General features: G+C 63.5%; 115 protein-coding genes, 1 tRNA gene and 5 pseudogenes (1 of these 121 only partly in view). 45 read left to right on the top strand and 76 right to left on the bottom strand.

Features of this window, described 5'->3' with window-relative positions:
- Positions 1-914, bottom strand: the 5' portion of a protein-coding gene (locus tag V8683_RS04610) for a methyltransferase domain-containing protein (RefSeq protein ID WP_411187290.1). It extends 61 nt beyond the left edge of the window; 914 of the gene's 975 nt are visible here — the first part of the coding sequence; it begins with the start codon at positions 912-914; its stop codon lies off the left edge, out of view.
- Positions 915-1,051: 137 nt separating this feature from the next.
- Between V8683_RS04610 and V8683_RS04605 the strand changes: the two genes are divergently transcribed.
- Positions 1,052-1,813, top strand: a complete 762-nt coding sequence (locus tag V8683_RS04605) for a ComF family protein (protein ID WP_411187292.1) — start codon at positions 1,052-1,054, stop codon at positions 1,811-1,813.
- A gap of 55 nt (positions 1,814-1,868) precedes the next feature.
- A complete protein-coding gene (gene trmL / locus V8683_RS04600; RefSeq protein ID WP_411187294.1) occupies positions 1,869-2,339 on the top strand; it encodes a tRNA (uridine(34)/cytosine(34)/5-carboxymethylaminomethyluridine(34)-2'-O)-methyltransferase TrmL in 471 nt (156 codons plus the stop codon).
- 72 nt (positions 2,340-2,411) lie between these two features.
- Here the strand turns inward: trmL and V8683_RS04595 are convergent, their stop codons facing one another.
- From V8683_RS04595 to V8683_RS04575, 5 genes are all read right to left on the bottom strand, one after another.
- A complete protein-coding gene (locus tag V8683_RS04595) occupies positions 2,412-2,942 on the bottom strand; it encodes an O-acetyl-ADP-ribose deacetylase (protein WP_411187296.1) in 531 nt (176 codons plus the stop codon).
- A 38-nt stretch (positions 2,943-2,980) separates the two neighbouring features.
- The gene (locus tag V8683_RS04590; protein ID WP_411187298.1) at positions 2,981-3,979 is read right to left on the bottom strand and encodes an NAD(P)H-dependent glycerol-3-phosphate dehydrogenase; all 999 of its coding nucleotides are present in this window, start codon (positions 3,977-3,979) and stop codon (positions 2,981-2,983) included.
- Between the two features lie 28 nt (positions 3,980-4,007).
- Positions 4,008-4,475, bottom strand: coding sequence for a protein-export chaperone SecB (gene secB, locus V8683_RS04585; RefSeq protein WP_411187300.1), 468 nt, complete (start codon positions 4,473-4,475; stop codon positions 4,008-4,010).
- Positions 4,476-4,681: 206 nt separating this feature from the next.
- Positions 4,682-4,945, bottom strand: coding sequence for a glutaredoxin 3 (gene grxC / locus V8683_RS04580; RefSeq protein WP_411187302.1), 264 nt, complete (start codon positions 4,943-4,945; stop codon positions 4,682-4,684).
- On the bottom strand, positions 4,942-5,367 hold the full coding sequence (locus tag V8683_RS04575; RefSeq protein ID WP_411187304.1) for a rhodanese-like domain-containing protein: 426 nt from the start codon (positions 5,365-5,367) through the stop codon (positions 4,942-4,944). The genes grxC and V8683_RS04575 overlap by 4 nt, the downstream gene beginning before the upstream one ends.
- Positions 5,368-5,565: 198 nt before the next feature.
- Here V8683_RS04575 and gpmA point away from each other — a divergent pair, with 198 nt between their 5' ends.
- The 3 genes from gpmA (at position 5,566) to V8683_RS04560 (ending at position 9,067) form a co-directional block, all read left to right on the top strand.
- Positions 5,566-6,312 carry a 2,3-diphosphoglycerate-dependent phosphoglycerate mutase gene (gene gpmA / locus V8683_RS04570; RefSeq protein ID WP_411187306.1) on the top strand — a complete coding sequence of 249 codons (747 nt, stop codon included), beginning with the start codon at positions 5,566-5,568 and terminating at the stop codon, positions 6,310-6,312.
- Positions 6,313-6,578: 266 nt separating this feature from the next.
- The gene (locus tag V8683_RS04565) at positions 6,579-8,171 is read left to right on the top strand and encodes a S41 family peptidase (RefSeq protein WP_411187308.1); all 1,593 of its coding nucleotides are present in this window, start codon (positions 6,579-6,581) and stop codon (positions 8,169-8,171) included.
- 143 nt (positions 8,172-8,314) lie between these two features.
- Entirely contained in the window at positions 8,315-9,067 is a 753-nt protein-coding gene (locus V8683_RS04560) for a HesA/MoeB/ThiF family protein (RefSeq protein ID WP_411187310.1), read from the top strand.
- 78 nt (positions 9,068-9,145) lie between these two features.
- Here the strand turns inward: V8683_RS04560 and ptsP are convergent, their stop codons facing one another.
- From ptsP to V8683_RS04525, 7 genes are all read right to left on the bottom strand, one after another.
- Complete coding sequence (gene ptsP, locus V8683_RS04555; protein ID WP_411187312.1) at positions 9,146-10,885, bottom strand: phosphoenolpyruvate--protein phosphotransferase; 1,740 nt, start codon at positions 10,883-10,885, stop codon at positions 9,146-9,148.
- A gap of 248 nt (positions 10,886-11,133) precedes the next feature.
- On the bottom strand, positions 11,134-11,403 hold the full coding sequence (locus V8683_RS04550; RefSeq protein ID WP_411187314.1) for an HPr family phosphocarrier protein: 270 nt from the start codon (positions 11,401-11,403) through the stop codon (positions 11,134-11,136).
- Between the two features lie 80 nt (positions 11,404-11,483).
- Complete coding sequence (locus V8683_RS04545) at positions 11,484-11,981, bottom strand: PTS sugar transporter subunit IIA (protein ID WP_411187316.1); 498 nt, start codon at positions 11,979-11,981, stop codon at positions 11,484-11,486.
- 292 nt (positions 11,982-12,273) lie between these two features.
- Positions 12,274-13,227: a glutathione synthase gene (gene gshB, locus V8683_RS04540; RefSeq protein WP_411187318.1), complete on the bottom strand. Its 954-nt coding sequence runs from the start codon at positions 13,225-13,227 to the stop codon at positions 12,274-12,276.
- Positions 13,228-13,353: 126 nt separating this feature from the next.
- Entirely contained in the window at positions 13,354-14,643 is a 1,290-nt protein-coding gene (gshA, locus tag V8683_RS04535) for a glutamate--cysteine ligase (RefSeq protein ID WP_411187319.1), read from the bottom strand.
- Positions 14,644-14,959: 316 nt separating this feature from the next.
- Positions 14,960-16,453: an ammonium transporter gene (locus V8683_RS04530; RefSeq protein ID WP_411187321.1), complete on the bottom strand. Its 1,494-nt coding sequence runs from the start codon at positions 16,451-16,453 to the stop codon at positions 14,960-14,962.
- Between the two features lie 28 nt (positions 16,454-16,481).
- Positions 16,482-16,820 (bottom strand): P-II family nitrogen regulator, encoded by a 339-nt coding sequence (locus tag V8683_RS04525; RefSeq protein WP_027795982.1) that lies wholly within the window; start codon positions 16,818-16,820, stop codon positions 16,482-16,484.
- Positions 16,821-17,342: 522 nt separating this feature from the next.
- Here V8683_RS04525 and V8683_RS04520 point away from each other — a divergent pair.
- Together V8683_RS04520 and V8683_RS04515 are read left to right on the top strand one after the other, a co-directional pair.
- On the top strand, positions 17,343-17,600 hold the full coding sequence (locus V8683_RS04520) for an accessory factor UbiK family protein (protein ID WP_027795983.1): 258 nt from the start codon (positions 17,343-17,345) through the stop codon (positions 17,598-17,600).
- A 231-nt stretch (positions 17,601-17,831) separates the two neighbouring features.
- Positions 17,832-18,293 (top strand): annotated as a pseudogene (locus tag V8683_RS04515) (ATP-binding protein); the annotation flags it as partial.
- A gap of 214 nt (positions 18,294-18,507) precedes the next feature.
- Here the strand turns inward: V8683_RS04515 and V8683_RS04510 are convergent.
- Positions 18,508-18,840, bottom strand: a complete 333-nt coding sequence (locus tag V8683_RS04510; RefSeq protein ID WP_411187324.1) for a helix-turn-helix domain-containing protein — start codon at positions 18,838-18,840, stop codon at positions 18,508-18,510.
- Positions 18,841-19,143: 303 nt separating this feature from the next.
- Here V8683_RS04510 and V8683_RS04505 point away from each other — a divergent pair, with 303 nt between their 5' ends.
- The 4 genes from V8683_RS04505 to V8683_RS04490 all read left to right on the top strand — a co-directional run bounded on the left by V8683_RS04505 (position 19,144) and on the right by V8683_RS04490 (position 21,521).
- Positions 19,144-19,578, top strand: coding sequence for a hypothetical protein (locus V8683_RS04505; RefSeq protein ID WP_411187326.1), 435 nt, complete (start codon positions 19,144-19,146; stop codon positions 19,576-19,578).
- Positions 19,579-19,632: 54 nt separating this feature from the next.
- The gene (gene parS, locus V8683_RS04500) at positions 19,633-20,340 is read left to right on the top strand and encodes a type II RES/Xre toxin-antitoxin system antitoxin (RefSeq protein ID WP_411187328.1); all 708 of its coding nucleotides are present in this window, start codon (positions 19,633-19,635) and stop codon (positions 20,338-20,340) included.
- Between the two features lie 97 nt (positions 20,341-20,437).
- Positions 20,438-21,268, top strand: a complete 831-nt coding sequence (locus tag V8683_RS04495; protein ID WP_411187330.1) for a metallophosphoesterase — start codon at positions 20,438-20,440, stop codon at positions 21,266-21,268.
- A gap of 25 nt (positions 21,269-21,293) precedes the next feature.
- Positions 21,294-21,521, top strand: a complete 228-nt coding sequence (locus tag V8683_RS04490) for a hypothetical protein (RefSeq protein WP_411187332.1) — start codon at positions 21,294-21,296, stop codon at positions 21,519-21,521.
- Positions 21,522-21,690: 169 nt separating this feature from the next.
- Here V8683_RS04490 and V8683_RS04485 read toward each other — a convergent pair whose 3' ends face one another.
- The 5 genes and pseudogenes from V8683_RS04485 to V8683_RS04465 all read right to left on the bottom strand — a co-directional run bounded on the left by V8683_RS04485 (position 21,691) and on the right by V8683_RS04465 (position 27,035).
- Complete coding sequence (locus V8683_RS04485; protein WP_411187334.1) at positions 21,691-22,032, bottom strand: hypothetical protein; 342 nt, start codon at positions 22,030-22,032, stop codon at positions 21,691-21,693.
- 1,343 nt (positions 22,033-23,375) lie between these two features.
- Positions 23,376-25,046, bottom strand: coding sequence for a phage integrase family protein (locus V8683_RS04480; protein WP_411187336.1), 1,671 nt, complete (start codon positions 25,044-25,046; stop codon positions 23,376-23,378).
- A gap of 644 nt (positions 25,047-25,690) precedes the next feature.
- Entirely contained in the window at positions 25,691-25,963 is a 273-nt protein-coding gene (locus V8683_RS04475; RefSeq protein WP_234775420.1) for a hypothetical protein, read from the bottom strand.
- Positions 25,964-25,978: 15 nt separating this feature from the next.
- Positions 25,979-26,655: pseudogene (locus tag V8683_RS04470) on the bottom strand (MgtC/SapB family protein).
- Positions 26,656-26,825: 170 nt separating this feature from the next.
- Positions 26,826-27,035: a hypothetical protein gene (locus V8683_RS04465; protein WP_234775421.1), complete on the bottom strand. Its 210-nt coding sequence runs from the start codon at positions 27,033-27,035 to the stop codon at positions 26,826-26,828.
- Positions 27,036-27,317: 282 nt separating this feature from the next.
- Between V8683_RS04465 and phoU the strand changes: the two genes are divergently transcribed.
- Positions 27,318-28,025, top strand: coding sequence for a phosphate signaling complex protein PhoU (phoU, locus tag V8683_RS04460; protein WP_411187339.1), 708 nt, complete (start codon positions 27,318-27,320; stop codon positions 28,023-28,025).
- Between the two features lie 698 nt (positions 28,026-28,723).
- Here phoU and V8683_RS04455 read toward each other — a convergent pair.
- The 6 genes from V8683_RS04455 to V8683_RS04430 all read right to left on the bottom strand — a co-directional run bounded on the left by V8683_RS04455 (position 28,724) and on the right by V8683_RS04430 (position 31,545).
- The gene (locus tag V8683_RS04455) at positions 28,724-29,272 is read right to left on the bottom strand and encodes a hypothetical protein (RefSeq protein WP_234775423.1); all 549 of its coding nucleotides are present in this window, start codon (positions 29,270-29,272) and stop codon (positions 28,724-28,726) included.
- Between the two features lie 122 nt (positions 29,273-29,394).
- Entirely contained in the window at positions 29,395-29,637 is a 243-nt protein-coding gene (locus V8683_RS04450) for a hypothetical protein (RefSeq protein WP_411187341.1), read from the bottom strand.
- A gap of 239 nt (positions 29,638-29,876) precedes the next feature.
- Positions 29,877-30,185: a hypothetical protein gene (locus V8683_RS04445; RefSeq protein ID WP_411187343.1), complete on the bottom strand. Its 309-nt coding sequence runs from the start codon at positions 30,183-30,185 to the stop codon at positions 29,877-29,879.
- 102 nt (positions 30,186-30,287) lie between these two features.
- Positions 30,288-30,569, bottom strand: coding sequence for a hypothetical protein (locus V8683_RS04440; RefSeq protein WP_234775426.1), 282 nt, complete (start codon positions 30,567-30,569; stop codon positions 30,288-30,290).
- A gap of 80 nt (positions 30,570-30,649) precedes the next feature.
- Positions 30,650-31,063, bottom strand: a complete 414-nt coding sequence (locus tag V8683_RS04435; RefSeq protein ID WP_411187345.1) for an Hsp20/alpha crystallin family protein — start codon at positions 31,061-31,063, stop codon at positions 30,650-30,652.
- Between the two features lie 41 nt (positions 31,064-31,104).
- Complete coding sequence (locus V8683_RS04430) at positions 31,105-31,545, bottom strand: Hsp20/alpha crystallin family protein (protein WP_411187347.1); 441 nt, start codon at positions 31,543-31,545, stop codon at positions 31,105-31,107.
- A gap of 196 nt (positions 31,546-31,741) precedes the next feature.
- Here V8683_RS04430 and V8683_RS04425 point away from each other — a divergent pair, with 196 nt between their 5' ends.
- The 6 genes from V8683_RS04425 to V8683_RS04400 all read left to right on the top strand — a co-directional run bounded on the left by V8683_RS04425 (position 31,742) and on the right by V8683_RS04400 (position 35,864).
- Positions 31,742-32,380: a diguanylate cyclase gene (locus V8683_RS04425; RefSeq protein ID WP_411187349.1), complete on the top strand. Its 639-nt coding sequence runs from the start codon at positions 31,742-31,744 to the stop codon at positions 32,378-32,380.
- Positions 32,381-32,544: 164 nt separating this feature from the next.
- Positions 32,545-32,862, top strand: a complete 318-nt coding sequence (locus V8683_RS04420; protein ID WP_234775430.1) for a co-chaperone GroES — start codon at positions 32,545-32,547, stop codon at positions 32,860-32,862.
- Between the two features lie 75 nt (positions 32,863-32,937).
- The gene (gene groL / locus V8683_RS04415; RefSeq protein ID WP_411187351.1) at positions 32,938-34,560 is read left to right on the top strand and encodes a chaperonin GroEL; all 1,623 of its coding nucleotides are present in this window, start codon (positions 32,938-32,940) and stop codon (positions 34,558-34,560) included.
- 109 nt (positions 34,561-34,669) lie between these two features.
- The gene (locus V8683_RS04410; protein ID WP_368700003.1) at positions 34,670-34,924 is read left to right on the top strand and encodes a hypothetical protein; all 255 of its coding nucleotides are present in this window, start codon (positions 34,670-34,672) and stop codon (positions 34,922-34,924) included.
- Between the two features lie 93 nt (positions 34,925-35,017).
- Positions 35,018-35,413: a hypothetical protein gene (locus V8683_RS04405; protein ID WP_411187353.1), complete on the top strand. Its 396-nt coding sequence runs from the start codon at positions 35,018-35,020 to the stop codon at positions 35,411-35,413.
- Positions 35,414-35,666: 253 nt separating this feature from the next.
- Entirely contained in the window at positions 35,667-35,864 is a 198-nt protein-coding gene (locus V8683_RS04400) for a hypothetical protein (RefSeq protein ID WP_411187355.1), read from the top strand.
- A gap of 5 nt (positions 35,865-35,869) precedes the next feature.
- On the opposite strand, the gene V8683_RS04395 is transcribed toward V8683_RS04400, so the two are convergent.
- From V8683_RS04395 to V8683_RS04320, 16 genes are all read right to left on the bottom strand, one after another.
- Positions 35,870-37,084, bottom strand: a complete 1,215-nt coding sequence (locus tag V8683_RS04395) for a DUF3396 domain-containing protein (RefSeq protein ID WP_411187357.1) — start codon at positions 37,082-37,084, stop codon at positions 35,870-35,872.
- 14 nt (positions 37,085-37,098) lie between these two features.
- Positions 37,099-37,839 (bottom strand): VRR-NUC domain-containing protein, encoded by a 741-nt coding sequence (locus tag V8683_RS04390; RefSeq protein ID WP_411187359.1) that lies wholly within the window; start codon positions 37,837-37,839, stop codon positions 37,099-37,101.
- Positions 37,836-38,360: a PAAR domain-containing protein gene (locus V8683_RS04385; RefSeq protein WP_411187361.1), complete on the bottom strand. Its 525-nt coding sequence runs from the start codon at positions 38,358-38,360 to the stop codon at positions 37,836-37,838. Before V8683_RS04385 ends, V8683_RS04390 begins: the two co-directional genes overlap by 4 nt.
- A gap of 179 nt (positions 38,361-38,539) precedes the next feature.
- Positions 38,540-39,112 (bottom strand): YkgJ family cysteine cluster protein, encoded by a 573-nt coding sequence (locus V8683_RS04380; RefSeq protein WP_411187363.1) that lies wholly within the window; start codon positions 39,110-39,112, stop codon positions 38,540-38,542.
- 396 nt (positions 39,113-39,508) lie between these two features.
- Entirely contained in the window at positions 39,509-39,694 is a 186-nt protein-coding gene (locus V8683_RS04375) for a hypothetical protein (protein WP_411187365.1), read from the bottom strand.
- A 626-nt stretch (positions 39,695-40,320) separates the two neighbouring features.
- Positions 40,321-40,461 (bottom strand): hypothetical protein, encoded by a 141-nt coding sequence (locus tag V8683_RS04370; RefSeq protein WP_411187367.1) that lies wholly within the window; start codon positions 40,459-40,461, stop codon positions 40,321-40,323.
- A 62-nt stretch (positions 40,462-40,523) separates the two neighbouring features.
- A complete protein-coding gene (locus V8683_RS04365) occupies positions 40,524-40,850 on the bottom strand; it encodes a hypothetical protein (RefSeq protein WP_411187368.1) in 327 nt (108 codons plus the stop codon).
- A gap of 119 nt (positions 40,851-40,969) precedes the next feature.
- Complete coding sequence (locus tag V8683_RS04360; RefSeq protein ID WP_411187370.1) at positions 40,970-41,968, bottom strand: TrbL/VirB6 family protein; 999 nt, start codon at positions 41,966-41,968, stop codon at positions 40,970-40,972.
- Complete coding sequence (locus tag V8683_RS04355) at positions 41,965-42,270, bottom strand: hypothetical protein (RefSeq protein WP_411187372.1); 306 nt, start codon at positions 42,268-42,270, stop codon at positions 41,965-41,967. Before V8683_RS04355 ends, V8683_RS04360 begins: the two co-directional genes overlap by 4 nt.
- Entirely contained in the window at positions 42,267-42,473 is a 207-nt protein-coding gene (locus V8683_RS04350) for a hypothetical protein (protein WP_411187374.1), read from the bottom strand. Before V8683_RS04350 ends, V8683_RS04355 begins: the two co-directional genes overlap by 4 nt.
- A 91-nt stretch (positions 42,474-42,564) precedes the next feature.
- Complete coding sequence (locus V8683_RS04345) at positions 42,565-43,506, bottom strand: relaxase/mobilization nuclease domain-containing protein (protein WP_411187376.1); 942 nt, start codon at positions 43,504-43,506, stop codon at positions 42,565-42,567.
- Positions 43,507-43,730: 224 nt separating this feature from the next.
- Positions 43,731-44,078 carry a plasmid mobilization relaxosome protein MobC gene (gene mobC / locus V8683_RS04340; protein ID WP_411187378.1) on the bottom strand — a complete coding sequence of 116 codons (348 nt, stop codon included), beginning with the start codon at positions 44,076-44,078 and terminating at the stop codon, positions 43,731-43,733.
- A gap of 185 nt (positions 44,079-44,263) precedes the next feature.
- Entirely contained in the window at positions 44,264-44,512 is a 249-nt protein-coding gene (locus V8683_RS04335; RefSeq protein WP_411187380.1) for a hypothetical protein, read from the bottom strand.
- Positions 44,509-44,781, bottom strand: coding sequence for a hypothetical protein (locus V8683_RS04330; protein ID WP_411187382.1), 273 nt, complete (start codon positions 44,779-44,781; stop codon positions 44,509-44,511). The genes V8683_RS04335 and V8683_RS04330 overlap by 4 nt, the downstream gene beginning before the upstream one ends.
- Before the next feature lie 197 nt (positions 44,782-44,978).
- Entirely contained in the window at positions 44,979-45,617 is a 639-nt protein-coding gene (locus tag V8683_RS04325) for a helix-turn-helix domain-containing protein (protein WP_411187384.1), read from the bottom strand.
- Between the two features lie 77 nt (positions 45,618-45,694).
- A complete protein-coding gene (locus V8683_RS04320; RefSeq protein ID WP_462847423.1) occupies positions 45,695-45,919 on the bottom strand; it encodes a hypothetical protein in 225 nt (74 codons plus the stop codon).
- A gap of 80 nt (positions 45,920-45,999) precedes the next feature.
- Between V8683_RS04320 and V8683_RS04315 the strand changes: the two genes are divergently transcribed.
- Both V8683_RS04315 and V8683_RS04310 read left to right on the top strand, forming a co-directional pair.
- Positions 46,000-46,689: a hypothetical protein gene (locus tag V8683_RS04315; RefSeq protein ID WP_411187386.1), complete on the top strand. Its 690-nt coding sequence runs from the start codon at positions 46,000-46,002 to the stop codon at positions 46,687-46,689.
- A complete protein-coding gene (locus V8683_RS04310) occupies positions 46,670-47,893 on the top strand; it encodes a phage integrase (RefSeq protein WP_411187388.1) in 1,224 nt (407 codons plus the stop codon). The genes V8683_RS04315 and V8683_RS04310 overlap by 20 nt, the downstream gene beginning before the upstream one ends.
- A gap of 99 nt (positions 47,894-47,992) precedes the next feature.
- On the opposite strand, the gene V8683_RS04305 is transcribed toward V8683_RS04310, so the two are convergent.
- From V8683_RS04305 to V8683_RS04290, 4 genes are all read right to left on the bottom strand, one after another.
- Positions 47,993-48,068: transfer RNA gene (locus V8683_RS04305), tRNA-Lys, on the bottom strand.
- A 44-nt stretch (positions 48,069-48,112) separates the two neighbouring features.
- Positions 48,113-48,682, bottom strand: a complete 570-nt coding sequence (locus V8683_RS04300) for an Hsp20/alpha crystallin family protein (protein ID WP_411187390.1) — start codon at positions 48,680-48,682, stop codon at positions 48,113-48,115.
- Between the two features lie 369 nt (positions 48,683-49,051).
- Positions 49,052-49,459 (bottom strand): Hsp20/alpha crystallin family protein, encoded by a 408-nt coding sequence (locus V8683_RS04295; RefSeq protein WP_411187392.1) that lies wholly within the window; start codon positions 49,457-49,459, stop codon positions 49,052-49,054.
- Between the two features lie 15 nt (positions 49,460-49,474).
- A complete protein-coding gene (locus tag V8683_RS04290; protein WP_411187394.1) occupies positions 49,475-49,915 on the bottom strand; it encodes an Hsp20/alpha crystallin family protein in 441 nt (146 codons plus the stop codon).
- A 247-nt stretch (positions 49,916-50,162) separates the two neighbouring features.
- Between V8683_RS04290 and V8683_RS04285 the strand changes: the two genes are divergently transcribed.
- The gene (locus V8683_RS04285; RefSeq protein ID WP_411187396.1) at positions 50,163-50,546 is read left to right on the top strand and encodes a hypothetical protein; all 384 of its coding nucleotides are present in this window, start codon (positions 50,163-50,165) and stop codon (positions 50,544-50,546) included.
- 352 nt (positions 50,547-50,898) lie between these two features.
- Here the strand turns inward: V8683_RS04285 and V8683_RS04280 are convergent, their stop codons facing one another.
- Positions 50,899-52,116 carry a sensor histidine kinase gene (locus V8683_RS04280; RefSeq protein ID WP_411187397.1) on the bottom strand — a complete coding sequence of 406 codons (1,218 nt, stop codon included), beginning with the start codon at positions 52,114-52,116 and terminating at the stop codon, positions 50,899-50,901.
- Here V8683_RS04280 and V8683_RS04275 point away from each other — a divergent pair.
- The 5 genes from V8683_RS04275 (at position 52,115) to V8683_RS04255 (ending at position 54,668) form a co-directional block, all read left to right on the top strand.
- Positions 52,115-52,621, top strand: a complete 507-nt coding sequence (locus tag V8683_RS04275; protein WP_411187399.1) for a response regulator — start codon at positions 52,115-52,117, stop codon at positions 52,619-52,621. The genes V8683_RS04280 and V8683_RS04275 overlap by 2 nt on opposite strands.
- Before the next feature lie 280 nt (positions 52,622-52,901).
- A complete protein-coding gene (locus V8683_RS04270; protein ID WP_411187401.1) occupies positions 52,902-53,084 on the top strand; it encodes a hypothetical protein in 183 nt (60 codons plus the stop codon).
- A 504-nt stretch (positions 53,085-53,588) separates the two neighbouring features.
- The gene (locus tag V8683_RS04265) at positions 53,589-53,951 is read left to right on the top strand and encodes a hypothetical protein (RefSeq protein ID WP_411187402.1); all 363 of its coding nucleotides are present in this window, start codon (positions 53,589-53,591) and stop codon (positions 53,949-53,951) included.
- Positions 53,926-54,264: an Hsp70 family protein gene (locus V8683_RS04260; RefSeq protein WP_411187404.1), complete on the top strand. Its 339-nt coding sequence runs from the start codon at positions 53,926-53,928 to the stop codon at positions 54,262-54,264. The genes V8683_RS04265 and V8683_RS04260 overlap by 26 nt, the downstream gene beginning before the upstream one ends.
- Positions 54,265-54,293: 29 nt before the next feature.
- Entirely contained in the window at positions 54,294-54,668 is a 375-nt protein-coding gene (locus tag V8683_RS04255; RefSeq protein ID WP_411187406.1) for a hypothetical protein, read from the top strand.
- A gap of 1,049 nt (positions 54,669-55,717) precedes the next feature.
- Here V8683_RS04255 and V8683_RS04250 read toward each other — a convergent pair.
- Positions 55,718-56,785 carry a trypsin-like peptidase domain-containing protein gene (locus V8683_RS04250; protein WP_411187410.1) on the bottom strand — a complete coding sequence of 356 codons (1,068 nt, stop codon included), beginning with the start codon at positions 56,783-56,785 and terminating at the stop codon, positions 55,718-55,720.
- A gap of 127 nt (positions 56,786-56,912) precedes the next feature.
- Positions 56,913-57,197, bottom strand: coding sequence for a hypothetical protein (locus V8683_RS04245; RefSeq protein WP_411187412.1), 285 nt, complete (start codon positions 57,195-57,197; stop codon positions 56,913-56,915).
- A 365-nt stretch (positions 57,198-57,562) separates the two neighbouring features.
- Between V8683_RS04245 and V8683_RS04240 the strand changes: the two genes are divergently transcribed.
- On the top strand, positions 57,563-57,850 hold the full coding sequence (locus V8683_RS04240) for a hypothetical protein (protein ID WP_411187414.1): 288 nt from the start codon (positions 57,563-57,565) through the stop codon (positions 57,848-57,850).
- Positions 57,851-58,059: 209 nt separating this feature from the next.
- Positions 58,060-58,344 carry a hypothetical protein gene (locus tag V8683_RS04235; protein ID WP_411187416.1) on the top strand — a complete coding sequence of 95 codons (285 nt, stop codon included), beginning with the start codon at positions 58,060-58,062 and terminating at the stop codon, positions 58,342-58,344.
- Positions 58,345-58,653: 309 nt separating this feature from the next.
- On the opposite strand, the gene V8683_RS04230 is transcribed toward V8683_RS04235, so the two are convergent.
- The 3 genes from V8683_RS04230 to V8683_RS04220 all read right to left on the bottom strand — a co-directional run bounded on the left by V8683_RS04230 (position 58,654) and on the right by V8683_RS04220 (position 60,689).
- Positions 58,654-58,851, bottom strand: coding sequence for a hypothetical protein (locus V8683_RS04230; protein WP_411187418.1), 198 nt, complete (start codon positions 58,849-58,851; stop codon positions 58,654-58,656).
- A gap of 289 nt (positions 58,852-59,140) precedes the next feature.
- Positions 59,141-59,374, bottom strand: coding sequence for a hypothetical protein (locus tag V8683_RS04225; protein WP_411187420.1), 234 nt, complete (start codon positions 59,372-59,374; stop codon positions 59,141-59,143).
- Between the two features lie 1,108 nt (positions 59,375-60,482).
- Entirely contained in the window at positions 60,483-60,689 is a 207-nt protein-coding gene (locus tag V8683_RS04220; RefSeq protein ID WP_342964605.1) for a hypothetical protein, read from the bottom strand.
- 1,474 nt (positions 60,690-62,163) lie between these two features.
- Here V8683_RS04220 and V8683_RS04215 point away from each other — a divergent pair.
- The 3 genes from V8683_RS04215 (at position 62,164) to V8683_RS04205 (ending at position 63,501) form a co-directional block, all read left to right on the top strand.
- Positions 62,164-62,481 (top strand): hypothetical protein, encoded by a 318-nt coding sequence (locus V8683_RS04215; protein WP_411187422.1) that lies wholly within the window; start codon positions 62,164-62,166, stop codon positions 62,479-62,481.
- Between the two features lie 560 nt (positions 62,482-63,041).
- Positions 63,042-63,224, top strand: coding sequence for a hypothetical protein (locus V8683_RS04210; RefSeq protein WP_411187424.1), 183 nt, complete (start codon positions 63,042-63,044; stop codon positions 63,222-63,224).
- A gap of 4 nt (positions 63,225-63,228) precedes the next feature.
- Entirely contained in the window at positions 63,229-63,501 is a 273-nt protein-coding gene (locus V8683_RS04205) for a DUF1488 family protein (RefSeq protein WP_411187426.1), read from the top strand.
- 403 nt (positions 63,502-63,904) lie between these two features.
- Here V8683_RS04205 and V8683_RS04200 read toward each other — a convergent pair whose 3' ends face one another.
- Genes V8683_RS04200 through V8683_RS04190 form a run of 3 tightly spaced genes read right to left on the bottom strand, consistent with a single transcriptional unit; the run spans position 63,905 to position 68,876 of the window.
- Positions 63,905-66,274, bottom strand: a complete 2,370-nt coding sequence (locus V8683_RS04200) for an AAA family ATPase (protein ID WP_411190451.1) — start codon at positions 66,272-66,274, stop codon at positions 63,905-63,907.
- A gap of 2 nt (positions 66,275-66,276) precedes the next feature.
- On the bottom strand, positions 66,277-68,220 hold the full coding sequence (locus V8683_RS04195) for an integrase (protein WP_411187428.1): 1,944 nt from the start codon (positions 68,218-68,220) through the stop codon (positions 66,277-66,279).
- Positions 68,217-68,876: a hypothetical protein gene (locus V8683_RS04190; RefSeq protein WP_411187430.1), complete on the bottom strand. Its 660-nt coding sequence runs from the start codon at positions 68,874-68,876 to the stop codon at positions 68,217-68,219. Before V8683_RS04190 ends, V8683_RS04195 begins: the two co-directional genes overlap by 4 nt.
- A 196-nt stretch (positions 68,877-69,072) precedes the next feature.
- Between V8683_RS04190 and V8683_RS04185 the strand changes: the two genes are divergently transcribed.
- Complete coding sequence (locus V8683_RS04185) at positions 69,073-69,573, top strand: hypothetical protein (protein ID WP_411187432.1); 501 nt, start codon at positions 69,073-69,075, stop codon at positions 69,571-69,573.
- 136 nt (positions 69,574-69,709) lie between these two features.
- Here V8683_RS04185 and V8683_RS04180 read toward each other — a convergent pair whose 3' ends face one another.
- Positions 69,710-70,393 carry a site-specific integrase gene (locus tag V8683_RS04180; RefSeq protein ID WP_411187434.1) on the bottom strand — a complete coding sequence of 228 codons (684 nt, stop codon included), beginning with the start codon at positions 70,391-70,393 and terminating at the stop codon, positions 69,710-69,712.
- A 100-nt stretch (positions 70,394-70,493) separates the two neighbouring features.
- On the opposite strand from V8683_RS04180, the pseudogene V8683_RS04175 reads away from it, so the two are divergent.
- Positions 70,494-71,093 (top strand): annotated as a pseudogene (locus tag V8683_RS04175) (ATP-binding protein); the annotation flags it as partial.
- A 344-nt stretch (positions 71,094-71,437) separates the two neighbouring features.
- Here the strand turns inward: V8683_RS04175 and V8683_RS04170 are convergent.
- Positions 71,438-71,947 carry a hypothetical protein gene (locus V8683_RS04170; protein ID WP_411187436.1) on the bottom strand — a complete coding sequence of 170 codons (510 nt, stop codon included), beginning with the start codon at positions 71,945-71,947 and terminating at the stop codon, positions 71,438-71,440.
- Between the two features lie 284 nt (positions 71,948-72,231).
- On the opposite strand from V8683_RS04170, the gene V8683_RS04165 reads away from it, so the two are divergent.
- Positions 72,232-72,729: a TlpA disulfide reductase family protein gene (locus V8683_RS04165; protein WP_411187438.1), complete on the top strand. Its 498-nt coding sequence runs from the start codon at positions 72,232-72,234 to the stop codon at positions 72,727-72,729.
- 93 nt (positions 72,730-72,822) lie between these two features.
- On the opposite strand, the gene V8683_RS04160 is transcribed toward V8683_RS04165, so the two are convergent.
- The 3 genes from V8683_RS04160 to V8683_RS04150 all read right to left on the bottom strand — a co-directional run bounded on the left by V8683_RS04160 (position 72,823) and on the right by V8683_RS04150 (position 77,989).
- The gene (locus tag V8683_RS04160; RefSeq protein WP_411187440.1) at positions 72,823-74,193 is read right to left on the bottom strand and encodes a sigma-54-dependent transcriptional regulator; all 1,371 of its coding nucleotides are present in this window, start codon (positions 74,191-74,193) and stop codon (positions 72,823-72,825) included.
- 28 nt (positions 74,194-74,221) lie between these two features.
- Positions 74,222-76,147: a sensor histidine kinase gene (locus V8683_RS04155; protein WP_411190452.1), complete on the bottom strand. Its 1,926-nt coding sequence runs from the start codon at positions 76,145-76,147 to the stop codon at positions 74,222-74,224.
- 1,620 nt (positions 76,148-77,767) lie between these two features.
- Entirely contained in the window at positions 77,768-77,989 is a 222-nt protein-coding gene (locus tag V8683_RS04150) for a hypothetical protein (RefSeq protein ID WP_411193593.1), read from the bottom strand.
- Here V8683_RS04150 and V8683_RS04145 point away from each other — a divergent pair.
- Positions 77,897-79,075, top strand: a complete 1,179-nt coding sequence (locus V8683_RS04145; protein ID WP_462849293.1) for a lytic transglycosylase domain-containing protein — start codon at positions 77,897-77,899, stop codon at positions 79,073-79,075. The two genes, V8683_RS04150 and V8683_RS04145, sit on opposite strands and share 93 nt — an antisense overlap.
- A gap of 57 nt (positions 79,076-79,132) precedes the next feature.
- On the opposite strand, the gene V8683_RS04140 is transcribed toward V8683_RS04145, so the two are convergent.
- Positions 79,133-79,996, bottom strand: coding sequence for a phage tail protein (locus tag V8683_RS04140; RefSeq protein ID WP_411192971.1), 864 nt, complete (start codon positions 79,994-79,996; stop codon positions 79,133-79,135).
- Between the two features lie 133 nt (positions 79,997-80,129).
- Here V8683_RS04140 and V8683_RS04135 point away from each other — a divergent pair, with 133 nt between their 5' ends.
- From V8683_RS04135 to V8683_RS04120, 4 genes are all read left to right on the top strand, one after another.
- Positions 80,130-80,993: a M15 family metallopeptidase gene (locus V8683_RS04135; RefSeq protein WP_411193535.1), complete on the top strand. Its 864-nt coding sequence runs from the start codon at positions 80,130-80,132 to the stop codon at positions 80,991-80,993.
- A 127-nt stretch (positions 80,994-81,120) separates the two neighbouring features.
- Positions 81,121-85,014 carry a type VI secretion system membrane subunit TssM gene (tssM, locus tag V8683_RS04130; RefSeq protein WP_411192972.1) on the top strand — a complete coding sequence of 1,298 codons (3,894 nt, stop codon included), beginning with the start codon at positions 81,121-81,123 and terminating at the stop codon, positions 85,012-85,014.
- On the top strand, positions 85,011-86,000 hold the full coding sequence (gene tagF, locus V8683_RS04125; protein WP_411192973.1) for a type VI secretion system-associated protein TagF: 990 nt from the start codon (positions 85,011-85,013) through the stop codon (positions 85,998-86,000). Before tssM ends, tagF begins: the two co-directional genes overlap by 4 nt.
- 4 nt (positions 86,001-86,004) lie before the next feature.
- On the top strand, positions 86,005-86,943 hold the full coding sequence (locus tag V8683_RS04120; RefSeq protein ID WP_411192974.1) for an OmpA family protein: 939 nt from the start codon (positions 86,005-86,007) through the stop codon (positions 86,941-86,943).
- 103 nt (positions 86,944-87,046) lie between these two features.
- On the opposite strand, the pseudogene V8683_RS04115 reads toward V8683_RS04120, so the two are convergent.
- The 3 genes and pseudogenes from V8683_RS04115 to V8683_RS04105 all read right to left on the bottom strand — a co-directional run bounded on the left by V8683_RS04115 (position 87,047) and on the right by V8683_RS04105 (position 91,458).
- Positions 87,047-89,157: pseudogene (locus V8683_RS04115) on the bottom strand (phosphocholine-specific phospholipase C).
- Positions 89,158-89,752: 595 nt separating this feature from the next.
- Positions 89,753-91,009: an MFS transporter gene (locus tag V8683_RS04110; RefSeq protein ID WP_411192975.1), complete on the bottom strand. Its 1,257-nt coding sequence runs from the start codon at positions 91,007-91,009 to the stop codon at positions 89,753-89,755.
- A complete protein-coding gene (locus tag V8683_RS04105) occupies positions 91,006-91,458 on the bottom strand; it encodes a MarR family winged helix-turn-helix transcriptional regulator (protein ID WP_411192976.1) in 453 nt (150 codons plus the stop codon). Before V8683_RS04105 ends, V8683_RS04110 begins: the two co-directional genes overlap by 4 nt.
- A gap of 157 nt (positions 91,459-91,615) precedes the next feature.
- Between V8683_RS04105 and V8683_RS04100 the strand changes: the two genes are divergently transcribed.
- A complete protein-coding gene (locus V8683_RS04100; protein WP_411192977.1) occupies positions 91,616-92,404 on the top strand; it encodes an FRG domain-containing protein in 789 nt (262 codons plus the stop codon).
- Positions 92,405-92,466: 62 nt separating this feature from the next.
- On the opposite strand, the gene V8683_RS04095 is transcribed toward V8683_RS04100, so the two are convergent.
- The gene (locus V8683_RS04095; protein ID WP_411192978.1) at positions 92,467-93,294 is read right to left on the bottom strand and encodes an isocitrate lyase/PEP mutase family protein; all 828 of its coding nucleotides are present in this window, start codon (positions 93,292-93,294) and stop codon (positions 92,467-92,469) included.
- Between the two features lie 204 nt (positions 93,295-93,498).
- Between V8683_RS04095 and V8683_RS04090 the strand changes: the two genes are divergently transcribed.
- Entirely contained in the window at positions 93,499-95,052 is a 1,554-nt protein-coding gene (locus tag V8683_RS04090) for a methyl-accepting chemotaxis protein (RefSeq protein WP_411192979.1), read from the top strand.
- Positions 95,053-95,082: 30 nt separating this feature from the next.
- On the opposite strand, the gene V8683_RS04085 is transcribed toward V8683_RS04090, so the two are convergent.
- Positions 95,083-95,763 (bottom strand): cytochrome b/b6 domain-containing protein, encoded by a 681-nt coding sequence (locus tag V8683_RS04085; protein WP_411192980.1) that lies wholly within the window; start codon positions 95,761-95,763, stop codon positions 95,083-95,085.
- Between the two features lie 22 nt (positions 95,764-95,785).
- The gene (locus tag V8683_RS04080) at positions 95,786-96,427 is read right to left on the bottom strand and encodes a DsbA family oxidoreductase (RefSeq protein ID WP_411192981.1); all 642 of its coding nucleotides are present in this window, start codon (positions 96,425-96,427) and stop codon (positions 95,786-95,788) included.
- Positions 96,428-96,584: 157 nt separating this feature from the next.
- Between V8683_RS04080 and V8683_RS04075 the strand changes: the two genes are divergently transcribed.
- Positions 96,585-96,863, top strand: a complete 279-nt coding sequence (locus tag V8683_RS04075) for an H-NS histone family protein (RefSeq protein ID WP_411192982.1) — start codon at positions 96,585-96,587, stop codon at positions 96,861-96,863.
- A gap of 29 nt (positions 96,864-96,892) precedes the next feature.
- Here the strand turns inward: V8683_RS04075 and V8683_RS04070 are convergent, their stop codons facing one another.
- The 10 genes and pseudogenes from V8683_RS04070 to V8683_RS04025 form a co-directional block, all read right to left on the bottom strand.
- Positions 96,893-97,177, bottom strand: coding sequence for a hypothetical protein (locus V8683_RS04070; RefSeq protein WP_411192983.1), 285 nt, complete (start codon positions 97,175-97,177; stop codon positions 96,893-96,895).
- Positions 97,174-97,716, bottom strand: coding sequence for a hotdog family protein (locus V8683_RS04065; RefSeq protein WP_411192984.1), 543 nt, complete (start codon positions 97,714-97,716; stop codon positions 97,174-97,176). Before V8683_RS04065 ends, V8683_RS04070 begins: the two co-directional genes overlap by 4 nt.
- Positions 97,713-98,588, bottom strand: coding sequence for a beta-ketoacyl synthase chain length factor (locus tag V8683_RS04060; protein ID WP_411192985.1), 876 nt, complete (start codon positions 98,586-98,588; stop codon positions 97,713-97,715). Before V8683_RS04060 ends, V8683_RS04065 begins: the two co-directional genes overlap by 4 nt.
- Complete coding sequence (locus V8683_RS04055; RefSeq protein ID WP_411192986.1) at positions 98,585-99,808, bottom strand: beta-ketoacyl-[acyl-carrier-protein] synthase family protein; 1,224 nt, start codon at positions 99,806-99,808, stop codon at positions 98,585-98,587. The genes V8683_RS04060 and V8683_RS04055 overlap by 4 nt, the downstream gene beginning before the upstream one ends.
- Before the next feature lie 62 nt (positions 99,809-99,870).
- Positions 99,871-100,782, bottom strand: coding sequence for a polysaccharide deacetylase family protein (locus V8683_RS04050; RefSeq protein ID WP_411192987.1), 912 nt, complete (start codon positions 100,780-100,782; stop codon positions 99,871-99,873).
- Entirely contained in the window at positions 100,779-103,313 is a 2,535-nt protein-coding gene (locus V8683_RS04045; RefSeq protein WP_411192988.1) for an MMPL family transporter, read from the bottom strand. The genes V8683_RS04050 and V8683_RS04045 overlap by 4 nt, the downstream gene beginning before the upstream one ends.
- Positions 103,314-103,338: 25 nt before the next feature.
- Complete coding sequence (locus tag V8683_RS04040) at positions 103,339-104,028, bottom strand: outer membrane lipoprotein carrier protein LolA (RefSeq protein ID WP_411192989.1); 690 nt, start codon at positions 104,026-104,028, stop codon at positions 103,339-103,341.
- A 110-nt stretch (positions 104,029-104,138) separates the two neighbouring features.
- Positions 104,139-105,065 (bottom strand): annotated as a pseudogene (locus tag V8683_RS04035) (LpxL/LpxP family acyltransferase); the annotation flags it as partial.
- On the bottom strand, positions 105,065-106,930 hold the full coding sequence (locus V8683_RS04030) for an AMP-binding protein (protein WP_411192990.1): 1,866 nt from the start codon (positions 106,928-106,930) through the stop codon (positions 105,065-105,067). The pseudogene V8683_RS04035 and the gene V8683_RS04030, both read right to left, overlap by 1 nt.
- Positions 106,931-107,018: 88 nt before the next feature.
- Positions 107,019-107,675, bottom strand: coding sequence for a COG4648 family protein (locus V8683_RS04025; RefSeq protein WP_411192991.1), 657 nt, complete (start codon positions 107,673-107,675; stop codon positions 107,019-107,021).
- Between the two features lie 710 nt (positions 107,676-108,385).
- On the opposite strand from V8683_RS04025, the gene V8683_RS04020 reads away from it, so the two are divergent.
- From V8683_RS04020 to V8683_RS04010, 3 genes are read left to right on the top strand one after another with little or no spacing between them, the layout of a single operon-like run.
- Positions 108,386-108,646 carry a phosphopantetheine-binding protein gene (locus tag V8683_RS04020; RefSeq protein WP_411193537.1) on the top strand — a complete coding sequence of 87 codons (261 nt, stop codon included), beginning with the start codon at positions 108,386-108,388 and terminating at the stop codon, positions 108,644-108,646.
- A gap of 30 nt (positions 108,647-108,676) precedes the next feature.
- Positions 108,677-109,393 carry a 3-oxoacyl-ACP reductase FabG gene (fabG, locus tag V8683_RS04015; protein ID WP_411192992.1) on the top strand — a complete coding sequence of 239 codons (717 nt, stop codon included), beginning with the start codon at positions 108,677-108,679 and terminating at the stop codon, positions 109,391-109,393.
- 31 nt (positions 109,394-109,424) lie between these two features.
- Complete coding sequence (locus tag V8683_RS04010; protein WP_411192993.1) at positions 109,425-110,234, top strand: glycosyltransferase family 2 protein; 810 nt, start codon at positions 109,425-109,427, stop codon at positions 110,232-110,234.
- The last annotated feature ends 670 nt before the right edge of the window (positions 110,235-110,904 follow it).

Genomic DNA, 110,904 nt, shown 5'->3' with positions numbered 1-110,904 from the left:
GCAGTCGTGCGCGGCACGGCCTTCCATGCGTGTCCGTAGATGATTTCGAAGGTGAGCGGGATCGTGCCGTCCTCGCGGCGGCGCGCTTCCAGCGCGGCCGCGAGCGCGCGATAGAGGCGCCGCGCGGCATGGGCAGTGCCCGTGGTGCCGGTTTCCCGCTCGAACGGATACGCGCCCCAGCGGCGCACGTCGGCAAGCAGCTTGTCGGCGGAGCGATAGGTGACGGTGATCGTCTCCTGATCCATCACCGGGATCTCGAAGCCGTTCTCGACGAGCATGTCGCCCAGGTCGTGCATGTCGACGAAATCGATGACGTGCGCGCGCGTCGGCACGCCGTGCGCGGCCTCGACCTCGGCCCATGCGCCGCGCAGTTCCTTGAGCGTGTCGGGGCCGAGCGTGCTGAACATGAGCAGGCCGTTCACCTTGAGCACGCGCTGCCACTCGCCGAACACGAGGTCCGGGCGCGAATGCCAGTGCAGCGCGAGGTTCGACCAGAGCAGTTCGAAGGCGCCGTGCGCGAACGGCAGCGCGGCGAAGTCGGCTTGCGCGAAGCGCGGGCCGCGTGCGCCCAGCGCCCGGCCGATGGAGGCAGGAAGGAAGCGCCGCCAGCTCGTGTCGCCGGCGTCGTGATGCAGCGCGCGCTGGAGCATGGCGAACGACAGGTCGGTGCCGAAGACGGGCGCCTCGGGAAAACGCTGACGCAATGCGGGCAGGTCTTCGCCGGGGCCGCAGCCCACGTCGAGCACGCTCGCGGGATTCACCTTGATGTAGTCGAGCCGCTCGCGCATACGCTGGGCGATCTCGCGCGGCAGGAACGCGACCTCGTGAAAGGTCGCAGCGCGGCGGTCGAAGATGCGCCGCAGTTGCCGGGAATCATAGGCCGGACGGCCGGGTCTGGCGGGAGACGGGGACATGTCGGTCGTATTGGCGAAGTCTGCGAAGTATACTCGCTCACTCCCATCCTTTCAGTACGCGAGCCCTCACCACGGGCCGTCCGCCGATGCCGCCGCCGTCCGTCCCGCCGCCCGCTGTCCTTCGCGCAAACCGTTCGATGCGCCTGCGCGTCTGTCAGAGCCTGCGGACCCTCGCCACACCGACGTGGCCCCGGCTTGCCCAGTTCGTGCTGCCCAATCAGTGTTCATTATGCGGCAATTTGTCGCGAGCGGTACTCTGCGTGGCCTGCGACGCACGCTGCTGGAACGAGCCGCGCCTGCGTTGCACCGTCTGCGCGCTTCCGCTTGCCGGCGCGCGGCGAACGACAGGGCGGGCGCGCTACCGCTGCGGCGCGTGCAGCGAAACGCCGCCTGCCTTCGATACGACCATCGCGCTTGGCGACTACCGTGCGCCGCTCGATCTGCTCGCGCGCGGGCTGAAGTTCCATGCGCGCCTCGCGCTGGGCGCCGCCTTCGCCCGGCAACTCGCGCGGGCAGCCGAAGATGCACTCGACCCCACCGATCGACCCGACGTGATCGCGCCGGTGCCGCTCTCGCGCGAGCGGTTGATCGAACGCGGCTACAACCAGGCGTGGCAGATCGCGCGGCCGCTTGGGCGCGCGCTGCGCACGCGCGCGGACCCGACGCTCGTACGCCGCGTGCTGCACACCGCGGCGCAATCGCGGCTCGACCGCGACACGCGCCGCCGCAATGTCGCGCGCGCGTTCGCGCTGACCCGACCGGTGCGCGGCCTGCACGTGGGCATCGTGGACGACGTGATGACCTCGGGCGCCACGCTCGACGCGCTCGCGCACACGCTGAAAGCCGCAGGCGCGAGGCGCGTGACGAATTTCGTCGCACTGCGCACGCCGAAGGACTGATACGGTTTCTCCATTCCTTGTTGCTTTAGTTGCTTCTCAACGAGTCTCACCCATCATGTTCAATGTCGTTCTCGTCGAACCGGAAATTCCGCCAAACACCGGCAACGTCATTCGCCTGTGCGCGAATACGGGTGCGCGACTGCATCTGATCGAGCCGCTAGGCTTCCCGCTCGACGACGCGAAGATGCGGCGCGCGGGACTCGACTATCACGAATACGCGCAGATGCACGTGCATCGCGACTGGGACGCCTTTCTCGCCGCCGAGTCGCCCGATCCGTCACGGATGTTCGCGTTTACGACGCGCGGCTCGGGACGCTTCCATGCCCATGCCTTCGTGCCCGGCGACTGGTTCGTGTTCGGTGCGGAAACGCGCGGCCTGCCCGAGGCGCTGCTCGAGCGCATTCCGGATGAACAACGCGTGCGCCTGCCGATGCGCCCGGGCAACCGCAGCCTGAACCTCTCGAATACGGTGGCCGTTGTCGTGTTCGAGGCGTGGCGTCAAGCGGGGTTCGAAGGCGGCGAGTGAAGCCGCCACCGGCAGGATCAGGAAAATAATGGACGACGCATCGAGTGGCGTCGTCTCCGATGTCGACGAATATCAGGAAGAACGCGCCGCGAGTTCGCGCCGGTAGCGCGTATTCATCGCATCGTCGAAGCACGCGAAAGTCACGTGCTCGAGTTCGGCGTAGTCCAGCAGGAAGCCGATCACCGTCTGCGTGGCGATGAGCACGGCATCATCGGCGGGGAAATGGTAGACGCCGCAACTGATTGCCGGAAACGCGATGCTGCGCACGTCCGCCGCTCTGGCGCATTCGAGCGAGCGGCGGTAGCACGACGCGAGAAGCCGCGCCTCGTCATGGCCGCCGCCATGCCACACCGGACCGACGGTATGGATCACATGCTTCGCGGGAAGCCGGTAGCCCCGGGTGACTTTGGCGTCGCCGGTGGGGCAGCCGCCCAGTGTCTCGCATTCGCGCAGCAGACCCGGCCCGGCGGCGCGATGGATCGCGCCATCCACGCCGCCACCGCCCAGCAGCGAGGTATTCGCGGCATTGACGATCGCATCGACGGCGAGCGTCGTGATATCGACCACCCGCGACTCGATCCGGCAGTTTCCGATGGTAAGCATGTCCGTCCTCCTGGCGGGCGAAGCGCGGACGAAGCGCCCTACTCCGCCTTGGCGTCGCGCCTGAGCAGCGCGCTCACGGCATCGCTCGGCGCAACGCCGTCGAACAGCACGGCGCAGACCGCCTCGGTAATCGGCATGTCGATACCGTGCACGCGCGCGATCGCCAGCACGGCCTGCGCGCAGCGCACGCCTTCGGCGACGTGACCGAGCGCGCCGAGGATATCGTCGAGCGTGCGGCCGCTCGCGAGTTGCATGCCCACGGTGCGGTTGCGCGACAGATCGCCCGTGGCGGTAAGGATGAGGTCGCCGAGGCCTGTCAGCCCCGTAAAGGTTTCGGCCCGGCCGCCCAGCGTCACGCCGAGCCGCGACATTTCCGCGAGCCCGCGCGTAATGAGCGCGGCGCGCGCGTTCAGCCCGAGGCCGAGGCCGTCCGAGATGCCCGTCGCGATCGCCAGCACGTTCTTGACCGCGCCGCCCACCTCGACGCCCACTACGTCGTCGCCGGTGTAGATGCGCATCGCACGGTGATGGAATGCGCCGAGGGTGCGCTCGCGGCACGCCGCGGACGTGCTCGATATGGTCAGCGCAACGGGCAGACCCTGGCCGACTTCGCGCGCAAAACTCGGACCCGAGAGCACGCCATTGCTGGCGTGATCGGGCAGTTCGGCGGCCACGACCTGGTGAGGCATGAGCTGCGTGTCGGCCTCGAAGCCCTTGCAGAGCCAGACGAAATGCGCAGGCACGCGACCGAGATCGCGCATCGTGCGCAGAAGCGCGCGCAGCCCGGCTACGGGCGTCGCGACGACGACGAGCGCCGTCTCGTCCGACGCGTGGTCGAGCGCGGCGGCGAGATCCGTTTCGTAGTGGAGATTGCGCGGCAGCGAGATTCCCGCCAGATAGCGGGCATTCTCGTGCGTTTTGGCGAGGGCGCCGATGAGCGCGCCATCGCGCGCCCACAGCACCGTGTCATGCGCGCGGGCCAGATGGCCGGCCAGCGCGGTACCCCACGCGCCGGCGCCGAGAACGGCGACTTTCATTGCGATACTCCGCTCCGGCGGCCTGGGGTCAATGCGTGGCGCTGCTTTGCGCGCCGTCCTGCTGCGCGATCTGCTGCAGGCGTTGCTCGTAGAGCGCCTGGAAGTTGATCTCGGCGAGGTGGATCGGCGGGAAACCGGCGCGCGTGATCGCGTCGGCAATGTTCGAGCGCAGGTACGGGAACAGGATCGTCGGGCACGCAATGCCGACGAGCGGATCGAGCTGCTCGGCCGGAATGTTGCGGATGTCGAAAATACCGGCTTGTTTGGCCTCGATCAGGAACGCGACCTTGTCCTTCACCTTCGCGGTGACCGTGCCGGTGACGAGAATCTCGTAAACGGATTCCGCAAGGCGCTCGGCCTTGACGTCGACTTCCACTTCGACCGAAGGCATGTCCTGCTCAAGGAAGATGGCCGGCGAATTCGGCTGCTCGAGCGACATGTCCTTGAGGTAGATGCGCTGGATATTGAAGAACGGCTGGTTGTTCTCGTCAGACATGGTGATTGGCTTCCCTGATTAAATGGATTGCAGCAGCAAATGACAGCGCAAACTGCGGTACAGCGCATACGACAACAAGCCCGCGCGGCCGCCTTACGTGAAAGCAGGTCTGCGCGGGCTCGAAAAGCCCTGCGGCGCCTCGAACGGTCCCACGACGGTCCCGCACACCGGCTTCGCCCGAAAATCAGGCTGACTGCGGGCTAACCTCAAGCCGCCTTGTCGAGCAGCGGCATCAGGCCGCCGGCGCGGTCGAGCGCGGAGAGGTCGTCGTAACCGCCCACATGCGTCTCGCCGACGAAAACCTGCGGCACGGTCCGGCGGCCGGTGCGGGTCATCATTTCCTCGCGACGGGCCGGGTCCCGGTCGATCAGCACTTTTTCGATGTGCTCGACGCCGCGCGACTTTAAAAGACGTTCGGCCATCTGGCAATACGGGCACACCTGGGTGCTGTACATGACCACCTTGTTCACTTCGAACCTCCTTGTTTCACGACCGGCATACCGGCCTGCTGCCAGGCGTTCACGCCGCCGTCCAGGACATGGACTTCGGCAAAGCCGGCATCCTGCACGAGGCGCTGCGCCTTGTGCGATTGCTGGCCCGTCTGGCAGACCAGCAACACCGGGTTGCTCTTGTTCTTCACGGACTGGCCCACCTTGGCCTGCAGCTCGGCAAACTCGAGATGACGGGCCGAAGGCAGATGCCCCTTCGCGAAATCCTCCGCGGAACGCAGGTCGATCACCACCGCGTTGCGGCGGTTGATGAGCTGCGTCGCCTCGGCGGCGGAAACGCCGCCGCGCCCGCCGCGCTTGAGCGTCGGCCACAGCAGCATCCCTCCCGAGATGAGGACGATCGCGATGAGTACAAGGTTGATGTAATTGGTAAAGAACGTCACGGAAAATCCGCCGGAAAAATGAGAAAGCGTGGGAAATCGGGAGCAGGCAATCTTGTCATTATAAAATAACCGTTTGTCGCGAGGGTGGCGCGCCCCTGCCCGGGCCGAAGGGTCACCCCCGAGGCCCTCCGGACGGGCCGAGGCTCCTCCCGTCCCCTATTACCCGACTACCGCTTCCTCACTACCGACCGGCATCCCATGTACAAACTCGTGCTCATCCGCCACGGCGAATCGACGTGGAACAAGGAAAACCGCTTCACCGGCTGGGTCGACGTCGACCTCACCGAACAGGGCATCCGCGAAGCCCAGCAGGCGGGCCGCCTGCTCAAGGAGTCCGGCTACACCTTCGACATCGCCTACACGTCGGTGCTCAAGCGCGCGATCCGCACGCTCTGGCACGTTCAGGACCAGATGGACGAGATGTACCTGCCGGTCGTTCACTCGTGGCGCCTGAACGAGCGTCATTACGGTGCGCTTTCGGGCCTGAACAAGGCCGAAACCGCCGCGAAGTACGGCGACGAACAGGTTCTCGTCTGGCGCCGCAGCTACGACACGCCGCCGCCCGCGCTCGACCCCGCCGACCCGCGCACCGCGTACAACGACCCGCGCTACGCGAAGGTGCCGCGCGAGCAGTTGCCGCTCGCGGAGTGCCTGAAGGACACCGTGGCGCGCGTGCTGCCGATCTGGAACGAGTCGATCGCACCGGCCATCAAGTCGGGCAAGAAGATCGTGATCGCCGCGCACGGCAATTCGATCCGCGCGCTCGTGAAGTATCTCGACAACATTTCGGACGACGACATCGTCGGCCTGAACATCCCGAACGGCGTGCCGCTCGTCTACGAACTGGACGAGAACCTCAAGCCCATCCGGCATGACTACCTGGGCGACGCCGAGGCCATCGCCAAGGCACAGGCTGCCGTCGCGAACCAGGGCAAGGCTGGCTGAGCATCGTTTGGCCCGGGGGTTTGCCCCCCCGGTTTTGCTCCCCCTCCGCTTTTTCCCGGCTTCGCTGTCAAAACTGCCAGCCCGGCGTCAGCGCCACGCCCGACAAGGCTTTGCCGTCGGGCTCATGCGAACCGGGCACGCGCTTCGCTGTCGAACCCCCATCTTCCGCGCACGACGCACAGCCCCGGCGAGTGTGCAGTTATACTTGTCCGTCGCTTTTCCATTAGACGCTGCCACGCGCCTTTCGACCGCACGCAACAATCTCTATGCGAAAGAACCTGAAAAACATCGGCCTGATTGCCGCTGGCCTCGCGACCGGCGTATTTGCCACCCTGCAGATCTCCGCCTCGGCCCAGCAGACCACGACCGAGCCGCTGCCGCTCGACCAGTTGCGGCTCTTTGCCGAAGTGTTCGGTCAGATCAAGCATGATTACGTCGTGCCGGTCGACGACAAGAAACTGCTGATCTCCGCGATCAAGGGCATGGTTTCGAGCCTCGACCCGCACTCGTCGTATCTCGACAAGACCGATTACGAGGAGCTCCAGGAGCAGACCAAGGGTCGCTTCGCGGGTCTCGGCATCGAGATTTCGTCCGAAGACGGCCTGATCAAGGTCATCTCGCCGATCGAGGACACGCCCGCGTTCCGCGCCGGCATCCGTCCGGGCGACCTGATCACCCGCATCAACGACAAGCCCGTGCGCGGCATGACGCTCGACCAGGCCGTCAAGCAGATGCGCGGCGACCCCGGCACGAAGGTCACGCTCACGATCTTCCGCAAGACCGACGACCGCACCTTCCCGCTCACCATCACGCGCGCCATCATCAAGGTGCAGAGCGTGAAGACGAAGGTGCTGCAGCCGGGCTACGCCTACATCCGCATCACGAGCTTCCAGGAGCGCACGGTGCCGGATCTCGCCGACAAGCTGCAGGACATCGCGCGTCAGGAGCCGCACCTCAAGGGCCTGATTCTCGACCTGCGCAACAACGGCGGCGGTCTGCTGCAAAGCGCCGTGGGCGTTGCGGGTGCGTTCCTGCCGCCGGACTCGGTGGTCGTTTCGACGAACGGCCAGATCCCGGATTCGAAGCAGGTCTATCGCGACACCTATGAGAACTACCGCCTGCCCTCGTTCGACGGCGATCCGCTGAAAAACGAAGCGGCCGAGTTCAAGACGGTGCCGATGGTCGTGCTGACCAACGCCTACTCGGCTTCGGCTTCGGAAATCGTGGCGGGTGCGCTGCAGGACCAGAAGCGCGCACTGATCGTCGGCAAGACGACGTTCGGCAAGGGCTCGGTGCAAACGGTCCGGCCGCTCACGGCCGACACGGCGCTGCGCCTGACGACGGCGTACTACTACACGCCGACCGGCCGCTCGATCCAGAACAAGGGCATCCGTCCTGACTACGCGGTCGACCAGTATTCGGACGGCGATCCGGACGACGCGCTCGTCACGCGCGAAGTGGACTACTCGAACCACCTTGCGAACACACAGGATCCGAACGAGAAGAAGGAGCAGGAAACGCGCGAGCAGGAGCGCATGGACATGCTCCAGCAACTCGAAGAGCAGAACGACAAGAAGACGCCCGAGCAGCGCGAGAAGGATCGCAACCGCAAGCCGGTCGACTTCGGCACGCCGGACGACTTCATGCTGCAACAGGCCATCAACGTCCTGCAGGGCAAGCCGGTGATCGAATCGAAGTCGCCGATGGAGCGCCGCCTCGCGCAGGAGAAGCCGGAGCAGTCGGCTTCGGCGCCGATCGCCGTGAAGCCGGCGGCTTCGGCGGTGCCGGGCGCCTCGGCCCCGGCTGCCGCTCCGGCCTCGGCGGCTTCCGCCCCCCAGCCGGCCTCGCAGGCGAAGTAACCGCTGTGGCAACACCCGCTCCCGAAACCCGCGCATAACGCGGGCGCCGGGAGCGGACCTCCTCGCGCGACTACAATAACGAAACCGAATTCACGGCGCGCGATTCCGGTCTCCTCGCTGCGCTCAACTCCCCGCGCATCGCGATGAACGACGATCAACTCCTCCGCTATTCCCGTCATATCCTCGTCGACGAGATCGGCATCGAGGCGCAGCAGCGCTTTCTCGACGCGCACGCGATCGTGGTCGGCGCGGGCGGCCTCGGCTCGCCGGCGGCGATGTATCTGGCGGCGTCGGGTGTGGGCGCGCTCACGCTCGTCGACAACGACACCGTCGACCTCACCAATCTCCAGCGGCAGATCATGCACGAGACGGCCTCGGTGGGCCGGGCGAAGGTCGAGTCGGGCCGCGACGCCATCGCGCGGCTGAATCCCGAGGTGAAGGTGAGCACCGTGCAGGCGCGCATCGACGACGCCTGGCTCGATGCGCATGTGCCGGGGGCGGCGGTCGTGCTCGACTGCACCGACAACTTCGCGACGCGCCACGCGATCAACCGCGCCTGCGTGAAGCACGGCGTGCCGCTCGTTTCGGGCGCGGCGCTGCGCTTCGACGGCCAGATCAGCACGTTCGACTTCCGCGACCCGGCTTCGCCGTGCTACGCCTGCGTGTTCCCCGAGGACCAGCCGTTCGAGGAAGTGGCCTGTTCGACAATGGGCGTGTTCGCGCCCACGGTAGGCATCATCGGCGCGATACAAGCCGCCGAGGCGCTGCGCGTGATCGGCGGCATCGGCGAGCCGCTCGTCGGCAAGCTCATGATGCTCGACTCGCTGCGCATGGAATGGAACACCATGCGCATTGCGCGGCAACCCGACTGCCCTGTTTGCGGCGAGCGTCACTGAACCCCGAGATCGAATTGGCCACAAGCGCAAACGCCCCGGCATGCCGGGGCGTTTCTCGTGATACAGATGCAGGACCGCTCAGGCCTCGGCCACGCGCCTGAGCGCCGCGTGCAACTCCTCGGGCTCGTAGGCCGCCAGCACGTCGGCCACGGGCTTCTCCAGCGACTTTAGCTGCGAGCGCAAGATTTCCTGCTTCACCACGAGCAGTTGGCTCGGATGCATCGAGAACTCGGTGAGCCCCATGCCGAGCAACAGGCGCGTGAGCGTCGGGTCGCCTGCCATCTCGCCGCACACCGAAACCGGCACGCCGGCGCGCCGGGCCTCGTTCAGCGTATGCGCGATCAGTTGCAGCACGGCCGGATGCAGCGGGTCGTAGAGATCGGCGACGGCATTGTCGGCGCGATCGATCGCGAGCGTGTACTGGATCAGGTCGTTCGTGCCGATCGAAAGGAAGTCCAGACGCCGCAGGAACATCGGCAGCGAGAGCGCCGCCGCCGGAATCTCGATCATCGCGCCCACCTGCACGTTCGGATCGTAGGCGAGGCCCGCGTCGTCGAGCTGGCGCTTCGCCTCGCGGATCAGGTCGAGCGTCTGGTCGATCTGCTGCGCATGCGCGAGCATCGGAATCAGGATCTTGACCATGCCGAACGCCGATGCGCGCAGGATCGCACGCAGTTGCGTGAGGAACATCTGCGGTTCGGACAAACTCCAGCGGATCGCGCGCAACCCCAGCGCCGGGTTCGCCGCCGTCTCGTAGCCGTCGCTCGCGGTCATCGAATCGAGCGGCTTGTCCGCGCCCACGTCGATCGTGCGGATCGTCACCGGCAGCCCGTTCATGAGCTCGGCCGCGCGGCGGTAGGCGAAGAACTGCTCGTCCTCCTCCGGCAACTGGTTCTTGTGGTTCATGAACAGGAACTCGGTGCGGAACAGGCCCACGCCCGTCGCGCCCGAGTCGAGCGCCGCCTGTGCGTCCTCGGGCAGTTCGATGTTCGCGTAGAGCTCGATCTTCGTGCCGCACAGCGTCTGCGTGGGCGAGAACTTCAGCCGCTGCAGCTTGCGCCGCTCAAGGGCCATCTCGCTCTGGCGCCAGGTGTACTCCTCGAGCACGATCGGCGCGGGATCGACAATCACGACGCCATGATCGCCGTCGACGATGATGAGGTCGTCCTGGCGAATCAGCGCGCTCGCCTGCTGCACGCCCACGGCCGCCGGAATGCCGAGGCTGCGCGCGACGATCGCCGTGTGCGAGGTGCGGCCGCCGAGGTCGGTGACGAAGCCCTGGAAGGTCTGGGTCTTGAACTGCAGCATGTCGGCGGGCGCGATGTCGTGGGCGACCACGATCATCTCGTCGCAACTGCCGTGCAGCACCGCGGGCGACGCGCCCGCCAGCGCCTTCAGCACGCGCTCCACGACCTGCTCGATGTCGGCCTTGCGCTCGCGCAGATATTCGTCCTCGACTTCGTCGAAGTGGCGCGTGAGCCGTTCGAGCTGCTCGGTGAGCGCCCATTCCACGTTGAAGCGCCGGGTGCGGATGAGGTCGATGGTCTCCTGGACGAGCATCACGTCCTTCAGGATCATCAGGTGCACGCCGATGAACGCGCCCATTTCGGTAGGCGCGTCGGCGGAGAGGTCCGCGCGCAGCGCGTCGAGTTCCTGCTCGACGACGGCGAGCGCCGCGCGAAAGCGCTCGATCTCGGCCTCGATCTTGTCGGGCTCGACCAGATAATGGTCGACGTCGAGCGCAGCCGGAGCGATCAGATAGGCTCGCCCAATGGCAATACCGCGCGATACGGGAATTCCATGCAGCGTGAACGGCACGCGCACCTCCTCTGGTTATGTGATGCCGCGGCAAACCGCTGCAATGCGCTCTCTCAGACCCCGATGGCGATTATAAATTCCGTGCGCCGCTCCTGGCTCGTTAAGTCCTTTCATTAAGTCCAATTAATGGCCGGGACATGCTGCCGCGCAGCATGCCGTTCACTCGCCGCACTCGCCGTAATGCGCCCATACAAAAACGCCGCGGGCAAAGCCGCGGCGTCTCGACATTCAAGGGCGATGCACGCGGATCATTGGCCTTCGCCGAACTTGTCGGCAATGAGCTTGAGCAGCGCGCTCATGGCGTCGGTCTCGTCGGGACCTTCGGTTTCGATGAGAACCGTGCTGCCAATGCCGGCGGCCAGCATCATCACGCCCATGATGCTCTTCGCGTTGATCCGGCGGCCGTTGCGGCTCATCCAGATTTCGGACTGAAAATTGCCTGCCAGTTGGGTCAGCTTCGCCGACGCCCGCGCGTGCAGGCCAAGTTTGTTCACGATGGTCGTTTCTTGTTGCAGCATAGGTTCGATCCGGGCGCTGTGTGTTTGAGTGAGACGGGTTCGGTCAATGATCGGGAAGCGCGGCCGCGCTTGCGTGACGGCTATGCGCCGGCCGGTTTCAGCTTGCCTGCCGCGAAATCGGAGGCCGCGGAGGCCGCTTCGGCGCACGGCGTAGGCGCGCAGGCACACTCCGTGGCCGCGGGCGGCGGCGTGGCCGGGCCGATCGCCTGGATGCCGTTGCTCGCGCCAGCCAGCGCCTTCTCGACGAGGGTTTCGAGCGACGTCGTCCGGTAGCAGACGGCGCGCACCAGCATCGGCAGGTTCACGCCCGCCAGCACGCGCACCTGCGGCAGCGTCGCGAGACGCGAGGCGATGTTCGAAGGGGTCGCGCCGAACATGTCGGTCAGAACGAGTGCGCCATTCTCCTCGCGCAGCCGCTCGATTTCCGCATTGGCCTGTCTGACGACCTCGGTGGGGTCGCTGTCGGGAAGGACGTCGAGTGCGCCAACGCGCGCCGGACAGCCGCCGTAGATGTGCGCGATGCAATCGCGTAGCGCGGTGGCTAGCGGTGCGTGCGCGATGATCAGAATGCCTGCCATGTCAGCCTGACTGCAAAAACGGCTCGGTTGATGGCCGAGCCGATCCCCACGATCGTGTCCGGCAGCGCCGATCCCGAGGCCAGCCGCGGGCCTTCAGGGTCGGAACACACGCCGCGCAGCCGTACCGTAAACGTCTTGTCAGACGCCCGCCGGCCTGCCCGGAACGCGGGCTCGCGGCATTGTAGCAGGGTCATTTTCGCGCGAGCGAAGAGCTTTTGCTCGCGCGGTGGCCGTCGCGCCATGGCCCCTGCTACCCCATTCCCTGCATCAGATGCTGGCGGGCGCGTTCGATTCAAGCCGCCGCACGCTCCAGCGCGTCGACGAACATCGCCGCCACGTCGAAGCCCGTCTGGTCCATGATCTCGCGAAAGCAGGTCGGGCTCGTGACGTTCACTTCGGTGAGCCAGTCGCCGATCGCGTCGAGCCCCACCAGCAGCAGGCCGCGCGCGGCCAGCACCGGCGCGAGCGTCTTCGCGATCTCCCTGTCGCGCGCGGTGAGCGGCTGCGCGCGGCCAAGGCCGCCCGCCGCCAGATTGCCGCGCACCTCGTTGCCCTGCGGAATGCGCGCGAGCGAATACGGCACCGGCTCGCCGCCGATCAGCAGGATGCGCTTGTCGCCTTCCTTGATCTCGGGGATGAACTTCTGCGCCATCACGCTGCGCGCACCGTCGTGGCTCAGCATCTCGATGATCGAGCCGAGGTTCATGCCGTCCGGCTTCACGCGGAACACGCCCATGCCGCCCATGCCGTCGAGCGGCTTGAGGATCACGTCCTGGTGCTCTTCATGGAACGCGCGCAGGCGCGCCGCGCTGCGCGTGACGAGCGTGGGTGCGACGAACTGCGGAAACTCGCCGATCGCGAGCTTCTCCGAATGATCGCGGATCGACTGCGGGCGGTTGAAGATCTTCGCGCCCGCGCGCTCGGCCAGTTCGAGCAGCCACGTGGACGTCACGTACTCCATGTCGAACGGCGGGTCCTTGCGCATCACGACCGCGTCGAAGCCCGTGAGCTCGCGCGAAGCGTCTTGCGCGACGAACCACGGTTCGCGATGCAGATCCGCCAGGTCGCCGACCATCTCGAAGCGCCGCACGTCCGCCTCCACCCTGCCGTTCACCCAGGCGAGGTGCTGCGGCTCGCACGCGTAAAGCGTGTGGCCGCGCCGCGCGGCCTCGGCCATCATCGCGTAGGTCGAGTCCTTGTAGATCTTGAACCGCTCGAGCGGATCGGCGATGAAAAGAATGTCCATGTCGTCCCTGCTGCGCCCCCGAACGGGCGCCGTTTATCCGTTATGCGAAAGATCCGCGCAAAAGCACAAGAGCGGGCACAAGGGCGAACGCCAAAGCGGACGCAAAGCCCGCCGGCTTCACACCTGTCACACCTGGATCGCCTCGGGGTCGGTCTTCTCCAGCTCGACCGACGCCGCGAGCAGCCCGAGGCGCGCCACCACGCCGTACATGTAGAAGCGGTTCGGCGGCGCCGCGCCCGGCTTCGCGCGCGTGTCGGGCAGCGCCGTGTGCTCGAAGCCTAGCGGCACGTAGTGCATGCCCGGCGCGTTCAGATTCTGGTCGCGCTCGCGGCTGCCGTGCGCGCGGTAGAAGCCGCCCACCACGTAGCGGTCGATCATGTAGACCACCGGCTCGGCCACTTCGTCGCCGATGCGCTCGAACGTATAAACGCCTTCCTGCACGATCACGTCGTGCACTTCGAGGCCGTCCTTCGTCGCCGACATCTTCGCACGTTCGCGCCTCGTGAGCGCGGCGACCTCGGAGGCGTCGTGCACCGTCATCACGCCGCGCCCGTCGGTGCCCGCATCGGACTTGATGACGACGTAAGGCTTTTCGGTGATGCCGTACTCGCGATACTTCTTCGCGATCTTCTTGAGCACGGCGTCGATGGCCGTGGCCAGCGCCTCCTCGCCGATACGCGCCTCGAAGTCCACGCCTTCCACGTGCGCGAAGTACGGATTGATCATCCACGGATCGACGCCCACCATCTTCGCGAACTTCTTCGCGACGTCGTCATAGCACGAGAAGTGGGTCGACTTGCGACGCACCGCCCAGCCCGCATGCAGCGGCGGCAACACATATTGCTCGTGCAGGTTCTCCAGCACGGGCGGAATGCCGGCCGAAAGATCGTTGTTCAGAAGAATCGAGCACGGGTCGAAGTTCTTCAGGCCCACGCGGCGCGCCGTACGCTCGAGCGGCTCCACGACGATCTTCTGGCCGTCCGCGAGCGGGATCGTGACCGGCCCGGCGATGTTTTCGTCCAGCGTGCCGAAGCGCACGTTCAGGCCCGCCTGGCGCATGATCGTCGCAAGCCGCGCGACGTTCTCCAGATAGAACGCGTTGCGCGTGTGCTGCTCGGGAATCACGAGCAGGTTCTTCGCGTCGGGACAGATTTTCTCGATCGCGGCCATCGCGGCCTGCACGGCGAGCGGCAGCACTTCCTCCGGCAGGCAGTTGAACGCGCCGGGGAAGAGATTGGTGTCGACCGGCGCGAGCTTGAAGCCGGCGTTGCGCAGGTCCACCGAGCAATAGAACGGCGGCGTGTGCTCCTGCCATTCGAGGCGGAACCAGCGTTCGATGGCCGGCGTCGCGTCGAGGATGCGCTGCTCCAGCTCGAGGAGCGGCCCGTTCAACGCCGTAACCAGATGCGGGACCATAAAGTCGTACTCGCGGACTAAGAAATTGCAGGAAAAAAATTGCAGGGAAAGCGGGAGTCTATCTGGGGACGATTCTGCACGATGCAAGATGGCTTATCCCTTACGCGGCGCAGGGTTAATCGGCATGCCCCGGCCGGTCGTCGCCCTCGCGCCCGCCATTCCATTCTGGACCGCGCGAGCCCGCGCGCGCAATGGGTGCACCCGCCCCAAAAAGAAAAAGGCCCGCCGGAAAGGCGGGCCGAACTCGCTGCGCTGATTGCAGACTGCTATACCCCGTAGGAGACGCCCCCGGCGTGGCCGGAAGCGTTCTTGATCGTTATTCGACGCGCTCACCGTGGAGGATCACGTCGAGGCCTTCGCGCTCTTCTTCTTCCGTGACGCGCAGGCCCATCACCATGTCGATGACCTTCAGCAGGACGAAGCTCACCACGCCGCTGTAGATCAGCGTCGTGAGGACGCCCTTGCATTGCAGGAGGACGCTGGCATCCTGCCCGCTGATGTCCTTGACCGCGAACACGCCGGTCAGGATCGCGCCGATGATGCCGCCGATACCGTGCACGCCGAAGGCGTCGAGCGAATCGTCATAGCCGAACTTGTGCTTGAGCCACGTGGCCGACCAGAAGCAGACCACGCCTGCCACGACACCGATCACGATCGCACCCATCACGCCGACGAAACCCGAAGCCGGCGTAACCGCAACGAGACCCGCGACGGCGCCCGAGGCAATGCCGAGCACCGAAGGCTTGCCCTTGGCGATCCACTCCGCGAACATCCAGCCGAGCGCCGCGCAGGCGGTGGCGACTTGCGTCGTGAGCATCGCGAAACCGGCACGGCCGTCAGCGGCGACCGCCGAACCCGCGTTGAAGCCGAACCAGCCCACCCACAGCATGGCCGCGCCCATCAGCGTGAGGACGAGGTTGTGCGGCGCCATCACTTCGCGGCCGTAGCCGATACGCTTGCCGAGCACGAGGCAGCACACGAGACCGGCGATACCGGCGTTGATGTGCACCACCGTGCCGCCTGCGAAGTCGAGGATGCCGGCGGCTGCGAGCCAGCCGGTCGGTTCCCAGACCATGTGCGCGATCGGCGAGTAGACGATGATCGACCACAGCGACATGAACACGAGCATGGCCGAGAACTTCATGCGGTCGGCGAACGCGCCCGTGATCAGCGCCGGCGTGATGATCGCGAACGTCATCTGATAGACGAAGTACACGGTCTCCGGAATGGTCGGCGCGAGGTGGCTCACGGTCAGCGTCACGCCCTTGTCGCCGTGGATGTAGTTCATGCCGGCGAGGAAGACGCGCGAGAAGCCGCCGATGAACGCGCCGCCCGGCGTGAAGGCGAGGGAGTAGCCCACCACAGTCCAGATCACCGTGACGACGCAGGTGATCGCGAAGCTCTGCATGAGCGTCGCGAGCACGTTCTTCTTGCGGACCATGCCGCCGTAGAAGAGCGCGAGACCCGGGATCGTCATGAACAGCACGAGCGCCGTGGAGGTCAGCATCCACGCGGTGTCGCCGGAGTTGATCTTCGACGCGTCGACGGAGAACGGCGCCGTCGGAGCGGCCGGCGCCGCAGCGGCGGCCGAAGCGTCGGCGGGGGCGCTGGCCGCGGTGGTGGCCGACGCGGCGGCGGCAGGTGCCGAGGCCGCCGGAGCCGCCGCAGCGGCGGAAGCGTCCGGAGCGGACGCGACGGCGGCTGGCGCCGAAGCGGCTGCCGGCGCGGAGGCGTCGTCCGCCAGCGCGGCGCCGACGCCGCCAGCCAGCAGCGAGCCGGCCATCAGCAAGGACATCAAAAGTTTGCGCATCTCGGTTTCCTCTTGTCTCTCTCTAATGTCACAGCGCGTCTGCGCCGGTCTCGCCGGTGCGGATGCGGATCACTTGCTCGATCGGCGTCACGAAGATCTTGCCGTCGCCGATCTTGCCGGTGCGGGCGGCGCGCTCGATCGCCTCGATGGCCTGCTCGACGATGTCGTCCGAAACGGCGGCCTCGATCTTCACCTTCGGCAGAAAGTCGACGACGTACTCCGCGCCGCGATACAGCTCCGTATGGCCCTTCTGGCGACCAAACCCCTTCACCTCGGTCACGGTGATCCCCGAGACGCCTATGGCCGACAACGCCTCGCGCGCCTCATCGAGCTTGAACGGCTTGATGATTGCTGTAATGAGTTTCATGTAGTCCTCGCTGTGGTTGCTCCAATCCCTTGTTCGCATATGCAACGGGCGCCGGGCGGGCGGGTCACGCGCAGCCGGCGCACCGCAAGCCAACCGCTGTTCGGTGCGCGGGGCAGTATTAGCAACACCCGTGCCAATCCGGATGCAGCCGCTTCCGGCGACTTCGTGGCAGGAATCGCGCAAGACGGGGACAATGCCGGTCCGCGGGGCCGACAGGCCCGGTACGCGGGCCCTGGCCGGACGGCCAACGTGGCGTGCGCGCGGTGGCGAGGGGTCCGGAACGTTGCTAGAGTGTCTTCAGGCTGTGCGGCTGCAAAGGCCATTCAACAGGCCGCGGCGCAATACCAGGACGTTCGTGCGAGGGCGCCCGGGTCGCCGCGCGAAACCACCTGCAACGGCACGCACCAGATGCGTTCATGGACGCAGGCGGCAGCAGGCCGGCGCACCAAGATCGCTCATGACCGGATGCCAGGCACAGGTGAAACGAAATCTGCACAGGTTTTGTGCAAAGAGGGGAATCAAATGAAACAACCGAACGACGTATTCAACGATCTGCAGAGCCGCGTGAGCGAGCTACTCAAGAACTCGCCCGCGCGCGATGTCGAACGCAATGTGCGCGCGATGCTTTCGCAAGGCTTTTCGAAGCTGGAACTCGTGACGCGCGAGGAATTCGACGCGCAGACGCAGGTGCTCGTGCGCACGCGCCAGCGCCTCGAAGAACTGGAGCGCCGCGTGGCCGAACTGGAGCAGAAGCTGCCCGTCACTGGCCAGTCATCCTGAACATCGGATGCGCGCACTCACTGCAAGCGAGCCGTAGCATGGCCGCAATGGAACCGTAAAGGGGCGCAAGCCTCACCGCCTGGCGCATGCGGGACCTGACTGCTCGCGGCGCCGTCTTTCGGAGAATCCCATGTCGCTTGCCGTGGTGCGTAGCCGCGCGCCGGCTGCTGGCCGCGCGCCGGAAGTCACCGTCGAAGTCCATCTCGCCAACGGCTTGCCGTCGTTTTCGACGTGTTCGGCGCCGCCGACCTGCGCTCGCTGTGCGCGCATCTCGCGGGCGAGGAAGGCGCGCGGCTTGCGCCCGTACGCGCGAGTCTCCCCGGTGCGGACGGCCATGCCGCGCCGCCTCCCGACATGGCGGACGTGATCGGCCAGCGGGGCGCGCGACGGGCGCTCGAAGTCGCGGCCGCGGGCGGGCATCATCTGTTGATGGTCGGGCCGCCGGGTGCGGGGAAATCGATGCTGGCGGCGCGCCTGCCCGGCCTGCTGCCGCCGATGACCGACGCGGAAGCCCTTGCCTCGGCCGCACTGCTCTCGGCGAGCCCGGTCGGCTTCTCGCCGCAGCAGTGGCGGCAGCGGCCGTTTCGTGCCCCGCACCACTCGTCGAGCGCGGCGGCGCTGGTAGGCGGGCGCAACCCGCCGCAGCCCGGCGAAATCACGCTCGCGCATCTGGGCGTGCTGTTTCTCGACGAGCCTTTGTTTAGGTGTTTGGATGTTGTATGTCTTTCGCTCCGGAGGGGTGTGGGGAGGACATGATTAACTTTATCCACAGCGGTCTCAAGCCCTGTCAATTCCTCTTGTGCCATCTCCTGAGCGCCGGCCGACATCGTAACGCCAAGAGCAACGGTAGGATCGCGACCGTCAGGCCAAGTAAAGGTCCAATTTATCGCGCCATCTAGGGACTCGGCTACTCCTGGAAATCGGGCTTCGTCCTTCGGGCTCGTTGCCGCAATGCTCTAACGCGCGTCCCTTTCGTCTTTCCTTGGGTCGCCGCTAGCCGGCGCTCAACGTCGAGGAGCAGGTCACTCGCGGAGCAGCCTAGTCCCGAGGCAAGCAAAAACAGCATGGTTAGTGTTGGCTGGTGCTGACCCAGTTCAAGCATGCTGACATAATTTCGACGAATATCGGCTTCGAAGGCGAGTTGTTCCTGTGTCAGGTCCGCCTGCAGCCGACGTTCTCGCAATACCGCTCCGAAGACCTTAACCGCTTCCAAGTCCCACTCCCAGTGAAATGGGAGCACTCTCGGTTTAACACATGCGCCTGTCTTCCCAGTACACTGGGAGTTATCGGTGTCGTTGGATTTGCACTGCCATATGCCGCCTTAGTCATAGCGTGATCGCAGAGATTGAAAAAGACGGCCCGGAAACTTGTTGGTAAACGGCTAAACGGGGCACGAGACCCGGATGCAGGTCCCGACGCTACGTAGCACCGTGAATCGATCAGTCGGAATTGGAGCACTAGTGGACTGGCCCAGCGCGACCCCCGTTCGCGAGCCACTAACTAGGTTCTATTGGAATTGCGTGGCTCAGTCCAAGGAGCATTGATGCTAGTGACAAATCCAAACTGGATGGATCTTAAACCTGCTAAACGGCTGCCCTCCGAATCGCTTCAGCCGTGGCGGTACGTGTTGTGGACAGACGATACGCCCAACTTTTGCCTAACCCTGTCGCACGGCCTACGTAAAACTGGCGACATGCCAGACGGTGTGCTGGCAGCGGGGCCTGAAGCATTGCTGGATGCGATTGAAGAATTTGGATATCGAGACATCACCGTCTATGTGCTCGACTACGAGTCGAATCAAAGCGCAGTGCGGTTGTGTCGGGTTACCGGTATCTGGCGGGAGCGTGACCTCGCTGGTGGTATCTCCGGTTTCTGGTACTCCACCGATTCAGGCGAACTAAAACCGTGTTTCCGCCCCCACTCGGTTCCGGTCACCAAATTGGAGAGGGTTATCGAGTTGGCTGCTGGCAGGCGCTAATCCGTTACCGGCTGCTCGTCTCTACGGAGCGCGCGCGAGGAAAAGAAGGTATCAATGTCACTGGTGGCAAAGGCAAACTCGCAGAAGACCGGTGCCGCAAAATCTTGCGTTAGCGTCTCGATTGCGGCACACGGGCTCGGCGCGACCCATCGTCACCCGTCCATTCTGGAGCGCGACAAGTGGCACAACGGAGATGTTGGGATGGTCCCTGATGCAGCCGCTAACGAGCGGCCATCCAGCACACACGTCGCAATATCTCTTCTAGAGTTTCTGCGAGCATTCTGTGCGATGCTGGCAGACGTACTTCAAGGTGAGGATTCCACCCATCAACCGGTGACGGCCACTGGCGACGGCACCGAATTCAAAATCGGCAAAGTCGCCAACATCACATCACTCGCCACTCACGACGTCGTCATGAAAGGGCTTCCTATATCAGTTGCATACGAAATGATGCGTGCCTTCAAGACAGCCGACCGCAGAGCCCTGCTTTGTGCCATTGGCATGAGCGAACGCGCGCTCCAGCACGGCAGGAGGACAGACAGGCTGCTCGACAGCAATGCCAGCGACCGGCTGCTTCGCCTAGCCATCGTAACGGAGCAGGCAATCGATGTCTTCGGCTCGCAACAGGCAGCTGAACGCTGGCTCACCACGCCGGCAACTGGGCTGGGAATGCGAAAACCGATTGATCTGCTACAAAGCTCGGCGGGTTCGCAGCTCGTAACGACGGTGCTTGCGCGCATCGACCGCGGCGTTTATACATGACAGCCTTTTCGAACAGGGGTCGTGCTACCGATGGCATGTTAGTCGTCCAGGCTACTTATTTAATGCAAGCTAGGCTTACGCGGTAAGGGTGAAAGGAATGACAACCAACTCACACCATTCGCATGTCGTCGAGCGATACGCGCAGAATGCTTCGGGCCGCGACTTCGCTGTGGGCGACGTGCATGGTTGTTTCTCGCTACTCGACGCTGAGCTTGCCGCCCGCGGTTTCGATCCGTCGCGCGATCGACTGTTCAGTGTGGGCGATCTGATAGACCGCGGCGAGGAATCGCCGTCGGTTCTCGAAGCTATGCGCCGGCATCAGATCAAGGCTGTACGCGGCAATCACGAGCAGGGTATTCTTGACTGGCTTTCGCACAAAGAGCGGGCCTACGATGCAGATCGTATTAAAACTGTACGAGCGAATGCCGACAAAGGTATTGATGGCTGGGCTTACCAAGACAGTAGTACGAAATTTCTAATCCTCAATGGCGCAGAATGGTTTATCCGGTTGTATTGCTCCAGCGAAAAGGGGGCCGCCAATACTGTCAGGGATATAAGGTCCTATTTGGCATCGCTACCTTATGCGATCGAAATCGAGACTACTCATGGTAGGGTCGGCATCGTGCATGCAGATCCCCTTGTTCCTCAATGGGATAATCTGATCCGCATTCTAGAACATGGTCCATCCGATGCGGTGGAGCGCAATTCCATTCTAATCAACCGTCTACGCTGGCGACCCAATGCATGGGCCGCACCTATGGAAGACGTGTCGGCCGTAATCGTAGGGCACACACCGACCCGGGAAATAGCACAGCGCGGCAGCGTGATGAACATTGACACAGCCGCAGTCTACGGCAACAAATTGACGATACTTAACCTAGCCGAAATCCCGGAATATCTGGCGGCAGGGGAACGCGGCATCAGCTAGTCCAATGCGCATCCTGCAGCACACATTGAGCTTCAAAATCAATGAGGATGAAATGGCTTCAGAAAATCAAATCGACCTAGCGATTGCTCTTCGGAAAATTCATGAACTGGCTCTGTCTGATGGTGACTTGGGCTATGCGTACTGGTATCAGGTCGGCAGACTTCTACAGCATGCACGTGGTATGCAAGCGCAAATCGATTTACTCACCAAGGAGTTGGAGCTGTGTCGCACGATACATACCAAGACGGTGTGAAATGTTAAAAAACGCTATGGAATCGTCGATCAGCCGGCAAGCCGCCGCGCTTCGGTCAGACGCTATCGACCGGCCATAGAAGGTGCTTCGTGGCAGCCCAATCACTCTGCATCTTCCCGGGACGGAACGGGACGTGGAACATCGACGATTTCTCGGCAGGCAACAATCGTCAGAGTCCTTGGACCGGATAGTCAGAAATAGAACTCAAGTCGAAGCGCTTGATCGCGTCGACAAGTGATGCACCAAATTTCCTCAGCAATACGTCAGCGTCCTCATCGGTGGTCACAACCGGATATGCCGTAAAGCCAAGTATTGCCAGTGCCGCTGTGCGATGCCGTCCTTGCCTGAATGCAACGCCACCGTAGGACCCGTCGCGAACATCAGGCAACTCAAAAATACGGGTCTCCGGAATTTTTATGGTCCTCTCCAGTCTCGCCGGTACAGGAGAAAAGCATAGTGCTCCTCGTTCCAGCGCTTGATAGACAAGCTGCGGGTTAAGAATGACAATCACCGGCCTCTCACCGCACTCGTTATCGAGTTCCCATCCACCCTTTGGTTCATAGTGAACCGGCTTTTTGCATCTAATCATGATTTTCCGGGTACCATGCCGACGCGGTAATGGCAACTCGCGCCGACAGCGCGTCAGATAGAAAAATCGGGTTTGCCATCGTCGTATATGACGGAAATATTGTCACGATTCCTTATACGCATATGGGACTCATTTTTAATGATTGTGCAAGGCGCTTATCAGTCCCGGATCGTCGAATGCACCAGCTTCGACAATTTTCTGGTCGATCCAGGTTCCTGCGTCGGTACTCCGCTTCGCGCGAATGGCCAAGACATCGAGGATGGTCAGTTTTGCAAGAAAGAGAGAGAGCGCGCGGCAGAAAATCGTACTGCGACGCGAGGAACAGATTTAGGGCGGCGAGGACCCGCTCATCGATCACCGGAGGGCTATTCTCAAGCGTCCAGCCCAAGACGTCCTGTGGGTTCCAGCTGCATGTCCCGACAACGTCCGTCCACGCCGGGGACGGCGAGAGATGACCCGGGATTAGTGATGGGAGAGTACCGTCATAGGTTGCAATTGAGGAAACATCCGGTCCGTGGGCAGGAATGCGGAAGTTCGCACCCGCGTTCATCGAAACGACGGGAACCCGCGCGCGCAAGTCAGCGAGCAGATTTCGCGCTGGGGATCGAATAGGAGCCACTGTTTGATCACGAGCGCGCTCGCCGACCCGAATGAGATATGCGGTTCGCGATCAAGTAGCTTCGCGCTTCGGCCCAGCACCATTACGCGTCGGTCAGGGGGCGCCTCGAGCAACATGCCCGGCGTTGTCTCGAGGGGAACGTGCAACCAGTACAGATCGGGTCGTGACATATTGTTCTACGAAAAATACGCCAGTGGGCGGGTCATCCAGCCTGGTCGCGCGAACGCCTGCGAGCCGCCGATGGCGGCCAGGAGCCGCCAGGGACTCTGTTAGTTGGTGTGATTGTTCCCGATCGGATAGAGGTCCGCAAATTTCGTTAGACTTTCGCTCAGCGAAGTCGCGGTGGACCGCGTCGTCGAAAGCCTCGACGCCGGCAAAAAACGAGAAGCAGGAGAGGATACATCGTGCCCAGCCTCACTCTGGTTGCTGACTCACCGGACGAATGGAAAGAGACTGTACGATCCGAAGACGTCCGCCGAAGGAAAGATGTTCCGTTTTGCGAAGTAAAGTTGGAACTTCGCTGAATTCAGATGAATTCGCGCGATTCCGAAGAATTGTTTTCGTTAAAAATCAACCGGTTGCGAGATTCGCGAAGTAAAGATGAAGCTTTTCCGGGTCCGGATTGATGGCCATGTAGCCGCTATCGCTAGCGGCTGGGTACACCAAACGCCTGATCGAACTGTCTTGCCCGTTTGACCTCGTCGCCGTGCAGGTAGATCGACGTCGTTGAGATCGACGCGTGCCTTAGATTGTCGCGCACCATGATCAGTTCGGTTCCGCGCGCGAGCGCGAGTGAAGCGTGCGTGTGGCGCAGCCAATGGGGGCTCGCGCGCCGCAGCTTCTCCGCCATCGCAGGCCGCTCATCCCTGATCGTGTCGGCGACCAGTGCGAAGAAGCGTCGCAGCACGCGTCCGAGTCGCGTGATTTCGATCCCGGTGCCATCTTCCGCGAGGCTGGCCACGATCACCGTTGCCGGATCCCACCGTTCGCGCGTGACCGGCAACCGGCGTTGCACCAGATACTGATCCAGCGCCATACGCGCCAGCGTCGGGAGCGCGACCTTGCCCATCTTGCCACCCTTGCCGACGAGATGCAGCCAGTGATCACCATGCTCGTCAATGTGGATGTGTCCGAGCGTTGCGCCTGTCAATTCGCTGGCCCGCAGGCCGGTTGCGTATCCGAAATCCAGCAGGAACCGAAGCCGCTGGGCGGCCGCCTCGCTCCAGCCGTAGGACCATTCGAGGCCATCGGCGATCGTGCGGAGCAGCAGCCATTCGCCTTCAGTAAAGCCGCGGGTAACGTCGAGGCCCGCTTTCACGCTTCCTCGCACCTTGACGCCAGCGAACGGGTTCGCAAGGACGTAGCGCTGTTCGACCAGCCACCGGAACAGGGCTGCAAGTACGGTGAGTGCGTACGCAACGGAGCGCGTCGATAAAGGTCCGCTGAACGGTCGCCATTCCACGCTTTGTCGTGGCCGCGACGGCCCGACCCAGCGCTCGCGTGGTGTCGGCCGTCGCAGGAATGCCCGGTAGGCGATTGCGTCATCGGTGGTCAGCGAGGACAGCGCGCAGCCCCGCTCGACGATCGCCCACAGGATCAGGCGTTCCGCCTCCTTCCGGTAGGCGCGCTGCGTGGCGGTGGACTCGTGGAGGGACAGCCAGGATTGCACCGCCTCGTAGTCGTTCGACGCCTTGAGCAGGCATACGTGCCGTGGTGCGCGAAACTGTCCGTGCGAGCCGTCGACCTCGTGCGGCAGGCGCAGTTGTTCCCACGGGACGATCTGCCCTGAAGGGGCTGCCGCAACCAGCGCGCGCGCACGCTCGGTCAGCGCTGGATGGGCCGCAAAGAATGCTTCGACATGGCGTGCGCCTGCCGTGCCGAGTCCGGTGATCGTTGCCCACCAGCGCCGCCGGCGCGGAATCCGCACGGTCAGGTCTGCGAAGGTCCGGATTCCATGCGCCTGCAGGGCAACCACCACCCGCTGTGGCAACCACTGGTCAATTTCGTCGGCGATGTGCGGCTCCGGAGCCGGCAGGTTGCGCAATGTCTCGATCGTGTGCGCGACGATATCAGCCGACACTGCCGATCGCTCGTCGAATGTTTCTGCCAGGTCGGCCCGGTGACGACTCATCGCGAACGCGACCAGTGCGCGCCGGATACGCCCGAGCACGCCGCGCGCGGACATCCCCGGCGCCTTGCGGTCGCCCAGATATCGGGCGACGGCCGAGCGGGCGTCGAGCCCGGCATACCACGCGCGCAGCGCGGCCAGTTCGGCGTCGTCGGGGAACCCGGCGGGTTCGGTCTCGCGTATTTTCATGACCGCCAGTTTAGTCCAGATTTGATAGCGGACCGATAAGAAAAGTTATCAGTCTGGCTCGATTCCAGTCATCGGCCCTGCTTCCTCGCGGGCAGAACGATCGCTATCCCGGCTTCAATTGTCGGTCTTGGCCACCTGCATATGGCCGTGGACGACCCGTTGGCGACGTTCAGCAATAGAGGTCAGCGAGGGCAGGTTTCGTTGCTAAAGTGGACGCTGACGCGTCGCGCCTCATCGAACTAGCGAAAGCCGCGACACTTGTGAAGCCAAGCGGAGGGGGGCTATTCGTGGCGCCAGGGCATCGGCTTCATTTGCTGCAACGCCGGCTAGGCAAATTGAGTCGTTGCAGTTCTGCGGATCGCGCCCCGGCGCCGGTAAACACGCGGCCGTGAAGACCTGCGCTGATCGCTCCCCCTACATTTGATTCGATGTACTTATCAAAAATGGTCCGATGCGCTCACACCGAGGCGATCACGATAGCGAAGATACGCATCCGCTGCTGGTTTCGCGGCACCGAACTAGGCCGAAGCGTAAATCTGGTTACCGAAGAGTTCCGCCACTGCGGGATTAAGTGTGAACGTCGGTGGAAATCCGACAAAAAATGGCGGCGTCGTGGTTTTTCAGTCAGGCCTTGACCATTCAAATCAGTACCGGTCAAGGCTGAACAGATCATCGACAAGTTTGCACGCGGCGTTGTATCCACCCATGAGCGCGTCAGCCTCTGTTGCGAAGGGACGGCCGCGCGCTTCGCCAAAGCGCAAGGGTGAAAACACCGCTACGGTGCTCGCTGCGTGAAATATCCTGACGATAGCAACGTACCCTGGCCGCATTGGCTCGCGCCTGTTCGGTCCGATGCTGATGTCGGACTCAACAGAAATCTCGAGCGTAAAGCCTTCATAGTCGTAGCTTCGCGTCATGACCGTCTCCCCGCCTTATTTCTCGCGTCGACATTCGCGCACGCCCGACATGGCTTCGAGCCGCGTGCATATCGTCGAGAATTCGCTCGCGTTCACCCGCGACAAAGCAATCTGCACATCGTCGAGATCGGCGTCATCCTCCGACTGCTGGACGATGAACTGCTTGACGCGAACGCTCCCCGTGCCGAGTGCCTGATGGACGATATCCAGCGAGACACTGCCGCGCTCGACCAGCAGCTGTATGGTGCGCTGCTGACGCACGGAGATAAAGCGCCGCTCCAGCGGTTTCACACCGACCAGGATGATCATGATGATGACCGTCGCACCGATCGCGGCAGTGTACATGCCACCACCCACCGCCAGGCCGATACCCGCGACCGACCAGAGGCTCGCTGCCGTCGTCAAACCGCGCACGACTTCGCCACGAAGCAGTATCGACCCCGCGCCGAGAAAGCCAATACCGGAAACCACCTGGGCGGCGACCCGAGATGGATCGAGCACGACGTTCTTCTCGCCCAGCACGTCGGAAAACCGAATGCCGAAACGAGCATCATCATCGCGGCCCCAACGCAGACCAGCATGTGCGTGCGCAAGCCGGCCGCCCAGTTCAGTCGCTCGCGCTCGAAGCCGATCACGCTGCCGAGCAGCGCTGCTATCAACATGCGCGACAGAAGTTCGAGATTTTCGATCATCTTCCTGCCCCGATTCGCTGCCCGCGTTAGAAGCGGACGTTAGCCAAGGGTGGAATTGTGGTATTTGTCTGACAATTGCGGCGCGCGCGAATGGGTCAGTGCCATGTCGAACCCTGCGCCCTCCTGCCTTGGTGTTCCCGCCGGGCCTCCTGTTTGGCCGCGAGCACGGCTTACTTCGATTTCGGTGGCCGGCCGGTCTTGACCGGTTCGACCGCCTTGACGGCCGCAAGAAGACGTTTCGTCGGTGCAGATGCCAGCAGAAGCAGCCCTGCACGGACGAGCTCGCTCTTCTTCACGGGCCGGCCAGCATCGAGGCAGCGCTGCTTGAGTACCGCGAGCTGTTCGTAGTCCTCCCTGGGCATCGTGAAGGTGTCGCGCACAACCTTTTCCTGTTTGACATGCTCCCTGCGCCGGCGGACGGCGCGCGCAGAAGGCGCTTCAAAGGGTATTACCTTCCGGGCCTGTGGCTTGGCCGCCACACGTCGGGTTTGCTCAGTTTGGACCGACTTCCCGCTGGCCACTGCCTCGTTGGCACCGTCGTCCGGGGATACATGCGCTCGCTTGCCGCTTCTGTTCCTGGTAGCCATTGGCTTCATGATTTTTTCGGGTTTGAATAAACCGTACAAACAGTTTATCGTCTTTCTGGCAAGAGGGAGTTTTCTATGCCAGACAAACACATTTCCAGCCAGTTTGATGCCGACCTGGAACACCTGTCGTCGAGATTTTTCGAGATGGGTGGGCTGGTTGAGGCCCAATTGGCCGATGCGATGGACGCGCTCAGCCACTTCGACATGGGTCTGGTCGAGAAGGTGGTTGATGAGGAGCATCGACTCAATGCGATGGAAGTCGAAATCGATGCCGCGTGCAGCAACATCATTGCGCGGCGCCAGCCTATCGCATCCGATCTGCGTCAACTGTTGGCCTTCTCCAAGGGGATCAGCAATCTCGAGCGCGCAGGCGATGAAGCGCGCAAGATCGCAAAGCGGACGAGCAGAATCGCGAATGACGCTGCGGGCAGGAACATGAATATCGCGGAAATCCGGTCATCCGGCCAGATGGCGGGAACCATCTTCCACAACGCGCTTGCTGCATTCGCGCGGCTTGATACGGTTGAGGCAGCCCGGATCATGCGTGAGGATGAGGCGATCGACGAGCAGTACCGCGCATTCGTGCGCAAGCTGCCGACATTGATGGCGGAGAATCCCCGCATCATCTCTTCCGCGCTCGACTACGTGTCCATCGCGTCGGCCATCGAACGGATCGGCGACCATGCGAAGAACCTGGCAGAACTTGTCATCTATGTTGTCAAGGGTAAGGATGTCCGTCACATTTCGCGCGACCGACTTGAGCGCGAGGCCCTGGATGATTGAGAAGCGTACAGCAGTGGCGCGAGGCCCCAACAGTCGCATGCGTGACGTGCTGTATCCGGTTGTGAGCCTCATGAAGTGCGCAGTGAACAGCCAGTGTGTCGCGGGGGGAGTGCTATGAAAATGTCTCATAGATTGCAGTCCGATTCGGCCGGGCCGGTATGGGGGCTGCTTTTGGGGATGTTCCTGATGGTGGCTGGGATCGGCATCTGGATCTATGCGAAGTCATCGGGACCCTGCGATTCCCTTGATGAATCGCTCGCGATGGCTGCAATGCTTGTCGGCACCTTTCTGGCTGTCTACGCCGGCCGGGAAATCAGGCACAGACATCGATAGTTCCACGGTCGGCAGCCGGGGCAGCACACGCCAGGGATCATCGAGGCGTTAGAAGGGTAGCCGGAACCGAAAGCGTGCTGGCCACGACAAGGATGCCGGACGGTGCGCGATTTCGCGCGACGAGCGGGTTCCCGACATAGGATCGACCGACGTCCGAGGCGATCGCTGTCCGCTTTCGAATGTCTCTTGCCGAAGGTGAAGGCAACGTTCGAATGTCCATTCAACGTCCCGGAGGAGCGGCCGAAGATGGCCGTTCGACTGCCGCCCGCGATGCAGGCCAGTTTATTCCCGGATGGGAACGACGAGCCAACAGTTCACCTGGCCTAGGTGCCTTGTCCGCGTTGGCATTGCGGCATTACGTTGCCTTAAGTCGGTTCGCTGTTCCGTTGCTCCCCAGATCCCCAAATCTGCCAGTCGCGTTGGAGCGAACGACTTGACTGGCGAGGTACGTCGCGGCCGACCGGCAGCCCGATGGCCGAAAGAATGTATCGCGCCTGCGGGAAGCCACTTTCGGGGAAGCGCTCAAAAATTCGGTTGAACTCCTCGACAAGCGGACGCGCCCGCTCCGGCACGGGCGCGTCGGGCCCCAGCATCAAGGCCGTCTGTCCAAACTTGACAGGTCCAGCCTTGATCAAGGCACGCAGCCCCGAGTTCGCGCTGCCGCGCCCGAACAGCTCCATGCCGTATGCGCGGATCATGGCGCGCACGATCGCTTCAGCAGCGGGTGTGAGCGGCGGCATGGCCTCGACCAGGCGCAGGTGCGGTGAGCGCACATCCGGCGCGGTGAAACGTCCGATATCGTCGATGTCGGCTTGGAGACGCTGCACCGGCAGGTCAGCGCTGAAGAGCAGGAGCCGGATGCGTTCATAAAGCGCGTCTTCGTCGTCGGGATCGATGACTGCAATATCTGTCATTCTCTTTTCCTTGAGGTGGCTTGTGCCCAAACAGTTCCGGAAGCTCGGCGAAGCGGACCCGGATCGACCCTCGAGTCCGCCGTTGTTCACCCTGCGTCCGGACGGAAGTTGCTGCCTGGAGGCTAGGTCCGTCGGACATACCGGTCCGAAACAACCGAGCGTTGCTGGATCCATGCGACGGCAAGCTCCAGCGCTTCATCGCGTGCCTCCTGGGCGTTGGCAAAATCTCCATCGACACCGAGCGTGCGTATTTCGCCCGCCCGGTCGGTGACGATGGCCGTGGCTGTGTAACGGCCACTCCCGGCAGCGGTTACCACCGGCCGGACCTCGCAGCCGTGATACTCGATGACTTTGTCCGTTTGCATATGACACCTCCGGCTGAGCGTCGTGTCCGGAACATGTCCGGGCACGCGCAATTCGCGTCCAGTCTGTTCAGTGCAGCACCTGTCATTCCTCGACCTGCACGCCCGGGTCACCATCGATGGGACCGGACGCTGCCGCGACGACCTGTATCGCACCGAGGTTACCGCAGAGTTTCACGGTAACCTCGCGCCCACGCGTTACCGCGGAGATGACAAGCCAGGCGTTGTGATCGCACAACCATTCAGCCTGCATGTCCCGGCACCACGATATCGGTCGGTTGGCCGCCCGGCACGGGGGACGGCTCCGGCCTCTCCCCACCGCCGTTGCCGGCGGTCTTCTGGCTTCGACGTGTTGCGCCTCCCGGGTGGAGCGCGTCGAGGAATGTTCGGCCCTTTCCGGTCAGGTATGCGCGGCGTGCGCCCTCGCCGCAATGTTCCAGCATGACGAGCTGGCGTTCGAGCAGCGCGTCGAGCTCGGCGCGGTCCATGTCGAGCTGGTCCGGCGCCTGACGAACCAGCATCAGGGTCGCAAATTCGTGCGGACTGAGCATTTTCGTCTCCTGTAAGACATGGCCCCGAAAACAGGGGCACGGTGCAGAAAAAGGACACATAATGCTGGCCATACAAGTGCGCAGCCACGCAGCGCGGCGCGCTCACGCGAGGAAGCGCGGCGGCGAATCCGTGTCGTTGAGACAGCCCGCGTTGATGGCGCGTATCGCGTACTCGACCGTCTCCCGGTGCGCCTCGTCCGCGCTTGCCCAGTGCTGGGCGTAGCGCGGCAGATGCCAGTCCGTGACCGTGTGCTCCGCACGCCGGATGCGCACGATGGCCATGTACCTGTCTGGCCGGTCTGCCGGCAACGCGCAGTGCCGGACCGGAAACGCGAAGGTCTCGATCATGAAGCCCTTCCAGCTTTGGCTGCGTTCGTTGTCCATAACTACCTCCGCGTGGCGGGTCACGCGGCGCGGGCCCTGCGGACCACGCCGCATGACCGGACTTGCCCCTGTGCGTACGCCTAACCAACGCTCACCTCAATGCGTCGCGACTTTGCCTCCTCACGACGAGGAACGGTGAGCTTCAGGACGCCATCGCGCAACTGTGCGTCGATGCGCGAGGCGTCAAAATCCGGACTGAGCGTGAACGCCCGCCAGAAGTGCGGGTGGAGCACCTCGCCATGCTGCAGGCGCAGTCCTGATGGAGTCGGAATCACCGCCTCGGCCTCGATGTTCAGACTGCCGTCCTGCACGCGCACGTCGAGTTTTTCGCGCGGCACGCCCGGCAGGTCCGCATATAGTGTGATACCGCGGCTGTCCTCGAACACGTCGACGGCAGGTGCGACCCAGGTGCGCGGCTTCGCTGCCTGCGCACCCGCTCCGGGGGCAACCTCTGTGCCCGCCCGGCGGGTAGCCAGTTCGGTGCTGTCGTTCATGATGTCCTCCGTAGCTTTCTCATGCTTCATATCCATCAGGCTTACTGAACGGCGATGGCGCGTGGCTTCGACGCCCCGGGACGTCCGACGCTCACCGTCAGGCAACCGTTGACGTAGCGCGCACTGACCTTGTCGGGGTTCGCGCGCTGCGGCAGCTCGATCACGCGCCGGAATGCCCCCATGAAGCGTTCCCTGGCGTAGACGCGCGTCTCATCGTCCGCTTCAGGTCCGGGCGGCTTGCGTTCGCCACTGATCGTCAGCAACCCCTTGTCGATCGAGACGTCGATTGCTGCCGGATCGAGTCCTGGCGCGAACGCGACGATCACGACGCTGTCGTCGGTGCTGCCGAGGTTGACGGGGGGAACGGTTTCGCTGCGCGTGGCGCGCAGGCTTGCGGGAAAGCCCGCGAAGACGCTGGCCATCTGCCGTTGCAGGCGGTCGAATTCGCCCAGCAGATCGGTGCTGAAGAAAAGATCGCTCACGACTGGTTCCCTGAAACCGGGGGCCGCGCACGAAAGACGAACGGAACCACGCGCTCCAGTCCGCCTGTCCGTGAGAAACCCGCCGACAAACAAATCGAAACACGCAGCGCTTATCGCGACTGCCTGAGCGATGAATAAAATAGTGCAAGGAACGGAAATTTCAAGAGGCCCTGCAACATGTCAACCGGGAGGCTTCATGGACCTTTTCGACAGGCTTCAGCAGCAGATCGACACCGTGCGCCTGCCGCTCTTTGCCGTCACCGTCACGGCGGCGGCACAGGTGAATACGCCACTCATCGCAATCCTCCACTGGCATGGATTCCGGCGTGCGACGCCGCTTGTCCTGCCCGGCATTGAGATCCCGCCTCGACCGGTTCCGGGATCGGCCGTCCGGCTCGATGCACCGTGGCACAGCTTCGAGACCGTGGACGCCATGCTGCTGGACGCCGCCTGGCAATCCGGCGCGTGGGAGGTCGAGCGCGTTGAGCAGCGCGGCTGCAACGTGATCGGTGCAAGCGCGGCCGAGGCGCTCGCCTGCAGGCAGGCGTTCGGCGACTACGGAGAGGACGGGGCCCGCGACCGGCCGCTTCTCGATGACGATACCGATCGCGGCGAACTGATGCAGCTTGCCGCGCGCAGCGGCTATCTGCGCTGGCTCTTCCGCCCCGTCAAGGGCGGCCTGTGGGGCACGCTCAACGAACCGGATGACACCCTGGACGCCGACGGCGGACGCCGGCCACCGTGTCCGGTACCCCCTGCGCCCCGTCGCCCGGATGGGTGTGGCCGCACGGTTTATCGCCTCGGGACGGTCCGTCGCATCCTCCTGCCACGTTGAAACAATTTGTTACAAACAGACATTTTCACGCCCCTTGAAGGGTGCGATGGCCGCCTCTATTTCGCTTTCCGCCAGACATTGGCTCGGCTGCACGGAGGCTTTTCACGTGCCCCATATGCAGCCGGATTCTTATTGGTGATCCTTTAATCGCTCAGGAGATGGAAATGCAGATTCGTCCCCTCTACGACCGGGTTATCGTCAAGCGAATCGAAACGCAGCGGACGACAGCTTCGGGCATCGTGATTCCCGATTCAGCGGCAGAAAAACCAGAACAGGGCGAAGTCGTCGCCGTCGGCAGCGGCCGGCTGCTGCAGGATGGAACGCTGCGCGCGCTCCAGCTGAAGGTCGGTGACCAGGTGCTCTTCGGCAAATACGCAGGCCAGACCGTCAAGGTCGATGGCGAGGAACTGCTCGTCATGCGCGAGGAGGACGTCATGGGCGTTCTCGAAGCCGACGCGGCAACCGCCCGCAAGGCCGCCTGAATTCACAATCGCTCGCGGACGCCCGCCCGGTCGTTCGCGACGCGCTGAGTCAACGACTTTACCCGGAGCAACAACATGAGTGCAAAAGACGTCAAATTCCATGACAGCGCCCGCGCCCGTATCGTCAGGGGCGTGAACGTGCTCGCCGATGCCGTGAAGGTCACGCTCGGACCCAAAGGCCGCAACGTGCTGATCGAGCGCAGCTTCGGCGCGCCCACCATCACGAAGGATGGCGTGTCGGTCGCCAAGGAAATCGAGCTGAAGGACCGGTTCGAAAACATGGGTGCGCAGGTGGTCAAACAGGTTGCATCGAAAACCGCCGACGTGGCGGGCGACGGCACCACCACCGCCACCGTGCTTGCCCAGGCGATCGTGCAGGAAGGCATGAAACACGTCGCCGCGGGCATGAATCCGATGGATCTGAAGCGCGGTATCGACAAGGCGGTCGCGGCCGTGCTCGACGAACTGCGCAAGCTGTCCAAACCGATTTCGACGAACCGCGAAATCGCTCAGGTCGGTTCCATCTCGGCCAACTCCGACGAGGCAATCGGGAAAATCATTGCTGACGCGATGGAGAGAGTCGGCAAGGAAGGCGTCATCACGGTCGAGGACGGCAAGTCACTCGAGAACGAACTGGACGTGGTCGAGGGCATGCAGTTCGACCGCGGCTACGTGAGCCCCTACTTCATCAACGATCCCGACAGGCAGGCCGCATATCTCGACGACGCGCTGATCCTGCTGCACGACAAAAAGATCTCGAATATCCGGGACCTGCTCCCGGTCCTCGAAGCCACGTCCAAGGCAGGCAAGCCCCTGCTGATCGTCGCGGAAGACATCGACGGCGAAGCACTGGCTACGCTCGTGGTTAACGCGATGCGCGGCATCCTGAAGGTTGCCGCCGTCAAGGCGCCCGGCTTCGGCGATCGTCGCAAGGCCATGCTCGAGGACATCGCCATCCTCACGGGCGCGACCGTCATCTCGGAAGAGACCGGCAAGCAGTTGCAGAAGGCCACGCTCGAGGATCTCGGGTCTGCAAAACGCGTCGAGGTACGCAAGGACGACACCATCATCATCGACGGCGCGGGCGAGGAGAAGCGCATCCAGGAGCGCGTGCATTCGATTCGCCGGCAGATTGAGGACACGACGAGCGACTATGATCGCGAGAAGCTCCAGGAGCGTGTCGCGAAGCTCGCCGGCGGCGTGGCCGTGATCAGGGTCGGGGCGGCCACCGAGGTTGAGATGAAGGAGAAGAAGGACCGCGTCGACGACGCGCTGCACGCCACGCGTGCGGCGGTCGAGGAAGGCATCGTGCCGGGTGGTGGCGTCGCGCTCGTACGCGCGCGTTCGGCCGTGACGAGCCTGAAAGGCGTCAACAGTGATCAGGACGCGGGCATCCAGATCGTGCTGCGCGCACTCGAAGCGCCAATGCGCGTGATCGCCTCAAACGCGGGCGATGAGCCTTCGGTGGTCATCGCGAAGGTGCTCGAAGGCAAGGGCAACTTCGGCTACAACGCGGCCACCGGCGAATACGGCGATCTTGTCGAGGCGGGGGTGGTCGATCCCACCAAGGTCACGCGCACGGCTCTGCAGAACGCCGCATCGATCGCCGGGCTGATCCTGACGACGGATGCAACGGTGGCCGAAGCGCCGAAGGACGAAAAGCCGGCGCAGGCGAGCGCGCCGGAACTGGAGTACTGACCGCATCGGTTCCGCTCTGCACCGGTCGTCCAGCCCGGCCGGTGCATTTTCTTCGGCACTGTTCTTTCAGTCTTCTCGGGGGCAGTGCCGCTTTTTGCCCGAGACCGTCATGAAACTCGAACTTTTCATAGACTCAAGACCGCTCGACATCGAGATCGATGACGTCGTGGCGGGACTGCTGGCCGTGCGGCTTGACCTGCCGGCTGGCGCAGACAACCAGGATGCTCTCGCTCGCTATCTCAGCGAAAAGGGTGCGCCGTGGACTCTCGACGAGGAACACATGCGCAGGCGTATCCTTCGCCGCCTGATTCTGGATATCGCCGACCCGGCGCTCGTGATCCGCCATCTCATGGCTGAGGAATGAGCTGACCTGGCCAGGCAGGTCGATCGCGGATCGGGAGTGTGGCGACATAGCCCGCATCACGACCGTCTTGCTGTCCCCGCGGAATCAGACATCATGCCAGGCCATCCTCGTTCGCCCGCCCGCTCCTCGGTGAAACTTCCTGCCGGCGTGCTCGGCCGGGACTATCTCAAGTTCCTGCAGCTCTCGGTTGACGATGAGCTTGCCTCTAAGGGATTGTTCGCCGACGCAGCGCTACAGGACGCCATGTCTGCCGTCCGCAGCGGTTCAATGCGCGCGGCGCAGCCGGCGATGAAGGTCTTCTTTGATGGCTGCCAGTTCTGGCTTGCCAGTCATTTTCATCGCTATGAAGCGGCCCGACGTCTCGGCGCCCGTCACCAGGAATTCTGGTGTGAGATTCAACCCGGCCCGAAGGACCATGCCGTACGATATGCGTCGGGCCCCCCCGGCATGATGCGTTTCCGTAACGAGAGGTCCACCACCGGTGGCTGACCGCCATCCATCGCCTGGTTGAACCTGGCGCCGTCCTCGCCCCGAGACGGGCGCTGTTGATGTCCCCGATTCTGGAGGGACCGTTCTCCCGCCCGTGCCTGCAGTCAAACGGAGTCGAAGCCACGTTTGCCGGCTGGCGTCGGACGCCCGGTTTCATGTGGGTCGTACTGGATTCGAACCAGTGACCAACGGATTAAAAGTCCCTTTCATTGCGCGACTATAAGTGCCAATGCGTGACTATTCAAAAAGTTACATGCCGACGATCCACTTCACGGCCTTGTTAAACAACAACGCTGTTGAACTTCCGTTGAACCTGCATCCGATCATCCACCGCAATTGCAGGAGACGCACGCGCATCGTGATGGACATTCAGCAGGGCACCGAGTCGGCGCTCGGCCGACGGTTGAGCGTTTCTCGAAGCCCCGATCCGGTGGATCGCCGGGCGGAGTAGGCCAATCAGTCGGGCGAGTTGCCGTCGTATCCCATACCGTTCGGCGCGGCAACATCGGGAAGGCCCATCGCCTGCCGCAGACGCTTGATGTTTTCCGCGACGGCGGCTTTGCTGCTCGTGACCTTGGGGGTCGTGTGCAGTTCGCGCCAATAATCGTTGATGCTCTCCTTCGGCACGTCGAAACGCCGAAGCCATGCTTCGGAAGCAACGTTCGTGTTGAGCAGCGGCGCGGTACTGTCGAGGGTGCCGGACTGGATAATGTCCGTTTTTTCGGGGATGAGCGAGTGCAGCGCAGCGTTCAGCAGGACGTAGGCGGGGGGAGGCTCGGGCGGCTTGCCTGGTCCTGCGGAAATGCCCGATTCCGGCGCAGCACCGGCTTGGATGATCAAACCCCCATCCCCCAACGGCTGGCGCACGTACCACTCCGGCGGGAGCGGCAGCGAGGAGGCCCCACCGGCGGCGCGAACTAGGTCGGTGTCCAGCGCCACCATCCAGTCCACGGTCTTGATCCTACCGACCAGATCGACGGTGCCCACCGCCATCGGGTCACCGACGTCAATGCCCGGGCCATACCGACGGGCGAGGTAATACTCGCTGGCCTCGTTCGCTTCGCGCTCCATGGGTGGCAGATTCACCGCTAAACCCGCATGACCGTGCACGGTCGGCAGCGCTTCGGCGAACGCGGTGAACAACGCCTGAAACACGCCGGGCCGTTGCAGAAGAAAGGCACGCGGCACCGTGAAATCGAGCGCGTCCAGCCCGCGGTTGAGCTTCGATTGCCAGTCGGCGATCGTGAAGACGGCGAACTCGTAGAAGCCTGTCGCGAGTTTGTGATCCGCGCTGGTCATCGTGGCGACCAGCGCAACGTCGGCCGGCACGGACTTCGCCAGGCTCGCAAACCCCGGCGCTTTGTCGTACGTTACCGGCTGCTCGCCTTCGGTGTAGAACCAGCGCAGCGGCACGTCTTTGGACGGCTTTTGCCCAGCCGCAACTTCCAGGGCGTGCGTGTACTCGTCGATCGTCGCACGGTATTCCTCGAAGCATTTGACTAAGCCTTGCCGCACGGCCGGCGTGTGGCCGTTCCGGAAATACAGGACCCCACGGACCACGAGCGCGGCGCCGGTGATTCCTTTCCGGTACGCCGGTTCGTACACACCGAAGGGAAGCGTATCGGCGCGTCGGGGGTCATCGACCCAGGCTTTGATCTCGTCGTTCGTCATGGCAGGTCAGTCAATCAGGGAAGGGCCGGCAGCGGTGGCATCGTCGGTGGAGGCGGCAAGCCACCGCTCTGAGGGTGGCTACCACCGCCTCCGCCCAAAAGTTCGTCCATGTCCGACGACGATTGGGGCTGGGTCGACGTGGACGTCTTGCCGTCCATTTTGTCGTCGCCGCAGCCGCATTCGGCCGGGCCGATCCGCACAAACTTTGACCGATCGCCGGCGATGCGGATGTAGTCGCGCTGCTGATTCGGACCATAGTCATCAGGTGGAAACTTCATCTCCACGACCATGCGGAGATTTGGTTGCACGGGCGGTTGCGTCGGATCGTTCACGATCACAACGTCTGGCCGGCGCATGTTGCCGTCACCCGCCTTGTATGCTTTTCTCCCGCCAGGCCATGCGTCCTCGATCCATTGTCGCAGATTAGAGTGCGGGGCAAGCGGGTCGTCCGGGTCCGTGATCGGCGCAGGAGGCTCTTTGCGCATGTCGTACGATTGCTCTGGGCAGTATCCCGTCGGAGCGCCCGTCTCGATGCGTGACACTTCGTTCGCGGCGTTGAGGCGCATCTGAACGCAGCGTTGGCGCTGAATCCGTCCGTTCTTCGTCGCGACGCCGACGGCTTTGCATTTGCAAAGTACGGAGCACAACACCGCACGGTCCTTCGCCGACAGACGGCTGTTCAGACCAACTTGTGTGGTCTCACCGTCACCGGGCGCCATGCCACCGGACGAGGAGCCTGGGTCGTACCCGCTCATGCCCCGCCGCTCCCGGGATGGCTGAACGTGAGCGATGACGCTTGGTGGCTTTCGAGCCATCCCGTGAAACCGTTCGCGTCGGTCGTGCCCTGCACCACGCGTCCGTCCGTCGATCGGACGGTGTAAGGATGCCCCGCGACGGGTTGGCGCGTGATGTCGTCGAGGACCTGAAAACGTCCGCGCTGCGGCGTATCTTGGCTTGGTTGCGGCAGCACGTGCTTGCCGCCGCCGACGGAGCCGCTTGGCCCTGCGGTGGGCGACGCGGTCGCCGTGGACTGTGAGGCGATCAACGTCGCCCCACATGCAACCTTGTCTCCCTCTGAGGCCACAGGACGACCATCGAAGGTCATTCCGAGCGATTTGACATCGACGATGGGATAGATGCCCCCGCACTTGGGGCACGACGCCATGTCGCCCAAAAGGGCAAGAGGACGTCCGTCCACTAGGTTTGTCGCCGTACAGGCGAGAACGCGACCCCCATGCGAGGTGGAGTCGCCCTCACGTATGAATGCAAAACCCATGCTGCATAACCTCTCGTCGTTTTGTGGGAGGAATGTAGCACGGTGTGACTTCGATAAACCACCCTATCAATGTCGAGAGCAAGTGTGACGTTTCTTCTCGGCGTTGGCGCTGGGTTGATGGGGTTTAGGATGGTTGATCGACGCTTCGATAACCGATCAGCGCATGTCTGGAACCCGCACTACGCACCAACAGGCGCGAAGAAGTCCCGGATGTCGCGCCAGCGCCCTTGTCCGTTCAATTCCAGGAGCAACCTCGCGAAATCAGCCAAGATCGGGTTTCCCCGAGCGTCGTATGTCACGTGAGTGACGTGGTTGTCATTGCAGTAACGCGGGTCATCAAAAGCAAAATAGGTTCTGCACGCGAATGGCCGGAATTCGTAGATAGAGCACGTGTGGTCAACGCTCAAAAACGGACACGGAGTCTTGGTTTCTCCGTGGCCGGAGCTACGCGATGTTCCAAAATTCTTTCTCGCGCCAGTATTCCGCTCTATGTACTGCGCCTCAATTTCCGTGACGCCAACGTCAATATGGCAGCAGTGGCCGCAACCTTTCTGACATACGGCAAGCGGGGAAATCTCCGAGGCTAGCAGGTCCGCAGCATGATAAATGCGTTTGACTTTTGCCAGACGACTAGCATTTGCACCTCGAACAAAATCGAAATCGCGGCGTGCTTCGTCGATATGCTCTTTGGGTGTCTTGGGAAACGTCAGCGCCTTTGCTTCTTCGATCGTTCGGAATTTGATGGGCGTCATTGTTGTTGAATCCGTGCGGATTACCTTTTGGGGAGGGCAGACGACGAACAGTTATCACGAGATCGTGAGCGCCGTCAACCCAATGCGGCGGGAGCCGCCCCCGAGGGGGAAACTCCCCCTCGCCCCTGCTAGCTCAGGTCGTTGCCTTGCGCGGGAGCGCAAGGTCGCTTTCGACGGGGCGGTTCCGTTATTGAGCTGTCCAAGATTTGGTCCCGAGTGAAATACTCGCCGGCACGTATTCTGTCCGCAGACTCGATCGCCCATTGCAGCGCTTGTGCTAGCGCAAATTTACATCGTTGCGGCTCGTCCTGATCGGGAGGCGCGGAGCTAGGGGCGTTCATAGTCACTCATCCTTGCATAGCTTATGTGTAAAGCGTAAGCGATACGTGCTTTGCCCTACAGCCACTCGCTTTTTTCGCCACCTGGTCGGTGCTGCGCAGCGTTCAGCAACTCATCGTCGAGCTCGTCGTCGGTGAAATAGTAGCCTGCGTCCATCCGAGCGGCGGCGATTCGCGCCCGCTGAATCTGCTCGTCGAGTGAAAACGTTCTGAGGTCACCGATTGGATTTGATGTCGTACTCATGACTCTTTTAAGGGCGTGGTGATCGTTCCGGTGGCTCTGTGAGAGTCAGGAGCGGCTTGCTGCAGTGATTTGCCGCGCATCGAATCCCGTTTGTTAATAGTCCATCATCCTTGTAAGCAAGACCCGCAGTGACTAACCACGGATGTCACAGAGCTACTTATGACATTCGGGCGCTGCGCTTTCGTTCTCCGTGCCCCAAGCACCTATCCACCGTCGCACCTCTTCACCGGTCAGGTGGAGACCTGTCTCGCGGTATTGCCGCCAGGAGGCGGCAGCCTCTTGAAGAAAGCGCGCGCGAGGAACGCTAGGGTGTTCGAGCTCGGAGCCAAGCAGAAGGTGGACAGATCGAGCTTCGCCGGACGGGGACCTTGATTTCATATCATAACGTAACGTATCAACCGTATCGTAACGTATCACGGCCTATTCGAATCACGGAGGCTCGGCGCATCTCCTAGCGGCGGGAGCCGCCCCCGAGGGCAGCGGCCTCGCCTTTATGCTCCTAAGCTTCGTTTGTGGACTTCGCGCGGGAGCGCGAGGTCAGCCCGAATGGGTGTTCAAAGTTCCTCATCCTTGTACCCGGGCGCGAAATTCGGGCTGTAAACCCCGTCGCGCCTCGGGCATCCAAATCAGACCCATTTAGCCTTGATCGGTTGACGTTGGATCTTGCTCGCGGCCGGATTTGTGTCGAGCTCTTCATCGGTCACGTAGTAACCGGCCTCAACGTTTGACAGCGCACGCTCAACTCGATCAATCTGTTTTTCCGTCATCGTCGCTCTTCGGAGAATGTCCGGTCCGAGGGTTAGAATTGGTCTCCCTGACCATAGCTATCTCACAATTTCGTGAGCTCGACCGGTCCAAACATGAAGACCATCATATACCCGGTGGATGTTCGAAATTTTCCAACTGAGAATCCGGCCGGAACCTTCGCAACCATTGCCATCTTCGTTTTCAGTCCAAGGAACGAGCCGTCAATCGGGCCACCGACGAGCTTTTGGAATTCTTCCTTTGTCATTGGCTCAGCCACCTCCGTGCCGATTCGCCAGTTGCCATCCTGGTAGTCGTCGAAAACGTAACCTGCATCCGTTTTCTCGACCTTAATCACCGGCTGAAGCTTCCCATTCTGCTCAGCCCCGTACGCGCCCTGAAGAGTATCCACGGACTCGTGTTTGCATCCCGATAGCACCAACGCAAGACACGATACCAGCAGCGAGCATGCAAGCTTTCCGTTCAATTTGAAATCCCCCTATGTTGGCATGTCACCGGCGCATCGCCGTGCTATAGCCCCTTCACGCTGTTCATGCGAAACCGACTCGTCGCCGCGCGAGCAGCAGCACGCGCGCCTTGCGCCGCCGCGCCACCTGCCCGGCCTCCAGCCCATCGACCGCCCTGGGCGAGTTTGCCCGCGACCATGCGCGACGCCCCACCTGTCGCCGAAGATACTACCCAATTCCCGAACCCGGTCCCGATCGGAGCGCCGCCCGCTAGACTCGATGCGAGATGCGTCACGCCCATGATGATCAGCACGTCAATGATAGCAATCACCAACAAGCCGAGAGCACCGCCGAGGCCCGAATTCGGCGTCATGGTGTCTAGGTACTGCTGAAACGCGACGAACGTGAACGAAAGGATTGTCACGGCGAAAACGTTGACGAAGACGTAGTTGACGAGAAGTCCGAGCCACGCGTCGAAAAACCGTTTCGTCACGTCGAAGATCAGACAGCCGATGAAGATCGGCCCGAACGCTAGCAGAAGCGTCAGCATGCCCTTCGAAAGCAGGATCAGATAAGCCGCGTACAGTGTCATGATAAAACCTGACGCGTAGAACACGAGCCCTGCGAGGTATAGCGCAAAGCCACTGGAGCTCAGGAGAGAACCTTGCGTAACAGCATCGTGTCCGAGAGACCATGCTTGTGCCAGTTGCCGGTCAAGGATGGCCGGGCCGGCAACCGAATCGGGTGTCTGACCGGTGACAATACTTGTCAAGTCCGTTGGCAAATTCAACACGGGATCGAGCACATACTGACCATAGCCGGCGACCGAAAAGCCGATGCTGAGAATCAGCGTAAGCTTGATGACACGAAACACCATGTCGTTGCCCCAGTCCTGCACCTTGCCCCGAATTCCTGCCCAAGCATAGAGGATGAAGTAGATGCCAAGGCAGGTTGTCACGACGGGGAGCATTGCGCTGATCGTTCGCTGCACGGATGTGCCTATGAACGTGTCGATCGCGTTTTGGTAATGCGTGAAGACATTTGCGTAGAGAGTGAAGCTCATGATGTTTCTCCACCTTTTGTTTGACGATCAGGACTTTCGTTGACTAAAGTTTTTTTGACACGCGCCTCCTTGAGGAACTGGCCATAGTCGCGGCGCACGTGTTCAATAGCGACGTCATCGGCGGGATCAAGTGTGCGTCGCTCGAATGCCAATAATTGGCGTTTGACATGCAAACGAGCGAGGAGCTTGGCGTTTGGATGCTGCTTCGCTTCTTCTGACGCAATTTCATTTAACAGGTACCCGATCATGGAATTCATGATCTCTAGGGCAGTTTCGAATTTGACAGCGATTTCGGTTGTCATAGGGCCTCCGTGACCAAAAGAAATCCGTCCTGTGCCAAGTGGTCCAACTGGTCGTGAAATACGCCCAGCATCGCCGCTACGTCGTCGTACATGGGATTGGGTTTGAGCAGATCGATGCATTTCCCCATTCCGTATATCGTCGACTGGAGCGATGTGTACCAGGTCAATAGATCGGGTGGAGCGTTACCATTGATGTCAGCCATAATTCACCTCCTTGCAGGTGGGTTGAGGTCAGGGGGCGTCGGGCGTGTCAGCGCTCGACCTTCCCGTTATTTCGTAAGGTTCGGTACGTGTTCAACGTTCATGGTCACTTTCTCCCGGCGAATTACGTCGGGTTGGCGCGGTCCTGGATCGTTTGACCGTGGCGGATCTGCTGTCGGCGCTTGGTGTTTCAGGGGATGTGTCTTTGCTACGCTGCCTGTTGAGTGTCTCACTCATCTTTTTCGCGGTTTCTTGGCGCTCGGTCAGCAAGGCTGGCAGGTTGTCTACAGAGTACTTGATGTCTCGAGCTAGGACAGTATCGTTAGAGCGTTCAGATGTTTCGAGTCCCTTGGCTAGCGTCAACCATCCTTCGCGTACCTCTTTCTGCTTTTGGCTTGCTTGGTGCTCCCACACGCCGTCAACCTGCTCCCCATTCAACACCGCCTTAGCCGCTTGGCGGAGCTTGCTCGCCTGAACAGTTGATCGACGCCCCTTCGCTGCGTGGTATAAGCTCTGCGGTTTCTGCTTTTTCACGACGCCGCGAATCGAGCGGGGCGTCGCCGCCGCTTCAATTCCCTGCTCGCGCAGCTTCTCAGCAAATAGCTGCCGAAACGCCTGTAGTTCGGGCGGACCATGGCGAAGACGACGACCATTCACTGCACCGGCTCTGACGCAGATGTGCGCATGCGGATGCGGAGGTGCATCTGGGTCCGGGTCAGTGTCTGGTGTGTGAAGAACGAAAGCGTATTCGTGTCCCACGAATGCATCCTGCGAAAACGCCCGTACTGCCGAAGCGAGCCGCTCCACGTTTGTGCCGGCCGGCATGGAAAGCACTATGTTCACCGCCAGCTTTCCGTTTGACCGTCTTTTGCCGGGACATTCCGACCAATATTCATTCAGCTCACGGATATCGTCGAGACACGTAAGCACCTGGCCGCTATCGGTTTCCGCGACGATACGACCATTGCGAGTTATGTAGGTCAGATGCGCCCATACGCGGCCCGTGTCTTTCGCTACGCTGCTGACCTTGACCACAACCTCAGGGGCTCGGCGGACTACCCTGGATATGGCTGCGCGAGCTGTTCCGCCCGAGTTTGTGGATGAACGTTTTCCCGGCGATCGTGCTTTGAGGATCGATGGCGCTGGAGTGTTCGTGGACTGGCCTCCAGCTCGGACAGATGTAAGCCGCCGGAGCTCATCGGCATCGACAGAATCTAGTACGCCGAGCGTATCGAACAGCTTTGCGACTGCCGGATTCGTCATTGTGGTGTCTCCCTGCGGTTGACGCTGGCGTCCGTCATTGCGCCGACCTCCATGCAGTGTTGTTTGATATCGGCCGACAGTTCCGCAATGAGATCGACCGTCACCTGATAGCTCGCATTCGGATCAAGGTTGAGGGTCCTAGCGATCTGATTGAGATTCCTGCCGATAGCTGCAAGCTGTCTGCTCGACTCCGCCAGTGCGTCGATTTCAGCCCGATTGAACTGCGGTTGCCGCAGCAGGGTTGCCCGTATCAACTTGACAATCCATTCCGTTCTGCGGAGCCCTTCAGTTGATGCCGCCGCGCAAACCAGCGAGTTCTCTTCGCTCGTTAACTGGATGTTCACCTGTACCCGCGACCCGACCGGTGACTTACTAGGTTTCGCCACGGGTAGCGGTTCATCATGCAAAACCCTAGCAAGAACCAGCCTGAGGAGCTGGGACTCGCTGCTGCAACCGTGTCGTTTCGCTGCCGCAGCTAACTTCAGTCTCATTTCAGGTGATACGCGTGCTCGGACCGTCGTGCTTTTTCTCACACCACACCTCCGGTGTGTGGCCACTTTCTAGCAGAAAGTGTTTCCTGCCCTAGATCAGAAGACGCCTCTCGACTTTCGTTGACTAAAGTTTTTGCGGTTGTGTATTGCGCAATACACAACTCGTGGGTGGTCGGCGAGTTGCCGCCGCGCTCCCGCGCGACTATGCCGATATCGCTTGCAGAGGCGAGGGGTTCCCCCTCGGTGGCGGCTCCCGCCGCTTTTCGGGGGATGAAATGTTGGCTCACGAAGCGTCTCCTAATCCTTCACTGATGCCTACCAAAGCACCTAGAATCGCGTCGTAGGCATACGTCAGGGCCAAGGAACCTGTGCCAACTGTCGCCATCAGCAATTGATTGCGGATCGGTACTGGATATGGAATGACGAGCGTCGCCGCTAAAACGAACAGGGAGGTACCAGACAACAGCAATAAGGGCCACCTCACAAGCGGACGAATCCATTGCAGGGCGAGGAATATGCCCATCGTCAGAATCACTAGTAGCTTAATCGGCTTCATCGTCATTATCTCGGCGGAGGGAAAGTCAGTCGAATAGGATTGCTTATCTAGTAGATTTCGACTGTCAAAGAGACACCCATGTCCAGGGGGGATGATTTCTTTATAGATAAATATCTATGCTCTTTAGTAGCTCACCGGCGAGCCAAATCTGCGGGAAATAGAGCTCATGGATGAGCTCAATGAACGTCTCCCAAAGCTCACCCATGATCCGGCTCGCCGGTGAGCTGTGTATAAGTTTCGCCGTGCTCTGTTTCTGCACTTAGCCGAAGGAAGATACGCCCAAGCTGCTCCTTCAACTGCCCGTCTGGGAACTGGTTTAACGCCGCTTGCATGTCGTTCAGACCATTGATGTTCAGAGCAACGCCACCGGCTTCAACGTGGTTGAAGTTGACCTGAAGGCGTTCGATATGAACGATTCGAGCGTTCTCGGCGTTCTGCTCTTTCAGCACTTTCTTGATGTCATCTCGCGTGTCCTCCACAGCCGAGGGGACATACTCCCAAGATGCTGTTCCAGTGTGGTTACCTGACTCGTCGAGAATGCGTACAGCCTCTCGAATACGGTATTCGCTGGAGCGACCAACACTCGATTTCAAGATGTAGCCGAAGCCCACGAGTTCACTAATCGCCCGTTTGACCTGAGCGACCGACACGCCCGATTTTTCGGCAATGGTTACCACACTCGGAAATCCGACGCCCGTGTGATAGTTGACGTGCGCCTTTATAACCAGATAGACCTTGAGCGACGAGCCAGCTATCCGCGAGAGGTCGCCGCTATCGACCATGGACCGAAAGAAGTGGAACCAGTGCGTATCGGCCTTGAACAGTTCGCCTTGCACTTGTTTGGAGCTTCGTGTCAACGAGGCACACGCGGTGCTCGACAACGACGGAGCTTTGCCTCGCGGCTTCTTCGAAGTCATAGCGAGAACCCTTGCTCCAAGCAGCGTTTCTGAAGGAGGGCGATATTGATAAGGCTGTACTTCCCGATGCTCACGGTCGGTAGGTAACCTTTGTTGCAGAAGCCAATGACGACGCCGATTGGCAGGCCGATTGCGGCAGCGAATGCCTCTCGCGACATCATTGGTACGGGAGGCAGGTTGGGGAAAGCCTGAGGGTTTGCAAAATCAATCTGTGCGCTCATAATCCACCATTACCAGTTGGATGTATTCGTACTATATGTACGATAAGCAACTATAGGTGTGTCGTCAAGTGGAGAGTGGAATGCGTGATATCGCTGACCGAATGATTGCGATAGTTAATGCGGAAACCCCCGAGGCTCGAAGGTTCAAAGCTCTCGAAGAGTTCTCGCAGATACCAGCAGTGAGTTGGCGGAAGGCCTACCTCCGTGGTCAAAGGCCGACTGCGGAAATGATTCAGGCAATCGGCCAGCGTTGGCCGCAATACGCCTTCTGGATGACGACTGGCATCACCGACCCGGAGCGCGGCGACATAGCTCCAGCCCAATCTAGTACAGATTTCCCGGTGATGAGAGGCGTCGAACAGAAAGCCGCCACCCGGGAATTTCACTACCTGATTGATCTGCTGAAGGGCGAACCGACCGACGAAGGTGAAAGGACAGCACGTCGCCGGCAACTTCAAGAGGCTGCACTGGGAGCAATGGAGACGGTTATATCTCCGGCCGCAAATGTCTCGTATGAAAAGGCGATGCGCGCATTTGGTGAGTCAGGTCGGCACGATTTTTATCCGCTAGTGCTCGACCCGGAGTATCTGGCGATCAGGAAAGCTAGGCGAGATGCGGAAGAACGGCTGAGGACGGAGGGCTTCAATTGGTTCGACAACATTCTCGTGTCTATCAAAGTAGACAAGCGTTTCCTCCAAGGACCCCGATCGTTGTTCGTTAGGTTCTTCGGAACACTATTCCCTCAGAAAGATGACGATCAAGAAAGTTAATAGCGGTTGGCAGGTCAATATTCAACCGGGTGGTCGGGCTGGGAAGCGCCTCAAGAAGACGTTCACGACCAAGGCCGAAGCGATCGCGTGGGAGCGACACATCCGAGCTAAGGTGCAAGAGGTGCCAGACTGGACACCACCGCGTCGTGATGCTCGCCTGTTGACCGAACTCGTCGACATTTGGCATCGGCATCACGGTTCGGGTCTGAATGCAGGCGAAGACACAAAAAATCGGCTACTCGCCATGTGTGAAGCGATGGGAAACCCGCGTGCCGAGGCATTTACGGCCGAGATATTTGCCGAATACCGTGCGCGCCGAATGGGCTCTGGCGTCACGGCGAGTAACATGAATCGCGAACATGCATACCTTCGCGCAATGTTCAATGAACTCATACGGCTCAAGCACTGGAAGAAAGAAAACCCGCTCAAACATGTCCGTGCTTTTAAGGTTCAAGAGCAGGAACTCACCTACCTCACGGCCGTGCAAATCGTGACGTTGTTGACGGCCCTAGCGTCTGGAAAGAATCCGCACGTCGCCTGCGTCTCGAAGGTCTGTCTTGCGACCGGCGCGCGATGGGGTGAAGCCGAAGGCCTGCGTCGGTCGCAGATCAAAAACGGCATGATCCAGTTCGTGCAGACGAAGTCAAGCAAGGCGCGCGCCGTGCCGATCACTGAGGGTCTTGAGCAGGAGTTGATCGATCATTTCGACGAACACGGTGATCCAGCGAACGGGCGCCTGTTTGAGACCGCATTTGCCGCTTTCCGCGAAGGGGTTGAGCGCGCGAGCGTGGTGCTCCCCGCTGGTCAGCTCACGCACGTCCTTCGCCACACGTTCGCCAGTCATTTCATGATGAACGGTGGCAACATCCTCGCGCTGCAACGAGCGCTTGGTCACCACAGCCTGACCATGACGATGCGCTACGCGCACTTGTCGCCGGAGCACCTGGCCGAGACCCGCTGGCTGAATCCTGTCGCGTGCATCGAAAACGGCGGCGCACAAGGGAAACCAGATGAGCGGGACGGGGAGTTGGAAGAGTTGCGCGGGGAACTCAAGGCGCAAACGGACGCACGTATCGAGGCTGAGCGCACGGCGGCAGTCCTGAGGGCCAAGCTCGAAGCAATGACTGATCGAGCGGAGAGGGCCGAGGTCCGCGCAGCGGCGGTTGAAGATCGCGAGAGGGACCGGCTCGTCAACGGGGCATGAGCGCCGCCCAGCGGTGCCTTCCTGCGCTACGCGGTTGTACCTTTGTTGAACTTCTGTAATGAGAAAGGGCCTAGCGCGAACGCTAAGCCCTTGATTCTTTGGTAGGCCGTACGGGATTCGAACCTGTGACCAACGGATTAAAAGTCCGCTGCTCTACCAGCTGAGCTAACGACCCAGTCCTCTTTTTTGGCCGCCGTCATTGCGCTTTGGAGGCTCGCCCTAACTGATATCGATCGTGCGACTCGTGGACGGTACCGGCTCCGTTTTCGGCACGGTCAACGTGAGTACACCGTTGTCGAATTTTGCCAGGGCGCGACCGGGATCGGCGTATTCAGGCATCGGGATCGTGCGCACGAAGCGTCCATGCGCACGCTCCAGCCGGTAGCAGCCGTTTTCCTCACTGCGCACATCCTGCTTTTTCTCACCACGCAGCACGATCGCGCCGTCCTCGACGCTCACCTTCACGTCTTCGCGCTCCATCCCGGGCAGTTCTGCGGTCACGCGCAACACCGGTCCCTCATCGACGACGTCGATGCGCGGCTGGAAGCGCGATGAACTGAAGTCGCCGAACCATCGTTCGAGCGCGCTACGGCCTGCAAACGGGTCGTGAAAAAATTCCTCCACTGCGCGCCATGGCTCCCGTGAGAACAATCGCGCAATGTCGGGCAGGGAGGCCCGCCATTGTTCGTTTTCGCTCGCCGGCGGGCTCGCCGTGCTGTCCGCATCGGACTTGCGCACAGCCCCGCGAAGGAACTTGAAGGGATTCCACTTTTTCGGATCGGGGTTCATCGTTTCCTCCTCTGAAGTCTGGCAGGAGAACCGTATTCCGGTTATGGCACCCGCACCGCTGCTTTTCCACCGTCGACGTTTTCGGACTGGGCCTCGTGAGCGGTTTGGGCGGCCACCTTGCGCACTGCGGCCGCGAATGCTCCCTTTCCAGGCCGACTGACGGCGCAGGACAGCGCATCGCGCGGCGCTTCTGCTGCGATGCCCCCCGCCGTGCATGTTCGTGCAGGTGGCAGTCGGTCATCGCAATGTTGGCCACGGACATTGCTGTCGGGAACGGCTCGCTCATCCGGGCCTCCGCTGTCGGCGGGGAGGCAGCCAGGCCGCCGCCACCCGCTGTGCTTCCTGCCGTTGCTGCCCCACGCGCCGACTTCAGCCCGTACGCACTTCGATCCGCCGCGGGCGCGCCTCGTCACGGCGTGGGATCGTGAGCTTCAGTACGCCATCCTTCAGATTTGCCTCGATCTTCGATATGTCGAAGTCCGGGGAGAGCGTGAACGTGCGCGCAAAGCGCGGCTCACGGACCTCGGCATGCTGCAGCCGCAGATTTGGCGGTGTCGGCACGACCGCCTCAGCCTCGATGGCGAGATTGCCGTCATGGACCCGCACATCGAGCTTGTCCCTGGTAACTCCAGGCAGGTCGGCCCAAAGTGTGACGCCCTGACTGTCCTCGTAGATATCGACGGCAGGAGTAATTGTCATCCGTCGCGCGGACGGCTCGTTCCCGGTGCGCGTGACGGCCGACGGGTCGCGCTTGCTCAGTTCAGTGGTATCGCTCATTTTCGGCTCCCTGGATTACTGGACGGTGATTGCACGCGGCTTCGAGGATTCGCGCTTGCCGACGGCGATCGACAGGCAGCCATTTTCGTAGCGCGCCTGAACCTTGTCGGGGTCTGCGTTCTCGGGTAGCTCGATAACCCGACGGAACGCGCCAGTGAAGCGCTCCTGCGCATAAACTCGTGAGTCCTCGCCGGTATCCGGTTGGGCCGGCTTGCGCTCACCGCTGATGGTCAGCAGCCCCTTGTCGATCGATACGTCGAGTTCCGCCGCATTGACGCCGGGTGCAAACGCGACGATCTGAATCGAGTCGTCGGTGGCGCCAATGTTGACGGGCGGAAATGCGCCGAGGCGGCTCGCCCGGAGACTGGAGGGGAAGTTACCGAAGAGGTTCGCCATCTGCTGCTGCAGTCGGTCGAACTCGCTGAAGAGGTCAGATCCGGAGTAGAAATCGCTCATGATGCAGTTCTCCTCAAATGTTGATGGAGGCGAACGGGCCTACGCGCTCCAGTTCGCCTGCCTGCGTCTGGCAAAACAAATCGAAACACGCAGCGCACGGGACGTTGCAAGCCGCGCGTCTGCCTGAGCGAAACGAAAGATAGGCACTCTGGCGAGGATTTCAAGGGGAAAAAGCAGCGGCGCACCTTGAAATTTTTTTGCCGGGTCATATCATCGCGGCGGAACCATGCAGCAAATGGAGGACGCGATGGAATTCGATACTGACTGGCTGACCCTGGGCCCCCACCGCGTGCGGCTGCGTTCGACCCGGGGGTTTCCGACAGAAGCGATGCGCAAGGCGGTGGACGTCATCCGGATGGCGGTCGACAACAACATGAGCGCCCGCGCGCGCCTGGTGGAAGTGGTTTGCCGGCAGGAGAAAAACTATGAAGTCACGATCGGGACGACTGTCGTCAAGGACAAGGTTTGCGCGCCACAGCTCGAAACGTGTATCGCGGGCGTGCTTGGTCTGCTGCCGGACCAGATCACCCTGATCGTTACCGCAGTCGATCAGTCTGAAGTGGATCTGCACTTCGGCGTGTACGAGCGGATGCTGGCCGAAAAACTGGGCACCGCACCGCCCATCCAGTGATGCGGACCGCAGACAGGATAGCAGGACTGGCTGCCTGAGCGTGCCTCCAGCGCGACCAGGGCGTGGGGCGCCGGCCGAAGGCTGTCCCCCCGGGGAGTGTCGCTTCCCGCCGCGCGGAATGGATAGTGTCAATAATCCGGTTACCTTCGGAGTCAGGCAAGGTGCAGGCGCGGTCGATGCCGCGTGAGAGCACCTCACCCGTGGCCGTATCTGGCGTGCCGGACGGCATGCTTTTCGGCATTTTCGCGGAGCAGGTCGGGCTGGATCCGCGTCATCGACACACGAAGAACACCGATCGCGAGGCGCGTATCCTGCGCACAGCCGGTCAGATCGCGAGCCGACGGGCGCGGCGTCAGCTAATCGGCTTCAGGTCGAGAGGAAAGCGGATTTCGAATGTCGTGCCTTGCCCCTCGCGGGACTCGAAATGGATCTCGCCCTCGAGTGCGCGGCACAACTCCCTGACAATCGCCAGCCCCAGACCGGCGCCCGGGATGTCGTCGCCGGCGACCCGCTCGAACTCCCTGAACACACGCTCCGTGTCCGACGGCGCAATGCCGACACCGGTATCGGCAACCCGCATGGACCACTGGCTGTCTCCGCATCTCGCGATGACCAGTTCGATTTCCCCTTCCCGGGTATATTTCGTCGCATTCGACAGCAGGTTCAGCGCAACCTGCTTGAGCCTGATGCGGCTCGACTGCACCCGGACCAGTCCGGCCTCAAGGCGAGCAGACAGATGCAGGCCCTTCGCTTCGATCCCCGGACGGGCGGCCGTGACCAGTTCGTCGAACAGCATGGGCAGATCCACCGGCGCGATGCAGTTCTGGCTGCTGTCGCCGACGACGACCGAATACTCCATCATTTCGTCGATCAGCTGCTTCATGTCGTTTGCCTGCCGGGTCGCGAGCGCCAGCCCGGCCTCGGCTCTGGATGGAACACGCGCAATCAGCTGCAGGTCGATCGAAAAGGCGTTCAGGAAGTTGCGCAGGTCGTGCACGAGGCTGCGCGTGATCTGCATGCGCGACCGGTGCAATTCGCTGACCTGGCGTTGCTGTTCCCGCAACTCCCGGTTGGCTCGTTCCAGCTGGCTCGTGTATTCCGCGATGATCCGGTCACGCTCGCCGATGACCTCGCGGATGGACGTCAGGGTGACAAAACTGAGCGCCTCGTCGATCAGGCGCAGCGCATGGGATTCCTGGTCGCGGGTGAACGTGACGTCGGACTCCTCGAAGGCCCGGACGGCGCCAGCCAGTTCCCGCCGGAACAGCTCCAGTTCGCGCACGAGTTCATCCACGCGGTAACCCTGCTGCCAGCGCACGTTCCCGTGTTGCCTCGCATTGTGTTCAATGGCCTGTTCGACCGGTTGGAGATCCTGCTCTTCGAGCGCGACGCAGATGGCGCTCAGGATCGCGGGCAGGTGATCGGCCAGTTGCTCCCAGGTCAGCCGGTCCGCCTCGACGAGGTCGGCATCGGCAGCAACGGCCTGCATCCATCTTTCCGTCAGGGCCGCCTGTTGCTGTCGGAGAAATCCGGCGAGGGCGTACAGGGTTCCCGTTTGAAAATCGGTCATGATCCGTACCCAATGCGTGAATTCGTTGGCAAAGACGGCATGCAAGGCACATTATCTTTCCCTCGCACCGCCTGTGGGCCAGTCTCTTCAGGCCGGCGATCGGGAACGCAATTTGCCTCGCATGGCGAAAACAAGTCTACCGACCAGCAAAATGCCTTCTATCCTGCTTGTCGACGACCAGCCTGAGCTGCTCGATGCCTACTGCTTCCTGCTTACCGCCGAAGGATATGGCGTGTGCTGCTCACACAACGGTATGGAGGCGCTCGACCACGCCCTGCGCCAGCCGCCGGATTTGATCATAACGGACTGGGTGATGCCGCTGATGGGGGGCGGTGAACTGTGCCGCCAGATCCGGGCGCATCCTGCGCTGGCACACATCCCGATCCTTGTTCATACGGCGATGCCACCGTCGTCGCCGGGGCCGGTGCAGTGGGACGACTGCCTCATCAAGCCGGTCCCGGTGGCGCGGCTGCTCGCCGCCGTGAAAAAGTGGTGTCCGTCGTGAGGCACGGCCGGATATCCGGATGCGATCTGATCCGCACAGGCAACACGGGTGTTCCGCCCGCGGATAACCGGGTACCGGCTCGCCGGGCACGGTTGGCGGGATCCATCGCAACACCTTGAAAATTTTCATCAGTGAAACTAACTTATATCCAGCTCAGGCAGTGTGCCCGGTGATGGACCGGTTGCATGCTGCGTGTTTCGATTTGTTTGCCCCGCGGCATGGCAGGCGAACTGGAGCGCGCAAGCCCGTTCTCTTCCTTGCTGCGTCGAAGGAGAAGACGATGAGCTGCCTTCATCTCCGCTCGGCTTCGACTATGCTGTTCGAGCGCCTCCACCGTACGATCGTCGTCCTGACCGGCGTTTTCCTGCCGGTCGCGCAGCGCGCCCGGCGCACGCTGCGCGACCGCTTCGCCTCCATGTGGCAGACGTCTCACCAGATCACGTCGCACCTGCGCCGCCGTTAGCAGCGCGGTTGCCCCGCGGGCACCGTTCGGGACGACGGTATGCCGTCGTTCGTGCCGTACGCCGGGCGCGATTCCATGAAGCGATGAGCGCCTCGTTCGGAGCGGTTTTCGCAGGAGCACCGCAAGGCGGGTGGGATACCGGCGCACACACGAGGGGGAGCGATTCAATGGAACGGGTGAGAGTCGAGATGCGAAACGGACTGGAGGTCCGTATGCACACCCTGGTCGTGAGGCACGTACGCACGGCAGCGTGTCCGGGGCAAACCGCGGTGAACGGATACCTTGTATTTGTTCAGGTCGCGAGGGATGGGGAGGTTTTCGTGAACTGGCACTTGCCGTGGCTCTGCCGGCGCTGGCCGAGCCGCGAGGAGGCGGAATCGGAAGCACTGGAGTACGCCGTGCGGCTTGTGGACCGTCGTCCGGTTCGCGCACCGCCGCCGGATGTCGCGGAGGCGGTCTGGCGGTGGCGCCGGTGAGGAAAGACTTGCGGATCCCGAGGAGGTCATGATGGAACTTCACATGCATTCGCATCATTTCGTTCGTCGCATGCCCGAGTGGCCTGCAGCACTTCTCGGCGGGTGCGTGGCGGGCGCGGTTTTCCTGGTGATCGAACTTTTTGCCATGCGCGTTGCGGGGCAAAGCGTATGGTCACCGCTGCGGATGATTGCGGCAATCGTGAGGGGCCGCGATGTGCTCGCACAACCCGCTACGTTTGCAGCTGGCGTCGTACTGGTGGCGCTGCTGGTCCACTTCGCGCTGTCGATCCTCTTCGCGGTCATTCTGGCCGTGATCATGGCGCCATTCAGCCTGGATTCCGGTGTCGGGATGGCGTCGCTGGTGGGTGGCCGAGGCACGCAATCAGGGTGACGCCCTGATCTACCGCACGCGCAAGGCGCTCTCCGAATACGGCGGGACACTGGACGCCGCCGGAAAGGCGACAATTGAGGCCGCAATCACGGAGCTTGAGGCCGCGCTGAAAGGATCCGACAGGGACGAAATTGATGCGAAGGTGCATGCACTGGCGACAGCCTCGCAGCAACTCGGGGGAAAGGTCTACCCAGATGTGCAATCACAGGGGAGCAGCCCCGACGCCGCGACCGGCCCGCAGGGGTCCAGAGGCGCGGGACAGGACGAGGACGTGATAGATGCCGACTTCAGGGAAGTGAAAGGAAAACAGTGACGTGCACCGGCCGTCAAGAGGCTTGCGCCATGAAAAGACGATTGTGTATCCTGGTCCCGGCAATTGTGATCGCCGGGCTATGGTCAGAAAACGCCACGTCAGCCAGCCCGCCGCTGCCGACGTTGCCCCTGCAATACGACATCTGGATCACTGGGACTATTCAGCGTGGCAGCGGGAAGTACGCGCTGGGCGACTATACAACGATCATGCTGGATCGCCCCTCGACGTCGCCGTGCAATGACAAGGAGGTGTCCGACATTCTCCTTGGCGAAGGAGGTGCACCAGCCCCCACGCTCCTGCTACCGTACCTGAACCAGCGCGTCGCCGTCCGGGGCCGCGTGATCTGCCCCGACTCGGGCATTCAATTCACGCCGCAGCCGGACGTCGTGTTTCCGGTCTGGTAAGGCAAGGGGGAAGCACCCGAACATCAACTTCGGCGCGGCCTGACCAGGGTTGCTGCAGCCGCCTGCGAAAGCCCGCGCCGGTCGATCTTTCGCTGGCTACTGGCACCAGCCTCACGCGCGGTTGACAGAGGCAAGCGCCCATCACGGTTCCAGCACACCGGGCGGTGCGAGCGCGATCAGATCAGGCGCGACCGGCCGCCTCGCGGAGCGGGACGACATGCGTGGTCGAACGGCACAGTGCCCAAGGCATCCCCGTCGGCGGGATAATCCAGCCAGAGCAGGCGCGTGGGGAAAAGCAGCGGTGAGACCACGTAGCCGCCGCTTTCCTGCATCCCGGAAGCGATCGCACACCACGCGTTCCAGGTTTGACCCAGTGCGTGAACGAAATGGCGATGCAGCCAGCCCCGCGGGTCGGCTGTGGGCGGTAAATGGGCAGGCATGAAGGCCAGCCATTCGAGCAGTCCAAAAGGCGGATAATTTCCTTGGCAACGCGTCTAATGAGAAGCGAATCTCCATCTATTTGTTGCGCGGGACACCCATAAAACTATCCCGTGACTTGACTGCCGCAGAAAACGCGGTCGATCCGCCCATTGCGTGATCAAGGGTGGCAACAGCACGATTTATCGACGCAGATTCTGCCCCGTACGCTCTTGCTTCCCGCATGTAGAAATTTATTGCATCCAGGCCTTCGAGCCTGTGGGATTGGTTCTCCGGTTGCCCAGGCCAACTGGCGCTCAACATCGAGGCAGGTTGCGACAGGTTGTCATCGACGATGGAAAGTACACATCCCGTACCAATATGGATAACTCTGCAAGCCAGGCGGTCGGCATGAAATTGTGGCAGCGTTGCAAGGAATTCCAGGAGTGGGGACATATAGCCTCTGGCGTTTCAGTGGGGCAGCCTGCTCCGGGTTCGAAGTGGGCAAAGGAATCTGTGGTGGCAATCGCCGCAACGATGAATAAGGCGCGGAATTCGATGCGGCCGCTGCGCCTGCTGGAAAAAGTGAACGGGCGGCGGGCCTTACGGCGGCAGACGGGCAAGATGGCGTGCTAGTGAGCCGTCAACACCATCAAAATATCTGCATACCATGCGCTGTTCAGGCCGAGCGTTTCGTCCATCTGCTCATCCCGGCCGCCCATGTCAATGCTCGAAGAATGAACGCCTAAAAGCAGCCACGGCAGTTCGTCAGGCATTCTGCCTTCCGATGGCGCTCTCAGGACGACCGGTGCGCCACTGGTGCCGCGGTGAGTTCTTGCATCGGTGACGAAGCAGCCCTTGCCCTGAAAGCGCAGGCCGAACGCAGAAGCCAGAACACCTTGCCGAACGACAGGCAGGTGATGCAGCGAATCGTGGAACCCGAGCGGGAAGCCGACGATCAGCAGCGATGCCCCAATCGGCATTGCATCACCTGCGCGCGGCAGATGACCGGGGCCGAAGGCCTGGAACATTGCGCCGGCAGGCAACGCGCCCCTGTAGAGTTCGATTACCGCTACGTCGATCTCGCCGCCGTCATCCGTTCCCTGACGCCAGAGAGGATGCCCTGCGGTGTACAACGGAACGGACATCCACGTCGCGGCGGCCAGGTTCTGCGCGTCGACATGAAACTCGATCTCGAGCCGGTCGGGGAAATGTTCACCGGACACGTCGATCATGACGTGCCGACTGGTCACGAGAAAGAGACGTGTTCCCTGCTGGAAAAAGAAGCCACTGGCATTGGTCAATCGACGTTCCTGCGCAAACGTACATACCCGCGTCACGGCGAGCAGCAGCGCATCCGCGCCGACCTGCGTGTGCGATTCCGGACGATCGCCAGGGTCCGGCGCCAAGGCAATAGGCCCGCTGTCTGGAGCAGGCCCCCTCGCGGGCAGCATCGACCCGGCGACGAGTTCGAGCAGCGCTTCGTGCTCGGGGCCGTAGCTCTCCGACGACAGGAACGCGCCAACCGCCAATTCCGATACGGTGCCCCCCGAAGCCGCGTTCGACACATGGCGCACAATGGGAGCTTTGCGCTCGCCGCGGCACAGAAGCCATCTATCACCGTTAGAACTACGATGGAATTCGAGCGCATCGTCGCTCGTTCCAGCGCTGTCTTCAATCGGGGGGCAGCGAGAATCCATGGTCAGTCCTGACGTGATCGTGATCTCAAGGCGTGGTGGCGTCGCGAATCACGACTGGGCGTATTGCGCGAGGACGTTCGGGAGTCCGCGAGCACGCTCCGGCGAATGGCCTGCCTGGCTGGGGCACTCAGGCGGGCGCATCGATCGTGCGATCAAACCCGTGACCGTCAATCAACATTTCGGCATAGGCCACGCACGCGCGCCTCGCGTCGCCGGTATTGGCGAAAGGATGCTTGCCGGGCACACGGAGGAGCCGGCTGCGGGAGTTGTCAATCCCGGAATCGGGTTCGCTGATACGGATCGACGCATCGAATCCGTCCTCGTAATTGTGGCCAAATCCTGCCTGGGTTGCCCGGTGGGGATACACAAGCAAGGAAATATCGAGACCTCGATAGCGGCGAATGGTTGTCATCAGGTAACTCCCTTTTGGCCACAGCACGCGGCCGGTTTTTTGATAGTTGTGCGGGTCTGGCCGAAGGCGATATCCAAAGTGCCTCACGAGCCGTACCAGCGAGGCGAAGCAACCCGACCAAGCAGTTGTCGGTGAGCCTTATCGAAGGGGGCCACCTGCAGTTGGAGGAGAAATGATGCTGATAGCCGTCGCCATGTCATCCGAAACAGGATTGACGACCATGCAGGCAGTAATCTGCTTTGTAGACCTCGTGAACCACCATACGCGCGCCGGCACCGTCGGTCAATTCAATTCTGGTAACGTATCTGCGCCGCCCTGCGGTTCCCTTATCAAGGTATAGTGGGGCTCCCCCTGGAGTGACCAACATGCCGACACGACCGCTTCTTCTCTACAGGGGGTACGAACTTCATCCCCTCGTCTTCGCTCGCACATTCAGTCGCTTTGACGGACATTCCCGTTACGACGAAGGGTATGACATTGCGGTACGGATATGTCGCCCGGGCGCGATAGCGACCTCTGCCGCAAGCCGTGTTTTCAGGCCGAACCACGCGCATGCATTATCCGACTTCGGTATGGCGAGGCGCGCCGCTCGGCAGCATGGAAAGGACATCATCGACGGAAAAGTGAGCGGTTCTTCGGTCGTCGATATGTGAAAGGGCAGCTGGCGTGTGACATCAGCCGATTTTTCCCGGCGGAGAATTGCACTTTCCTGGATGCCGCCTTGACCGTAGCTGCTTCTACAATGCGGCCGCTGGCGTCGTGCATCCTCAGGCGCATTTCCTTCGTTCGTGCAAACGCGGCGGAAGCCCGTGGCGAACCGGGAGCCTGACCGCACGCAACCCTCCAGACTGGTGCCACCTCCGTGCAAAGTGACCGCATCGAAATTCCGTACTACCTGGTTTTACGCGCTGGCTGTCTGCCGTACGTTTTGAATGCTGACCGCCATGTCGTGCGCCGCGAGGCAAGCCTTCTTCTGCGGGCGTTCGCGAGAGCACAGGGTGCGCCGACATCAATCGCGGATGACGCGTGGAACGCCTTTTCCGGCTCGGAATCCATTTTGCTCATTGAGCGCACGCAGATGCGGGCCTACGCACTGGTTCGCGGGACCGAAAGCGAACGTCAACTTCGGTTACTGGCTGCGCTCTGACCAAACCAACGTGCGCATTCGTTGCGGACGGCGGGCGCAACCACTCGCGCGCACATTTTTTGATGATCTTTTCAGCATGTCTAACCATCAACCCAATGGAGCACCCCATGTAACGGATGATCGGGTATCGCGGGTTCGAGATTCGCGTCTAACCCAGCCGGTCTGCTGAGGATCTTTACGAGATAACGTTTCGGACCAGGGGCGGCGACCACCTGCGCGAGGTGGGCGAATGCCGTGGCCAATTTCCATCGACCTGTCATATAGCCGTCCGCCGCGTGCCGTCATGGCGGTATGACAAGCAAGCCCATCTCAGTACCTCCTCGCATACCCTTCGCGCCACAGGGCAGCACCCACGGAAGTCAGCAACGCAACGTCAGCTGCGCCCAGATCATCCCATGCACTGGCCAGCCATTTTGCAAAGCTCGCGCAGGCATGATCCAGATCGACCACGGCGCGACCTTCGCGATTCAGTTGCTCGAAGACAGAGATCACATCATCAGGGGTCATCGTCGTTCCCTCGTTGAGCCTTTCGGCAGCCTGCGTGAGTTTTTAAAGCCGCCCCCAAATTGATTCGCTCCGTCTCTGTGGCACTTGGCAACGCGCCAGACGGCGGGTGTCGGCGTGAACTGAAGTGCTTCACTTACGAGCGTCGCGCAAACGGGAGGATGGCAACGGTTGACCCTTTACAATGCCGTTCTCCGCCGCTGGACGGCAATACCCTGTAAGTGAAGCAGCTGTGGCGGTCCCCTGCATATTGATCAATCGACCAATGCCGGACAAGCGATGGGGCATCGAACTACGATTCCGGACCAACCAGAACATCAACGGCGGCCTGACCTGCAATCTCCGCTACGAGGTACGCCCAGCGCTCTGAGAACGGACCATGTCGAACAGGAACGACAGCCCCGTCGATGCTGGTGCGGCCAACGTTATGGCCCTTTATTCTGAACGTCACACTGTACATATCCTGAGCAACCTCGGTGAGTGCCACATGGATTTCGAAACCCCGATAGGTGATCAATCGATTCATCTCTGCTCCTGGGTCGCGGACCTGGCGCACGGCGCGGATCGTATGAATATCCGAGGCACAATGCACTCTACACGTCCGCAATCTAATCGCGTTTCAGATTGCATTCCGGCAGATCCTGAATGTAATGCCAAGGCCGCAGTGACACTGGCAGGCGGACCCTCGTTGCCCACGTTTTCGCCAAGGTCCGAGGCTCCGCTCCCAGATTGCACATTGCGACGGTTCAACGTTCCACGTAATTCTGCGAGTGCCGAGGCGGACGGTCCTATTCTGACCGTTAGCTCCCAATCGCCAACCACTGACTGCAGGGTGCCAAAACGCGTTCCATTCCACCAATCCAGCCTGCCTGCGCCGCCGCGCAAGACGTCGTTGGGAGTAGTCGCGCGTCCGTTGTCTTTGTTCGCCGCGCGGCTCGCGTCTCGCGTTCCTTGTTAGGTCCCTTACAGATCCATTCATCGACGGCTCTTTGAAATTGAGCGGGTTAGATAGTTAGTTACGAGAAGACTGCAGGTAGCAGCCGCCACTACAAAAGAGAAGATGAAAAAAATGCTTGCGATCCATTCAAGGACTGCGGCGACGACGGCTGCCATTTTGCTTTTTCCCGATCTGCGTCCTGCACACGCGAGGCGCCCGTGCTTCTAGCAAGACTCCTCGGTGTAAATCGAGCGCGGCCAAGCCTCGTGGACATGACTTGGCGCATCCCGGACAAGTGCCGTACGGGACTTTCCCGTTCGGGCGCATGTGCTGAATCTCCATGCATGCGCTGTGGCTCATCTCATTCCGCTCGTGTTTGCCAGAGAAGCGCGTCACACGGATAGCACCATTCCGGTCGACGGCATTCAGCGTAGCATGAGTGCGCACAAGGGACGCGGTTAGCCCAAGGCAGCGACTTAGCCGCGCCTGGATGGCGTGGCATCTGTTTGACGGTCGACGGTCGAATGAAACAGCCCGAGGATCGCTTGCGCCTTGTCATGCGGTCTGTTCATCCCAGTCTAAACGCGCCTTTCCAGGGTACCCCTCCACTGGGGCGTAGACGGCACGACAGGGCTCTGATGCGGTGTGGACGGAATGACATGCTCCATCCATGTCGTTTCAGATCAACGAGACTCCCTTACTCTTTCCCACCACCATTGATCCCGCTTCCGCTTCGCCATACCTGCTTTCCTCGTTCGGAGAGTTCGCCGCAGCTGTGCTCCGCGTCGCCCTCCGTCCCGTCTATCGCCATCTCACCTCCCGCCTGCTCCTGTGCCTTCTGCTTCTGCTTGTGCCTCGCTGCCACGGCTTCATCGTGCGACCTGCCTGCATAATTCAGGGTCATCTCGCCAACTCCTCCAAAAACCGGTCTCTGCGCCCCACCCAAGCTGCCCAGCGCGTGTCATTTCGCTTACGGCAATCCAGAATACCTGCGCCGTTAGTCCAATACATGATTTCCGTGCAGCCAGAGGATCTTCTGTTTCCGCCGGAGGCCGCGCCTGTACTGTCGCAATGAAGCGCTGAACATGGCAGCCCCCTTTCAGGGCAGAACCGTTCTTATATTCTAGGTGACCATAAGAATATCGGGCATCTCCATCCACTGTTGGACGGCTTGGGCATGTCGGCCAACGCAAGCTGCGGTGAAATTTTCGCCAGTTTCTCTCCAGACAATTCTCGGAGAAGATGATTTTCGACAGGAGAAGCGTGCCCTGACATACGTCATTACTGCAGCGGCTGAGTTTGCCGAAGACGACCCAACGACACGACGCGTCGCCCGCCTGGAATCCGAACTCGCAAAGCAGAGGTTGTGCGGGGATTCGGGAGTCTTCGAGCGGGAGACTGTATTGCTCCCGATCGGTACCAGTCTGGTATGTTGGATCGTCGCTCGGTCCCTCAGCGGTGCGGCACAAATACACAGCGGCGCAGATACACATAGCCCGGGTACCCACGCGCGGATTCCACCACACGAACGCGTACGAAGTGCGTTTTGGTACAAAATAGCGTTCGACAACCCCTGCATCCTTGCCGGGCGTGACAAAGACCACGCGCCTGGTGCGAAATCGTTCATGATGATTTTCGGCGTGCGTTCAATCGCGCCTGGCACTCCGGGTGAAATCAAACGAATGCGGTCGAATCCGAATGTAACAACGAGAATCCGCAAGAACGACCCGGTGACTTCAGTCCGATAGGCTCAACGCTCCCTCAGTACGAACTCATGCCCGCGAATCTGATGAAACGGACGGGGGAGCGCCCGATTTCTCTCGCGCTTATCCGGCGACCCTCTGCGGCCGATACACATCGGCTGTAGCCATGGACAGCCCCGCCTACGAGATCGGTGAAAACATCTCGAATCCTGAATAGTCCGCCGGAGATCGTTAATGAAAATGTGGCGCCATCAATATCGACGTGTTTGCCGATGAGCGGACCGCAAGACTCTCGGCGAGCTGGGCGATCTGCTGGCGTGGATGAAGTCGCACATTGACTTCGTAGCGCTCACGGCAGCTGTCGACACGATTGCCGCGCAACCGGTTAGGCCTGGGGACAATCGTCCGTCGTACCCGACTCAAACCCCAATGGCCCCTGCCATGCTTTCGTGCTCGCACCAGGATCCTTTTCGAGAAGATGCAAGCGCAAAAAGGCATTGTCCCCTGCCAGCAGTGACGCGACTAACGCATTGCCAGGTCTCGCGCCAGGATTGAGTATTTGTTCGCGACGATCGAGCAGAAGCTCGCAAGGTTAGTCGCACCTTCGGTGCAGTACGCCGTTGCCAAAAAGACGACTACACTTGAAGCAGGGAGAATCAGTTCCAGGAGTAGTCCATGCGTGAAGCCACCCCTCAAAACACCTTTCGCGGCCTTCCCTTGACTCAGGAGCAGGACGCGGAGGTCAGGCACTACATCAAGAGGCGAAAGCAGCGTGGTGCCTTATGGGACACGCCGGAGTTGAAGGCGATGCTTGACGACATGCTGGAGCCCCCGAACAACGACGAGGATGAGTCAGGAGAAATCGTCGATGAAACCCGGTCGGCCACCGAGCGCGCGACAGCTTCCGTCACCGAGGCGATCGAACCCATTGGGGCCAGCGAGGAGCGCAACGCCGCCATGGAAGGGGAGAGCATGAAAGGGCCGGGACGCTAGATTTCGGCCTTTTTGGGGGATCCGCGACATCAGGTAGCAGCAAAGACCGCCAACGAGAGCCTGTTTTTCAGCACACCTAAGAGACACGCTTGCCTTCAGCCTCTTACTGCGGTGTTTTCTACACACCGCCCCTCGGCGAAATTCCTGGTGACCGCTTCGCAATTGCGCTTGCATTGGCACGGCAACGAGCGCACGCTGTCATCAGGCTAGATCTGCGGAGCCACGGGTTCTGTGTCAATGCCGCGTGACTGCTTCGACCAGCACGGCGCCGCGGAAAGAACACCGCCGACGCAAGGCATCGCGACCAGACCTTTCGTGCGTCACGCCGTCTGTGTTCGGCCGTTGTCGTTCCGCAGTTTTTATGTGACGATCGGGAATTGAGTACATGGAATCGCTTGAATCGAGCGATTTTAACGCCCCCGTTCCCCGCATAATGCTCTCCGGGTGAAAGAGTGCGTACGGCAAGGTCGCAAGGCGGTTGACCGGCATTTGAACGGTGAGCGAATGCCGGCGACAGGCCCCGCCATTGGCGGTCCTCCTCAATTTTTCGTGGAACCAGCATGCTCAAACCAACCAGAGCGTATTCGCCTTCACCCGTCAGTCATTACGACTTCGTCAGCACGCAAAAAGCGCGAGCCGCTGCACTGGAGAAGGCGGAAAACGAGCGCGCCCAGAAGCGGCGGGAGAACGACGCTCTCCTTGACGTCAACGCCAGCAAGTGGCGATACGACGGCCATCGGTAGCTCGATGAGAAGGCGTATTGTGGCGCTAAATTTCCCAAATCCAAATCGTGTCCACGATGCGTACAGACATTGCGTGTGCTTTTGGGGTTACGACAATGCACGTGAGATTGTCTTTGTGGTCGACGACGCAACGCTGACTAACCTCAATCCCGGCATCGGTTCGGACGAGCCTGTGTTGCTTGCGGCCTTCGACCGCAGCCGCGACCGAATTCTGGGGCTGGCCAGAAGGCTGTATAAAGGCGGCCGACAAACCAGATGCACGATCTCGCTTGAGTGAGGAAGCCTCTCGCGCCGCGGGGGCCGCGCGAGCACTTTCCTCTTCCTGCGAGGCGTGGGTGCGCCCCGCACGCCAACTATGCCGCGGCAAACCAGGCACAGTGGGCTTTCTGCGGCCCAGTCAAATCGACCACCTGTTCCTTCCTGTCGAGCATCCGCTTAAGGGCCTCCCCCGCGCCGTCGGCCCGCGGCATCGGTCGGCCGGACATCACGGCAGCCTGCCTCTCGGTTCGAACCTCTGCGGGGAGGACTCTGGCTGCGAACATCGGCCACCCGAAAATAGGTTACATGGCAGGATTGCGGCGATGGTTGGTTCTGCGGCTTCTTTTTGCGCGTGATCGCGCGTCCTATGGGCTTTCTTGTGTGACCAGAACGGATACCATCCGGAGTCACTTCAGGTGTCATCAGCCGTCACCCGGTGGGACAAGACGCGTGCGGGGGCCCTCGACTTCACGGGCATGTCCGTCGTCGGGAAGATCCAGCCAGAGCAGGCGCGTGGGAAACAGCAGCGGTGAGAGGGCGTAGCAGCCGCTTTCCCGCATCCCGGAAGCGATGGCACACCACGCGTTCCAGGTTTGACCCAGCGCGTGAACGAAATGGCGATGCAGCCAGCCCTGCGGGTCGACTGTGGGCGGCAAATGGGCAGGCATGAAGGCCAGCCATTCGAGCAATCCGAAAGGCGGATAATCTCCCTGGCAGCGTGCGAGCGTCTGAATACTGAAGCGCCGCTCCCAGGACAGGCGCCATCCCAGCAGGGCAATCGACTGGGCAGAGGTATTGCCGTCGCACAGTAACAATCCGGATTCGGGCGAATGGCGAATGGAGCCGGCCTCTGGTTGTACGGGCCGGATTGAATGCGCCAGACGGCGCATACGATTTTTCCGGATCTTCCTGTAAGCGGCACACAGCATGATGCATGTGTGGTCCACATGTGGCCAGTCGGCTGCCCAGGCGCAGCGGGCGGGTGGGCACACTGACCGACGACAGCCGCCCCCGCTTTGAGCACTGGCGCCGGGTACGGGATCGACGCGGGGCAGCTCTGGCGGACGGCGAAGGTGTCGCTCCAGCTCGCCGATAAACGCGAGACGATGGGGAATATGCGAGCACGCCTGGATTTCGTCGCCGGGAAGGTACTGCCCGGCCGCATCGCGCATACGCCTCCTGCCCGGGCCGAGCAGCTGCGCATAGCGGAAGAAGTAGTCGTGCCATGCGCGCAGGCGATCCAGCCCCGTTGCGTCGATACCAGCCTTCGTGCGCAGGCGGCGAAGCGAGGCCGCGGCGAGCAGGGAGCGACCGCAGGCCGGGCAGGCATATGGATGGCGTACGAGCCCTGCGTGGAGGCGGTATGCGAGCGGTTGCCCGCAACCGGTGCAGGCCTCGCACAGCGCGCATCCGTGAATGGGGCAGCGCCGGAACGCGGTGAACTGAAAAAGTGTTGCATGAAAACCCGCCGACGCGCAGGTCGGGCAGAAGCGCAACGACGGGCTCGCCGCGTCGAGCAAGGCATCACCACGATTCGCAGTGCAAAACGAATTTTCAAGATCGTGCAAGCCGATGTGCAAGGTGTCGGCCAGGTCGGTGAGCCTGAAGGCATCGGCCGCCCGGAGGTCGATACCCTCGCCGGTATTGATTGCTGGCAGAACCGCCATGGCCTCGTCGAGTTGTGTCCAGTTCAGGCGATTGAGCAGCTGAAATTTTGCGAACCGCGACCACGCAGACTCGACCTCGCAGGTCCATGCCGCGCGCGTTGTATACGTTGTCCGGTGAGCGACGGAAACCCGGTTGTGCTCCTGCCAGGGCAACGTCCCTTCCACTGGCCGGGCATCATCATTTCCTGGCGCGAACATAGCCGGACACATCGACGCCTTCGGCCCAGATTGCCCTGGAAAAAGCGAAACTGGTCGAGTCACGCTGCGCATACTGGTAAAGGATGTGCTGGACCGCGCGCGTGAAGAATTCCATCGGTAGCTCGAGTTCCCCATCAGCTGTGCTCGTTTATGCGCGTCGTCGAAGGCTTCCCAGAGGGCACCGCCTTCGGCGGCCAGACGCATGCCGGCGTCCCAGGCGCGCGGGAAAAAGAAGCGCGTATGAGTCCAACCGGAGTTTTCGGGATATTCGCCCTGGTCGTACCCCTGCAGACAGGCCGCGCACTCGTGCGCGGAACGCACCCCATGAAAAGGTAATTCTTCGGTCATGAAGCGGGCGACAATCTGTTCTTCTCCGTCGCGCTGGAAAATGCTCTTCCTCGCCCGCAGCGAGGGCTGGCCGACGAGCATGGTCACAAGGCGCACGCCTTCGAGCTCAAGTTCGTCGTGAATGTCGCGCAGCCATTCGAACTCCGAACTGCCCAGATGCTGGGCCTCGTCGAGGAAAACGAGGATATCGCTGCTGCGCGACTGATCGGCTATTTCGAGCAGACGCTCCGTGAGCCGGTGCCGCAGCTGTGTCGGATCGCGTCCGGAGCTCGCCTTGTGTCGGGCCATGGTCAGCAGGGTGCTGAAGAAAGCCGTCTCGGTCGCAATGCGCTTGTGCTGGCAACGCATGCGCAGGATAGGCAGGGCCGGGCGCTGTGAAGCGAGCAGTGACTCCAGAAAAAGGATCGCATAGGTCTTGCCGACCCGTGAGCGGGCATAGACCATCGCTCCGGTCCGCAACGACAGGCAGCGCACCAGCAATGCGTAGAATTGCGCGATCGACGGCGTCGGGATGCGATATCTGCGCAGCACGACCGGATGTTCGTCGATCGGTGATGGCCGTAATGAGTCGGTCACCATGATCAACGAAAAATCTGCCCCTTGCCGAGCTCGGGCATGCTCACGGCAGGGATATGGTCAGATCCGTCTGATGCTGGTGCCGCCGGGATTTCGTCACGCCTGTCGCGCTGCTCAACGGCACGTGCGGCTTCGGCGATGCGATGGGGTATTCGCCGCTGTTTCGCGCGGGATTTGCGTCGCTGATACTTGAGGTAAGCGTCTACGGGATCGGAGAGATCGCCGTAGTCGATTTCCTTGAGACGTTTGAGTCTCAGAATCTCCTGACGAAGCCGCAACGAATGAGGTGTCTGGTCCCAGGGTCTGGCTGCCCTCAGTGGGCCGATCTCCTCACCGCTGGCGAGATACGCCGCCACGACGCGCATGTCCTCGGGATCGAAATAGATGCGCAACGGCTTACCGATCTGCCCGGTTGCTTCTCCGAGCACGCCGCTGGAATACCGGACGCCGTAGAGGTTTACATAGGGGCGCACGCCGCGCCTCAGGTTGCCGCGGACAATGGCCTCATGAACCGGCTGCAGCAGCATCAGGTTTTGCCGGTAGCGTTCGGCAAGTGTTCGCCATAACCCGCCAGGTTTCTGTGCGAAATGCTGCATCATCTCAATGGGAGAACGCCCGCCCAGGCCGTCATGGGGTGTTCCGTTGTAATTCGCGAAGCTCACGTCGAGTAATTCGGCAAGTTCTTCGCTGCTCACCAGAAGGCTGCGTTTGCCGTCTGGATCGCTCAGCGCCCGCCGGACATCCTGGGCGCTGGAGCCTGTTGTACCGGGAAGGCGATGGGACAATGTGCTGCCAACCGTGCCAAAGAACCGCTCGATGTACGGCCGCTCGTTGGGCTCCGCGTAGGGGCCGGCGTCGACGTGACTGCCGATCATGTCGCATACAGTGGCGAGTGTCTCGCCAGCAAGGTGACTGCGCGCATTGTCGTAGCGCAACCAGTCCCACGTCGCGTATTCGGCCTCGCGAACGGCCTCGCTGACGAACCCGGCGCGCGATTCGTAGCGCAAGCCGGCAATCGAGAAGGTAGTCCGCTTGCGGCGGGGTTGCAGGGCGTTTTGTACGGTCCTGATAACGTCATGCCGGTTGTATTCGGTGGCCAGCGCGAGGTTCCAGCCGAGCACCGCCCGCGTACAGACATCGAGCACAACGAGCAGCCACACGCGCTCGAGTTCGATATCCTTGTCCAATCCGATGGGATCTGTCACCCGGATGCGCAGGCGGATATCCAGTTTGTGGCCGTCGAACTCGACCGCTTCGAACGGACGCGTGACCGGCGAACGCGACATCTGATCCGGTGGAGGGCGAAGTGGCTGGACGCGCTGCGCGCCTGAGACCCGCGCTGCCTGCGCAAATGTCTGGTTTGCTACCAAGCGACGGATGGCTGCAGCCAGGCTGCGGATGCCCTGAAGATCCTGGTTGAAGGGATAGTGCCTGCCCGTCAGATTGAGCTCGCGACAGCGGTTGAGAAATTCCCGGTGCGTCGCGCGCAGGCCGCGCAGTTCGCCGCGTGCGCCGAAGTAGACCTTGTGTAGCTGGATCTGCCTTTGCAGGAACTCTGCAAGGACCTCATGCCGCGCGAGCAACTGCGCCATTGCTCCCGCCGCGCCGCCCCGCTTGCCGGGGACGGCCGGTTGCGTGGGCCGGGTCCGCACATAGCCCCGCGTACGCACATGAGGAACCAGTGCGCGGAAGCCCTGGATACGTCCGTCGGCATGCGGCGTGGTGCAGCGGGCGAGCAGGCGGTACAGCTGCGCACGCCGGATGCCGGTCGCGCTCTCGATCAGCGTCAGGCTCCGGTCCTCCAGATATTGGCGAATCGCCTCTTCACGACGCAGAAAAATCGTCCGGCGCGCTTCCGGCAGAGCAGATGGATCGACTGTCGGCCAGCTATGCAGATCACGCAACTCCGGGGCAAGAGCCCGACGCGTGAGGCAGTCCGACGTTATCACGACGCGCCCTCTGTCGCCACAACCTGCCTGAATCGCATATGCCTGTTGAGCTCACCGGTGCGCAGTTCCGGGCTCACTAGCCGACCGCGTCGAGTCAGATCGAAGACAGCAGTGCGCGTCAGGACTGGATCGGTTGGCAATGCCTCGTATTCGATGGCGTACAGCGGCTTTGGTGAAGCTAAGCCCTGTTCGATCCGGTCGAGAAATTCATTCGAAAGAAACGTGCCGTTGCTTGTGACGTACGGCAACATACGCATCCAGTTGTCGATCCACTGGCGATGCGGCTTTAGTAGATCAGCGTTCACGGTCGTGACAGCCAGTGGATCGAGGATTTCAAGCGACCCGGCGTCGATCGCGGTAAGGGGCGTAGCTTCCACGACGACGAACTCGGTTACATCGTCGCGGCGAAGCACGAAGTCCGCGATACGGGGCTTCTGGTCAACAAGGATAAGTCCCGGATACTCGCAGAACGTCAAAACCGACGAGTACGACTCCATCATGGCCCAGAAGTCGACAGCCGCATGCGAATAAAGCGAGAGGCATCGGGCAAGCTTGGGGCTCCAGACGTGGAACTGGTGCGTCCATTTCGAGCGCTGGATGGCGATCGGGTGAAAGTCAAACTGCAGGGCAGGATCGACCGCACGATCGTCAGTCACCACCAGCCCTCCAGCCCTCCGCAAAGTTCCAGATTTACTTCGCTTCATCAACAAGATCCGAGTTTAGTTCGCATTCCCGAAAAGTAAAGTTAAAGACAGAGGAAGGTGGGCTTGCTGCAGCACGGGGCTTTCTTTGGGGGCAGATGAAACAGCATTACTTCGCGGGACGGAAGACGGCAAGGTCACGCACAGTATCTTGACGACGGCAAAGTGCGCGCCGTTCCGCACCAAGGTCCCTCCGGACCGGCCCGGGGCGGAGCTCGTCGAGACGCATTTCGCCGTGGTGAGCGATGCCCAGCCGTCGCAGCTCGGTGTGTTCCAGGACGGCGCGCACGCCTGGGTCTATGTGGATCTGGCGACTCTCACATGGATCAGGAATCAATGGATGTTCGGGCGGCGCATTGAAGTCACGCTCTGGAGAGCGGAAGGCCTCGCGGGATTTACCTATGGCATGGCGCCGGATGGCAGCGATATCGTCTGGGACCAGGACTTAGCAAAAGTCGTGAAGATGGACAACGTGACGCTGGAAGCTTCCGCATTCAGACCCGGGACGGAAGCCCAGAGAAGTGAAGCGCCCATACCCGCTCATGAGCGCTACTCGGAACTGCTCTCGACGCTCAGGAAGATTGCGCATCGCCTTGATCTGTTAGCCGCAATCGTGGCGATCTTTTTCGTCTGGTACTGGGCACACAGGTAAGCGAACTTTCACGGCGCCGTCGCGCGAATCCTCATCCCCAGGGCCGCCTGGATCATCGCCGGCAATTGAGCTACACCATGCCATCCAAAATCACGAATGAACAGATCAACGCGGCGTTCGACGTCGCGAGGCAGGTCTATCGCGGCGAACTGACGGCTTCGATCGGTGCAACCCAGTTGGCCCGCGAACATAGCATCAACATCAACAGCGCAACGGCGCTTAGCACCACAGGTAATCTCTTGATGACGCGCAGCAGGCCGATTCGCGGCAGGCGTACTCCGCGGGGGTTTCGACCACGCCCAGCAGCGCGCCACGGTGAGTTAGGGTCGGCGGAGCACAAGTATTTGCCAAGAGGCGACGGCATCAAGTTTCTGCGGTGCCCCCATTCGTGAAAGGCCACGGCTACGGTGACGCGCTGGTTGATCGTAGCGCTGGCGTATCGGCGGTGAGTACCGTTCTTTTGTGAGCTTAGCTCCGCCCGATAAACGCCGATGGTCTCCTCAGTGACGTCAGTCAGAGACATCTTCCGGGCTTCAAGGTGCTGAAGCCACACAAGCAACGCGCCGGCATACGTACGCACGGTGTCGCCGGTGACTGATCGGCTGGCCAATGCGGTGTCCGCGAGAAAAAGGGTCGGCATCCAGACCGGCACACCGGTACCGTCAACGACAACAGCGACTAGCGGCAGCGCAAACAGTCTGGGTTCCCATTCGATCGGTTCAGCGAGACCCGCGTGCTTGAAGACCGCAGGCCAGCTGTCGAATTCCAATTGGGGTCGGAAAAACTTGACCGCAAATCGCTCCTGAGTCTCTGAGGCCATAGGACGATTCCTCCTATCACAGGCTTCGATGATTGGATTTCGTCGGGAATATAGGTACGTTCTAGCGCCTCGGAAACAGACAGACAAGGAAATACATCTAATCCCCGAGTTCGACCGGCATGTGCTGGAAACCCTGCGCGAACCGCTCGAAGCCGGCGCCATCACGATCTCGCGCGCCGCGTGGCAAACCGACTTTCCCGCCGCATGCCAGCTCGTCGCCGCCATGAACCCCTGCCCGTGCGGTTGGCGCGGCGACCCCTCGGGCCGCTGCCGCTGCACGCCCGAGGGCGCCGCGCGTTATCTGCGCAAACTCTCCGGCCCGCTCCTCGACCGCATCGACATCCAGATCGAAATTCCCGCGCTACCGCCCGCCGAACTCGCGGCCCGCGCGTACTCGCCCGCCGAGCCCAGCGCCGTCATCGCCGCGCGCGTGCATGCCGCACGTGAGCGCCAGCGGTCACGCCAAGGCAAAACGAACCGCGAATTGAGCGGCCGCGACACCGACGAAGTCTGCCGCCCGGACGCTGCGGGCGAAACGCTGCTGCGCGAGGCCGGCGAGCGCTTCGGCTGGTCGGCGCGCGCGTATTACCGCGTGCTCAAGGTCGCTCGCACCATCGCCGACCTCGCCGACGCCGACATGCCCGCCTCCGGTCATATCGCGGAAGCCATCCAGTACCGGCGGGTTTTTACCGATCATTAGGCCGGCCCAAGGTCATCACCGTGTCAAAAAAGGGAAGTCAAGACTTGACTTATGCACATTGCCCCGGATTATCCCCAAAACTGTGGACAACGCGCAGGCACCCCGAGCTTCTTTCACAAGTCGTTGATTCAATTGAATTAATAAAATTGCAAGGAAGGCGTGCAAACTAACAAAAAGCCCACAGGGTGGCCCTTTGCGGGCTATTCCCCAGCTTTTTCCACAAAGTTACCCACAGCGTCTGTGGGTAACCCGTAAACCCCCAATCAAATCCGGCTCTTAGCGCCAAAACTTGCAGTGGAACCTTCAATCCTGCCTGCTGTCACCACGCCGCCCGGTGAATTCACTCAGTAGAGCTGGAACGACTGAAAGAACTGATCGACCTGCTCGACAGGCGGCTCAGAGCGTCCCACGATCGCGATCTGGTAAGCGCGCGCGCCCTTCGCGACAAGGCGCGCGTGGATCGTGCGCGGCTCGGCCTTCTCGCCTGCCCGGCCGGAGAGCCGCAGCTCGATGCCATCGACCGCGCCGCCGCCGGCCACCGGCACCGCCACGTCGTGCGCGTCGGACGTGGCGCTCACGTTGCGCGCGAGGCCGTCGCGCAAAAAGGCAATCGCCGCCTGCTGGGTTGCCGGCTTCGCGTCGGGCAGATCGAGCGTGCCGACGACGAACAGCTCGCCGTCCACTTCGGCGGTCTGCATGCGCATACGCATCGGCGAGCCGTCCACCTCGATTTCGCGCTGGTCGGAACCCGGCTTCGCGGGCAGATCGACACTGTAGCCGCTCGTGTTGTTCGCGACGGTGCGCCAGTCGTACTGCGGCGAGCAGCCCGCCAGCACGGCCAGCCCTATGCCCATCAGGGCAACCAGGGCGCCTGCGGCGCAGACATGGCAAACGCGGAGCACCCAGGCTAAACGGGGAAAAATCTGGCGAAGAATGGTCGGGAACATGTAGCGCAACGCAAACGTGCAGGAGTAACGAGGATGAAAGGAACGCGACATTATCCGTTGCTGGTCCCGGACATAGTGGGCAGCAAACGCTATACCGGCAAATTCGGCGCTAGAATACTCCGACCAGTTTCCTGGTGTCCGAGGTTCCGCCCATGACTGCTGCATCCCCTACTCCCCCGAAAGCGTCCGGCATGCGTGCGATTCATCGCGTCGCGGTGGCGCTGATCGTCGGCGCGCTCGCCGTGGCCGGCTACTTTGCGTTCTTCGGTAGCCAGCAACGCGTGCCCGACGCGACCTTCACGCTGCTCTCCGGCCAGAAGGTCTCGACCGCCGACCTCAAGGGCAAGGTCTATCTCATCAATTTCTGGGCGACGAACTGTTCCACCTGCGTGCAGGAAATGCCGCAGATGGTTCAGACCTATAACCGCTTCAAGGGCGAAGGGCTCGAATTCGTCGCCGTCGCAATGAACTACGACGCGCCGATGTACGTCGCGAACTACGCGCAAACGCGCAAGCTGCCGTTCAAGGTCGCGATGGACGATGGCTCGGCGGCAAAGCAGTTCGGCAACGTGCAGCTCACGCCGACGACGTTCGTCGTTGACCGCAACGGCAAGATCATCAAGCGCTACGTGGGCGAACCGCAGTTCGCCGAGCTCGACCAGTTGCTGCAGAAAGCGCTTTCGACCTGAGCGCGAAGCGTCGGCGCCGCGTCTTGCAAACGGCAGCGGCCCAGCCCGCTGCCGTTTTCGTTTTCAGCCTTGCCCGGCGGACCTGAGCGCGCCTCAACGCACCTCCTGATCGCCCCGCACCACGAGCCCATAGCGGCGGATCTTTTCGTAGAGCGTCGCCTTCGCCATCTGCAGTTGTTCGGCGGCCTGCGCGACCGCGCCGCCCGCCTGCGCCAACGCATCCGCAATCAGCGCGCGCTCGTACTGTTCCACGCGCTCCTTCAGCGGCTGCGGCGGCGCCGCGCCGCCATCCGCCGGCGCGGCGGCATCGTCGGGAATCCCCAGCACGTAGCGATCGGCGGCATTGCGCAGCTCGCGCACGTTGCCCGGCCAGTCGCGCTGGGCAAGACGCATGCGGTCGCGTTCGGTGAGGAGCGGCGCGGGACGCTGGTAGCGCACGGCCGCGTCGAGCAGGAAATGCTCGAACAACGGCACGATGTCCTCGCGGCGCTCGGCCAGCGGCGGCAGCGCGATGGTCACGACGTTCAGGCGATACAGCAGGTCGCGCCGGAAGGTGCCCGCCGCCACGTGTTCGCTCATGTCGCCCTTGGCCGCCGCCACCACGCGCAGATCGACGCGCACGGGCTGGTTCGAGCCCAGCCGCTCCAGCACGCCGTCCTGCAGCACGCGCAGGAGCTTCACCTGCAGCGAAAGCGGCATGCTCTCGATCTCGTCGAGGAAAAGCGTCCCGCCCGAGGCGTGCTCGATCCGGCCGATCCGGCGTTTCGTCGCGCCCGTGAAGGCGCCGGGCTCGAAGCCGAACATCTCCGATTCGAACATCGGCTCCGGCAACGCCCCGCAGTTCACGGCGACGAACGGTTTGCCGCGGCGCGGCGAGAGCTCGTGCAGGCTGCGCGCGATCAACTCCTTGCCCGCGCCCGTATCGCCGTTGATGAGCACGGCGGCGTCCGTGGGCGCGATGTTGGCGATCAGGCGCCGCACCTGCTCGATGACCGGACTCCTGCCGATGATGCGCGGCGCGAGCGGGTTCTGGCCCGCCAGTTCGCGGCGCAGCGCGAGGTTCTCCAGCACCAGCGTGCGGCGCTCCAGAGCGCGGCGCACGGTTTCGGTCAGGCGCTCCGCGGCGAACGGCTTTTCGATGAAGTCGTAGGCGCCGTCGCGCATTGCCTGCACGGCCATCGAAATATCGCCGTGGCCCGTAACGAGGATCACGGGCACGTCCGGCGCGCGCTCGTGGCACTGCGCGAGCAGGTCGAGCCCGCTCGCGCCCGGCAAGCGGATGTCGCTCACCACGACGCCCGCGAAATCGGCGTCGATGATCGGCAGCACGGCTTCGGCCGAAGCGAAGCCGGTCGTGTCGAAGCCGGCTAGCTGCAGGCTCTGCACGCCCGCGCGCCGCACCAGTTCGTCGTCCTCGATATAGAGCACCCGGCCGGCGTGCCGGGTCACATGCTGCGTCACCATGTTCGTTCGCTATCCTGATTCAACGGGTTCAGACATCGGCGGCCGGCACACGCGCCGCGCTCACCTGCGCGCGGCGCAGCGTGAGCACGAAGCGTGCGCCGCCGTCCGGTTCGTTTTGCGCGGCGAGCGACCCGCCGCAGTCGCGCGCGATCGACGACGAGATCGCAAGGCCAAGCCCCAACCCCTGCCCCATCTCTTTCGTCGTGAAGAACGGCTCGAAGAGGCGCGGCATCACGTCGTCGGGAATGCCGGGACCGTTGTCGCGCACGTCGATCGCGAGCGTCGCGGCGTCGGCCTCGATCCCGATCGCAATGCGTGGCGCGGGCGTGCCCGCCACCGCGTCGAGCGCGTTGCCGATCAGGTTGATGAGCACCTGTTCGAGCCGCAGGTCGTCGCACTGCGCGACCAGTTCGGGGTGGCCGCCATGCGGATCGAAGGCGACCGCGGCCGCATCCGCGTGCTCCGTGCGGTCGGTCAGCGTGAGCGCGACGCTCACGCCCGCGAGTCGCTTGCCGAGCAGCGCGAGCGCATTGCGCAGCGCGGGCGCCACCGGCGAGCGCAGGCTGCGCGGCCGCGCGCGCCCCACGAAGAGCTTGAGCTGGTTGACGATCTTGCCCATGCGCTCGGTCAGCGCTCCGATCGACTCGAGATTTTCGTGCGCCGCCGCATACTGGCCGCGTTCCAGAAACACGCGCGTGTTGTCCGAGAAGCTGCGCAGCGCCGCGAGCGGCTGGTTCAGCTCGTGCGTGATGCCGGCCGCCATCTGGCCAAGCGCCGCGAGCTTGCTCGCCTGGATCAGTTCGTCCTGCGCGGCGCGCAATTCGGCCTCGGCGCGCGCGCGCTCGTGCACCTCGCGCTGCAGTTGCTCGTTGGCCTGCGAAAGATCGGCCGTGCGCTCGGCCACGCGTTCGTTGAGCATCGCGTACGCCTTCTGCAGCATGGCGCGGCTCTTGATCATCTCGTTCACGCGCGCGCGGCGCTGGCGCCAGTAGAAGCCGAGCAGACACAGCGACACGTAGCCGAACCCCGTCATGACCGTCACGCTGCGCGCGGCATCGACCACCGGGCTCACCGGCGACAGGGTCACGAGATGCCAGTCCGGCGCGCCCAGCGCGCGGCGCGTCTCCAGATAGCGCGGCGCACGCAGGCCACGGCCGATGCGCACGATGTCGGCATCGTCTTCGAGCACGCGTTCGACGTGAGTAGGCAGCGGCGTGAGGGGCTGGCGTGCGTACTGCTGCGTTTCGTCGATCGAAGCCGCGATATCGGCAGGTAGCGGACGCACCGTGCGGTACTTCCACGCGGGCACCGACGAGAGAAAGATCACGCCGTGATCGTCGGTGACGAGGAGCGGTTCGGTCGCGTCGGTGCCCGGAAACCATTCGAGGTTCAGCTTGACCACCACGACGCCAACGAACCGGCCGTCGCGACGCACGGGCTGCGAGAGGTAGTAGCCCGGGTCGTGCGAGATCGTGCCGATGGCGAAAAAGCGGCCCACACCGCCCTTCGCCGCATCAATGAAGTAAGGCCGGAAGCGGTACTGCCCGCCCACGAAGCTGTCCGCGTCGCGCCAGTTGCTGGCCGCGATGCAGTAGCCGTCAGGACGGATGAGGTAGGTCGTGGTCGCGCGCGCGTGGCGGTTGACGTCTTCGAGGTAGCGGTTGGCCGCGCTCACCCACTCGGGCCTCGGATCCTCCAGCACGTCCTGCACGAGCGGATGCTCGCCGACGATATAGGGCAGCGACTCGTAACGCTCCAGCGTGCTCTTGAGCGCGGCCGTCGTGCGATCGCCGCGCACGGCGGCGTCGCGGCGCAGCGAGTCGATGCCGCTCTTCCAGGCGAGCGTCCACGTCAGGGCGCAGACCGCGACGAGCCCGGCGGCGAGCACGAGGAGGATGAGCAGGCGGCGCGTCACGACAGCGGTGTCCAGTCGGTCGAACAGGGATGGTGTGATTGTGGCACACGCCCGGCAGCGGGCGGCCAGCGCGGCTCGCCGATACGAGCCCCGCCCGGCGGGGGGTAAAAACCCCCCCGCCCCCCGGGGTTTGGGCGCGGGCACGCGGCGGGGGGGGCGCCGCCCGCGCCCGCCGGGGCGGGGGGGCCCCCCCCCCGCCCGGCGCGGGGGGGGGCGGGCGGCGCCCCCCCCCCCCCCCACCCCCCCGGCGGGATGTCAGGCTGCCGAAGCGGAGACACTCGTGCCTGAGGAAAAATTCTGTTCTTTAAGCGGCTCGGGTGCTGGAAGCCTTGGCGGGCCTGGTTTGCGGCCCGCCCGCGGGGAGTTTGCGTCAAGGCGGTTTGTTTACAACCTGAACCGATACTAAGATCCGGAGGCGGGGCAGTATTTGAGCACGGATCCAATCGAGCTCGGCGGAGTCCTACGCACTCAGGCGTATGTGCGGGATCCGGTGCAATGGATTGATTCGCTGGGGTTGGCGGGGTGTTCGTTGTTGTATAGAGGTGTGAGTGCCAATCTCCCTGCGATTGAAGACGCGAACCGGTATAGACGTTTCTAGTCCATGGAGAAAGATGCTTGTGATGGGTAACATAAAGTATTTAACTTCTCTGCTGAATATGGGCGGTCAAGATGATTGGCATGACCCCCTATTCGAGGTTCTGCGATCAACTGATGTGAAGGAAATTCGTGGTAACCCTCAGTTGTATCGTGTGTCGTTTCTTCGGAATAGGGCAAGAATGCGGCGGAACAACTCAACAAGGTTGGGACTGGATACATTTGGTCTGCCAGGCTTGATCGCAGAATTGGAAAGGCTTCCCGCTGAGCAGCAGTTGGAGAGCTACCGAATAGAAACCGCTTCATATGTTGGTGCCTGCTTTGTGTTAAGCGAGCGAATCGTTGGATGCGAGTTTGTTAAGCGAGGGCTTTCTAGAACCTATCCATTCAACGGACGAGATAAATAACAGATCGACGGACCAAAAAAATAGCGGAGACTGGGCAGTATTTGAGTGAGGATCTGATCGGATTGTCCGGTGGCTTACGTACTCAGGCTTATGTTTATGATCCTACCCACTTGGTCTTCAGTCTTGTGTGGAGCCTTCCTGATCCTTTGCGCGATTGGTGTGCCGTTGGTTGGCGTCGGCCTCTATTTCCTTTTCGGCATGACCGTTGTGGGCAGCGCGCGCCGCAAACGCTGAACCGATCAAGGGGCTGCGACAGTTACAGATCGCGGCTCCGCTTCCGCGATTAGCGGCACGGCAGGAATACCCGCCATATTCGGCATCGTCGTCGGATCAGCGCGTCGTTCATACCGGTAATATCGACCGAAAGAATTGCCGATATATGAAAAGAGGGCGCATGCATAGCGCCAACCGAAGCGTGGCGCCCAGCATTGATTATGCGAGTCGAATACCGCATCGAGAGCCGACGTTTTCCTCTCCGGTATGGCAGTACCAAGCAACCAAACCCGCCCCCCCAAAGGAAGCATTTGTCTTTTGCAATGCTTGATTTTAGAATCGGGCCTGCCCGAAGGCAGAACGATTCGCATCATGACGGTGGAACAGGACCAGCCACCCATCGCGAACTCAATCAGCATCATGTCTGCGAAAGGCCAAACAATTGTTAAAAGCCGACCCAATGGATTGAAACTCGATTCAGGCGGTCATCCGCGCCGAGCAGGTAACGTAGCGACGCGTGATTCGAACTCCAACCATCATGCCGTTTCAGCAATGCAGCCCGGCCGGTAGCCCTCTGTTCCGGATAATCGTATTCGCCGCTTTTCTGCCAGGCGCACAACACACCGCCCATGCCGATTGCATCGACGATGCCGCCGCTTTCCAGCACGTCAACGTCAACCTCATGCGCGGCATCGCGCAGGTCGAATCGGGGATGAAACCGGACCGGATCAACACGAACAGCAACGGCACCACCGACATCGGGCTCATGCAGATCAACAGCTCGTGGCTGCCCGTGCTCGCGCGCGAGGGCATCAGCGAGCAGAGCCTCTTCGATCCCTGCACGAACGCGTACGTCGGTGCGTGGATTCTCTCGGAGAACATCCGCCAGTTCGGACCAACCTGGAATGCGGTCGGCGCGTACAATGCGGCTTCGCCGGACAAGCGCCTCGTCTATGCGCGCAAAGTCTATGATGCGGTTCAATCCATCTCCGGCTCGTCGGACTCGTCCATGCCTATCCTCCCGCCTTCGTTCACACCGCCGCAGGCGTACAACCCGTTCGCGAGCCTCGAGATCAATTCCGTGCAGCCCGCGCGCGGCGGCGCGAGCAGCGGCATGCCGCCGGGCATTCCAACGCCGGGTGGTGCATCGGGTTCTGCCGTCGCCTCTTCGGCCGCGTACAACTTCGGCTGGACTGTCACGGGTGCGGATCAGGCGAAGCCGATCCAGGTGTTCGACGACGGTTCGAAGGTGTTCGTGCAGTTCACCGACATGAAGCACGTCCCCGCGATTTTCGGCGAGACGCCCACGGGTTCGCGCGTGCTGTTGCGCTGGGATCTGCAGTTTCCGTATGCGGTGATCGCGCGGCCCGAAAAGACGCTGGTGTTTCAGATGGGGACGTATGAGGCGCGTGCGCAGCGCACGCCGGGCAGCGTCGCGCAGGGGAGTGGGCAATCGGGCAGCGCACCGGCAAGCGGCCCGGCGGCTAACAACGCAACGGCGAACGCAATGGCGCATGCCACGGCGGCGATGCCGGCGAGCGCCGCTAGCCCGGTTGCCGTATCGAAGGAACGTGTATCGTCGGCGACCGACGCGCTCTGGTACGCAACCCAGTCGACGTCGAAATCGGCAGCGCCGCAAGCAACCCCACTGCCCACAACACCCGTTCAGCCGGTTGCGTCCCCGCCCGCACAGGAAAAGGCAACGACGAAATCCAGTCCGGGCACCGACGCGCTCTGGTACATCACGAAGTGATCGAACGGCGGGCCCTCCGCGGAGCCCGCCCATCCCCTCGCCGCGCGAGCCAGGGGACTACTGCTGCGCCTGCCTTTGCGCGGTCGGGCACGCGGGATCGGTGCCCCAGTGGCCATCGCACACGCGCCAGCGGCAAAGCTGGTCCTCGAAGAATCCGCGCGTCGAGCAATCTTTCACACGCGCGGCAAGCGTTGCGTTGCTTCCCGCCTTCGCGGAAACGGGCACCTCATCCGATTTCTTCGAACCGGCCGGCCGCGTGCGCGAAACGAGCGCTTCGATCAGATCCGCATCCGAGTCGTCGTTCTTGCCCGCCTGCCGCGCGGTCGCGTTGTGGTGCTTGTGCGCCTCGGCGAGTTCGGTTTGTCCGGTTCGATGTTTGCGGGCCGCTTCGGCTTGTGCCTGTGCTTTGCCGGAGGCGGGAGCAGGCTGCGTTGCGACCTTCGCCGCATCGGTCTTCGTGTTCGCGGCAGTCGGGGCCGAAGCCGCTTCGTCAACCGCGCCGTTCGCCAGGGCGCGCGACAAGCGATCCGCGTCCGGTGCGCTGGCGGCCTTCGCGGCGCTGTCGTCGTTGACGATCGTTGCGGTTTGCGGTGCCGGAGCGGCCGAACTCGCACCCTGCGCCGCCACGCTGCTCGCGTTTTGCGCGGCCGGCCCCGGCGCCGGAACGGCAACGGCCACGACCGTCGGGTGCTCGCCCGCTTTCTGCCAATGCCAGGCGCCCCAGCCGCCAACGGCAATCGCGGCGAGCGCAATCGCCGCCGCGAGCGGGGCCTTCGAGCGGCGCGGCGCTTCGGCGGCAGGCGCTACGCGTCCTTCGAGATTGGCGAGAATCCGCGCGGACTGCGTGCCGCCAGCCGGTTGCTGAGCCTCGGACAGCAGGCTCGGCGGAGTTTTCGAATTGGAGTTTTCCGGAGCACTCATTCAGCTCTCATTGAATCCTGCTTATTGAATCCTGGTTAATTTCGCCGCGATAATGAAGGCCGGCCTCCGAGCAGGCCTGATTCTAAGAGCAAGCAATGCAAAACACAATCGCTTCCATATACCGGGGTTTTCTTTGATCGCCTTTGCACTCGTCGCCTATTTCGTTCTTGCCGTCATGGCAACGGCAATGCTGCTGTTACCCGGTGTGCGTGCAACGGTTCTGGATTCCGCTGCCCAATTACGCGGCCGTTTTATGCGTCGCGCATCCGAACACGCCACCCGGACACGCAGCGAGATTGTCAAATCGGCAACTATTTCCAGAAACGCGCTTGAAGACGTGCAAAATATACTGGTCAAAAGGCGCTTGCTGATTATCGCCTCCGCGGGTATTCTTGCGACGCCTCCATTGATCGCGATTGCATTGCGCGGCAGGCAATTATTTCAATACGACGACACGGCTCGTGTACCGGACGAGAAAATCGCCGCTTTATTGCAAGGCGAACAACTCGTGCCGCCCGCGCCGTTACCGCCGGAAGTCTTTACCACCCGGGAAGTCGAGCAGATTCGGCCCGAACTGAAGGACGCGAGCCGCGACTGGAATTTGCTCGATGCGGACTTCCGCACGCGTCTCTTGCTCGTCTACAAGATCATGCACGACCAATACGGCTATGACATGGCGCTGCTGGAAGGGTATCGGAGCCCGGAACGGCAAAGCCGCCTCGCGCAACTGGGCGGCAACGTCACCAATGCGGGGGCGTTCCAGAGCTATCACCAGTACGGGCTGGCGGCCGACAACGCCTTTCTGCGCGACGGCAAGCTCGTCATCAGCGAAAAAGACCCTTGGGCGATGCGGGGCTATCAGCTTTACGGGCAGGTCGCGGAGCAGGTCGGGCTGACCTGGGGCGGCCGCTGGAAAATGATGGATCTCGGTCACGTCGAATATCACAAGCCCGGCTTCACCCTGGGAGGCAGCGCAAGCCAGACGGCCGAACCGTGAATAACGCCCCGATCGATGCCGGTCTCTCCCTGTCCGCTCGAATTCCCGACGACCCGGCGCGCCATCGCGCTCGCCGCCCGACGCGCGTGCGTCGTCCTATCGAATCGCACCGGAACCTGAACGTCCTATGCAACGCCTCTTCAACGTGCTGACCCACCCGCGCACGCTCTCGATCATCGGGATCGTTGCGCTTGCAGCGATCCTTTTCGTCGCGGCCGACGCGCTGCAGATCCCGTTCATCTGGCCCGCGCTCGTGCTGGCCGCGATTGTCGTGCTATGGTTGGCTGTCGCGCTATGGCGGCGCGCGCGGGTGAAGCGCGCGAACCGCAAGCTTGGCGAGGTGCTGGAGGAGCAGGCGGAGACCGGCAAGGTGGCGCCTGCCGCGGTGTCCCAGGGCTCGACGAAGTCCGCCGACCTCGACCAGCTCCGCTCGCGGCTCACCGAGGCGGTGAAGACCATCAAGACCTCGAAGATCGGCCAGGTCTCCGGCGGTTCCGCGCTGTACGAGCTGCCGTGGTACATCGTGATCGGCAATCCGGCCGCCGGCAAGAGCAGCGCGGTGCTGAACTCGGGCCTGCAGTTTCCGTTCGCCGACAAGAACAGCGCGGTCGTGCACGGTATCGGCGGCACGCGCAATTGCGACTGGTTCTTCACGACCGAAGGGATTCTGCTCGATACGGCGGGCCGCTATTCGGTGCACGAGGAGGACCGCTCCGAATGGCTCGGTTTTCTTGGCCTCCTGAAACGCCATCGCCCCAAGGCGCCAATCAACGGCATCGTGGTGATTGCGAGCATTGCGGAGCTCACGGGCAGCAAGCCCGAGGTGGCGATCAACCTCGCGAAGAACCTGCGCCAGCGCGTGCAGGAGCTTACCGAGAAGCTCGAAGTTTTTGCGCCCGTCTACGTGGTGTTCACGAAGGCCGACCTCATTACCGGTTTCACCGAATTTTTCAGCGGCAGCGATCAGCGCGAATACGACCGCGTCTGGGGCGCGACCTTGCCGTATGAGCCCGACGAGAAGCGCGACGTCGTCGCGCTCTTCGACGAGCGCTTCGAGGAGCTTTACGAGGGCCTGAAGGAGATCAGCGTCGCGCAGTTGTCGCTGTCGCGCGGCAACCAGCTTTCTCCGGGGCAGCTCAGCTTTCCGCTCGAATTCTCGACGGTCAAGCCCGCACTGCGCGCGTTCCTCGCGACGCTGTTCGAAAACAATCCGTTCCAATACAAGCCGGTATTCCGCGGTTTCTACTTCACGAGCGCACTGCAGGAAGGCGAGACGAACAGCGCGGCCGCCGAGCGCATTGCGCACCGCTTCGGCCTGAATGCGGAGTCGCTGCCGAAGCCCGCCACCACGTTCTCGAAGAACGGCTTCTTCCTGCGCGATCTGTTTTCGAAAGTGATTTTCGCGGATCGCCAGACCGTGCGCCAGTTCGCGAGCCCCACGAAAACGCGCTTTCGCTATGCCACGTTCTTCGGTTTCGTCGCCGTGCTGGCGCTCGCGCTCGGCGGCTGGACGTGGTCGACGATCAGCAACGAACAGCTTGTTTCGAATGTGCAGGCCGATCTCGACAACATCACGCGGCTGGAGCAGAACCGCACCGATCTGCAGTCGCGCCTGCAGGCGATGGACATACTCGAGGACCGCATCGAGCAGCTCGAACAGTTCCGCCACGACAAGCCGCTTTCCGTGTCGCTCGGGCTCTACCAGGGCGACCGGCTCGAAGCGCACCTGCTGACCGAGTATTACAACGGCGTGCGGCAGATCATGCTCGATCCGGTGGCGAACAATCTCGTGGCGTTCCTGCAGGAGGTCAACGAGCACCCGGACCAGCTCGCCCCGATGACGCATGCGCCGGAATCTGGCGCGGTGCAGGTCTCGATGGCCTCCGCGCCGGGTGCGACGGACGCCTCGCAGCAGGGCGGCCTTTATCGCGACGCGTCGCCGACCAACGTCGAAGACGCGTACAACGCGCTGAAGACCTACCTGATGCTCTCGGACAAGCGCCACGTCGAACAGGCGCATCTGACCGACCAGATCGCGCGCTTCTGGCGCGGCTGGCTCGAAACGAATCGCGGCAACATGCCCCGCGACGAGATGATCCGCAGTGCCGAGCGAATGATCACGTTCTATCTCTCGCGCGTAAACGACAACGACTGGCCGATGATCGACGCGAACCTCGCGCTCGTCGACCAGACGCGCGAAAACCTGCGCCACGTCGTGCGCGGAATGCCGGCGCGCCAGCGCGTGTACGAAGAGATCAAGGCGCGCGCGTCGACGCGCTTCGCGCCGATGACGGTCGCACGCATCGTCGGCGACGGCAATGCGAGCCTGATCGGCGGAAGCTACGCGATTCCGGGTACGTTCACGCGCGACGCGTGGTTCCAGTACGTGCAGCCCGCGATTCGCGACGCGGCGACGAAGGAGCTGCAGGCGAAGGACTGGGTGCTGAACACGGCGACGCAGGACGACCTGACGCTGGAGGGCAGCCCCGAGCAGATCCAGAAGGCGCTCGTCGGCATGTACAAGACCGAGTACGCGCAGCACTGGCAGCAGTTCATGCAGGGGATCACCGTGCAGGGCTTCACGAGCTTCGGTCAGGCTGTCGACGGCATGAACCGCCTGGGCGACCCGCAGGACTCGCCGATCCGCAAGGTGCTCCAGACCGCCTACGACCAGACTTCGTGGGACAACCCGTCGCTCGCGGCCGCAACGCTTAAAAAGGCGCAGTCGGGCATCGTGAACTGGGTCAAGGGCCTGTTCTCGCATGCAGCGGACAGCCAGGCCGCGAACATCGACATCAACGGCAATCCGGCGCCCGATACGCCGATGGGGCCGATCGGCCAGCAGTTCGTCGGCCTTGCGCGGATCGTCTCGAAGCAGGACGGCACGTCGATGCTCAACGGCTATATGGACTCGCTCTCGAAGGTCCGCACGCGCTTCAACACGATCAAGAACCAGGGCGACCCCGGCCCCGGCGCGCGTCAGCTCATGCAGCAGACGCTCGACGGCAACGGCTCGGAACTGGCCGATTCGCTGAAGTTCGTCGACGAGCAGATGCTGACGGGTCTTACCGACGCGCAACGCAGCGGGCTGCGTCCGCTGCTCGTGCGGCCGCTCATGCAGGCATTCGCCGTCGTGATCCAGCCGGCGAGCGTCGAGGTGAACAAGGTGTGGAACGCGCAGGTGTACCAACCATTCCAGGCGTCGCTGGCGAACAAGTATCCGTTCGCCCCGAACGCGAAGGTCGAGGCCGGCGCAAGCGAGATTGCGCAGACCTTCGGTCCGGACGGCTCGATCGCGAAGTTCGTCGGCACGACGCTCGGGCCGCTCGCGGTGCGCCGCGGCGACACGCTCTCCGCCCGCACGTGGGGCGATATGGGTCTCGCGCTGACGCCGGACTTCACGGGCGGCTTTGGCCACTGGATCGCGCCTTTGTCGGGCGGTGCGGCGGCGGGCGGCGCAAGCGGGGGCGGTTCGTCCGAACCGCAGACGGTGTTCCAGATCCTGCCGCAGCCTAGCCCCGGCACGACCGAGTACACGATTGCGATCGACGGCCAGCAACTGCGCTACCGCAATACGCCGCCGCAATGGACGAACTTCGTCTGGCCGAACCCGCAGGGCGCGCCGGGGGCGACGCTCTCCGCGACGACGTTCGACGGCCGCACGATCCAGCTCGTCAACGAGCCGGGCCGCTACGGTCTCGAGAAGCTCATCGATTCGGCGCAGCGCAAGCGGCGTCCGGACGGCACGTTCGACCTGGTGTGGACGCAGGGCAGCGTGAGCGTGGCCGTGACGATGCGCATCGTCAGCACGTCCCAGCCGACGAGCGGCACCGGCAACGCGCCGCAGCAACAAGGCCTGCTCGGCATGACGCTGCCGTCGTCGATCGCCGACGTGAGCGCAGGCGTGGCAGGGGGCTCGGCGGCAAGCACGGCGGCGGGAACTCCGGCCGCCGCCCAGCCGGGCTCGGCCGTTGCCGATGCAGCGGCTGCCAACCCATTGAACGCACAGGGGGCGCAATGACGCAAACGGTACAGGCGCAAATCGCCTATTTCGGCAAGATTCCGTCGCGCGGCGACTTCGTCAAAAGCCTGCACAATCCGCAACTGCTGCAAACGCTCGACCGCTGGATCGCCCAGGCGCTCGAACTGCTGGCCGAAGATCCGCGCTGGAAGATCGTCTACGAAAGCGCGCAGCCCATGCATTTCGCGTTCCTCGGTCCGCGCAGCCGGCTGGCGATCGCGGGCCATATGGTGGCGAGCCACGACCAGTCGAAACGGCGCTTTCCGTTCGTCGCGGCCACGGCGCTCGAAGTCGAGTCGCCGCTCGCCTTCCTCGCGCGCAGCCCGCTCGCGTTCGCGCGGCTGTGGGCGCGCGTGGCCGCGCAGATGCCGCCGCTCCTCGGCGAGACCGAGCCGCCCGGCGCGCTGCAGGCGCTAGGCGAGACACAGGCGCCGATCGACATCGGCGGACCCGGCAACTCGCACGACGGCACGTTTGCCGATTTCATCGAGCACCAGACGCTGTTCGGCCTCGAACAGATGCTGCTCGCGAGCGGCCATCCGGTGCGGCTCAAGGGGGCGATGCTCGCGCTCGGGTCGCTGCTGCGCCCGGTGATGCAGAGCGGTTCGTCGCACATCGAACGCGGTCTCACGCTGCCGCTGCCGGTCGATCCGTTCTACCGCAGCCTCGTCGCCGCATTCTGGCTCGAGCTGATCGCGCCGTTCGTGTCGCAGGCCGACTTCGAGATCGCGATCTTCATGGGCTCGATTGCCAGGCGCGAGCGTCTCGTCATCGGCTTCAACGGCGCTTCCGCGAAGACACTGCTGAGCGTCGTCGACCCGCAGACCTACGCCGCCCACAACATCGACATCGACGATCCGGAGTGGATCGATGCTCATGCGCAAAACGATCATCGGACCAGCAAGCTCGTCAGCTACCTCGACCAACCGCAACTGTCGCTGCGCGTCGCCATCGACGCGTTCCGCGAAGCCTTCATTGGAGGCTGAGGCCATGCGCGATTCGAATTACGTGCGCCGTACTTTGGCGGCGGCGCTTTTCGCCGCCGGCGTCGCGGCGTGCGGCGCGAGCGCGGCCGACGAGGGCGGTCCGGCCATCGTCACGCCGGTCACCAATGGCAGTGCGTCGGTACAGGTGACGGCGCTGCCGCCTTCGACCGGGGCATCGGTCGGGGCCGCGGCAGGACCGGGCGTGGCGCGTGCCGCGGCGATGGACATCCCGGCGCCCGCGAATGCGACGCCGGGGCAGGTCGTGGTGGGCGGCAAGGTGCCGGACGAGGCGACCAAGGCCGCCGTGCTGCAAAAGCTGCGCGATACCTACGGCGCGACGAACGTCGTCGACCAGATCGAAGTGGGCGACGTCGCGACGCCGCCGAACTGGAGCGCGAACGTGCAGAAGCTGATCGGGCCGTCGCTGAAGCAGATCAGCAAAGGACAACTGAAGATCGACGGCACGCAGATCGAGATGAAGGGCGAGGTCGGCAACGAGGCGCAGCGCCAGCAGATTGCGAGCGATATGGCCACGGCGCTCAACCCGACCTACACGATCCGCAACGGCTTGCGCGTGTCGGCTTCCGAGCAGGGATTGCTCGACCAGACGCTCGCGAACCGGACGATCGAGTTCGAGACCGGCAGCGCCACGCTGGCGCCGGAAGGCAAGCAGATCCTCGACCAGATGGCGGCCGCGCTTGCGAAGATGCCGACCCGCACTGTCGACATCATCGGTCATACCGACAATTCGGGCAGCCGGGCGTCGAACATCGCGCTGAGCCAGGCGCGCGCCGACGCCGTGAAAGGGTATCTCGTCACCAGGGGGATTTCGCCGCAGCAGATGACGACCACCGGCGTCGGACCGGACCAGCCCATCGCGTCGAACGATACGACCGACGGCAGGGCGAGGAATCGGCGGATCGAGTTCCGGGTGGGGCAGTGAGGGAAGCGGCACGCGTGGACTGACACCAGCGCGCCTCGCCGGACATTCTGCAAGCCATGGCCCGCCGCAAGGCGGAACCATGGCTTTTTCATGCGCGGTGCGCTCAGCCGCCCAGCGCCGGATCGCTATAGCTCGGCCGCCCCGTTTCCACGTGCCCGGCCACGCGCCGCACGAAGCTCGCGTCGGTATTGACCGTGATCGTCAGGTCATACCAGCCGTACGCGTTGCGCAGGTCGAGATAGAGCTGCTCTTCATCGCCGCCGCGCACCGTGCGCTGGATTTTTGCCGACGGATCGTAGGCATTGACGATCGTGAACTCGCACGCCGCGCGGCCCTTGTTTTCGAGCCGCAACTCCAGATTGCCGTTTGCCACGTCATAGCCGTCGGCCACTTCGGGCTGCGCCGTCGCGCTGCCGAAGAATCCGCTGCTTTGCGGCTGCGTGCCCGCGTAGCGACGCAGGAAACCGTTCGGTCCGAACACGCTGAAGTCGTACGTGCCCGCAGCGGCAACCGTCAACTGATCCTCCAGGCGCTTGCCGGCTTCCACCGTGTAGCTGAGCGGGGCAACCGTGCCGCCCGTTTCGTACACGAGGAAGGCTGCACCCGCGCGACCGGTGTTGATGAAGCGGATCCCGGCCTTGCCCGTCGCCGCGCCGGCTTCGAAGCGAACGAAGAACTCATAGGGCAACGCGCGGGCCGGGCGCACGCCAGGCTCTTGCGTCGGCACGCTGCCTACGGCTGGCGGCGTCGGCACGTAATCCGGGTGCCGGTTTTGATCCGGCGGCACGTAGCCGCTCGTGGAAGGCAGCGCGGGCAGGCTTTCGTTCGGCGTCAGGAAGTTGAACGCGACAGCAGATCGCCGCAGATCGCGCGGCGCCACGACGTGATGTTCGGCTCGGGCAGGCTGTGCTGTTCGCCGAAGCGCTTTTCGATGAAGCGGATCACCGAGGTGTGGTCGAAGGTCTCCGAGCAGACCCAGCCGCCGCGCGACCATGGCGAAACCACGATCATGGGCACACGCGGGCCGAGTCCGTAGGGGCCCGCCGGGTACTCGCTGTTGCCCGCGAAGATTTCGTTGGTGAGCGCGACGGTCGACAGTCCGTTGGTGCTCGAAGCCGGGGCGAACGGCGCCGCGACATGATCGAAGAAGCCGTCGTTCTCGTCGTAGTTGACGAGCAGCACGGTCTTGCTCCAGACCTCCGGATTCGACGTGAGAACCTGCAGGACCTGGTCCACGTACCACGCGCCGTAGTTCGCCGGCCAGTTCGGGTGCTCGGAGTAGGCCTCGGGCGCGACGATCCACGAGACTTGCGGCAGCGTGTTGTTCTGCACGTCGGTCTTCAGGATATCGAAGTAAGTGCCGTTGTTCGCGACGTTCGTTCCCGTGCGTGCGCGGTCATACAGGGGATTGCCGGACTGCGCGTTGCGGTACTGGTTGAAGTAGAGCAGCGAGTTGTCGCCGTAGTTGCCGATGTACGCGTCTTCGGTCCAGCCCCACGAGCCCTGTGCGTTCAGACCCGTGCCGATGTCCTGGTAGATTTTCCACGAGATGCCGGCGCTCTGCAGCACCTCGGGGAACGTCGACCAGCCGTAGCCCAGCTCGGCGTTGTCGATCACCGGGCCGCCGCCGCTGCCGTCGTTGCCCACCCAGCCGGTCCACATGTAGTAGCGGTTCGGGTCGGTCGGCGCCATCGTCGAGCAATGGTAGGCGTCGCAGATCGTGAACGAGTCGGCGAGCTGGTAGTGGAACGGGATGTCGTCGCGCGTGAGATACGCCATCGTCGTGGGGCCCTTGGCCGGCACCCACTGGTTGTAGAGGCCGCCGTTCCAGGCCTGGTGTGTCGTGGTCCAGTCGTGCGCCAGATCCTGAATGAACTGCAGGCCGAGGTTGGGCGCGGTCGGATGGAACGGCAGCACCTGGCCTACGCCGCCCACGCCTGGCTGGTTCCACACCGGCTGGCCGCCGGGCAGCGTGATGGCGCGCGTGTCGCCGAATCCGCGCACGCCGCGCAGCGTGCCGAAGTAGTGGTCGAAGGAGCGGTTTTCCTGCATCAGGATGACGATGTGCTCGACATCGCGGATGCTGCGGGTGCCGTTGTTGGCGGGAATTGCGAGGGCGTTGCGGATGCCGGCCGGCAGCATCGTCAGCGCGGTGGCGGAGCCGGCGGTCATCGCGGCGGCACGCAGAAAGTCACGGCGGGTTCTCGAGGCCATTCGTTGTTCCAGTCTTCATCGAGGTTGGGCAAACGCACGCGGCACGTCGGTCCTGCGCGTAAACGGCCATGTGCGGACGGTACTTCAGTCTGCGGTGTGAATCACGGGTGTAACGAGCGGATCGATAGCGGGGCCGCCGTCTGCGGGCGGCCCTGCGGGTGTTCGTACGGCGAGGGGAGGGAGCGCGACTTCCGGTGCGCTTCCCGCGCTCTGTGCGGTGTTTTCGGGTGTGATCGCCGTGGCGACCTGGGGCGTTGGCGCGCCCGCCAGTTCGCGAGCGGCGGATTGGGTCAGAGTCGCGCGATCGTCGTCATGCCCGCTGCATGCGGCTAGCGCGCAGAGGGCCAGCGCGCAGACCGGCCAAAACCCTTGCGCGCGCAACGGCCAGGCCATGAAAGCCATTCGCAAACGTTTGCGCGGCAGCTTGCGCAACGCAGCGCTTGCCCGCACGAATCCGGATGTCATCGATGCCCCCATGCTACGCACGGTAATAATCGGTAAGGAACAGCAAGGCACGCAGGAGAATAGCGGAGCCGCTTTTAAGATTTATGACGAGAGCGCAGCGAGGATATATTTTTCAGGAGATCGCGCGGTGTCACGGCGAGCCGGGCGGCGTCGGTTCGTCCGGAAGCGCGTCGGTCCGCACATTCGCACGCATCGTGCGCCACGCGACGAGCGCCGAGGCGAACCCCGACGCTGCGCCCACCATCAGCGCCCAGCGCGGCCCGCAATGATCCGCCACCCAGCCCACGATCGGTGCACCGATGGGCGTGCCGCCCAGCGCGACGGCGAGGCGGATGGCCAGCACGCGGCCGCGCATGGCGGGCTCGGTGGAGAGCTGCATGAGGCTGTTGGTGGTAGTCGTGACGGTGAGCGCGGCGATGCCGATCAGTACGAGCGCCGCGCCGAACCAGCCGTAGGCGGGCGCGATTGCAGCGAGCGTGCAGCCGAGCCCGAACAGCGCGGACGCCATGAGCAGCGAGTCGAAGCGCGGCCGGCTGCGGCGCGCGCCGATGAGTGCGCCGGTCACGGTGCCCACGGCCATCAGCGAGGACAGGAGGCCGTAGCCACCGGCGTTGGCGTGAAAGACGCTCACGGCCATCGTGGAGATGAAGATCGGGAAGTTGAGGCCGAACGTGCCGATCAGCGCCAGCATGAAGAGGATCGACCGGAGGTCCGGCCTCGCCCACACGTAGCGGAACCCGGCCGTCATGCTGCCGCGTGCGGGATGGGCGCGTTCGCGCACGCGCAGATCCTGCGTGCGCAGGCGCGTGAGCGAGACCAGTACGGCGACGAACGAGAGGCCGTTGAGCACGAACGCCCAGCCCACGCCCACCGACGCGATGACGAGCCCCGCCACCGCCGGCCCGATCATGCGCGCGGCATTGAACGAGGTGGAGTTCAGCGCGACGGCATTGGAGAGGTCGCCGTCACCGACCAGTTCCGAGACGAAGGTCTGCCGCACCGGCGAATCGAGCGCCGTCGTGCAGCCGAACAGGAACGCGAACGTATAGACCTGCCAGAGCTGCACGACGCCCGCAACGGTCAGCACGCCGAGCAGGAGCGCGAGGGCGCCGAGCGTGGCCTGCGTGATCATGAGCAGGCGGCGTTGATTGAAATGGTCGGCGGCGTAGCCGGACCAGGGCAACAGAAGGAGCTGCGGGCCGAACTGCAGGCCCATGACAATGCCCACGGCCGCCGCGCTGTGATGCGTGAGTCCCGTGAGCACGAGCCAGTCCTGCGCCGTGCGCTGCATCCAGGTGCCGATGTTGGAGACGAGCGCGCCTGCCGACCACACGCGGTAGTTGAAGCTGCGCAGCGAACGGAACATGCCGTCGGGCGAGACGCTCATGCCTCGGCCAGCCGTTGCAGCAGATCGAGGGCGGCGGCCAGCTCTTGCTGCTCGTCGGCCGAGAGACGAGCCTCGATCGTGCGCGTGAGCCAGTCCTGGCGCGCGGCGCGGCTTTCGCGCAGCCACGTCGCGCAGGCATCGGTCAGCGACCAGAGGGTCTGGCGGCCATCGTCGGGATCAGGGAGGGCGTTCAAGAGGCCCGTGGCCTCCAGTTGCGCAATCACGGCCCCCATCGACTGGGGACGCATGCCTTCCGCGCGCGCCAGGCTCGACACCGTGCCGGCGCCTTCGCGCTCGAGTCGCACGATCACCGCCACCTGCGACGGCGTGAACTCGCCGGGGCTCGCCTGCTCGCGCAGGCGGCGCCGAAGCCTGGCCATGAGGGCACGGATCTCGCTCGCGAGCTGAGCCGGGAGTTCCGGCCCGGATTGCGCGTTTTGACGGGTCATGGACGCATTCTACGAGATATGAAGGTAAGCTTCAAAGCTGACCTTCATACCTGCCCGAACCTGGACCCGCTACAGCCTTCATCGCGCCGTCGCGCTACGGCGTTAAGATCGGCGCGACGGCAGGCAGACGCACGGCTTTACCTGGATGGGAGACGCGATGCAGACCACCGTACTCACCGACTGGCAACAGTTCATGGCATTGACGACGCAGCTCGACGGCTGGGCGTTTCGCGGCCAGCAGAACGCGTCCTGGCAGCTGGAAAGCTCGCTCTCGCGCTACATGCGCGATTACGTGCAGGACCGCAGCCAGTGGCGCTCGCGCGAGGAGCGGGCGATCCGCGTGTTCCGGCGCAAGGCGCACAACTTTCTCGCGCATCCCGCGCTGCTCGCGGACGATCTGCGCTGCCTCGCGCTGATGCAGCACCACGGTGCGCCCACGCGTCTGCTCGACTTCACGAAGAGTCCGTTCGTGGCCGCGTTTTTCGCGCTCGAACGCGCAACGGGCGACGCCGCCGTGTTCGCGCTGAACACCCCCGCGCTCTGGAACAGCCGCGCGTTGCCTCTCGCCAACCCGGCGCTCACGCGCGACGTGATCGATCCGCGCGCGCACGACAATTTTCAGCAGTATTTCTTCTCGAACGCGAACGAAATCCTCTGGTCGGGCGAACCCACGGAAATGGACGACCGGCTCGTCGCCCAGTCGGGCACCTTCGTCGTGCCGGGCGTCATCGACAAGTCGCTGCAGGCGATCCTGGACGGCTACGAGAGCAACGAGGAGCTGCTGCACAAGATCGTGCTGCCCAAGGCCATGCGCATGGATGCGATGAAATGGCTCTACCGGATGAACATCACGAACGCTTCGCTCTTTCCGGGGCTCGACGGACTCGCGCGGTCGATCGCCGTGGAGCTGGAGATCGTCTGGTCGGGGCTGATGTCGTCGTCCTGAGACTTCCGGGCTTTCGGACCCGTTAGCGCGAAGCGTCCGGCTGTCACCTTGTCACCTGGCGCTCATTCGGCCCCCGGCTTGAAAAGCGCATTGAGCTCGGCGCCCGACGCCGCGCCTTCGAAGCCGTCGAAGCGTCCCCCGGCGAGCAACTGGGCCGCGCGCGTGAAGCCACCCCACGCGGCGCGAGCGAGTGCGCCTCCCACGCTCACGCGCCGCACGCCCATCGCGGCGAGATCCGGCAGCACGAAGGGCGAAACGCCGCCCACGAGCACGTTGACGGGTTTCGGCGCGACGGCGGCCACGACGGCTTCGATCTGCTCGCGGGTTTTGAGGCCCGGCGCGTAGAGGCAGTCGGCGCCGGCCTGCGCGTAGGCGGTGAGCCGGCGGATCGTTTCGTCGAGATCGGCCCGGCCCACGAGAAAATTCTCCGCCCGGCCAACGAGCAGCGTGTCGCCGCCCTGAGCGTCGATGGCGCGGCGCGCGGCCGCGATCCGCTCGACCGCCTCGTCGAGCGGAAAGAGCGGCGCCGCGGCGTCGCCGGTCGAGTCTTCGATGGAGAGACCCGCCACGCCCGCCTGGACCGCGAGGCCGACGCTTTCGGCCACGCCCGCGGGATCCTGGCCGAAGCCGTTTTCGAAATCGGCGTTCACGGGCAGGTCCGTTGCGTCCACGATGGCGCGCAGATGGGCGAGCACGGCCTCGCGGCTGACGGTGTTGTCGGCGTGTCCTGTCGACCATGCGAAGCCGGAACTGGTGGTGGCGAGCGCCTTGAAGCCGAGGTGTTGCAGATAGCGGGCGCTGCCGGCATCCCAGGGATTGGGCAGCATGAAACAGCCGGATTCATGCAGGGCGCGAAAGGCGGCGCGTTTTTCTGCGGCGGTGCGGGGCATGGAACGTCTCCTTTTCAGGACGGGTTGACCGGGGAGCCATGAAGCGAAACCGGAAGATGAGCACGAAGATAAACGTAAAGTACCTTGGCGCAAGATTACCCAGACTAATGACGTGTATACGGGAAAAGCACCGAAAAAGCTTTAAAGGGCAGCGCAGCATGCGCCGTTAGCTGATTGGAAAACGACGCTTCCATTCAGGACATCATGCCGAGAAAACTGACTGTATTGCAAAAACTGCTGACCACCTTCGGCGCCGTGGCCATCATCGGCGCCGCCTGCGGGGGCGTGGGCATCGCCACGCTCTCGCGCATGTACGGTCTCACGCGCGACGTTGCGCAAAACCACGTGCAGGGCATTTACCTGCTCAGCGAAATCGCGCGCAACAAGCTTTCCACCGACCTGGACGCGGCCAACCTCGGCTATGCGCACTCGGACGCCGGCAAGCAGTCCCTCATCGAAGACATCCGGGTGAAGCTTGGGGCCATGGATCAGTCGATGCACGAGTACGGCGAACTCGCGGGGCAAACGGAGGAGGGGCAGGCGCTCTTCGCCGACCTGCAGCGCACCAACGACGTCTGGGAACCCATCGTCAGGCAGGAAGCCGGTTTCTCCCCGCTGCAGCCGCAATATGCCGACCACGATCTGCTCGTGCACGACGCCATTGCGGCGAGCGACAAGATGAAGACGGCCATTGCGTCGCTCGCCGCGTACCGCAAGAAGCGCGCGGACGATGCCGCCGCGAACGCGGCCAGCCTGTACGCGAGCATGAGCATCCTGCTGTCCACGCTCGTCGTGGCGGGCTTCGTCGCCAGCATGGCGTTCGGCGTGTTCATCGCGCGCCAGCTTCAGCGGCAACTGGGCGGCGAGCCGGCGCAGGCCCAGGACGTTGCGCGGGCCATCGCCGACGGCAATCTCGCTTCGCCGGTGCCGCTGCGCGAAAAGGACACGACGAGCCTGATGGCCGCGCTCGCCTCGATGCAGGGCCGGCTGCGCGAGATCATCGGCACGATCCAGGTGTCGAGCGATTCGATCGTGACGGCTTCGGGCGAAATCGCCCGCGGCAACCTCGACCTCTCGCAGCGCACCGAAGAGCAGGCCGCCTCGCTCGAGGAAACGGCGGCGAGCATGGATGAGCTCACCTCCACGGTCAGCGCGAACAGCGCTTTCGCCGCCGACGCGCTGCGGCTTGCCGAACATTCGTCGCAGGCGTCCGCGGATAGCGGCGCGGCCATGCAGGAACTCTCGGGCAGCATGGGGTCGCTCGTGAGCCACGCGAGCAAGATTACCGAGATCATCGCGACCATCGACGGCATCGCTTTTCAGACCAACATCCTGGCGTTGAATGCCGCCGTCGAGGCGGCGCGCGCGGGCGAACAGGGCAAGGGCTTCTCGGTCGTGGCGAGCGAAGTGCGCAGCCTCGCGCAGAAGAGCGCGGTGGCGGCCAAGGAGATCAAGCAGTTGATCGACACGACCACGCAGGACATCCGCGGCGGCTCGCAGGTGACCGAGCGCACGGCCGAATCGATGACCGCCGTGAAGAGCGCCGTCGAGCGCGTGGCTGCGCTGATGCGCGACGTGACCTCGGCGTCGGATCATCAGAGCACGGGCATCGCGCAGATCAACCAGGCGATGCGGCAGATGGATGCGGTCACGCAGCAAAACGCGGCGCTCGTCGAGGAGGCCGCCGCCGCGGCGCAGAGCCTGAGCGAGCAGGCCGCATCGCTCAGGCAGAGCGTTTCGGCGTTCAGGCTGCACTGAGGTTCTGGGGCTCTGAAGCTCGCGGTGGCGTCAGAGGTAAGCCGCGAGCAGGGCCACGATCGTCGCGGCGAGCGCCATCAGCAGCGCCGCGAGCCAGAGGGAGGTGCGCGCGGGCGCGCGTATCGCGGCCGGCAGGCTTTTCTTGCCGGTGAGCATGGGGCCGAGCAGGTTATGGCCTTTCGCGAGCGCATAGACCGCGATTGCGCACACATGCAGCACGACGGCCGCCAGCAGCACGTCCCATCCCCAGGCATGCAGCTTCGCAATGGCGTTCGCCATGGCGGCGGGGACGATTTCGCTGAGCGGCCCTTCGTCGGCGATGTCGTTGTTGTCGTAGAGACCGCTCAGCGTTTCCGCGAGGAGAAGCGCGAGCAGGAGGAGGACCATCCAGCCGCCCGCCGGATTGTGGCCGACCTGAAGATCGGGCTCGCGCCGCAACAGGTGCCTCAGATGGCGCCAGGCCGTGGCCGGCGACGCGACAAAGCTGCGAAAGCGCGCAGTCTCGCCGCCGGCCACGCCCCACATCAGCCGGAACAGCACAAGCACGAGCAGCGCTTCGCCGAACCGCACGTGCCACTCCATCCAGTTCAGGCGCTGCGTTGCCCAGCAGGCCGCCACGAGCGCAACGGCGAGCCAGTGGAAGAGCCGGGTGGGAAAGTCCCAGACGCGCACCGACCGTGCGCCGGCGGTTTCGGGGCGTCCGGATTCCATGGGTTCGCGCGGCAAAGGGGGATCAGGTCTTCGAGAGGATCTGGCCGATGGCCTGCTCGAAGGCCGCCACCGGCTGGCCGCCCGAGAGCAGATAGCGGTCGTTGAAGATGATCGACGGCACCGAGTGAATGCCCATCGCCTGATACTGCTGCTCCTCGGCGCGCACTTCGTCGGCGTAGGCGCCGTTTTGCAGCACTTCGCGTGCCTGCGCGGCGTCGAGTCCGACCGATTGCGCGGCTTCGACCAGCACGTCGTGATTGCCCATATCCTTGCCTTCGCCGTGGTAGGCGCGCAAAAGCGCGAGCTTCAGCGGCACCTGCTTGCCTTCGAGCCCCGCCCAATGCAGCAGGCGATGGGCGTCGAAGGTGTTGTACACATGCTCGCGCGTGCCGAACGCGAAGCCGACCTCGGCGCCGCGCTCGCGGATCATGGCCTGGGTTTCGGCAATCTGTTCCGGCGTGCGGCCGTATTTTTTGCCGAGATAGTCGACGATCGATTCCCCGTCCGGTCCCATCTGCGGATTCAGCTCGAACGGATGCAGGACGATCTGCGCGTCGACCTTGTCGCCAAGGCGCTCCAGCGCGAGCTGCAGCGAGGAGAGACCGATCGCGCACCAGGGGCAGGCGATATCCGAGACAAAATCGATCTTGAGTGGCTGTGTCATGGCATTCCTTGTCAAAGGCTGATTGCGCACAGGGTAGCCCGAAACGCCGATCGCTGCAGAGGACGCCACGACTCCGGGCGTGCCCGGTTCGCCCTCACGCAATGCGGAATGGGCGGATAGAATACGAGGCCTGTTGTTCCTGTCTCACGATAGTCCCATGTCCACGTATCTCGAACTGATCGCCCGCAAGCGGGAACTCGACGCCCAGATTGAAAAAGCCCGCGCGCAGGCTGCCGCCGAAGCGCTCGCCGCGGCGCGCGCCGCGATTGCCGAATTCGGTTTCACGCCCGAAGATCTCTTCGGCAAGGCAGCGAAAACCACGAAGGCGGCGAAGAAGCGCGCGGGCCAGGCGGCCCGCAAGCCGCGCGCCGGCAACGATGCGGACGGCGGGACGCTCGATCTGTTCGCGCCGGCCAACCTGAATCACGCCGGTTAGGGCGTGCCTGACGCGGCGCGTTCAGGCCATCACGTCTCGTGCTTGTCGTCGCTGTCGTCTTTGTGGAATACGCGCTTCGTCGCGCGCTTGGTGGCCTCGTAGCCTTCGCGCGACGCGTGGGCGATGCCGTGGCCAACCGACCTCGCGGCGTTCGCCGTGGCATGGCCGAAGCTGCGTGCGGCGTGCCCGGTCGCCGTGGCGGCCGACTTGGCGTCGTGCTTGATGTCCTCTTTCGCTTCGTGGATGTCGGCGCGGGCCACGGAGCTGATCATGCCGAGCAGCAGCGCGACCACAATGAATCGATGGGTTTTCACGTCGAATCTCCTGTTGGGGTTGAGTTGGCCGCCCGTGCCTGCGCGGCGGACGCGTCCAGCATCACGGCGGCGCGGCCGGACAGCAGCAGCGCTTCGCCGCAGCGAACCGTAAAGCCGTAGAGAACGGTGTTGCCGTCGCCGCTCAGGCGTTCGGCCTCCACCGCGAGGGGGGCTTCGAAGGTGTCGAGGCGCGCGGCATGCGCTTCGACGCCGCGTACGCTCGCGAGATAGCCCACGCGCGGACGCTGCTGCGCCGCCTCATTCTGGCCACCGGCGAGCGCGCCATGCACGGCCATCGCTTGCGCCGCGTATTCGATGCCGCAGACCGAGGCGAGCCGCCCCTGCGAGCGCAGCGGGTTGTGGGGATCGCGGTGGCTGGTCGCGGTGCAGCAGATGCGGGCTTCGTCCCAGGCATCGATGCGGTCGAGCAGGCACATCGTGCCGGCGTGCGGAATGTGCGCGGCGATCCAGGCGCGGTTCAGCGGTGCGGCGAGCGGCGCAGCGGCGGGAGAAGCGCCTCGGGAAACATCTTGCGTCATCGCGAGCGCTCCGCCGCTGTGTCTGGCGTTGTGTCCGGCGCAGTGTTCAGCGCAGTGTTCAGAATAGTCACGTCGATCTGCACGCGCATCTCAGGCAGATAGTCGAGCACCACGCTCGAAGCGCGGCGCGTTGCGATGGCTTCGAGCAGCGGCAGGACGCGCGCCGCCGGGTTGGACACGCGCAGGGCCTCCAGTTCGGGCGAAGCGAGCGTCGTCGCGGGCGCGTCGGTGAGCGTCATCGTGACGTGCGCGAGCGCGCGTTGCGGATCGGCGGCAGGCGTCACCGAGGCAAGCGGCGCCAGTACCAGCGCCACGCCGAAGGCGTCCTCGATCAGGCGCACCGCGTGCAGCGGTTCGGGGTAGTCGGCATCGTACGCGATCAGCAGGGTCGGCACGCCGTCCACCGCGACCTGGCAAACGCTCTCGATGAGGCCCGCGGCGAAGCTGCCGTCGTACGCGCAAAGCACGTTAGAAGCGGCCCGCGAGCGCGCTGCGATGCTCCAGTAGCCGGCGGGGGCGTTGTGGACGGAGTTATGAAAGCGCGTAGGCGAGAGCTGGCGGTCGTCGCCCGCCAGCGTTTCGCAGATCGTGTGGCAGTTCGGGCCATCGCCGCCCGATGCGGTGAAGACGGCGGCCAGCGTCGTGCCGTCGCGTCCGCTGGCGGCCACGGCCTCGTGGCCTACGGCCAGCGCGGTTTTCACGATCGGGCCGGTACGGCGCCGTTCGGCGGGAGGCAGGCCTGCGGGCGGCGGCAGCACGGTGCGCGCGCTCGCGTAAGGGCTGCGGCCCGCCAGCACGTCGGCGGCCTGCGGCCAGTCGGCAAGGCCTGGCCCGATGAGGCCGATGCTTTCGATGCAGGCGTTCAGTTTCATGGTCGATGCTCGCGCAGCGCATGGGTCGCGCGGCCAAAAATCAGGCTGCAGTTCGTCCCGCCGAAGCCGAACGAATTGCTGAGGACCGTGTGCAGGTCGGCGTCGCGGTTTTGCAGGATGTAGTCGAGGCCGAGCGCCGCGTCGGCTTGCGTGGTATTCACGCCTGCGGGCATGAAACGGTGGCGCAGCGCGAGCGCTGCGATCACGGCCTCCAGCGCGCCGGCCGCGCCCAGCGTATGGCCGGTCGCCCCCTTGCTCGAACTGCACGGTGTGCCTTCGAACAGCGCGGTGATCGCGCGGCTTTCCGCTGCGTCGTTGCTGGGCGTGGCGGTGCCGTGCAGATTGATATAGCCGATCTCGCGCGGCGTAAGGCCGGCCGTCGCGAGCGCCTGCTCGATCGCCGTGCGCGCGCCGAGCCCTTCCGGGTGCGGCGCCGACATATGATGCGCGTCGCTCGATTCGCCTACGCCGAGCAGCAGGATCGCCTCGTCGTCGAGCGCACCGCCTGGCCCGGGCAAGCGTTCGAGGAGGGCGAATGCCGCCGCTTCGCCGATCGAGATGCCGTCACGCGCAACGTCGAACGGGCGGCAGGGTTGGCGCGACAGCAATTCGAGCGAATTGAAGCCATACAGCGTAGTGAGGCACAGCGAATCGACGCCACCTACGACGGCGGCGTCGATGAGCCCCGCCTCGATCATGCGCCGCGCCGACCCGAATACCTTCGCGCCGGACGAGCATGCGGAGGAAATTGCCGTCGCGGGCCCGCGCAGCGCGAAGTACGCGCGCACGAAAGCCGCGACCGAATAGGGATTGTGGGTCTGCGCATAGCGAAAGCCCGTGGGCAGCACGCCGCTCTCCGGCGCGCGCTGCCGGTAGGCCCTTTCCGTTTCGAGGATTCCGCTCGTGCTCGTACCGATGAAAACGCCCACGCGTTCGGCCCCGTAGCGGGCGGCGGCCGCTTCGACGCTTGCGGCAAAGCCGTCCTGCGTGAGGCCGATCTGTGCGAGACGGTTGTTGCGGCAGTCGTAGTCGGCGAGGTCGGCGCGCAACACTTCGGTGTCGACGCCTGCCACTTCGCCCGTCCAGGTGTCGAGCTCCGCGCGCTCGAAACGGCACGGCGCGAGGCCGCTCTTCTGGCCGCGCAGCGCGTCGAGCGTCGCGTCGAGCCCGCGCCCGATACAACTGGCGGCGGTGAAGTGCGAGAGCAGGAGAGGTTTCACGAAGGTCGTATCCAGTGAGGGCCGCGCTGGCGGCGAAGCCGATGCCAGCGCGTCGACAGGCATTAAATTTTATCAAACGGGGAATGGCGTCCCCCGCCCGGCACCGGGCGCTCGCTCTCGTGCCATGCCGCCTGCGCGGCAAGCGCGGCGCGCAGCGTCGTCCATTGCAGTTGCGCGTCGGCGGCTGCGCGCAGCAACCCGGGCAGCACCTCCAGCACCACCGGGCGACCGTCGGCGCCGCGCGCCGCATGGCCGTCGTGAACGAGCAGGATGTCGCGCGGCGCCAGACCCTGCAGCAGCCGGTGCGCGACTTTGCCGGCGTCGCGCTCGCGCGTGTCGAAGCCACGCCGGGTCCAGCTCGCGAGGCGCAGGCCAAGGCCGCACAGCACCGGTTCGAGGAACGGGTTGCGCAGGCCCGCGGGAGCGCGGAAAAAGAGCGGACGCATGCCGCTGATTTCGGCGAGCGTCTTCTGGGCGGCCTCGATCTCTCGCCGCAAGGCACCCGGACCCGAGAGCGAGAAGGTGTGCCGGTGCCGCTGGCTGTGGTTCTCCACGGCATGACCGCGCGCGACGATGGCCTCGATCCACTGCGGATGCCGGTGCGCCAGATCGCCGATACAGAAGAAAGTTGCGCGCGCACCATATTGGTCGAGCAGGTCGAGCACGCGTGGCGTGACTTCGGGGTCGGGGCCGTCGTCGACAGTCAGGGCGATGCGACGGTCGACGCCGCCGGGCATGCCGGGCAGGCGCGTCCAGTTCGGACCGAGCAGGGCGCTCTTCGGCCAGAGTCCCGCGGCGGTCAACGCGAGGTGCGAGGCGATCACGCCGCCGGCCGCCCACGGCCATATTGCCGGCTGGGCCAGCAGCGCTGCCGCCGCGCCGCCATGCAGCGCCGCCGTGCCCAGGATCAGCGGGGCCGGTTTCCAGCGGCGCGCGGCGCCCGGAGTGCCTGCGCGCGGTGCGGGCGCGTTCATGCACGTCCTCCTTCGCGGCCGGCGGGAACGGCAGAGGCGGCCGGCGTCGGCGCGGTCCGCTCGGTATGTGCGGTCTGCGGCGCAAGAATCGCGGCGAACGCGAGCGCGAGCATCGCGCCCGGTCCGACCGTGAGGCCGAAGGTTTCGAGCAGCGGCACGCGCGAAAGCGCGAGCAGGCCGAAGCCCGCGACTGTCGCGAGGTTGGCGACCAGCAGCGAGACGAGCGTAGACGGGGCGATTCGAGGCCCGGGTTGCAGGGCATTTTCCGCGAAGTCCGTACTGCCGCTGCGGGGCTTGCAGAAGAACAGCGCGTAGTTCGAACCCACGGCGACGATCAGCAGCATGCCGATGAGGTGCAGGATCGTCAGCGGCACGCCTGCCAGCGCGAAGCCCGCGGCGACGGCCAGCACCGCGGCGACGAGCGGCGCGAGCGCGCGCGCCGCACGCAGCGGCGAGCGCAGCGCGAAGGCCAGCAGCACGGCTATGCCCGCGAATCCCGCGAGCGAAAGGCGCACGGCCTCGCGCTCGTAGTTCACGTAAAGGCGGTCGGCCTCGGTTTTCAGATCGACGAACAGCGCGCCGGGCACGCCCGCCCGCGCGACAGCGGCCTGCATGAATGCGCCCTGCACGGGCGATCCGTTGTCGCGCGCCCGCAGCGCGAGCATGGCGTTCCAGCCATTCGCGTGGCGGGTCAGCAGCGAATCGACGGCGAGCGCCATCGAGGTGCCGCGCAGATCGGCTCGCGTGATCAGCGGCGCCTCGCGCGCCGCCTGGACGTCGGCGACGAACGGCGCGAACGCTTCCGGCTTGATGCTGACCGGTTGATCGGCCACGGCTTCGCGCATGCGCGCGGTCAACGTGGCGGCGTCGGGCAGGCTCGCGCGGCGCGCGCGTTGCATCGCGTCGCTCGGCAGGTAATGCGCCGGACTCTCGAAGTCCGCGAGCACCCCTTGGTCGATGAGCGGTTGCAGTTGCGCGCCGATCTTCTCGGCGTCTTCGAGCGCTGCCTGTTCGCTGGCGGCGGGAATGGCCACGAGATAGCGCACGTCGGGGGCGCCGAGGTCGGCGCGCAACCGTTCGTCGAGCGCACGACTTGCCGCCGGGACCGGGCTCAGCGCTTCGAGTTCGTGACTCCAGAGGTTGCCGCGATGCCACGCCAGCACGGCGAGGGCGCCGAGCGTGAGCGCCGCGAGCGGCCAGCGCAGGCGCGGCGCGGCCTGGGCGAGGTGTGCGAGCCGCGCGCCGATGCCGGAGACGTCGCGTACCGCTACCGGACCGCCTTGCAGACGCGGCAGCACATAGCGCGTGACCAGTGCCGCCGCCGTCAATCCCGCGATCGAGTAGACGCCCAGTTGCACGAGCCCAGGAAAACTGGAGAACACCAGCGAGGCGAAGCCGCACACCGACGTGAGCACGCCGAGGCGGATCGTCGGCCAGTATGCGGCGATCCATGCGCGTAATGGGTGTGCCGGGTGAGCCATCTGCGCAGTCGCGCCAACCTGCGCGGACTGCACGAAGAGATAAATCGAGTAGTCGACCGCCTCGCCGATCAGCGTCGTGCCGAAACCGAGCGTGAGGCCTTGAACCGTGCCGAATGCGAGGCTCACCGCCGCGATGCCCGCCGCCACGCCTGAAAGCACAGGCAACAAACCCAGCCCTAGCGTGCGCGGCGAACGGTAGATCGTCAGCAGGAGCGCGACGATGAGGACGAGACTCAGGGTCGAAATGCGCTCCACGTCGTGGCGGATCAGATCGCGCGTTTCGACGGAAAACACGCCGGGGCCGCTCAGCTCGATCCGGTATGGCGACGCGCCCGGCAGTGCGCGCCTGGCGGTGTCGAACGCATGGTGAACGGCGTCGATGGCGCGTTCCTGCGCGTCGGTGTCGGAGCCCGCCGCGGCGGTTTGCGCGACCAGCACGGCGCGCGTGCCGTCGCGCGAAGCCCATGCACCTCCGAGGCTCGTGGGTTGCGCGGTGCTGTCGAGCTGGCTGATGAGCGCGGCGACTTCGCCGGTCGGATCGCGCGGCAACAAGTCCTTGGCGACGAGACCCGCCGACGAACTCAGCAAATCGATGCTCTGGCCGAGCGCGTCGTGCAGCCCCGCCGTCGTGAAGCGCTGCGGCGTGACGGCCGGACTCAGCAGATAGCGATGCGCAAACACGAACTGCTCGTCGCGGGCATCGTTCGCGGCTTCGCCGTTGTTGACGGCCGCGAACTGCGGGTCGGCGCGCAACGTCGCCGCGACCGCCCGCGAGATCTGGGCGCGCCCAGGCGCATCGCCGCCTTCAATGGAGACGAGGATGAGACGCAGGGCCGGCCCCTCGCGCAACTGATCCACGAGCACCCGCTGGCGTGCATCCGGCGTGCGAGGCAGGAAGGCGGAGAGGTCCGCGCTGAAGTGGGCGCGCGCGATCGCCGCCGCGCAGGCGAGCAGGAACAGCAGCCAGATCAGCACCGCGTGCCGCTCCAGGGCACGTGCCAGGGCATGCGGGCCTCGGGTGGTCGGTGTGGGCCGGGCGGGGGTGTTCATCGGCTCGTTACCAAGGGGCGAACGCTCAGTTCGCCGCCCCATTCGCTGCGGCCGCAAGCGGCTGCAGTCGCATCAGCGAATGGTCGCCGCCCGGTTGCTCGATTGCCACGCTGCGCAGCACGTCGGCCGTGCCTTCCAGCGTGATCGTGCTCACCACCTTCAGCATGCGCGCATCGCGCGGCGTGAGCGTGAGGGTCCAGTCGTCGCCGTTGCCGGCGAGCGCGACCTGGTACGTTTGTTCGAGCGCGGGCCGGTTGCCGGTGAGCGTCGCGCGGATGCTTTCGATGAACGCGCCAAGCTCGGGATAGCGCGTCAGCGGCAGCGTGTAGGTGTGGTTGTTGCGCTGGACGGTGAGCATGTCGCCATCCACCACGAGGTGCTCCGGCTTCGGGCTCAGCGTGTTCTTTTCCAGATGATCGGGCGCGACGAACACGAGCTCGCCGGACGATTCGATGGGCTGCGAAGCGATCGCGAGGGACTTCGTCTCCTTGAACGAGGCGCGGCCCGACTTGCGCTGAGCGAGCGCGGCCATGAGGCGGTCGAGCGTCCAGGTGGAGGTAGATGCGGATGCGGTGGTGGCCGGCGTGGCGGAGGCCGTGCCGGCGAATGCCGGCGCGATTGCGCCAAGCGCGACGGCAAGGCTGGCGTGCGCCACGGTGCGGCGCAAGGCGTCGCGCAAAACGAAACGGCTGGCGGGACGGCGGGAGGCGCTCATGCGTCGGAGGTCTCCTGGGCGGCGAGGCGCGCGTGCTGCACGTCGGCACGGCGTACGCCATACGCGTTTTTCGCCACCCGCGCGGCGATGGCCCCTTGCTTCGTCGTGGTCGCCGCCTCGGCCGCTTCGGTCGCCTGCGCGGTCTGCCAGAAGTCGAAGTAGTTGAACCAGTTGTACGGCGCCGTGCGGCAATGCCGATCGAGCAGCGTCACATAGCGCGCGAGCGCCGCATCGATGGCGTCGGCGCGCGCTTCGCGCGGCGTGTGCGTGAAGTCGGCGAGCATTTCGAAGTGCACGTCGTAGCGGTTGCCGCCGCGATAGAGCCCCGTCATGAAGATCACCGGGCGCTTGAGCATCGCGGCCATGTAGAGCGGCCCGAGCGAGAACGACGCGGGCTTGCCGAGAAACGGCAGGCTGCGCGCCGAAGTGGTGTCTTCCAGCAGTGTGCGGTCGGCCAGCATGCCGACCATGCAGTTCTGGTCGAGCCGCTCGTTCACGCGCAGCATCGAATCGACCTGCCCGAGCGGGATCACCTCGGGCTGGGCGGCCGGGTTCACGGCGGCGATGGTCGCGTTGATCTTGCGCGCGTTTTCCTCGTACATCGTGACGACCACGCGCAGGCCAGGCTGCGTGCGGCCGAGCGCGCGCACGACCTCGAAGCTGCCCAGATGGCCGCCCATCAGGAACGCGCCGCGTCCGTTATCGAGCGCGGCGTCGACGAGCTCGTGCCCCTGCGGACGGATGTCGAAGAGGTCGAAGCGCTCGTTGATCAGGTAAAGGCGGTCGTGGATCGTTGTCGCGAAGGTGAACAGGTGCCGGTAGACCTCGCGCCAGTGCGCGCGGCGGCCCAGCACGCGGCTCAGATAGGTCCGCGAGGCAGCCCGCGCCTGCGGAGAGAACAGCATGTAATAGCCGGTGCACAGATGCACGAGAACGCGCGAGGCGCGGCGGCCGATGCGCAGAGACAGCCATGTCATGACGCGCAGCAACAGCGCGCTGCCGCGTTCTTCTCGCTGGGTCCAGTCGGTGCGCTTGATCATGGGTGCGGGCCTTCCTGGGGTACGGGGTGTGCAGGGGACGGCGGAACCGACAGCGTGCCGCTCGCAACATCGCGCGCGCCGGCCTGGACGGTGAAGCGGATCGCGCCGCTTGCCGTGGCGTCGAACGCGAGATCGAGCGGCTCGCCGGGGGCGGCCGGGCTCAGGAATTTCGCAGCGCCGAGCCGCCAGGCGTCCATCGGGCGGTTCAGGGCCGCGCCGATGGCGTCGATGGCGTGGTCGAGCAGCACGACGCCGGGCACGATGGGTTGGCCCGGGAAGTGGCCCGGCAACGCGGGGTGGTCGGCGGGTATCGTGAAGGAGACTGTGGTGGCGCCGGGCGTCTTGCCGGTCGGGGCGGCCATGCCTGCCGGGTTTGCGCCGGCCTCGGGCGTCAGGGTCCCTGCCGGAACGGCCCGGGTATGGCGCGCGGCCAGTGCCGCGAGGACGTGATGCGGCAACTTGCCGGTTTCGTTGCGCGGCAGCGCGTCGACGAATACGAGCGGGCGCGGCATGAACGCGGCGTCGATACGCTCGCGCAATGCCCGCTGCAGGTCGACGGCACTCAGCGTCGGTGCGACCACGAGTGCGATCAGGCGCGTCACCGGCTCGCGGTGCGAGCCGTCGTCCCCGGTGCCGCTTTCATTGGGCATGAAGAAAACGCCGTCGATCACGCCCGGGATCGCATTGAGTTGATGATTCAGATAGGCGAGCGAGGTCCGCTTGCCCGCGATGTTGATGAGGTCCGCCTTGCGTCCGTGCAGCAGGAAGCGGTGCGCATCGAGCACTTCGAGCGCGTCGCCCATCGGCACCGGCGCTTCCACGTGACCGCCCGACACCCAGATCGTGGGGCCTTCGTCGCCTTCGGCCTCCGCGCCGGCCGGCGCGGCGCTGCGCGCATCGAGGCGGATCTGCGGCAGCAGCTCCCACGTCGCACCCTGTGCCGTACGGCGGGTCGCGATCTGGCCGGTTTCCGTGCTGCCGTAAATCTCGACCAGCGGGGCGTTCAGACGCGCCTCGGCTTCGCACGCGAGCTTTTCCGCAAGCGGCGCCGTCGCGCTGAGCACGAGCGCGGCGTCGGGCAATGGCGCTTCGGTCGCGAGCAGCGCGCGCAGATGGATCGGCGAGGTCACGAGCACGCGCGGTTGCGGCACGGCCTCTAGCTCGGCGCGGATATCGACGGGATAGAACGGCTGGCGGTTGCTGAAAGCGAGGCCGCCGATCAGCGCGAGCAGCACCGTCGATTCGAAGCCGTACATGTGCTGCGCGGGCACCGTGCCGATCAGTGTTGGCGTCGTCGCCCCGGCTTGCGCGCGGGACTCGCCGTGCGCGTCGAGCAGTCCGAGGCGCTGCGCCGCCGCGCGCACATTGGCGACGAGAAAGCCCCAGGTCTTGCGGTGCGGCACCGGCGCGCCGGTCGAGCCGGAGGTGAAGACGTAGGCCATGATGCGCGCCGCGTCGATCCGGGGCACGTCGAAGGGCGCGTCGTCGCCGGCGTCGTGGCCGACCGCCGCCGCATCTTCGACGCGGCCTTCGGGGTAGCGAAAGCGCGGCAGGTCGATCGCGCAGTCGGATGTGTCGTGCAGGCAGAACGCGTCGGGGGCGAACGTGGCGAGCTGGCGCACCGTTTCCGGCGTGTGGGTGGACGGCAGCAGGCTGATCCGGCCGGAGACGAGTGCCGCGCACAGGCTCACGGCGAAGCGGTAGCGGTCGCGGCAGACGTTGAAGACGTGACCGCCCGGCGGCAGCGCAGCCGCTACCCGCGCCACGTCGGCGAGGAACGCTCGCGCCGTGACCGGGGAACCGTCGCACCAGGCGATGACCTGGCGGGGTGAGGTGTGAAAAATCAGCGGATGTGTCGGCATAACGTCGGCATAACTTCGGCTGGAACAAAAAACACCGGCGATGCGGCGCCGATGCAGGCATAGTGGCTATCCCTGCGCGGCGTGCGCTTCACCTTGCGACCCGCACCGGCTCCGGCCGGGATCGCCGGTAAGCGCGAATCGCATCGAGCATGCCGGAGTGCGACTCGCGGGGCAGCGCAAAGCGCCGGCAGGCATGCTCGGCGACGAACATCGCACCGACCAGCGGCAGCGCCACATAGTTGGCGAACGTCGCCCACGCAACGATCGGCGCGATGGCGAACATCAGCGTCGAAACGGCCGCGGTCGCGACGAAGAACAGCGTCCACGCCACCGTGATCTGCCGCGTATAGCGCGCAATCGCCGGCGGGAGCGAACCGCGGATCAGCGCCGCAAACTGCGTGCAGAGCGGAACACGCCTCTCGACCAGCGTGCGGCCGAACAGCAGCGCCATTCCGAGGTTGAAGCTCACATGCTCGATGTATAGGCCCCATTCGAAATGAAGAGCAAGCGGCGTGCGCGCGGTCCAGACCGCGGCAACCGCGAGCGCCCAAAGCGGCAGCCACGCGGCGCGGTGCGACGAGCGGGCAGCGGCAACCAGGGCGATGGCCAGTGGCGGCAGCAGCGCCATGGCGAGCCCGAGTCCGTGCTCGCCGGGCGTCGCGACAGCGTGGTGCGCCAGCAACTGATACGCGGCTACGGCGGCGATTGCCAGCGCACCGCGGACGAAACCGGCCAACGCATTCATTGCGGACCTCCCGACGGGCAAGGGCAGGGGGTGCGTCGTCCGCCTTTGCCTCTGCTTTCGCATCCAGATCGCGCGCGAATTTTGCCACAGACCCGGCCCTGAATCCCATGAGCCCCATGAACTCCGTGAGCCGCGAAACGGCCCCGCGTCCGTGCATGGACGAGACGGCAGTCCGGTGCGTGACGAAGTGGGGTGGGTGAGCGCGGCATGATCGATAGGCTTCAAAAATGAGTAGCAGTCTTCATCGGGTTGCGTCCGGCAGCGGCGCGGTGAGTCGGTGCACTTAATCCCTGGCCGCCGGCATTGGTCACGGGAATGACGGCGAGCAGGATTGCGGCAGGCGTATTTTAGGGCCGCGGCGGGGCATCTTTCAGAGCACATGCGGCGCGTTTGTAACCGTTTGTATGGCTCGCCGGACGGCCACGTCGCCCTACAATCCGATTACACCCAAGGCCGCTTAGGCGTCGCCGCCCCGTTGTATCCCAAAATACGGACGTCACCCCTTCTAACGTCTGTAACCTTTCTGCCGTACATCCCGTATACGCACCGGTACCCATCGTCTAAAATCCGCGTAACTTTTACCAAATCGACTCCAAACCCAGGCGGGCGGGGCGGTGGGCAGGAGCCGGGAAGCCGGCGGTGCCCTTGTCCGGCACGGGGGCGCCACCCCCGTTTGTGCGCACGGCCCGTACCGTTTGATCGCACGCATGATGAACGCACTGGAACAAGAGCTTGCCGCGCTGATCGTCGGCGAACTGAATCTCGAAGATGTCTCGCTCGACGACGTGAACGCCGAGACGCCGCTCTATGGCGAAGGCTTCGGGCTCGACTCGATCGACATTCTCGAAATCGCCCTGCTGATCTCGAAGAAGTACGGCTTCGAGCTGCGCTCCGACAATCCGGATAACGAAAAGATCTTCGCGACGCTCGGTTCGCTGGCCGCCTACGTCGCCGCGCACCGCGTGCGTTGAACGTCAAGCGCGAACGAGAGGAGAGAGCCGATGCGTGCACTCGTGACAGGCGGCAGCGGAGCGCTGGGCCAGGCCATTTGCCTCGCGCTCGCCGGGGCCGGCCATGATGTGTGGGTGCATGCCAATCGCCGTGCGGGCGAAGCCGAAGCGGTCGCGCAACGCATTGCCGATGCGGGCGGGACGGCGCACGCGATCACGTTCGACGTAACCGATGCCGACGCCGCCGAGGCCGCGCTCGCCCGTCTCATCGAGGACGCGCCGGTGCAGATTCTCGTCAACAACGCGGGCGTGCACGACGACGCGCCGTTGGCCGGCATGACGCGCAACCAGTGGCGCCACGTGATCGACGTCTCGCTCAACGGTTTTTTCAACGTCACGCAGCCGCTCCTGCTGCCGATGATCCGCACGCGGCATGGCCGCATCGTCAACATCGCGTCGCTCGCGGGCGTCATGGGCAATCGCGGGCAGGTCAATTACTCGGCCGCCAAGGCCGGGCTGATCGGCGCGACGAAGGCGCTGTCCCTCGAAGTGGCCTCGCGCGGCATCACGGTCAACGCGATCGCGCCCGGCATCATCGCTTCGCCCATGGTTGAGCACGTGTTTCCCGCTGAGCGCATCAAGCAGCTCGTGCCGGCGCAGCGTGCCGGCCAGCCCGAGGAGGTCGCCGCCATGGTTGCGTACCTCGTCTCCGATGCGGCCGCCTATGTGACCGGGCAGGTATTGTCGATCAACGGCGGACTCGCCTGAGCGCGCGTCTGCGTCCCTGGATTCCTGTTCCATGCAACCGGCTGTTTTCATGACCGCGCCCGCTGCTTCCCCTACGCCCTCGACCACGCATCTCGTCCTGATCCCGAGCTACAACCCGGGCATGAAGGTCGACGAAACCGTGCGCGCGGCGCGTGCTCAGTGGAGTCCGGTGTGGGTCGTCGTGGACGGGAGCACCGACGGCAGCGCCGGACGTCTGCAGGCGATGGCCGCGCAGGACCCGGGGCTGCATGTGATCGTGCTGCCGGCCAATCGCGGCAAAGGCGGCGCGGTGCTCGCGGGAATCGAGGCGGCTGCGACGCAAGGCTTCACGCACGTCCTGACGATGGACTCCGACGGCCAACACCCGGCCGCGCTGATTCCGCGCTTCATGGCGGCCTCGCAGGCGTCGCCCGACGCGATGGTGCTGGGCTTGCCGAAATTCGATGCGAGCGCGCCACAACTGCGCGTGCAAGGGCGGCGTCTCTCGAACCTCTTTGCGGATGTCGAGACGCTATGGGCGGGCATCGGCGATTCGCTCTATGGCTTTCGCGTCTATCCCATTGCGCCGCTCAAGGCGATCATGCGGCGGCAGCCGTGGATGCGCCGTTTCGACTTCGATCCCGAGGCCGCCGTGCGCCTGTGCTGGGCCGGGGTGCGGCCGATCCAGATCGAGGCGCCGGTGCGCTATTTCAGTGCACAGGAGGGGGGCGTGTCGCATTTCAACTACGCGCGCGACAACCTGCTGCTCAGTTGGATGCACCTGCGGCTCGTCGCCGGCTTCGGGGCACGTTTGCCGCTGCTCGCCGCAAGACGCTTGCTGGGCCGTGACGGCACCATCTGATCCGGTTTAACCCGAATATTGCATAGCATTCCGTACCATTCTGGCGAAGTGCGCGGCGAACTTCGGCCAGAGCGTCGCCACTCCACCACAAGGGAAAACCCGGGCAACCTGGGGCACTCCCCATTCGTGCATTCCCGAAGTCGTTGCGCCGGCACATGGCGGACGCCTTGTGCCCGAGGCCGGCGAAGCCGCGCCGAGGGCTTCAAGAGGAAACCGGCACGCCGGTAAATGAGTGGAAACGTGTAGGCAACAGATTGTTGTTCCTGCGGTACTTTACATTGACACGATCGTGCGATTTTTCCTAAGATCGCCCGGACGGTTCGGAAAACGAAATCGAGTTCGAATATCGAACCGCGATTATCGGAGCGGATCCGGAACCTTCCGGGCCGTCACGCACGCCGGTTCACGAGGTTTGCCGGCCTCTCGACGCAGCAAGCAGCACAACAGGCAACACGCTTCGCAGGGGAATCGCCAGGGCAACATCAAGCAGCCGCCTGGTGTAATCCATATAGGTAGTATTGCTAATTAAAAGACGCAATTACTCACTCGGGTAATCCGCAGTTACCCCGCAGTTACCCCGCAGTTACCCGATTCATACCAAAACTCGACGGCATGCGTTCCGTCCCGAAGGAGATCGACGATGTACAAGCAACGAGGTCTGCGCCTGAAG

It is taken from the genome of Paraburkholderia sp. AV2, from assembly GCF_054968425.1.
This window is presented reverse-complemented; position numbering and strand designations above follow the sequence as displayed.

Excerpts from the sequence above, each read along its gene's own strand:
- V8683_RS04605 (WP_411187292.1), top strand. The coding sequence starts at position 1,052 with ATGCGCCTGCGCGTCTGTCAGAGCCTGCGGACCCTCGCCACACCGACG.
- trmL (WP_411187294.1), top strand. The coding sequence starts at position 1,869 with ATGTTCAATGTCGTTCTCGTCGAACCGGAAATTCCGCCAAACACCGGC.
- V8683_RS04595 (WP_411187296.1), bottom strand. The coding sequence starts at position 2,942 with ATGCTTACCATCGGAAACTGCCGGATCGAGTCGCGGGTGGTCGATATC.
- V8683_RS04590 (WP_411187298.1), bottom strand. The coding sequence starts at position 3,979 with ATGAAAGTCGCCGTTCTCGGCGCCGGCGCGTGGGGTACCGCGCTGGCC.
- secB (WP_411187300.1), bottom strand. The coding sequence starts at position 4,475 with ATGTCTGACGAGAACAACCAGCCGTTCTTCAATATCCAGCGCATCTAC.
- gpmA (WP_411187306.1), top strand. The coding sequence starts at position 5,566 with ATGTACAAACTCGTGCTCATCCGCCACGGCGAATCGACGTGGAACAAG.
- V8683_RS04565 (WP_411187308.1), top strand. The coding sequence starts at position 6,579 with ATGCGAAAGAACCTGAAAAACATCGGCCTGATTGCCGCTGGCCTCGCG.
- V8683_RS04560 (WP_411187310.1), top strand. The coding sequence starts at position 8,315 with ATGAACGACGATCAACTCCTCCGCTATTCCCGTCATATCCTCGTCGAC.
- V8683_RS04550 (WP_411187314.1), bottom strand. The coding sequence starts at position 11,403 with ATGCTGCAACAAGAAACGACCATCGTGAACAAACTTGGCCTGCACGCG.
- V8683_RS04545 (WP_411187316.1), bottom strand. The coding sequence starts at position 11,981 with ATGGCAGGCATTCTGATCATCGCGCACGCACCGCTAGCCACCGCGCTA.
- gshB (WP_411187318.1), bottom strand. The coding sequence starts at position 13,227 with ATGGACATTCTTTTCATCGCCGATCCGCTCGAGCGGTTCAAGATCTAC.
- gshA (WP_411187319.1), bottom strand. The coding sequence starts at position 14,643 with ATGGTCCCGCATCTGGTTACGGCGTTGAACGGGCCGCTCCTCGAGCTG.
- V8683_RS04530 (WP_411187321.1), bottom strand. The coding sequence starts at position 16,453 with ATGCGCAAACTTTTGATGTCCTTGCTGATGGCCGGCTCGCTGCTGGCT.
- V8683_RS04525 (WP_027795982.1), bottom strand. The coding sequence starts at position 16,820 with ATGAAACTCATTACAGCAATCATCAAGCCGTTCAAGCTCGATGAGGCG.
- V8683_RS04520 (WP_027795983.1), top strand. The coding sequence starts at position 17,343 with ATGAAACAACCGAACGACGTATTCAACGATCTGCAGAGCCGCGTGAGC.
- V8683_RS04505 (WP_411187326.1), top strand. The coding sequence starts at position 19,144 with ATGCTAGTGACAAATCCAAACTGGATGGATCTTAAACCTGCTAAACGG.
- parS (WP_411187328.1), top strand. The coding sequence starts at position 19,633 with ATGTCACTGGTGGCAAAGGCAAACTCGCAGAAGACCGGTGCCGCAAAA.
- V8683_RS04495 (WP_411187330.1), top strand. The coding sequence starts at position 20,438 with ATGACAACCAACTCACACCATTCGCATGTCGTCGAGCGATACGCGCAG.
- V8683_RS04480 (WP_411187336.1), bottom strand. The coding sequence starts at position 25,046 with ATGAAAATACGCGAGACCGAACCCGCCGGGTTCCCCGACGACGCCGAA.
- V8683_RS04475 (WP_234775420.1), bottom strand. The coding sequence starts at position 25,963 with ATGACGCGAAGCTACGACTATGAAGGCTTTACGCTCGAGATTTCTGTT.
- phoU (WP_411187339.1), top strand. The coding sequence starts at position 27,318 with ATGCCAGACAAACACATTTCCAGCCAGTTTGATGCCGACCTGGAACAC.
- V8683_RS04455 (WP_234775423.1), bottom strand. The coding sequence starts at position 29,272 with ATGACAGATATTGCAGTCATCGATCCCGACGACGAAGACGCGCTTTAT.
- V8683_RS04450 (WP_411187341.1), bottom strand. The coding sequence starts at position 29,637 with ATGCAAACGGACAAAGTCATCGAGTATCACGGCTGCGAGGTCCGGCCG.
- V8683_RS04445 (WP_411187343.1), bottom strand. The coding sequence starts at position 30,185 with ATGCTCAGTCCGCACGAATTTGCGACCCTGATGCTGGTTCGTCAGGCG.
- V8683_RS04440 (WP_234775426.1), bottom strand. The coding sequence starts at position 30,569 with ATGGACAACGAACGCAGCCAAAGCTGGAAGGGCTTCATGATCGAGACC.
- V8683_RS04435 (WP_411187345.1), bottom strand. The coding sequence starts at position 31,063 with ATGAACGACAGCACCGAACTGGCTACCCGCCGGGCGGGCACAGAGGTT.
- V8683_RS04425 (WP_411187349.1), top strand. The coding sequence starts at position 31,742 with ATGGACCTTTTCGACAGGCTTCAGCAGCAGATCGACACCGTGCGCCTG.
- V8683_RS04420 (WP_234775430.1), top strand. The coding sequence starts at position 32,545 with ATGCAGATTCGTCCCCTCTACGACCGGGTTATCGTCAAGCGAATCGAA.
- groL (WP_411187351.1), top strand. The coding sequence starts at position 32,938 with ATGAGTGCAAAAGACGTCAAATTCCATGACAGCGCCCGCGCCCGTATC.
- V8683_RS04410 (WP_368700003.1), top strand. The coding sequence starts at position 34,670 with ATGAAACTCGAACTTTTCATAGACTCAAGACCGCTCGACATCGAGATC.
- V8683_RS04405 (WP_411187353.1), top strand. The coding sequence starts at position 35,018 with ATGCCAGGCCATCCTCGTTCGCCCGCCCGCTCCTCGGTGAAACTTCCT.
- V8683_RS04400 (WP_411187355.1), top strand. The coding sequence starts at position 35,667 with ATGCCGACGATCCACTTCACGGCCTTGTTAAACAACAACGCTGTTGAA.
- V8683_RS04395 (WP_411187357.1), bottom strand. The coding sequence starts at position 37,084 with ATGACGAACGACGAGATCAAAGCCTGGGTCGATGACCCCCGACGCGCC.
- V8683_RS04390 (WP_411187359.1), bottom strand. The coding sequence starts at position 37,839 with ATGAGCGGGTACGACCCAGGCTCCTCGTCCGGTGGCATGGCGCCCGGT.
- V8683_RS04385 (WP_411187361.1), bottom strand. The coding sequence starts at position 38,360 with ATGGGTTTTGCATTCATACGTGAGGGCGACTCCACCTCGCATGGGGGT.
- V8683_RS04380 (WP_411187363.1), bottom strand. The coding sequence starts at position 39,112 with ATGACGCCCATCAAATTCCGAACGATCGAAGAAGCAAAGGCGCTGACG.
- V8683_RS04375 (WP_411187365.1), bottom strand. The coding sequence starts at position 39,694 with ATGAGTACGACATCAAATCCAATCGGTGACCTCAGAACGTTTTCACTC.
- V8683_RS04370 (WP_411187367.1), bottom strand. The coding sequence starts at position 40,461 with ATGACGGAAAAACAGATTGATCGAGTTGAGCGTGCGCTGTCAAACGTT.
- V8683_RS04360 (WP_411187370.1), bottom strand. The coding sequence starts at position 41,968 with ATGAGCTTCACTCTCTACGCAAATGTCTTCACGCATTACCAAAACGCG.
- V8683_RS04355 (WP_411187372.1), bottom strand. The coding sequence starts at position 42,270 with ATGACAACCGAAATCGCTGTCAAATTCGAAACTGCCCTAGAGATCATG.
- V8683_RS04350 (WP_411187374.1), bottom strand. The coding sequence starts at position 42,473 with ATGGCTGACATCAATGGTAACGCTCCACCCGATCTATTGACCTGGTAC.
- V8683_RS04330 (WP_411187382.1), bottom strand. The coding sequence starts at position 44,781 with ATGAAGCCGATTAAGCTACTAGTGATTCTGACGATGGGCATATTCCTC.
- V8683_RS04320 (WP_462847423.1), bottom strand. The coding sequence starts at position 45,919 with ATGAGCGCACAGATTGATTTTGCAAACCCTCAGGCTTTCCCCAACCTG.
- V8683_RS04315 (WP_411187386.1), top strand. The coding sequence starts at position 46,000 with ATGCGTGATATCGCTGACCGAATGATTGCGATAGTTAATGCGGAAACC.
- V8683_RS04310 (WP_411187388.1), top strand. The coding sequence starts at position 46,670 with ATGACGATCAAGAAAGTTAATAGCGGTTGGCAGGTCAATATTCAACCG.
- V8683_RS04300 (WP_411187390.1), bottom strand. The coding sequence starts at position 48,682 with ATGAACCCCGATCCGAAAAAGTGGAATCCCTTCAAGTTCCTTCGCGGG.
- V8683_RS04295 (WP_411187392.1), bottom strand. The coding sequence starts at position 49,459 with ATGAGCGATACCACTGAACTGAGCAAGCGCGACCCGTCGGCCGTCACG.
- V8683_RS04290 (WP_411187394.1), bottom strand. The coding sequence starts at position 49,915 with ATGAGCGATTTCTACTCCGGATCTGACCTCTTCAGCGAGTTCGACCGA.
- V8683_RS04285 (WP_411187396.1), top strand. The coding sequence starts at position 50,163 with ATGGAATTCGATACTGACTGGCTGACCCTGGGCCCCCACCGCGTGCGG.
- V8683_RS04275 (WP_411187399.1), top strand. The coding sequence starts at position 52,115 with ATGATCCGTACCCAATGCGTGAATTCGTTGGCAAAGACGGCATGCAAG.
- V8683_RS04280 (WP_411187397.1), bottom strand. The coding sequence starts at position 52,116 with ATGACCGATTTTCAAACGGGAACCCTGTACGCCCTCGCCGGATTTCTC.
- V8683_RS04270 (WP_411187401.1), top strand. The coding sequence starts at position 52,902 with ATGAGCTGCCTTCATCTCCGCTCGGCTTCGACTATGCTGTTCGAGCGC.
- V8683_RS04265 (WP_411187402.1), top strand. The coding sequence starts at position 53,589 with ATGATGGAACTTCACATGCATTCGCATCATTTCGTTCGTCGCATGCCC.
- V8683_RS04255 (WP_411187406.1), top strand. The coding sequence starts at position 54,294 with ATGAAAAGACGATTGTGTATCCTGGTCCCGGCAATTGTGATCGCCGGG.
- V8683_RS04250 (WP_411187410.1), bottom strand. The coding sequence starts at position 56,785 with ATGGATTCTCGCTGCCCCCCGATTGAAGACAGCGCTGGAACGAGCGAC.
- V8683_RS04245 (WP_411187412.1), bottom strand. The coding sequence starts at position 57,197 with ATGACAACCATTCGCCGCTATCGAGGTCTCGATATTTCCTTGCTTGTG.
- V8683_RS04240 (WP_411187414.1), top strand. The coding sequence starts at position 57,563 with ATGCCGACACGACCGCTTCTTCTCTACAGGGGGTACGAACTTCATCCC.
- V8683_RS04230 (WP_411187418.1), bottom strand. The coding sequence starts at position 58,851 with ATGACCCCTGATGATGTGATCTCTGTCTTCGAGCAACTGAATCGCGAA.
- V8683_RS04225 (WP_411187420.1), bottom strand. The coding sequence starts at position 59,374 with ATGAATCGATTGATCACCTATCGGGGTTTCGAAATCCATGTGGCACTC.
- V8683_RS04220 (WP_342964605.1), bottom strand. The coding sequence starts at position 60,689 with ATGACCCTGAATTATGCAGGCAGGTCGCACGATGAAGCCGTGGCAGCG.
- V8683_RS04215 (WP_411187422.1), top strand. The coding sequence starts at position 62,164 with ATGCGTGAAGCCACCCCTCAAAACACCTTTCGCGGCCTTCCCTTGACT.
- V8683_RS04210 (WP_411187424.1), top strand. The coding sequence starts at position 63,042 with ATGCTCAAACCAACCAGAGCGTATTCGCCTTCACCCGTCAGTCATTAC.
- V8683_RS04205 (WP_411187426.1), top strand. The coding sequence starts at position 63,229 with ATGAGAAGGCGTATTGTGGCGCTAAATTTCCCAAATCCAAATCGTGTC.
- V8683_RS04200 (WP_411190451.1), bottom strand. The coding sequence starts at position 66,274 with ATGGTGACCGACTCATTACGGCCATCACCGATCGACGAACATCCGGTC.
- V8683_RS04180 (WP_411187434.1), bottom strand. The coding sequence starts at position 70,393 with ATGGCCTCAGAGACTCAGGAGCGATTTGCGGTCAAGTTTTTCCGACCC.
- V8683_RS04170 (WP_411187436.1), bottom strand. The coding sequence starts at position 71,947 with ATGGGCATAGGGCTGGCCGTGCTGGCGGGCTGCTCGCCGCAGTACGAC.
- V8683_RS04165 (WP_411187438.1), top strand. The coding sequence starts at position 72,232 with ATGCGTGCGATTCATCGCGTCGCGGTGGCGCTGATCGTCGGCGCGCTC.
- V8683_RS04160 (WP_411187440.1), bottom strand. The coding sequence starts at position 74,193 with ATGGTGACGCAGCATGTGACCCGGCACGCCGGCCGGGTGCTCTATATC.
- V8683_RS04140 (WP_411192971.1), bottom strand. The coding sequence starts at position 79,996 with ATGAGTGCTCCGGAAAACTCCAATTCGAAAACTCCGCCGAGCCTGCTG.
- tssM (WP_411192972.1), top strand. The coding sequence starts at position 81,121 with ATGCAACGCCTCTTCAACGTGCTGACCCACCCGCGCACGCTCTCGATC.
- tagF (WP_411192973.1), top strand. The coding sequence starts at position 85,011 with ATGACGCAAACGGTACAGGCGCAAATCGCCTATTTCGGCAAGATTCCG.
- V8683_RS04120 (WP_411192974.1), top strand. The coding sequence starts at position 86,005 with ATGCGCGATTCGAATTACGTGCGCCGTACTTTGGCGGCGGCGCTTTTC.
- V8683_RS04110 (WP_411192975.1), bottom strand. The coding sequence starts at position 91,009 with ATGAGCGTCTCGCCCGACGGCATGTTCCGTTCGCTGCGCAGCTTCAAC.
- V8683_RS04105 (WP_411192976.1), bottom strand. The coding sequence starts at position 91,458 with ATGACCCGTCAAAACGCGCAATCCGGGCCGGAACTCCCGGCTCAGCTC.
- V8683_RS04100 (WP_411192977.1), top strand. The coding sequence starts at position 91,616 with ATGCAGACCACCGTACTCACCGACTGGCAACAGTTCATGGCATTGACG.
- V8683_RS04095 (WP_411192978.1), bottom strand. The coding sequence starts at position 93,294 with ATGCCCCGCACCGCCGCAGAAAAACGCGCCGCCTTTCGCGCCCTGCAT.
- V8683_RS04090 (WP_411192979.1), top strand. The coding sequence starts at position 93,499 with ATGCCGAGAAAACTGACTGTATTGCAAAAACTGCTGACCACCTTCGGC.
- V8683_RS04085 (WP_411192980.1), bottom strand. The coding sequence starts at position 95,763 with ATGGAATCCGGACGCCCCGAAACCGCCGGCGCACGGTCGGTGCGCGTC.
- V8683_RS04080 (WP_411192981.1), bottom strand. The coding sequence starts at position 96,427 with ATGACACAGCCACTCAAGATCGATTTTGTCTCGGATATCGCCTGCCCC.
- V8683_RS04075 (WP_411192982.1), top strand. The coding sequence starts at position 96,585 with ATGTCCACGTATCTCGAACTGATCGCCCGCAAGCGGGAACTCGACGCC.
- V8683_RS04065 (WP_411192984.1), bottom strand. The coding sequence starts at position 97,716 with ATGACGCAAGATGTTTCCCGAGGCGCTTCTCCCGCCGCTGCGCCGCTC.
- V8683_RS04060 (WP_411192985.1), bottom strand. The coding sequence starts at position 98,588 with ATGAAACTGAACGCCTGCATCGAAAGCATCGGCCTCATCGGGCCAGGC.
- V8683_RS04050 (WP_411192987.1), bottom strand. The coding sequence starts at position 100,782 with ATGAACGCGCCCGCACCGCGCGCAGGCACTCCGGGCGCCGCGCGCCGC.
- V8683_RS04045 (WP_411192988.1), bottom strand. The coding sequence starts at position 103,313 with ATGAACACCCCCGCCCGGCCCACACCGACCACCCGAGGCCCGCATGCC.
- V8683_RS04040 (WP_411192989.1), bottom strand. The coding sequence starts at position 104,028 with ATGAGCGCCTCCCGCCGTCCCGCCAGCCGTTTCGTTTTGCGCGACGCC.
- V8683_RS04030 (WP_411192990.1), bottom strand. The coding sequence starts at position 106,930 with ATGCCGACACATCCGCTGATTTTTCACACCTCACCCCGCCAGGTCATC.
- V8683_RS04025 (WP_411192991.1), bottom strand. The coding sequence starts at position 107,675 with ATGAATGCGTTGGCCGGTTTCGTCCGCGGTGCGCTGGCAATCGCCGCC.
- V8683_RS04020 (WP_411193537.1), top strand. The coding sequence starts at position 108,386 with ATGAACGCACTGGAACAAGAGCTTGCCGCGCTGATCGTCGGCGAACTG.
- fabG (WP_411192992.1), top strand. The coding sequence starts at position 108,677 with ATGCGTGCACTCGTGACAGGCGGCAGCGGAGCGCTGGGCCAGGCCATT.
- V8683_RS04010 (WP_411192993.1), top strand. The coding sequence starts at position 109,425 with ATGCAACCGGCTGTTTTCATGACCGCGCCCGCTGCTTCCCCTACGCCC.